Consider the following 115,343-nt stretch of genomic DNA (forward strand, 5'->3'; position numbering starts at 1 on the left):
TGCTTTGCCCCCATTATCCGCCCAATCATGCTGCGTTCGTCGGTTAGGAGGACAGGCTAACCGTGAATGGTAAAACCGCCGTAAAATGGCGAAAACCCAATTCTTCCAGACGATTGGCAAAAGGCTGCTTTGAAATTTACATAAAGAAATCCCCGCAATCGGATCGGTTTGATCACAATTGCGGGGATTTTCATATTCTGTGCAGGGACCGTCCCGTGGGAAGGCCCCTGTCAGGATTTGGCTATCAAGCGTTCTCGTCGCCGTCGGCCGCTTCCGGGTTCAGGTAATCGCCTGCATCCGCATCGGTGCCGTGGGTTTCACCCTCGACCGCCGCCAGCGGATCGTCACCGATCGCCGCTTCAGGGCCTTGGGCCAGTTCGGCCTCATGCTCTTCGGCGGCAGTCTCTGCTGCGACCAGCGCTTCCTGCATCTTGCGATACTGGGCGCGCAGCGCGGCGTCGCGGCTGGAGGCGGCAACGCGGACCCGGTTCATGCCCGCGCCGGTACCGGCGGGGATGAGGCGGCCCACGATCACGTTTTCCTTCAGACCGATCAGCGAATCGCGCTTGCCCTCGACCGCGGCCTGCGTGAGCACGCGCGTGGTTTCCTGAAACGAAGCGGCCGAGATGAAGCTGCGGGTCTGCAGCGACGCCTTGGTGATGCCCAGCAGGATCGGCTTGCCTTCGGCCGGTTCCTTGCCCTTGCCCAGCTTCGAGTTCGTCTCGAGCATTTCCTCGAGGTCGACCTGTTCGCCCGGCAGCAGGGTAGTATCGCCACCGTTGGTGATCTCGACCTTCTGCAGCATCTGACGAACGATCGTCTCGATGTGCTTGTCGTTGATCTTCACGCCCTGCAAGCGATAGACTTCCTGGATCTCGTTCACGAGATATTCGGCCAGAGCCTCGATCCCCAGAACTTCCAGAATGTCGTGCGGATCGGGCGAACCGGAGATCAGGTTGTCGCCCTTCTTGACGAAGTCGCCTTCCTGAACGTCGATCACCTTCGACTTCGGGATCAGGTACTCGACCGGATCACCCTCTTCCGGGATGATCGCAATCTTGCGCTTGGCCTTGTAGTCGCGGACGAATTCGACACGGCCCGACACCTTGGCGATGACCGCGTTGTCCTTGGGCTTGCGTGCCTCGAACAGCTCGGCAACGCGCGGCAGACCGCCGGTGATGTCGCGGGTCTTGGCAGCTTCACGGCTGGCACGGGCCAGAATGTCACCGGCCTGCACTTCCGCACCGTCCTCGACCGAAAGCGTCGTGCCCGGGGCGAGCATGTAACGTGCCGCCTCGGTTTCGTCCCCGGCCTGACCCAGCAGGGTCATGCGCGGACGCAGGTCTTCCTTCTTCGAACGACCCTGCGCACGATATTCGGTGATGACGCGCTGGGCGATGCCCGTCGCTTCGTCGACCTGCTCGGTCATGGTCTTGCCGTCGAGGATGTCCTGGAACTTCACGACACCCGACTGCTCGGTGATGATCGGCAGGGTGAACGGATCCCATTCTGCCATGCGATCGCCCTGCTTCACCTGCGCGCCGTCCTCGAAAAGGATGACGGTACCGTAGGGGACGCGGTGCATTTCGCGCTCACGACCCTCGGCGTCGATGACCAGGATCTCACCACTGCGGGCCATCGACAGACGGCGACCGCGCTTGTCGGTGATGGTCGGCATGTCGCGATAGACGATCTTGCCGTCCGACACCGCCTCGAGGTGCGAGGTTTCGTTGAGCTGCGCCGCACCGCCGATGTGGAACGTACGCATGGTCAGCTGCGTGCCCGGCTCACCGATCGACTGCGCGGCGATGACGCCGACAGCTTCACCGATGTTGACCGGCGTACCGCGCGCGAGGTCACGGCCATAGCACTTGCCGCAAACGCCCTGCTGCGCTTCGCAGACCAGCGGAGAGCGGATCTTGGCAACCTGCGTTTCGGCTTCCTCGATCACCTTGATCGCGGCCTCGTCCAGCAGCTGGCCCTTGGTGGCCAGAACTTCGCCGGTCTTGGCGTGGACGATGTCCTCGGCCAGCGTACGGCCCAGGATGCGCTCGCCCAGCGATGCGATGGTCGAACCGCCCTGGATAATCGCGCGCATTTCCAGCGCACGCTCGGTGCCGCAATCTTCCTCGACGATGACGCAGTCCTGCGACACATCGACCAGACGACGGGTCAGGTAACCCGAGTTCGCCGTCTTGAGCGCGGTGTCGGCCAGACCCTTACGAGCGCCGTGGGTCGAGTTGAAGTATTCAAGAACGGTCAGACCTTCCTTGAAGTTCGAGATGATCGGCGTTTCGATGATCTCGCCCGACGGCTTCGCCATCAGGCCGCGCATGCCGGCCAGCTGCTTCATCTGGGCCGGGCTACCACGCGCGCCGGAGTGGCTCATCATGTAGATCGAGTTGATCGGCTTCAGACGGCCGGTATCCTCGTCACGCGGCTGGGCCTTGATCTCGTCCATCATGGCGGCCGCGACCTGGTCGCCGCAACGGCTCCATGCGTCGATCGCCTTGTTGTACTTCTCCTGCCAGGTGATCAGGCCTTCCTGATACTGCTGCTCGTACTCGGCGACCTGCGCCTTGGTCTCCTCGACCAGCCCTTCCTTGGCGTCGGGGATGATCATGTCGTCCTTGCCGAAGGAGATGCCCGCACGGCATGCGTGGCGGAAGCCCAGCACCATGATGGCATCGGCAAACAGCACCGTGTCCTTCTGGCCGGTGTGACGATAGACCTGGTCGATGACGTCGCCGATGTCCTTCTTCGTCAGAAGGCGGTTGACGACCTCGAAGGGAACCGTGTGGCTCTTGGGCAGGCATTCGCCGATCAGCATGCGGCCCGGAGTGGTCTCCACGCGCTTGAGATAGGTGTTGCCGTCCTCGTCCGACTGCGGGACGCGGGTGTGGATCTTGGAGTGGAGCGTCACAGCGCCCACTTCGAGAGCCTGGTGCACCTCGGCCATGTCGGTGAGGATGCTGCCCTCGCCCGGTTCGCCGTCGAGATCCATCGACAGGTAATACAGGCCCAGCACCATGTCCTGCGAAGGCACGATGATCGGCTTGCCGTTCGCAGGGCTGAGGATGTTGTTGGTCGACATCATCAGCACGCGCGCTTCCAGCTGCGCCTCAAGGCTCAGCGGAACGTGAACGGCCATCTGGTCACCGTCGAAGTCGGCGTTGAAGGCCGAGCAGACCAGCGGGTGCAGCTGGATCGCCTTGCCCTCGATCAGCACGGGTTCGAACGCCTGGATGCCAAGACGGTGCAGCGTCGGTGCGCGGTTCAGCATCACCGGATGTTCGCGGATCACCTCGTCAAGGATGTCCCAGACTTCCTTGCGCTCCTTCTCGACCCACTTCTTCGCCTGCTTGAGGGTCATGGACAGACCCTTGGCGTCGAGACGGGCGTAGATGAACGGCTTGAACAGCTCCAGAGCCATCTTCTTGGGCAGGCCGCACTGGTGCAGCTTGAGTTCGGGACCGGTCACGATGACCGAACGGCCCGAATAGTCGACGCGCTTACCGAGAAGGTTCTGACGGAAGCGGCCCTGCTTGCCCTTGAGCATGTCGGACAGCGACTTCAGCGGACGCTTGTTGGCGCCGGTGATGACGCGGCCGCGGCGGCCGTTGTCGAACAGGGCATCGACGGCTTCCTGCAGCATGCGCTTTTCGTTGCGGACGATGATGTCCGGCGCACGCAGCTCCATCAGGCGCTTCAGGCGGTTGTTACGGTTGATCACGCGGCGATAGAGATCGTTGAGATCCGAGGTCGCGAAACGGCCACCGTCGAGCGGCACCAGCGGGCGCAGTTCGGGCGGAATGACCGGCACGACTTCGAGGATCATCCATTCCGGGCGGTTGCCGGATTCGATGAAGCTCTCCACGACCTTCAGACGCTTGATGATCTTCTTGGGCTTCAGCGCAGACTTGGTCTCGGCCAGCTCCTGCAGAAGATCTTCCTTCTCCTGCTCGAGGTCGAGATCCATCAGCATGGTCTTGACCGCGGACGCACCGATGTCGGCGCTGAATGCGTCTTCGCCATATTCGTCCTGCGCGTCGAGGAGTTCGTCCTCGGTCAGCAGCTGGAACTTTTCGAGCGGGGTCAGGCCCGGCTCGGTCACGATGTAGCTCTCGAAGTAAAGCACGCGCTCAAGCTGCTTCAGCTGCATGTCGAGCAGCAGGCCGATGCGCGAGGGCAGCGACTTCAGGAACCAGATGTGGGCGACGGGCGCTGCCAGTTCGATGTGGCCCATGCGCTCGCGGCGCACCTTGGTCACGGTGACTTCGACGCCGCACTTCTCGCAGACGACGCCCTTGTACTTCATGCGCTTGTACTTGCCGCAAAGGCACTCGTAGTCCTTTACCGGGCCGAAGATGCGCGCGCAGAACAGGCCGTCACGCTCGGGCTTGAACGTGCGGTAGTTGATGGTCTCGGGCTTCTTGATCTCGCCAAAGGACCAGCTGCGGATACGCTCGGGCGATGCCAGACCGATCTGGATCTGGTCAAAGGTCTCGGGCTTTGCGACCGGGTTTGCGAATTTCGTCAGTTCGTTCATTTTTCAAATCCCTATGAGGGGAAAATCGTCTAGGTGGCGGGGGAAGGCGGCGGTCAGTCGACCGCCGCCTGTATCCCTTATTCCGCCGCCTCGGGCAGGGCCGGACCGTCTTCGTCGCTGTCGTCGGTCAGCGACGAAAGCTCGACGTTGAGACCCAGCGAGCGCATTTCCTTGACGAGCACGTTGAAGCTCTCAGGGATGCCGGCCTCGAAGGTGTCGTCGCCCTTGACGATCGCTTCGTAAACCTTGGTGCGGCCGACAACGTCGTCGGACTTCACCGTCAGCATTTCCTGCAGAGTGTACGCAGCGCCGTATGCCTGAAGCGCCCACACCTCCATCTCGCCGAAGCGCTGGCCGCCGAACTGCGCCTTACCGCCCAGCGGCTGCTGGGTGACAAGCGAGTAGGGACCGATGGAACGTGCGTGGATCTTGTCGTCGACAAGGTGGTGCAGCTTGAGCATGTAGATGATGCCCACGGTCACCTTGCGGTCGAACGCCTCACCCGTACGGCCGTCATACAGCACCGACTGGCCCGAGCTGTCATAACCTGCCTTTTCAAGCATGGTCGTGACATCGCCCTCACGCGCGCCGTCGAACACCGGGGTGCCCATCGGAACGCCGCGACGCAGGTTATGCGCCAGTTCGGCCACTTCCTCGCTCGTCCGGCTGTTGATGTCATCGGCGTAGTTGTCACCATAGACATCGTTCAGCTTGTCCATCAGCGCGGCGGGCGGCGGGCCTGCCATCGCGTCGGGGTTGTTCGCACGCCATTCGTCGAGCTGCTCACCGATCTGCATGCCAAGGCCGCGCGCCGCGAAGCCGAGATGCGTTTCGAAGATCTGACCGACGTTCATGCGCGAAGGCACGCCCAGCGGGTTCAGCACGAGATCGACGGGGGTGCCGTCTTCAAGGAAGGGCATGTCCTCGGCGGGAAGGATGCGCGAAATCACACCCTTGTTACCGTGGCGGCCTGCCATCTTGTCGCCCGGCTGCAGCTTGCGCTTCACCGCGACGAAGACCTTGACCATCTTCAGAACGCCCGGAGCCAGTTCGTCACCGCGCTCGAGCTTCTCCTTGCGGTCCTCGAACTTGGCGTTGATCGACTTGACGCTCTCGTCATACTGGCTCTTCACCGCTTCGAGCTGCGACTGGCGCGCATCGTCGGCGACGGTGAACTTGAACCATTCGTGACGCTCGACCTCGTCCAGCAGGGTCTCGTCGATCTCGACGCCCTTCTTCACGCCCTTGGGCGCCGAAGCGGCGGTCTGACCCATCAGCATGTCGCGCAGACGGTTGTAGGTCGCACGGTTCAGAATGGCGCGCTCGTCCTCACGGTCCTTGGCGAGGCGTTCGATTTCCTCGTTCTGGATGGCGCGGGTACGGTCGTCCACCTCGATGCCGTGGCGGTTGAAGACGCGCACGTCGACGATGGTGCCGGCAACGCCCGGCGGCAGGCGAAGCGAGGTGTCGCGCACGTCGCTGGCCTTTTCGCCAAAGATGGCGCGCAGAAGCTTTTCTTCCGGCGTCATCGGGCTTTCGCCCTTGGGCGTGATCTTGCCGACCAGGATGTCGCCCGGATGCACTTCGGCGCCGATATAGACGATGCCCGCTTCGTCGAGGTTGCGAAGGGCTTCCTCGCCGACATTCGGGATGTCGCGAGTGATGTCTTCGGGACCCAGCTTGGTGTCGCGGGCCATCACCTCGAACTCGTCGATGTGGATCGAGGTGAACACGTCGTCCTTCACGATGCGTTCGCTGATCAGGATCGAGTCCTCGTAGTTGTAGCCGTTCCACGGCATGAACGCGACGAGGCTGTTACGGCCCAGAGCCAGCTCACCCAGATCGGTCGACGGGCCGTCGGCGATGATGTCGCCAGCCTCGATGACCTCGCCCACCTTCACCAGCGGGCGCTGGTTGATGCAGGTCGACTGGTTTGAACGCTCGAACTTCTGCAGGCGATAGATGTCGACGCCCGACTGGCCGGCTTCGACATCTCCCTGCGCGCGGATCACGATACGGGTCGCGTCGACCTGATCGACGATGCCGCCGCGCTTGGCCGAAATGGCGGCGCCGGAATCGCGGGCCACGGTTTCTTCCATGCCGGTGCCGACCCAGGGCGCTTCCGCCTGGACCAGCGGCACGGCCTGACGCTGCATGTTCGAGCCCATCAGTGCGCGGTTGGCGTCATCGTTTTCCAGGAACGGAATAAGCGAAGCCGCGACCGAGACGAGCTGCTTGGGCGAAACGTCCATCAGCGTGACCTGATCGGAGGGGCTCATCACGAACTCGCCGTTCTGGCGGGCCGAGACGAGATCCTCGACGAACTTGCCGTCGGCGTCGGTATCGGCCGAAGCCTGCGCGACGGTGTTCTTCTGCTCTTCCATTGCGGACAGATACTGGACGTCGCCAGTCACCTGACCGTCGATGACTCTCCGGTACGGCGTTTCGATGAAGCCGTACTTGTTGACGCGCGCAAAGGTCGAGAGCGAGTTGATCAGACCGATGTTCGGGCCTTCGGGCGTTTCAATCGGGCAGATACGGCCATAGTGCGTCGGGTGAACGTCGCGGACTTCGAAGCCTGCGCGCTCACGGGTAAGACCACCGGGCCCAAGCGCCGAAACGCGGCGCTTGTGGGTGACTTCCGACAGCGGGTTGGTCTGGTCCATGAACTGCGAGAGCTGCGAGGAGCCGAAGAATTCACGAACGGCGGCCACGGCGGGCTTCGCGTTGATGAGGTCGTTCGGCATCACGGTCGACACGTCGACCGAGCTCATGCGCTCCTTGACCGCACGCTCCATGCGCAGGAGGCCGACGCGGTACTGGTTTTCAAGCAGCTCGCCCACCGAACGCACGCGGCGGTTGGCGAGGTTGTCGATGTCGTCGACTTCGCCCTTGCCGTCCTTGAGGTCGACCAGTTCCTTGACCACGGCAAGGATGTCTTCCTTGCGCAGCGTGGTGATCGTGTCCTCGGCATCGACGCCCAGACGCATGTTCAGCTTCACGCGGCCCACGGCCGAGAGGTCATAGCGTTCGGCATCGAAGAACAGGCCTTCGAACAGCGCCTCGGCGGTTTCCTTCGTCGGCGGCTCGCCCGGACGCATCACCTTGTAGATGGCTTCCAGACCCATGTCGCGGTTCTCGGCCTTGTCGGCCTTCATGGTGTTGCGGATCCACGGGCCGGTGTTGACGTGGTCGATGTCGAGCAGTTCAAGCTGGTCGACGCCGGCACCGTCCAGCACTTCGAGGTTTTCCGGCGAAACTTCGTCGCCAGCCTCGATCCAGATGCGGCCGGTGCTTTCGTCGATCATGTCCTTGGCGGCATAGCGGCCAAAGATTTCCTCGGTCGGGATCAGCAGTTCGGACAGGCCGTCCTTGCCGGCCTTGTTGGCGGCACGCGGGGAAATCTTCTGCCCTGCGGGGAACACGACTTCGCCCGACGACGCATCGACGATGTCGAAAGCGGGCTTCTGGCCGCGCCATGCCTCGGCGGTGAACGGGATCTTCCAGCCGCCCTCGCCGCGCTGCCAGGTCACGGTGTTGTAGAAATGGTCGAGGATACCCTCGCTATCGAGGCCCAGCGCGTAAAGCAGCGCGGTGACCGGCAGCTTGCGCTTGCGGTCGATACGCACGTTCACGATGTCCTTGGCGTCGAATTCGAAATCGAGCCACGAACCGCGATAGGGGATCACGCGCGCAAGGAAGAGATACTTGCCCGAGGAGTGCGTCTTGCCGCGGTCATGGTCGAACAGCACGCCCGGCGAACGGTGCATCTGCGACACGATCACGCGTTCGGTGCCATTGACGATGAAGGTGCCGTTCGAGGTCATGAGCGGCATGTCGCCCATGTACACGTCCTGCTCCTTGATATCGAGGACCGAGCGCGCTTCGGTATCGGGGTCGATTTCGAACACGATCAGACGCAGCGTCACCTTCATCGGGGCCGCATAGGTGATGCCGCGCTGGCGGCATTCGGTCGTGTCGTACTTGGGCTCTTCCAGCTCGTAATGCACGAAGTCCAGCTCGGCGGTGCCGGCGAAATCGCGGATCGGGAAGACCGAGCGCAGCGTCTTTTCAAGACCCGAGACATAGCCGGTCGCCGGATCGGAGCGCAGGAACTGCTCGTAGCTTTCGCGCTGCACTTCGATCAGGTTCGGCATCTGCACGACTTCGTGGATGTCGCCGAAGATCTTGCGGATACGCTTTTTCTTCGAGCCGACCTGGCGTGCGTTATCGTCGATCTGGGTTGCCATAAGAGAGAGAGCCTCTTTGCCTTAAAGATTGCGGACCGGGCGCATGCGATTCGCCGGGGGTGAGTCGCACGGCCTTGAATTTCGTCTCGCGTGTGAGTTCCCAACGACAAAAGGCCGCATCGCGCACGAAATCCCGCCGAAATCGGCGAGTCGTGGCCAGCAGCCGTCGCGTCGTTGTGGATCGTCCCGCTTCCATTCCTCGGCATGCCTACGCGCAAAGGCCGCCTTGCTCGAAACTGTCGGACAGGCGGCGATATAGGAGCACGTCCGCCCGCTGTCAAAGGGTTGCCGCGGCGCTTTTCGCGCATCGATTCGGCAATTTGCACCGGTCGCGCTGCCAGATGCATCGGATTTTTCGTAAAACAATCAGCGCCATATCGTTTTTCGATATTTATCGATTGACGATATGGCGGCTATGACTTATTGAATATCGATATTGATATTATCGGAGAACGACAATGAGCACCGCACTTCACCAATCCATCGCCGCCGCTGCCGCGCTTCTCATGGCACTTACCATCTGGGTCCCGACCGTGGCGCCGGCCCCTGCAGGCACGATGCTGGCAGTGGCCGCAGCACCGGCCCTGGCCTGAAAGCCATCCCTGAATACACTGGCCTGAAGGCCGGCCCTGAATACAGAAGGGGGAGAATATCCATGACCCAATTCCGCAACGACCCGCTGCTCGCCATCGCGCGCTTCCTGCTGACCTTCGGGCTGGCGGTGACAGTCATCGCGCTTGCCGCCATCGCGATCACCATTCCGGCCATCGGCATCTTTTACAGCCAGGTGTCGGCGGAGCTGGTCGCCAATGACGCGCCTTCATCGGCCTATTGGGTGATCCTGCTGATGCTGATGCTGGTGGCGGGCCTCTTGGTCATGGCCTTTTTCTTCATCCGCCACCTGCGCCGCATCGTCGATACCGTGGCGCAAGGCGATCCCTTCGTGCCGATCAACGCCACGCGGCTGACCAGCATGGCATGGCTTTCGCTGGGCATGTTCCTGATCGCCATCCCGATCGAGGCAAGTGGCGCATGGCTGTCAGGCGCGGTCGAACATGCCGAGATGCAAGGGCAAGTCGGTGTCGAGGGCAGCTCGCTTTTCCTCATCCTCACCCTGTTCATCCTGGCCCGCGTTTTCCGCAAGGGCGCCGAGATGCGCGAAGAGCTGGAAGGAACCGTGTGATGGCGCCCAAGTCGAACAGCGAAACGGAAGGACATGGTATCGTGGTGAAACTGGATGACCTTCTTTACGAACGCCGCATGACCCTGACCGAACTGGCGGAACGAGTCGGCCTCACTCTCGCCAATCTGTCGATCCTGAAAACCGGCAAGGCCAAGGCAATCCGCTTCTCCACACTGGAGGCGATCTGCCGGGAACTGGACTGCCAGCCGGGTGACCTGCTCGGGTATGAAGCGGCAGCAGAATAAGCCCCTTACATCATCCAAAGCGACCGGGCAGGGCAATCTGCCCGGTCGAGCCTTTCAGGAGAGGCTTGTGATCGCCCAGTCGAAACACCCCATGGCCGCGATCCGCTTGACTTTCCCGCGTCCACACGCCAAAGGCCCGCCCGACCGATGACGCATTGCGCGGATTCGGTCATCCGTCCGAGACAGTTGGTGACCGGAATATGCCGGTCTTAATTTCCAGCCTAGACGGGGAAACGAGATTTTCGCGGCCCCGATTGCTTCATGCGATCACTGCCGCACTCCGCGCCTTTCAGCGCACTCCTTCCCTGATCGTACGGACTCGCCTGCGCCGACCGGCAGCAATGCCGCACGCGTGGACACAATGAGCCGATCATGCGCGCCCCGGCGGGCATGATCATATGTGAAGGAGTAAGCATGGATCGTTCGCAGAAAGCCGACTCGGTCGCAGAGCTGAACGCCATCTTCAACGAGGTGGGCGTGGTGGTCGTCACCCGCAACCTCGGACTTTCGGTCGCTCAGTCGACCGAACTGCGTCAGAAGATGCGTGAAGCAGGCGCGACCTACAAGGTTGCGAAGAACCGTCTTGCCAAGCGGGCTGTCGAAGGCACCGATTATACCGGTATCTCCGACTACCTGACCGGCCCCACCGCGATCGCCACCTCGGTCGATCCCGTGGCCGCCGCAAAGGTTGCCATCGATTTCGCGAAGACGACCGACAAGATCGAGATCGTCGGCGGTTCGATGGGTTCGCAGGTCCTCGATGCCGATGGCGTGAAGGCTCTTGCCTCGATGCCCTCGCTCGACGAACTGCGCGCAAAGCTCGTGGGTCTCGTCAATGCTCCGGCGACCAAGATCGCCCAGCTGTCGACGGCACCTGCCGCAAAGCTCGCTCGCGTTTTCGGCGCATATGCCGCCAAGGACGCCGCGTAAGCGGACAAGACGTAATTCGACCCAGATCACGGGCCGCCTGATTGACCGGCGCCCGAACCGAATTGGAGTGTATTGAAATGGCTGATATCCAGAAGATTGTTGAAGAGCTCTCGCAGCTGACCGTTCTCGAAGCCGCTGAACTTGCAACCGCGCTTGAAGAAGCATGGGGCGTTTCGGCTGCTGCTGCTGTTGCAGTTGCTGCACCGGCTGGTGGCGGCGACGCTGGCGCCGCTGCTGAAGAGAAGGACGAATTCGACGTCATTCTCACCGGCGACGGTGGCAAGAAGATCCAGGTCATCAAGGAAGTCCGCGCCATCACCGGCCTGGGCCTCGCAGATGCCAAGGCTCTCGTCGAAGGCGCGCCCAAGGCCGTCAAGGAAGGCGCAAGCAAGGCAGAAGCCGAAGAGATCAAGGGCAAGATCGAAGCAGCTGGCGGCACCGTCGAACTCAAGTAATTGGGTTCGCCGCCCCCGGTGCATCGCCGGCGCGGCACTGCTCGCTCTTCGAAGCGATCAAAGGAAGGGCGGCTCCCATGCGGGGGCCGCCCTTTTCTGTTGCCTCAGGGCCGCCGGGTCACAGCGCGATGCCCACCGTGGCATGGCCCGTGTAACCCGCGTCGCGATTGCCGGTAACATCCAGCGTCATCGCCGCGATCCGTTCCGGGCCATTATCGCCGAACACCATGTCCCGGTCGATCACGCCCATCTGCGGCCACAAACGCTTGCTCTGCGCATAGGAAGGCAGCGCATAGACATCGCTGCAGATCGCGGTCGGCAGCGCCAGCTGCGACACCAGCCGCGCGAAACGCCCGCCTGTCGCATTCTCGTGGCTGGAAAACACTTCGAAATGGATATGCGGGTAGCGGCCCATATAGCAGCCGGGAAACACGGTGGTGAACCGCACCCGCCCCGCCTCATCGGCGACCTGCAATCCGCGCAGCCATGTTTCGCCCGGCACGTTATAGAGCGAATACTGCCCATCCACCCCGCAATGCCAGACATAGACCGCATAACCCGCCAGCGGCGCGCATGACGCGTTGACGTCAAACAGCGTCAGATCAAGGGTCAGCGGCACGCCCGGCACCAGCGCGTCCGCCCCGATCGAGCTGCGGATGTCCGACCGCTCGATCCCGCTTTCCTGCAATATGTTGGATGTTGCGCCGCGCGACTGGTTGGTGCCATCCGCCGGGAAAGGGCCGTTCGTCTCGGTGGTGTAAGCCGTACAGACCCGCCCCTGAGCATCCATTCCGGTCAGGACCGGCCCGTTGTTCAACTGGGGCGGCATTCCCGTACCACCTGGACCTCCGGGACCACCCGGGCCGCCGGGAGGGCGACCACCGGGCGGCGGACCGAAGCCTCCGCCCATACCGCCACCCATTCCGCCGGGCGGCGGCCCGCCAAAACCGCCGCCACTTGCCCCGCTGCCATATCCGCCCTGGCCATATCCCTGCCCTGTGCTGGCGCAGCCGGCCAGCAGGCCCGCGCCGCCCAATGCGCCCAGCGACAGGAAACGCCTGCGCGAAGCCGCCTGCCGTTCCATCGCGGCAAGGTCCTGCGCCAGACCCTCATCCGCGTCATCATGCCCGACCAGGGCCGGAAACTCGTCAATTCGCATCGTGATCGATCCCCTGAACCGGCCCACTGCGGGCCACGGCAGCAGGGATGAACACGAAGGCGGGCCCGAATCCCGCCGCAACTGGTGTCATTTGGTAACAGCGCCGCCCTTCCCGGCCACGCCCCCATGTACCGCGCTTTCCAAGCCGGCGTCACTCGCCTAGGGGCCTTGCGATGGAACCGCATGCCGCCTCCCTCGACCCGCTGGTCGACGCACCTGCCGCCGCCGACATGGCGCATGCGGGCGCGCATCTGCATGCCGTGTCGCTTAAGGGCGAGTTCGTCGCGATGCTGCGCCTCGGCGTGCCCCTGGCAGCGGCGAACCTGTTGCAGATGGCGGTCTATGCCATTGACGTGATCTTCGTCGCACAGCTTGGCACCAAGCAGCTGGCCGCGATCACGCTGGCGACATCGGTCTATGGCATCTCGATCTTCTGCTCGCTGGGCCTGATCGGCGCGGTCGCGCCCATGGCGGCGACGGCACTGGGGCGCGGACGGCATGCCTTGCGCGAAATGCGCCGATCCTTCCGCATGGGGCTGTGGATGAGCGCGTTCGCAGGCATTTTCGTCATGATCGTGGCGCTCGGCGGCGAACCGCTGATGCACGCGACCGGGCAAGACCCGGAAGTCGCGAACATGGCGGGCGATTACCTTCAGATCCTGTCGATCGCGGCGATCCCGGTGGTCGCGTCAAACGTGCTGCGCATCTTTGTGTCCACGCTCGACAAGGCGGTCATCGCGACATGGGTGACGGTGCTGGCTTTGGTGGTGAACAGCTTTGGCAACTGGGTTCTGATCTTCGGCAATCTCGGCGCTCCGGCGCTGGGGCTGCGCGGGGCCGCTCTCGCCAGCCTGATCACGGGGCTTGCCGTGCTTGCCGCCTATATCGCTATCATCCAGGCAGACCGGCACATGCGCCGTCATTACCTGTTCGGCCGGTTGTGGAAGCCCGACTGGCCGCGCCTCGCCGAAATCTGGCGCATCGGCCTCCCCATCGCGGCGTTGACGCTGGCAGAGGGCGGGCTGTTCGGCGCGGCCGCATTCCTGACCGGCGCATTGGGCGCGTTACAGCTGGCCGCGCATACGGTGGCTTTGCAGCTTGCCGCGCTCGCCTTTCAGGTGCCGTTCGGCTTCGGTCAGGCCGCGACGATCCGGGTCGGCCTGCACAATGGCGCGGGATCGCACAGGGGCGTGCATCTGGCGGGCATCGCGATCGTGACGCTGACGCTTGGCCTTGCCATCGTCTTTGCGTTGGCCATGGTGCTGATCCCGCATACGCTGCTCTCGATCTATATCGACATCGACGATACCAGCAGCGCGGAACTGCTATCGATCGCCACCGCGCTCATGCTGATCGCGGCAGGCTTCCAGCTGTTTGACGGCGCGCAGGCGGTACTGGCGGGGCTGCTGCGCGGCCTTGCCGATACGCGCATCCCGTTCGTCTTTGCCGTGATCGGCTATTGGGTCTGTGGCTTCGTCACCGCATGGTATCTCGCCTTCCATACCGATCTGGGAGCGAAGGGCGTGTGGATCGGTCTTGCCACGGGGCTGTTCGTCACATCATTGCTGATGGGCTGGCGCTGGCATCGACGCGAACGTCTCGGTCTTGTAACCGGCACGATCTAAGCCGCCTGCGCAACAGGCTCGTGCCGCTGTGAAACGGGCACGGCAGAACGCAAAAAAACTTGCTCTCCATTACTTGACGGCCAGATGAACGCGGACCATATCCGCGCCGCTGGCACTCTTTGGGTGAGAGTGCCAAAACGCAATTCATCAGTCACCTGACAACACCAATTGGAAGAGGTCATCATTATGGCATTCCGTCCGCTGCACGACCGGGTTCTGGTCCGTCGCATCGAAGCCGAGGAAAAGACCGCCGGCGGCATCATCATTCCCGACAGCGCCAAGGAAAAGCCGAGCGAAGGCGAAATCGTCTCCGTCGGTTCGGGCGCCCGTTCCGAGAACGGCACCGTCACTCCGCTCGACGTCAAGGCTGGCGATCGCGTGCTTTTCGGCAAGTGGTCCGGCACCGAAGTCAAGGTCGATGGCGAAGACCTGCTCATCATGAAGGAAAGCGACCTGCTCGGCGTCATGGCCTGAGCTGAACGCGTTTTCCAATCCACACATTCCTGACAAGGAGAGAAAGAAATGGCTGCAAAGGACGTGAAGTTTTCGCGTGACGCACGCGAACGCATCCTCAAGGGCGTCGACACGCTCGCCAACGCCGTCAAGGTGACGCTGGGGCCGAAGGGCCGCAATGTCGTCATCGACAAGAGCTTTGGCGCACCGCGCATCACCAAGGACGGTGTTTCGGTCGCCAAGGAAATCGAGCTTAAGGACAAGTTCGAGAACATGGGCGCGCAGATGCTGCGCGAAGTGGCCTCGAAGGCGAACGACGCGGCCGGCGACGGCACCACCACCGCGACCGTGCTGGCCCAGGCCATCGTGCGCGAGGGCATGAAGTCGGTTGCCGCCGGCATGAACCCGATGGATCTCAAGCGCGGCATCGACCTCGCCGTCGCCAAGGTCGTCGCAGACCTCAAGGCGCGTTCGAAGGACGTGTCGGGCACGGGTGAAATCGCACAGGTCGGCGTGATCTCGGCCAATGGCGACAAGGAAGTCGGCGAGAAGATCGCCGAAGCCATGGAAAAGGTCGGCAAGGAAGGCGTGATCACCGTCGAAGAGGCGAAGGGTCTCGAATTCGAGCTCGACGTCGTCGAAGGCATGCAGTTCGACCGCGGCTATCTGTCGCCCTATTTCGTGACCAATCCGGAAAAGATGACCGTCGAACTCGACGATCCCTACATCCTGATCCACGAAAAGAAGCTGTCGAACCTGCAGTCGATGCTGCCGATCCTCGAAGCGGTCGTCCAGTCGGGTCGCCCGCTGCTGATCATCGCCGAGGACATCGAGGGTGAAGCTCTTGCAACGCTCGTCGTCAACAAGCTGCGTGGCGGCCTGAAGATCGCTGCCGTCAAGGCTCCGGGCTTCGGCGATCGCCGCAAGGCGATGCTGCAGGACATCTCGATCCTGACCAATGGCGAGATGATCAGCGAAGACCTCGGCATCAAGCTCGAGAACGTCTCGCTGCCGATGCTGGGCCAGGCCAAGCGCGTCACCATCGACAAGGACAACACCACCATCGTCGACGGCGCTGGCGACCAGGAAGCCATCAAGGCCCGTGTCGAGCAGATCCGCGCGCAGATCGAGTCCACCACCTCGGACTACGACCGCGAGAAGCTGCAGGAACGTCTTGCCAAGCTGGCTGGCGGCGTAGCCGTCATCAAGGTCGGCGGCGCTTCGGAAGTCGAAGTGAAGGAGCGCAAGGATCGCGTCGATGACGCCCTCCACGCAACCCGCGCAGCAGTCGAAGAGGGCATCGTCCCCGGCGGCGGCACGGCCCTTCTCTACGCCACCAAGGCTCTCGACGGCCTCAAGGGCGAGAACGACGACCAGACCCGCGGCGTCGACATCATCCGCCAGGCCATCATGGCCCCGGTTCGCCAGATCGCGACCAACGCCGGCTTCGACGGTGCGGTCGTTTCGGGCAACCTGCTGCGCGAAGGTGACGAAACGCAGGGCTTCAACGCTGCAACCGACGTTTACGAAAACCTCGTCGCTGCCGGCGTGATCGACCCGACCAAGGTCGTTCGCACCGCGCTGCAGGACGCGGCTTCGGTTTCGGGCCTGCTGATCACCACCGAAGCGGCGATCAGCGAAATCCCCGAAGACAAGTCGGCCCCCGCAATGCCCGACATGGGCGGAATGGGCGGCATGGGCGGTATGGGCGGCTTCTAAGCCTCCCCTTATTACCCTACCGGACAAAGAGAGGGGCGCTCCTTGCGGGGCGCCCCTTTTCTTATGCGTGAAGCGGCGGCAAACTATGATTCTGAGCCATGGCCGCGCACTGCCCCTGCGCGAAGAAGATAAATTCCAGAACACGGGCACAAACTGGCTACCGGGGCGTTTGGATAATTACGTGCCCTCGCGGGCGCACACCCGGACTGAGAGGATACTCCATGCGACTTCCGCACAAAGCCCATCTCGCCATCGTCGACGGCGAGCGTTTCGTGCTCATGATCAACAACGGTTCGCCCGACGAACCCTCGCTGTCGGAAGTCGCCAAGCCCGAACTTTCGGGACAGAACTACAGCGCCGGTGTGCGTCATCAGGACGATATCGGGCAGCAAAAGGGCAACACCGACCTTGATGAGCTCGCCCATGCCGCGGCGGCGGCCGAATATCTCAACCGCATGGCGATGGACGGGAAGTTCGAGCGCCTTGCCATCGTCGCCGATCCCAAATCGCTGGGAGAGATGCGCCGGCATTATCACAAGACGCTGAAGGACGTGCTGATCGAGGAAGAGGCCAAGACCGTCGGCGGTGAGAGCATTTCGCGTATCGAAGAAAAGCTGCTTGCGACCTGATCGCAGGCCAAAGGGATCTTGATGACCATGCCATTGGCCGCAAGGCCAACCTATCGGACGGCGTCAGACGCCTCTTCGACGCCCTCGCTTGCCGAGGGCGCTTCGGCGTCTGCGGCATCGCCTGACGCCGGATCGACGGCACGCTTTTTCCTGCGCGAAAGAACCCGCCAGCAGCATGAGGCGACCGAAGAGGCATTCGCCCCCTTCGACCTTGGCGATCCGGCGCATTATCGTGCCTTTCTGACCGCGCATGCCATGGTGCTTCCGCGGATCGAGCTGGCCGTTACCGGTCGCGGCTGGCCGCGCTTTCACCCGCGCTTGCCGCGCGTCGCCGACGATCTGGCCGCGATGGGCGCATGGCTGCCCGTTCCCATGATCGCCCCCACGATTTCCGAAGCGGGAATCTGGGGCGTGCAATATGTGCTCGAAGGCTCGAAGCTGGGCGGCCGCGTGCTGGCCTCCCGTCTGGCCGAGGGCAGCCCGGCGCGCTATCTCACGCCCGATCCCGACATGTCGGCCAGCTGGCAGGATTTCTGCGCCGCTTTCGATGCGGCCGCAAATGACGCCACGCTCGACTGGCTGGATGAAGCTGCAAGCGCGGCTGTCGAGACCTTTCAATGTTTCCGCCGGGCTGCCAATGCCATGGCCGAGGACCTCAAGTGAACTACCAGGATACGGGCATGGACGCCGTCAATCTTACAAACTGCGACCGGGAACCGATCCATATCCCCGGTACCATTCAATCCTTCGGTTTTCTCATCGCGATGAGCGCGGACTGGCTGGTCCAGCGCGCCGCCAATACCGAACAGTTCATCGACAGCCCGCCCTCCTCCCTCTTGGGCAAGCCGCTGCATGACCTGTTCCTGCCGCATGCGATCCGCACCCTGCGCGACCGCATCGCCATGCTGCGCGGCGACGACGCGGTGGAACGCGTGTTCTCGGTCCGGCTGATCGCGGAAAAGCCGCCCTTCGATGTCGCCCTGCATTTTTCAGGCAAGTCGATCATCATCGAATGCGAACCCGCGCGCGGTGACGAGATCGAGGTATCCTCCCTCATCCGCGGGATGGTCAGCAGACTTGGCAGTACAGATGGCACGTTGCCGCTGCTGCGCGAAGGCGCGCGCCAGATGCGCCTGCTGACCGGATTCGACCGCGTGATGGTCTATCGCTTCGCACCAGACGGCAGCGGCGAAGTGGTCGCCGAGGCGCTGGAGACCGGGATCGACAGCTTCCTCGGCCTGCACTTTCCGGCAAGCGACATTCCGAAACAGGCACGCTCGCTGTATATGCGTAACCTGTTCCGCATCATTGCCGATGTGGGCGACACGCCCGCGCCGGTAGAACCGGTAACGGATCGCGATCCGCTCGACCTGTCGATGTCGCTGTTCCGCGCGGTGTCGCCGATCCACATCGAATATCTCAGGAACATGGGCGTTGGTGCGTCACTATCCGTGTCCATCATCGTCGACGGCAAGTTCTGGGGCCTGTTCGCCTGCCACCATTATTCGCCGCGCCTGCCCAGCTTTGCCGAACGCAGCGCGGCCGAACTGTTCGGCCAGATGTTCTCCCTCCTCCTCGGCACATCGGTGAGGAAGGAAATGTCGGTCTATGAAACCCGCGCGCGCAAGGTGGCGGACCGCATGCTGGCCGCCGCCGCGCAGGATTCCGAACGGCTGAACGATGCGCAATGGATCGGCGATCTCGTGCTTGACGCGATCCCCGCCGATGGCGTCGGGGTCTATATCGACGGCGAGGTTTCGATGGTCGGGCTCACGCCCAGCCGCGAACAGTTCGAACGCCTTGTGCGCGAACTGAACCGGCGCGAGGCCAGTCAGGTCTTTAGCACCGCCCGGATTTCCGACATGCTGCCCGAAGCAAGTGATTATTCGCAAAGGGCTGCTGGCCTGCTCGCCATTCCGGTTTCGCGCCGCCCGCGTGATTTCGTCGTGCTGTTTCGCGAAGAACAGCTGCGATCGGTGCGCTGGGCGGGTAACCAGGAAAAGGAAATCGAGTACGGCCCCAATGGCGCACGCCTCACTCCGCGCAAAAGCTTCGAGGAATGGTCCGATCTCGTGCGGGGCGAGGCCAAGGCATTTGAGGATGCCGAGATGCGCGTAGCCGAACAGCTCAGAAGCACGCTGCTGGAAGTCGTGCTGCGCCTGACCGAAGCCGCGAGCGAGGAACGCCGCCGGGCCGGGGAACAGCAAAAGCTGCTGATCGCCGAGCTTAATCACCGCGTGCGCAACATTCTCGCCCTGATCCGCGCGCTGATGGGGCAGAGCGGGCGCGAGGCGAACAGCGTTGCCGAATTCGTCAAGACATTGGACAGCCGCGTCCAGTCGCTTGCCCGCGCGCATGACCAGCTGACGACTGATCAATGGGGCCCCGCCCGGCTGACCGACCTCATCTCGACCGAGGCCTCGGCCTATCTCAGCGGTGAGACGCAGCGCCTTGTCTGCACCGGTCCCGAAGTCACGATCACGCCCAATGCCTTTACCGTGCTGGCGCTGGTGATCCACGAGCTGATGACCAATGCGGCGAAATACGGCGCCTTGTCCGACAGCGGCACGGTCAAGGTCGACTGGCACCTCGACGACAGGGAGGACCTGGTCATCAATTGGAGCGAAAGCGGTGGTCCGGCAGTCCTGCCCCCTACCCGGAAGGGGTTCGGGACCACCGTCATTCAGGATTCGATCCCGCACGAACTGGATGGCGAGGCTCAGATATCTTACAAGACCGCAGGTCTTTCCGCGCGTTTTGTCATTCCCGGCCGTTACGTGGCCGATGTTCTTGAAGGCGGCAAAATGACGACCGAGAATTCATCCGATCTCAAGTTCAGCGGCGCCGCCATCGAGGGCAAGCACGTGCTGCTCGTCGAAGACAGCGCGCTGATCGCCCTGGATGCCGAAGACAAGCTGCGCGAACTGGGCGCGGCGGAAGTATCCCTGGCCGCCAGCAATGGCGCCGCCGCGCGCGCGCTCGATGGAGGCGATATCGAATTCGCCATGCTCGACTTCAACCTGGGCCGCGAAAACTCGACGCCGACGGCGGAGAAGCTGGCCCGGATGGGCATCCCCTTCGTCTTCGCATCGGGCTATGGCGGGGACGACACCATCCCCGAACAATTCGCGGACGTGCCGGTCATCCTCAAGCCCTATGCCGTGCAGCAGATCGCACAGGCGCTGGCAAAGCTGACGGACGAGGCATAGCTCGCCACCTGATCAGGCCGAAGGCATTTGCTGGCTAGCGCAGTGGAACCCGCCTCCGCCAGCCAGAACCGCATCGGCGGGCAGCCCCTTTACGACGCGGTCGGGGAACAGCTCCTTGACCGTCGCAACCGCCGCCTCGTCATGGTCGCTGCCGAAAATCGGCACCGCGACCATATGGGTGGTTATGGTGAAGTTCATGTAAGAGGCCGGTTCCGCCTCATCGCCTGCGCTGACAAGGCCGGGCGACGGCATCAATGCCACTTCCAGCCCGGCATCGCGGGCACGGCGCGCGGCATCGGCGTATATCGCCGCATTGGGGTCATCCGCCCCCGTCCCGCGCGGGATGGCGATCCGCCCCGGTCCCACAAAGCGAGCGAGATTGTCGACATGGCCATCGGTATGATCGCCCAGCAGCCCGTCGCCCAGCCACACGACACGCCCGAAGCCGAGATCGCGGCACAGGCGCATTTCGATATCCTCACGCGAGAGCGACGGATTGCGATTGGGGTTCAAAAGGCATTGTTCGGTCGTGACGACAGTGCCGGTCCCATCGCCGTCGATCGCGCCGCCTTCGAGGATCCAGTCGGCGGTCTCGATCTCAAGCCCCGCATCGCGTGCGATCTCGGCGCCGATGGTCTGGTCGCCCTCCATCTCGAACTTGCCGCCCCAGCCGTTGAAGCCAAAGCGCATCGCCTTGCGCCCGCCCGCCCCGTCGGTCAGCACCAGCGGTCCGGTGTCGCGCAGCCAGACATCGCCATAGGTCCGGCGCTCAAGCCGGACCGCGGCGCTGGCGAGCTGGCGCGCGCGCGCCTCGTTCGCGGCGTCGCGCACGATCAGGCGCACTTCCTGCCCCGTCTCGGCAACGGCGCTGGCGAATGCGGCGATCTGCTCCTGCGCGCGCGGCAGGGCTTCGGGCCATTCCACCGGATCATGCGGAAACCCGATCCACAGCCAGTCCTGCGCGGCCCATTCGGGCGGCATGCGCCAATTCGCCAAGTTCACACCTCTTCACTGCCATGCGCGGCGCCGTCGCCCGCGCCTCGCTTCCTTGCCGGCAGGCTGCTAGAACACGCGCCATGATCGCGAAAGCCCTCTTTGCACGCCGCGCCCTTGCCATGCTCGCCTGCGCGTCCTTCGTATCGGCCTGTTCCGCACCGACCGGAACCGGCGAAGCGGACAATGCCGGCACGGATGCGCAAAGCGAAGAACCGGCCATGATGGAGGAGAGCGCCGAGCAGGCGGCACCAGTCGATTCCGCGATCCCAGCCCATTTTCGCGCATTGGGGACAGAGCCGTTCTGGGCCGTTACCAATGGCAGCGCGGGCCTGCGATACATGACGCCCGAAAACAGCGAAGGCGTTGCCGTTACCGTGACGGGCGAGGACGAGCAGGAAAATTCGCGAAACGTGACGGGCACGCTGGAGGACAATATCTTCACCATCGAGATCGCCGTTGCAACCTGCTCGGATGGGATGAGCGACCGGATATATCCGTTTACCGCTACGCTGAAGCTCGGCGAAGAGGAACGACGCGGCTGCGCCCGACCCTTGGACAGCTGATGGTGCAGTGCAGCGAATTCATCGCCTGCGGTGGGCTGATGCCGGTCACACCTATTATTGAGGATAGGTGAACGGGCTGATTTCCGCCATTGCCGCCCTTCAGTTGCGGCAAATGCAACAAACTTCGCTCTTTTCGCATTTGCGCAACTGCCGCGCCTGACCTAGCTAGGAGGGGCCTTATAGGCATCCTCTCCCAAAACTTTCCGGCCCGGTTGGCTTCCAACCGGGCCATTTTTTTGCCCTGATTCGTGGGCATTTCACAGGCGATTCGCCGGTAATGTTTCGGACCGGTTTGCATCGGGCGGAACCCATCCCCATTTCGGTCTTTCAGATCAGGCCCCCTTCGCGGGTCGGACGAGATCGAGGAATATTTGATGGCGGATGCGGAAGCGGCGGTGAACGCGCGCGAGGTAAAATTGCAGGTGGCTGCGGCCCGGCAGGAGGAATCGGGCCACGGCATCGCCCGCATCCCTCGTGAGGCCATGGGTCAGCTTGGCATTACCGAAGGGGATATCATCGAGGTCGAAGGCAAGCGCCTTACTCCTGCCCGCGCCCTGCTCCCCTATCAGGAGGACGAAGGCCTGTCGGTCATCCGCCTCGACGGTCTGGAACGCGGCAATGCCGAGGTTGGTTCGGGCGAGCATGTCATCGTGCGCAAGGCCGAATCGCGCCCCGCCACCCGCGTCGTCTTCGCCCCTGCCCAGCGGGAAATGCGGCTGCAGGGCCCGGCGCAGGCGCTGAAGAAGAATTTCTTCGGACGCCCGCTGACGCAGGGCGATCTTGTCGCGACGCGCGGCCAGCAGCGCGTGCAGGATATGCCGCCCGAAGTTGCGCGCATGTTCAATGCGCCTGCCTTCGCCCTCACCCAGATCCGCCTCTCCGTCGTTTCGACGAGCCCCAAGGGCATCGTCCACATCGACGAGAATACCGAGGTCGAGCTGAAGGCCGAGTTCGAGGAACCGCGCGATGCGCGCGCATCGGTCAATTACGACGATGTCGGCGGCATGGAAGAGACCATCAAGCAATTGCGCGAGATGGTCGAACTGCCGCTGCGTTATCCCGAACTCTTCACCCGACTTGGCGTCGATCCGCCCAAGGGCGTGCTGCTGCACGGCCCGCCGGGCACCGGCAAGACGCGGCTGGCGCAGGCCGTCGCCAATGAATCGGATGCAAATTTCTTCCTGATCAACGGGCCGGAAATCATGGGCTCCGCCTATGGGGAATCCGAAAAACGTCTGCGTGAAATCTTCGAGGAAGCGGAAAAGGCGTCGCCCGCCATCGTCTTCATCGACGAAATCGATTCCATCGCGCCCAAGCGCCAGAATGTTCAGGGCGAGACCGAAAAGCGCCTTGTCGCGCAGCTTCTGACCCTGATGGACGGGCTGCATTCACGCGCCAATCTGGTGGTGATCGCCGCGACCAATCGCCCCGACGCGATTGACGAGGCATTGCGCCGTCCGGGCCGGTTCGACCGCGAAATCATCGTTGGCGTGCCGGACGAGAACGGGCGCAAGGAGATCCTTGCCATCCATACCCGCGGCATGCCGCTGGGCGAGGATGTGGACCTCAAGGAACTCGCCCGCACGACCCACGGCTTCGTCGGCGCCGATCTTGCCGCCCTCACGCGTGAGGCCGCGATCGAGGCGGTGCGGCGGATCATGCCCGAACTCGACCTCGACGCACGCACCGTGCCGAACGAGGTGCTCGACCGGCTGCATGTCGGGCGCAAGGACTTCATGGAGGCGCTGAAGGGCATCCAGCCCAGCGCCATGCGCGAAGTCATGGTGCAGGCCCCCACCGTCGGCTGGTCCGACCTTGGCGGTCTGGACGAAGCGGTCGAGAAATTGCGCGAAGGCGTCGAGCTACCGCTGAAAAACCCCGAGGCGTTCAAGCGGCTCGGCATCCGTCCGGCCAAGGGCTTCCTACTCTATGGCCCGCCCGGAACCGGCAAGACGCTGCTGGCAAAGGCGGTCGCCAAGGAAGCGGAGGCGAATTTCATCTCGATGAAATCGTCCGACCTGCTGTCCAAATGGTATGGCGAAAGCGAGCAGCAGATATCCAAGCTCTTCGCCCGAGCGCGACAGGTCGCGCCCTGCGTGATCTTCATCGACGAGATCGACTCCCTTGTCCCCGCTCGCGGTACGGGCGCTGGCGAGCCGCAGGTAACGGCGCGCGTCGTCAACACCATCCTTGCCGAAATGGACGGGCTGGAAGAGCTGCAATCGACCGTGGTGATCGGCGCGACCAATCGCCCGACATTGGTCGATCCAGCGCTGCTGCGTCCCGGTCGTTTCGACGAGCTGGTCTATGTCGGCGCTCCGGATGAAGCGGGCCGCCTCCATATCCTGAAGATCCATACCGAGAAGATGCCGCTGGCCAGCGACGTTAATCTGGCCGCCATCGCCGAACAGACCGAACGCTTCACCGGCGCGGATCTGGAGGACGTGGTGCGGCGCGCAGGCCTTAACGCCATCCGGCGCGAAGGGTCTGCCGCAGTCACGGTCAACGGGGCGGATTTCGCCGATGCGCTGGAGGATTCACGCGCCACCGTCACGGCCAAGATGGAAGCGGAATACGCCCAGATGCGCGGAGAGCTGAAGCGCCGCGCGGCGGAAACCAATCCCATCGGCTTCATCGCACCGGGCATGCTGACCAGCACGCGCGACAGCAAGCATGGGGATGCGGAGGATTAAGCCCCTCCCCCACCGATAGGAAAAGGGCGCGAAGGTCATGACCCTCGCGCCCTTTTTCGCGTCAGCCCTGCGGTCCGGCCTGCGGCGTGCCGCCCATGGCGGTGCCGCCGGGACTACCGATCTGGGGACCGCCGCTTTCGATGCGTAGAGGTTCGGGCGTGAGGATACGCTGACGCGGGATCGCTTCGGGCATTTCGGTGGCGATCCACTGGATCAGCGCCTCACGCACATCGCAGCGCAGGTCGAAGAGCGTGGGCGAATCCTTGGCCGTCATCAGGAAGCGAACCTCGATCGCGTCGCGGGTCAGCTCGGTGATCTGCATATGCTTCACCCGCTTGTCCCAGCGCGCATTGCTTTCGACCAGCTCGAAGAATTTCTCGCGGATCGGGTCGAGCTTCGTCAACGGATCGACATAGAACATGACCGTGCCCAGAAGCTGCGAGGTCGTCTTCGTCCAGTTCTGGAAAATCTCGTCGAGGAATTTCGAGGTCGGCACCACCAGTCGCCGCTCATCCCAGACCTTTACGACGACATAGGTCATGCGGATCTCCTCGATCCAGCCCCATTCGCCGCCGATGATGACGGCATCGCCAATGCTGATCGGTTCGGTCATCGCCAGCTGGAACCCGCCGATCAGCGACTTCAGCGCAGGCTGCGCCGCCGCGCCGACCGCCAGGCCGGCAAGGCCCGCCGACGCCATCAACGTGACGCCGATGTCGCGCACTCCGGGTATCGAAAGCAGCATCAGACCGATCGTCAGGAAGATGATGATGAAGGTGCCGATGCGCGAAAAGATCGTCAGACGCGTACGTTGGCGCCGGGCGCGGAGGTTGTCTTCATGCGAGATGTCGGCCCGCATGATCATCGTGTTGATCAGCGCATGGAACAGCGAAATCGCGATCCAGCCGATCAGCGCGGGCATCACGAAGCCCGCTATTTTCTCCCAGACCTCCTGCAAAGCTTCCACTTCGCGCGCGATCAGCACCAGTGCCAGCGCGATCAACGCATAGCGGGTCGGCCGCGCGATCTTCCTCAACACGAGATCATCGGATTCGCTGTCGCTCCTACTGGCAAGACGGCGCAGCAGGCGAAAGGCAATCTGGTGGACGAAAAGGGCGACGATGACGGCAATCGCGCCCCCGACTGCCGCGAAGATCCATTCGGAGGCCACGCCGGTTTCGGCGCGGACCCAGCTGATCACGGATTGGATGTTCATGACGACAAGCTAGGTCGAGCCATGCTGCAATGCAACATGAGTTGTCGTTCAAACGGTCTCAGCTGTCGCCGGACCGCTGCGGCAAAGCGGATCAGGCTTCTTTCGGGAAGCGCATTTCCATGATCATGCAGCCCGGTTCGAACCGACGCTCGATCGTTCCGCCCAGTTGGCGGGCCGAACTGCGCATGAGAAGCGTGCCAAAACCCTCGCGCCCCTCGCCATCGGGTTCGGCAATGCAGGGTGCGCTTTCCCGCCAGCACAGCGTGATCATCTCTTGGCTCGCGTCATCCTCCAGCGTCCAGCCGATGTCGATGCGCCCGCTATCGACCGACCATGCACCATATTTCACCGCATTGGTCGCCAGCTCGTGCAGCACCAACCCCACGGGCGTCGCCTGCTTTTCGGATAGCGCGACAGCTTCGCCGGTGATTTCGGCGCTATGGTTGTCGTTCTTATAGGGAGCGAGCACCTTTCCGATCAGCAGTGCCATATCGGCCCCGCCGCCCGGATTATCGCGATCATGGCCCTGCGTCGCTTCATGCGCGTCGAGCAGCGCATGGATGCGGGATGCGATATTATCGACGACCGGAGCCGCCGCCTCGCTGCCGCGCCCGCTCATCCTGACGATAGCAAGGATGACCGCAAACAGGTTCTTGACCCGGTGATTAAGTTCGCGCGCCAGAAGGTCGGCGCGGTCACGGGCGGCTTCGATCTCGACAGCTCGCGCAGCAGCTTCCTCGGCCCGTGCCGCCCGCATGGCGAGCGCGAAACCCAGCCCCAGCGCCGCCGCCATCAGCGCCATGGTCAGCGCCAGCAGAGGAAGCACGCGTTTCTCGGCATCGAAGGCATCCTGCGAAGCTTCGGCCTGCATGGCCCGCTCCACCACTTCAAGCCGCGCCAGCGCATCGCCCAGCCGCTCCATCTCCACGCGCCCCTCATTGCTGAGGATGCGTTGCTGCGCGCCCTGGATGTCACCGCGTTCGATCATCGCCACGATCTGCGCCAGTTCGGCGAACTTGGCATTGCCGGCGGTCTCGATCTCTCCCACCAGCGAGGTGATCTGAGCATCGTCGCTTTCCGCCGAAAGATGCTTCAGCTTCGCAAGCGCGCGGGGATAGAGGTCGCTGCCGAATTCGTAGGAAGCGAGATAGCGCCGATCCAGCGTGATGAAATATCCGCGCTGCCCCGTTTCGGCATTGAGCGCCGCGCGGTTGATGTCGCGCAGCGCCGATACCACGGCGGCATAGCGCACCGTCTGGCGTCGTTCGGCCCGTTCGCTGGAAATGGTCGACCACACCAGCATGACCGCGAACAAGATGCCCGCCGCCATCGCCGCCAGCATGACAAGCGCCGACAGCCGCCGGCGGCGGCTGCGCGCAGGCCGTGTCCGCTGCCCGGCCTCGTCCCCGGCGTCATGTGGCTGCAAGTGAAGCTCCCGTCAGATTATCGGGGCATCAGGAAAATTCACCCCGCCGCAAGCTTCTAGCGTGATGATGGCGGAAACGGAAAGATGCTTTATCGGCAAAAGCCATTCCGTTTCCGCCATGTCGTGGCGTCTTTGGGGACGATCCGTTTTTAAAGCGTGTCGACCCAGGCCGAGAGGCCTTCACGCTGGCGCGCGGTATTGGCGAGGCTGTATTTCTCCTGTGCGATCGCCTTGTCGATCACGCCATGATCGCTCGCCGGAACATTGGCGCGCAGCTCTTCCAGCTGAGCGATGGCCTGTTCGGGCGCGCCCTTGGCGGCCTGCCGGGCGAGATAGGCGTTGCGGCCCGAAGGATCGACCAGCTCGGCCACCGCATCGCGGTTCGCCTTGACAAAGGCATAGCCCATTTCCGGATGCCCGCTGACGGCGACCGAGATGATATTGGCCGCAACCGTCTTGCTCGGCTCATCGGTAAGCGCCAGTTCCAGCGCCTGCTTCGCCAGCGCCTCGTCCTTGGCCGCGCCCAATGCGGTGAAATAGCTGTCGCTTTCCACTGCGCTCGTCGTTTCATTGGCGAGGCGGCGCAGCATGTTCCACTGATCCGCATCGGCGTTGCGCGCGATCACGGCCAGCCAGGTCTGCTTGAGCGGACCGTCGAGCGCCGTGGGGTCATTCGCGAGCGCAGCAGCAAGGCGGTCAGCCTCTGCCAGCACCGATGGATCGCCCATCGCGCCAAGATTGCGGATCAGCGAATCGCGCAGTTCGGCATTGACGACGGAATCGTCGGCCTTCGCCTCAAAGCCCAGCTCCATCAGGCGCGGCTGCCAGTGCTTTGTCGCATAGGCGGCGAGCTTGGCCTTGGCGGCATCGTCTTCCAGGAACTCATAGAATTCGTAAAGGCGATTGGTCGTGCTTTCGGCCAGCACGCCCTCTGCCGAGGTTGGCACCGCTGCCAGCACGTCGAGGCCCTCGCCCATCGGCTGATAACCCGCGAACGACAGCGCCAGATTGTCGCGCATCAGCCCGTACTGGTCCATCGGCGCCAGCGTCGGAAAAGCCGCGATGATCTTGTCGAGCATTTCAGGCGTATAAAGCGTGCGGAAATAACCGAGCTGGCCGCCATTGACGACCACCGCGCCGCAACCCGGCACGGTGTAGCTCGCCGTGCCTTCCAGCAGTTCGCGCATGCCCCCGTCGGCACCGGTGCGCAGCAGCAGCGGTACGCGCCAGCTCTGCGGATCGGCGGTCACCTCGGCCTTGCGATCAAGGCTGAATTCACCCTGCTTCAGGCTGATGGTCGTGTTCCCACCTTCGCAGGTCGCGCCGGTCACGGTGACCAGCGGAACGCCCGGCTTGGTGGTGAAGTCATAGGCCACTTCGCTGACACCGGTGCCGCCCGCCTGTTCGATCGCAGACCACAGATCGGCGCTCTTGGTGTTCGAATAGGCGTGTTTTTTCATATAGATGCGCAGGCCATCGCGCCAGGTATCCTCACCCGCATAGGCCTCCAGCATCGAGATCACCGCCTCGCCTTTCTGGTAGGCGATGGCGTCGAAGGCCTGCTCAACGGCGGAAACGTCCTCGATCTCCTGCACGATGGGGTGGGTGGTGGCAAAAGCATCCATGCCCATCGCAGCTTCGCGCCCGCCGATACGCTGCATCAGCTGGTCCCATTCGGGATGGAAATGATCGGTGGACTTGGTCTGCATCCAGCTGGCGAAACCTTCGTTCAGCCACAGATCGTCCCACCAGCCCATGGTGACGAGATCGCCGAACCATTGGTGCGCGGTCTCATGCGACTGCACGTCATAGATCGCGCGGCGGGTGGCAGCGCTGGTGATCTTGGGATCGTCGAGCAGCAGGCGCTCGAACGTAAAGATCGCGCCCCAGTTCTCCATGGCAGAGAAGAACTGCGAGGAGCCGGGCCCGGCGATATTGTCGAGCTTCGGCAGCGGGTAATCGACGCCGAAGTAATCGTTGTAATAGGGGACGATCTGGGCAAGCCCCTCAAGCGCGAAACGCGCCTGCTCGCCGCTGCCTGCGGGCGAGACGATGCCGACCTCGGTGCCGTCCGATGCCTTCATCGCCATGCGTTCGAAATCGCCGAGGCCGAAATAGAGGAGATAGGAGCTCATCTTCGGCGTGGTGTCGAAACGCACCAGCTTGGTGCCATCGCCCTGCTCTTCGCTCGAGACGACGGGCATGTTCGACACCGCCATCAGGTCGGCCGGGACCACGGCGGCAAGGTCGAAGGTCGCCTTGTAGGAAGGTTCGTCGAAGCTCGGCACGAAGCGGCGCGCATCGGGCGCTTCGAACTGGGTGAAGAGGGCGCGCACATCCTCGCCCGTACGCTTGTCGGGATAGTCGAGCGCGAAGAGGCCCGAAGCCTGCGTGTTGATCTCACCCGCATAGGCGATTTCCATGCGGTAATCGCCGGGCTCGATGGTCTGCGCGGCGTTGAACGGCACGGTCAGGTTATCGGCGATGCTACCCGGCGTCAGCGCGATGGTGCTGCCGTCAGCGGCCACCAGCTTCGCGCTGGAGAAGGTAAGATTATTGGCGTTCAAGGTGATCGCCTGCGTCGGCTCGAACACGGTGAGGTCGATCGCGACATTGCCGGTAAACGCCATCGCATCCATGTCGGGATTGACGATGATCGAATAATGCCTGGGCGTTGCGACACGCGGCAGTTCGGTCACCACATCGCTGCGCAGCGGCGTTACCGCATCGGCAGCCGGGGCGGGCGCGGCGGCGACGGTGGTTTCCGCAGGGACACTCGCACAGGCCGAGAGGGAAGCGGCCGCAAGTGCGATGATGGCGCAGCGAGGGGTGAGATTGCGCATGAGGTTTCCTTTGTAACTGTCTTGCGCGCGCCCTAGCGCACGCGCGCGCGCCACGCAAAGTTCGGTGCCGACGAAGGGGCGATTCACATCGACAAACGTCATGGCGGGTCAAAAGCTCCGCATGGCTTGACCTTTGGCCGCGGGGAACGGCAATCAGGCGGCAGTTGCATAGCGGCCGGCGCTTGACCGACAGGTGAACGCGGGTCGCCGAACAAAGGGACGCAAAGAGCAGCGATGGCCGATGACACCAGCACGATCTTCCTCGGCCTTGGCGCCAATGGAGAGCGCCAGTCTCTCGCCCTGTCGCGCGCCAATCGCCACGGTCTGATCGCAGGCGCGACCGGGACGGGCAAAACCGTCACCCTGCAGGGCTTGGCAGAGAGCTTTTCGGCCGATGGCGTTCCGGTCTTCGTCGCAGACGTAAAGGGCGATCTGTCGGGCATTTCCATGCCGGGTTCGCCCACGTTCAAGCACGCCGACAAGCTGGAAGGCCGGGCGCAGGAACTGGGCATGAAAGACTATGCCTATTCCGATAATCCGGCCGTGTTCTGGGATCTTTACGGTGAACAGGGCCACCCGATCCGCACCACGATTTCGGAAATGGGGCCCTTGCTGCTCGCCCGTCTGATGGATCTGAACGACACGCAGGAGGGCGTGCTCAACATCGCCTTCCATTACGCCGATGAACAAGGCCTGCTGCTGCTCGATCTCGACGATCTGCAATCCATGCTGGCCCATTGCGCCGAGAATGCGAGCGAGCTTTCCGCGAAATACGGCAATGTGTCGAAAGCCAGCGTCGGCGCGATCCAGCGCTCGCTCCTGTCGCTTCGCACGCAGGGCGGCGACATGTTCTTTGGCGAACCGGCGCTGGAAATCGACGATTTCCTTTGCGTGGACGAACAGGGCCGCGGCCTGATCAACGTGCTCGCCGCCGACAAGCTCATGCGCAGCCCAAAGCTTTACGCCACCTTCCTGCTGTGGCTGCTGTCAGAGCTGTTCGAAACCCTGCCCGAAGTGGGCGACCCCGATAAGCCGAAACTCGTCTTCTTCTTCGACGAGGCGCATCTCCTTTTCGACGATGCGCCCAAGGCGCTGGAGGAGAAGATCGAACAGGTGGTGCGCCTGATCCGGTCAAAGGGCGTGGGCGTGTTTTTCGTGACGCAGAACCCCATCGACATTCCCGAAGACGTGGCGGGCCAGCTGGGCAACCGGGTGCAGCACGCGCTGCGCGCCTTCACCCCCCGCGATCAGCGCGCCATCAAGGCGGCGGCGGAAACGTTTCGCATCAACCCCGATCTCGACGTAGCGACCGCCATCACCGAATTGAAAGTGGGCGAGGCGCTGGTCTCCACGCTGATGGAGGATGGCGCGCCATCAATCGTGCAGCGCACTTTGATCAAGCCGCCGCGTTCGCGCCTTGGCCCGATCACGGCAAAGGAACGCGCGATCATCCGCTCGATCAGCCCGGTGGAGGGGAAATACGACACCGCCATCGACCGGAAAAGCGCCGAGGAAGTGCTGCTGGCGAAAGCCGCCGATGCCGCCGCCACCGCCGAAGAAGTCGAGGAAAAGGGCAAGGAGGAAGTCGCCAGGCGTCCGCGCAAGACGACCAGCCTATGGGAAAAGGCGGGCAAGGCAGCCGCAGGCGCGGTCGCCAGCAGCGCCGCCACGGTCATCGCGGCCAAAGTGACGGGGCGTAAGACCAGTTCAAACCCCATGCGCAATGCCGCAACGGCAGCGGCAGGCACGATCGCGACCAGCATCGGCGGCGCTGTGGCGGGACGGTTCGTGCGCAACCTTATCGGCGGCCTGATGCGCTAACCGCGCCCGCGCGGTTTTTCCTTCGGCTCCAGCGGAAGGGCGATTTCGGCGATCAGCCCGGTTTTCCCGTCAGTCCGGTTGGACAGGGTCAGCGTGCCGCCATGCTGTTCGGCGATGGCGCGCGCCAGCGTAAGGCCGATGCCCGCCCCGCCCGTCCCGCGATTGCGCGAGGGATCGCCGCGCTGGAACGGCTCCATCATGAAGGCGATCTCGTTTTCGGGAATGCCAGGCCCCTCGTCCTCGACGCGCACGATGGCCTGATTGTCGCGCTTGGCCGTGCAGACATAGGCCCCGCCCGCATAGCGGACCGCATTGCTGACGAGATTGCGCATCGCGCGGCGCACCCATGTCGCGCGCAGCGGCAGCACCACGCGCTGCGTATCGCCCAGTTCGACATTCTCGCCCATGTCCTCGTATTCCTCGACCACCCCGATCACCAGGGCGGATAGCTCGGTCGTCTCCACCGGATCGGAAGGGCGGCCCACGCGGGCGAGCGAGAGGATGTCATCGAGTGTATTGGTGATGTCGGAAATGGTGCGCACCAGCGCCTCGCGCTCGGCATCATCCTCCACCGATTCGATGCGCACACGCAGCGCCGCCAGCGGCGTTTTCAGGTCGTGCCCGATCGCGCCAAGCATCACGTCCTTTTCATCGAGCAGCGCCCCGATGCGCGATTCCATGCGGTTATGCGCATTGATCAGCCGGCGCGTATCCAGCGGCCCCTGCGGCGCGACCTGCCCGTCGGGCGGCAGCGTCGGATCGCGCGCGAATTGCTCCACCCGGCGGGTCAGCGCGCTCATCGGCCCGGTGATGCGGCGCAGCAGCAGCGCGACCGCGCCTACCAGCAGCACATAGATCAGTATGGTCTGCAATATAAGGCTGCCGCCCAGCCCGCGATCGCGGGGCGGATCAAAGGTGCGGGCAATCAGCCAGCCGTCGCCGGCTTCCAGCCGTGCAGCGGCGACGATCACCGTGCGGGGCGGACCGGGGTCACCGATATCGCGCTCCAGCCGCCGTGCGACGGAACGCGCTGCGACGGGGTCTTCCTTTACCGGACGGCGAAATACTTCCAGCTCGGCGATCTCCACGCTCTGTGCCGCAAGGATCTCGGCCAGTCGCTCTTCAAGATCTGCATCGCGCTCGTCATCGATACGCCCGCTGTCCTCGCCGCGAACAAGCCGCATCGGGTGCGGTCCCTCGTCGCCGCGGCGCAGGGCCCGCAACACGCGGCGCGCATCGCGCCGGTCCATGTCCATGCCTTCGGATCTCAGTGCTCCGCCGATGATGCGGAACGCCAGCGCATGCGCGATCGAGCTTTCGGACCGCTCCACCTGCGCGCGCCACACCAACGCCGCTCCGATCGACTGCGCGACCAGCAGCGCCAACGCGATGGCCAGCAGCATCTGCCCCTGCAGGCTGCGGGGCCAGAAACGGAAGGAGCGCACGGACCCGCGCCCTATTCGGCGGCTTCCGCCGGCACCGGGTCGAGACGGGTAACGTCTGCAGCCAGCATATAGCCGCCGCCGCGTACCGTCAGGATCAGCTGGGGGTCCGACCGGTCGTCCTCCACCTTGCGGCGCAGGCGCGAAATCGCGTTGTCGACGCTGCGGTCGAACAGATGCGCCTCGCGCCCCTGCACCATGTCGAGCAGGCGATCGCGGTCAAGCACTTGCCGCGGATGGTCGAGGAAAGCCTTGAGCAACCGGAATTCTGCCGAGGAGATCGCGACAATGGCGCCCGCCGGATCAGTCAGGCGGCGCTTCAACGGGTCGAGCCGCCAGTTTTCGAAACCGTAATCCTGCTCCAGCGCGGGCGCGGTTTCGGCGCGGGCCGAACGGCGCAGCACGGAACGGATGCGGGCGACCAGTTCGCGCGGTTCGAAAGGCTTCACGACATAATCGTCGGCGCCGATTTCCAGCCCGACAATGCGGTCCGTCGCCTCGCCGCGTGCGGTAAGCAGGATGACCGGCGTACCCTTGGCCTCGACCAGATGGCGGCACAGCGACAGCCCGTCCTCGCCCGGCATCATGATGTCGAGCAGCACGAGGTCCGCCGGTTCGGACCGCAGCATCGAGCGCGCCATCGCGGCGCTCTCGGCTTCGCGCACGGCGAAACCCTGCTTGGTCAGATAGGCAGCCAGCGGCTCGCGCAGCGCCTTTTCGTCATCGACGAGGAGGACGCGATCAGGCCCGTTCGAACCAGCGGATGAAGGCGCGGCAGCCATTAGCTGCCGCGCCCCATGTCATCCGAGCTTTTGATTTCAGCTCTGAGCACTTGCTTCTTTCTTGGCACGGAACTGCTCACGCATCTTTTCATGCGCGGACTTGCGTTCCTCGGGGGTCACGGTGCCATCACCATTTGCATCCATTTCACTGAAATGCTTGGTGAAGGCGGCGTCGAATTCGGCCTTGGTGACGGTGCCGTCGTTGTTGGCGTCGGCCATCTTGCCCATCATCATCATACCGCCGTGACCGCGCATGCCGCCACGCTTGCCGTGATGACCGCGCTCACCGCCGCGCTGGCCGTGCATGGCCATGCGATCGCCGCGCTTTCCTTCGCCGCGCATGCGCTCGCCGCGTTCCGGGCGTTCCGGACGGGTCGAGAATTCCTCGAGGCTGAGCGAGCCATTGCCATCGGCATCGAGCTTGGCGAAATGTTCGGCGACCTTTGCCTGACGGTCGGCCTGGTTGATTTGGCCGTCATTATTGACGTCCATCTTTGCAAACATCGCATCCGCCTTCGCCTTGGCATCGGCCATGGTCACGGGCTGGTTACGATCGAACTTGCCGCCAGTTTCATCCGGAGCCGCCGCATAAGCGACACCACTGATGGCAAGGATAGCAGCGCTTGCTGCCAGAATGGTCTTTTTCATGTGATTAAGCCTCTCTCAAAATCACGGTTGGAACAAGGCCCCAAAAGGGGCGAAGTCGCGGATCAAAAGACCATCGGGCTTGGGGGAGGGGACATCAGGGACAAACCCGGTTGCGGTCTTCATCCCCGCGACTTCTGTTGACCCTTCTAAGCCTGTCATGTCGCAGCATTATGCCCGGTGCAGGCGAAATTGTCGCAAGGTGTATCACCTGCACCGGGCCGTTCATCTCCGTTCAAGAAAAATGCCGAAAACCTTAACAAAGCGTCAGGAAAGCGGGGCAGTCTGCGCCTCCACCCAGCCGAGCGTATCCCCCGAAACCTGCGGTGCGATGATCTCCCGGCACCTGGCGTGATAGGCGTCCATCCATGCGCGTTCGTCATCGGTCAACATGGACACGTCGATCAGGGCTCGATCGATCGGCACATGGGTCAGCGTGGTAAAGCCCATCACCTCGCGCTCCGCGCCCTCGATCTCTCGGGTCTCGACCAGCACGAGGTTCTCGATCCGGATGCCGTATTCGCCGGCCTTGTAATAGCCCGGCTCGTTCGAACAGATCATGCCCGGCATCAGCGGCTGCGGCACGGCACGGGTCGAGATGTTCTGCGGGCCTTCGTGCACGCCGAGGAAGCTGCCCACGCCGTGCCCGGTGCCATGCGCGTAATCGACGCCAGCCTGCCACAGGAACTGGCGTGCGAACGCGTCGAGCTGGTGCCCGGTGGTCCCCTTGGGGAACAGCGCGCGGTCCAGCGCGATATGGCCTTTCAGCACGCGGGTATAGCGATCCTTGATCGATTGCGGCGCTTCATCGGGGCCGACCCAGACGGTGCGAGTGATGTCGGTGGTGCCATCCGAATATTGCCCGCCCGAATCGACGAGATAGACGCTGTTGGGCGCAAGCGTGCGATTGCTGTCCTCATTCACGCTGTAATGCGGGCTGGCGCCATTGGGGCCAGCGCCCGAGATCGTGTCGAAGGAGAGGTCCTTCAAAACGCCCGTATCCTCGCGGCATCCCTGCAGCTTGGCAGCGGCGGAGAGTTCGGTCACTTCCCCCTTGGGCGCGGTTTCGGACAGCCAGTGAAGGAAGCTGGAGACGGCGGCGGCATCGCGGTGCTGCGCCGCCTTGTGGCCCTCGACTTCGGCGGTGTTCTTGCAGGCCTTGGGGAGGACGACCGGATCGGTCGCCTTGATCACCCTCGCCCCGCCCGCCAGCAGCGCGACGAAGATCGCGGCAACCGCACGGGTCGGATCGACCGCGACGGTCTTGCCGTCATATTCGCCCAGCGCCGCTTCAAAATCGGCGCGGTCGCGGATGGAGACACGGTTGCCGAGATGAGCGGGCAGGTCCTCGCTCACCTTTTCGGGCGCGATGAAAAGCTCGGCGCTGCCGTCTTTCTTCACCACGGCGAATGACAGCGCGACGGGCGTGCGCTTCACGTCAGACCCGCGAATATTGAACAGCCATGCGATGGAATCGAGCGCGGTGATGACGACCGCATCGGCACCGTTTTCATTGAGCCACTCGGCCACGGCCTCGCGCTTTGAACTGCTGGCCTCACCGGCAAATTCATCGGGGTGCGGCACCGCCTTGGCGGCAGAGGGTTCGGGCTGGTCCTGCCAGACGCTGTCAATCGGGTTCTCCTCGACCGCGACCAGTTCCGCGCCCTTCTTCTCGACCGCCTTCTTCAGCTGCTCGAACTGGCCGAAGGCGTGGAGCCACGGGTCGAAGCCAATCTTCTGCCCGGCCTTCACGTTCTTCGTCAGCCACTGCGCGGGCGAGGTTTCGGGCACGCTCTCGTAATCCCACAGCTTGCCATCGACCTGTTCGCGCACCTGCAGCGTGTAGCGCCCGTCGACGAAGATCGCGGCACCGTTCCCGCTGCCCTTCTCCGTCATCAGCGCGGCCGACCCTGCCGAACCGCCAAACCCCGTCAGCCAGCCAAGGCGCTGGGCGTAGGCGCCGACATATTCGCTCATATGCTCGTCACACAAAGGCACGATAAACCCGTCGAGGCCGCGCCGCTTCAGCTCTTCGCGAAGGGCGGAGAGTCGGGCTTCGTGGGTCTGCATCAACATGGAAATATCCTGAAATTCGTGTGGCTCGCCTTGCGGCATCTATGGGGGGAACATAGTTTCCCTTGAGCCGAAGTTCCAGCCGCAGGCCCAAGGCCTGCCGCGTTCGACAGAATACAAGAGAAAGCGAGCCCCGCGTGAACGATACTGCCACCACGACTGCCATTCCCGCACCCCCGGTTGCGGAGAAGAAGCCGCACAGCTTCACCCATCACGGCATCACGGTGGAGGATCACTACGCCTGGCTGCGCGATCCCGGCTATCCCAAGGTCGACGACGAAGAGATCCTGACCCACCTGAAGGCCGAGAATGCCTGGTTCGAACACCGCATGAAGGACCAGGAGGCACTGACCGACAAGCTGTTTGCCGAGATGCGGGCGCGCATCAAGGAGGACGACAGTTCCGTCCCGCAGAAGGATGGCGACTGGTATTACTGGGTCGAGTTCGAAAAGGGCGCGCAGTACAAGCAGTGGTGGCGCAAACCGGCCAGCAGCGGCCGCGACGGGACCGAGGGCAAGGTCCTCCTCCTCGACGAGGCGAAGCTGGCCGAGGGTCTCGATTATTTCCGCCTCGGCAGCTTCTCCGTGTCGAAGGATGGAATGAAGCTCGCCTATTCGACCGACACTGACGGGTCGGAACGGTTCGAGGCCAAGTTCATGGACCTTGCCACTGGCGAAATGCTGGAGGACACCATTCCCGGCACTCTGGGCGGGCTGGCATGGGTGGCGGGCGACACCATGGTCGCCTATTCGCTGGCGAACGAGCAGTGGCGCACAGATAATGTGCGCCTCCACACGCTGGGCACGCCGCTTTCGGACGATGTCGAGATCTTCCACGAGGACGACGAAGGCTTCCGCTGCGGCGCGGGCATTTCCTCGAACGAGGAATGGCTGTTCATCGAAACTTCGGACCATGAGACGAGCGAGGTCCGCATCGTTCCCATCGACGATCCCAAGGGTGAGCAGATCCTGCTGAAACCCCGCGCAAAGGGCGTGGAGTATGAGGCTGATATCAAGGGCGACACGCTCTATATCCTGACCAACGACGATCATGTGAACTTCCGCGTCGCCACCGCGAAGCTGGACAATCCCGGCGAGTGGACCACGTTGATCGAGGGATCGGACGAGTTCTACATCACCAGCGTCGACCTGTTCGAGAAGTTCTATGTGATCGAGGGTCGCCGCGCTGGCCTCGACCAGATCGAGATCCGCGATTACGCCGATCCGGCGAAGATCACGCCGGTCGATTTTCCCGAAGAGAGCTATGTCGCGTCATTGGGCACCAATCCCGAATGGGACATGGACGTTCTGCGCATCGGCTACAATTCGATGGTCACGCCGGGCACCGTCTATGATTACGACGTTGCGACCGGCGGTCTCGAAGTGCTCAAGGTGCAGGAAATCCCCTCGGGCTATGACGCGGCGAAATACCGGACCGAGCGCGTGGTCATCACCGCCCGCGACGGGACGGAAGTGCCGGTTTCGCTGATGATGAAGGCCGAAACGCCGATGGACGGCAGCGCCCCGCTGCATCTTTACGGCTATGGCGCCTATGGTATCGCCATGCCGCCCTATTTCTCGACCGCGCGGCTTTCCCTCGTTGATCGCGGTTTCATCTATGCCATCGCGCATATCCGCGGCGGCGACGATCTGGGGCGCCAGTGGTATCTCGACGGCAAGCTGACCAAGCGCACCAATGCCTTCAACGACTTCGTCGATGTCGCAAAGGGGCTGATCGCCAAGGGCTATACATCCAAGGGCCGCGTCACCGCATCGGGCGGATCGGCAGGCGGAGAGCTGATGGGCGCGATCATCAATTCCGATCCCGATCTGTGGGGCGCGGTCGTCGCGCATGTGCCGTTCGTCGATGTATTGAACACGATGCTCGACGCGACGCTCCCCCTCACCCCCGGCGAATGGCCGGAATGGGGCAACCCGATCGAGGATCCGGACGCCTTTACCCTGATCCACAGCTACAGCCCATACGATCAGGTCACGGCCAAGGCCTATCCGCCGCTGCTCGTCACCGCGGGCCTCAACGACCCGCGCGTCACCTATTGGGAGCCAGCCAAGTGGGTGGCCAAGCTGCGCGAGGTGAAGACCAACGACAATGAGCTGCTTTTGAAGGTCAATATGGGCGCAGGCCATGGCGGCAAGTCGGGCCGTTTCGATTCGCTGAAGGAAACAGCCGAGGAATTCGCCTTCATCCTCTGGCAGATGGGCATGACCGAAGAATGAGGAAGTTTCTGGGTCTGCTGCTCATCGCCTGTGTGGCGGTGGGCGGCTGGTATTTCGGGTCGCAATATTATGCGCTGCACGATCTGCGTCAGGCGGCGCGGGCGGGCGACGAGCAGGCGCTGCGAGAGCGGATCGACTTCCCGGCCCTGCGCATATCACTGGAGGAGCAGGTGAAGGCCGATCTCCAGCGCCGTTCTTCCGAAAGCGACGATGTGTTGGGCCGCCTTGGCAATGCCATCGCCGGGCGGCTTTCGGGCGCGGCGATCAATCTGCTGGTCACGCCCGAGACCATGGCCGCCATCGTCGAGAAGGGACGCGCCAGCGGCATTACGATCACGCGGGAGGAAAAGCCCGAATGGGACATTGAGCGCACCGGTCTCAACAGCTTCCGCCTGACCACGGATGAGAGCAAGGGCGCGCTCGTGTTCGAAAGGCGCGGGCTTGGCTGGCGGATGACAGGGCTGGAGCTGGCGGATGGCTGACGCACCTGTTTCCAGCTATCGCATCACGATCACCACCACGGCAGAGCACATCGATTTCATGGGCCATGTCAATAACACGGTATGGCTTGAATGGGTGCAGGATGTCGCCACCGCCCACTGGGAGGCCGTGGCGCCCAAGGAACATCTCGACGCGTATCTTTGGGTCGTGACCCGGCATGAAATCGACTATCGCGGCAATGTCGCCGAAGGCGCCGAGGTGATCGCCGAAACGCGGATCGAGCAGCCGCCGCGCGGTGCGCGTTTCGAACGGAAGGTAGATTTCTTCAGGGCTGAAAATGGCGAGCCGGTCGGCAAGCCCATCGTCTCCGTCCGGTCTGACTGGGCGATGATCGACCGGAAGACGAACAGATTACTGCGCATCCCGGCAGATGTCGCCGCCCCCTTCGTGCCAAAGGGCGCGAACGACGACCTTTAGTGCGCCGCGCCCGCTGCGCGGCGCTCGCCCGTCCGGCGGTCTTCGCCCTTGCGCCGTATGGGCGCATCGAACAGCTGGATACGCTCGCTCAGCATGCGGTTGCGGCCCGAATTCTTCGCTTCGTAAAGCAGGCGATCGGCATGTGCATAGACACGGCGCAGCGTCGTGGCGACGCCGGGCGTGGTATCGACCAGCCCCATGCTGGCGGTGACGGGAGTGTCGATCCCCTCGATCTCGTTCGCGACCCGGATCGAGATGGCGCGGCGCATCTGTTCGGCGCGGCGCTGCAGATCGGTGCCGCGCATCAGCATCAGGAATTCCTCACCCCCGATACGATAGCCGATGATGTCGGCATCGCTCGACAAGGTCGCTGCGACTTCCTGCAATACGCGGTCGCCCATGGCGTGACCGAACTGGTCGTTGATGCGTTTGAAATGGTCGATGTCGATGATCGCCAGCGCGCTGAACCCATCGGCGCGCAGGTCCGGATAGCGCGTTTCCAGAGCACGGCGATTGAACAGGCCCGTCAACGCATCGCGGTCGACCAGCGTGGAAAGCGCATCGATCCGCGCCTCCGCCTTGTCGCGGTCGGCGCGCAGCACGTCAAAGCGGTCGACGACGCCCAGTGCGGTCAGCACGATCTCGAAGGCAAGGGTCAGATAGATCGCCTGGTCGAGCCAGACCGGCGCCGCATAAAGCCCGAGCCCGCGAATGATCCGCTCTATCCCGACCAGCAGGATCGGGGTCCAGCCATAGATCTGGAACCAGACTGCCCGGCTGCGCCGCCGCGCCGCGCAATACATGCCCGCGACAAAAATCGCGATCAGCGGGACATAGGACAGATAATAGACCGTGGTGCCAAAGGGCCGCATCCAGTCGAACGGCAGGCTCGCGTAGATGCCGACGAACAAAGTGAAGAGCCCCGCCCCCAGCGTCCAGTCGCGCATGCGCTTGCTCATCGCGAACGGCTCGATGAAATGGGTGCAAAAGGCCGCGCCCGCCGCTGTCGGGAACAGGAATGCGACCTGGTTTATGAAGGCCGCGACCGGAAGCGACACATCGACGAAACGCAAATAGATGCCGCTGGTCGTCCCGAGAAAGAAGGTCATCCCCAGCACCATCGCGATATGCCACAGGATGAACCGTTCACGCAGGACAAGGAAGAAAGCGTAATTATAGACCAGCGGCGCGATCAGCAGGCCCATCAGGATCGCCAGCATGGTTGTCATCTGCGTGGTCCAGCCCAGCGGAGCCCCGGTCGTGGCCTGCTGCAGCACGCCTTCTGCCGCGATTGCGGTCCCCCAGGGCTTCGAGATGCGCACGACAACGGCGGTCATGTCCTCGATGATCGGCATGGCCAGCGCCATGTTGGGGCCTGCGGCATAGCCTTCGACATCGTCCGGACCATAGCGCGCATGAGTGACCGCGCCGCCGCGGCCGAATGCCGTGATCTCGATCCGGTCGAAGCGCGATATCTGCGTCACGAAATGACTGGCGCCGCCCGCCTCTTGAATATCGTCGCCGCTGAACATCAGCCAGGCGTTGTCCTCCGACGCGCGGTAATCGCCGTTGCGGCAGATCCAGTCGATGCGCGACAGGTCCGCTGCGTTTTGAAGCGTCGGGAGGTCCTGGTCGGAATGGGCGTGGCAGACCGGACGCACGGACGTTTCAGCCCGTGCGGTGCCTGCCATCATGGCCGCGATGAACAGTAACAAGACTGCCGCGATTCTGCAGGTCCCACTCCGCATGGCCGGTTAAGTGCCACACCGCCGACTTAAACCGGGTTAATAACGCCGGGAATAATTATCGCGCCGGCAATGCTCCCTACAAAAGTTAGCGCAACCAATCCAAAGTCTTGGAGATGCATTGTTTCACAGGCTCAAGTTTCGGCGGATCGTCTGGAAACAAACCGCTGCGAGAGCTATTCCGAAGCCATGAAATATGAATTTTCGAACATGGCTCCGGCGGAACGTTACCGCCTTTTGGTCAATACGGTCACGCCGCGCCCGATCGCCTGGGTGGTGAGTCGCAATGAAGACGGCCTCCTCAATTGCGCGCCCTACAGCTTCTTCAATGTGCTGGGCTCCGACCCGCCTTTATGCGTGCTGGGCATCGGCCAGCGGGCAGAGGGCGACCCCAAGGATACCGCGCGCAACATTCTCGCCACGGGCGAATATACGATCAACCTCGTCAAGAGCGCCGATGCACGTGCCATGGTCGACAGCGGTGTCGATGCCCCCCGCGATGTAAGCGAGCTGGACGTGCTGGGGATCGAGACGAAGCCCGCCGACCATGTCTCGGTACCGCTGATCGCCTCGGCCCCGGTGTCGCTGGAATGCAGATTATGGAAAGCCATCGATACCGGCGGCAATTTCCACATCATGCTGGGTGAGATCGTCGCGATCCATATCGACGACGAATTCCTGTCCGGTCCGCCCGAGCGCCCGCGCATCGATGGGGCGGCGCTGGACCTGATCGGTCGCAGCCATGGCAGCGCCAATTTCCTGCGCGGCACCGACCTGTTCGAGGAACCGCGCGTAACCTGGCCCCTGCCCGACCGCACGCTGAAGAAGGACTGAGCACCCGCTGGGCGGGCGCGTTACAGCGCCTGCCCGTCGCGGTCGCGGTAGATTTCGCGCCGACCGACATGGTTGGCCGGGCCGACCAGCCCGTCCTTTTCCATGCGCTCGATCCACTTCGACGCGGTGTTGTAACCCACGCCCATTTGCCGCTGGATCCAGCTAGCCGATGCCTTCTGGTTTTCGAACACCATCTGGCAGACCTGCATGTATTTGCGGTCGTCGGGATTGTCCGATGCACCGTCCAGATCGTCGAACGCGAAACCGCCGCCGTCTTCCGGCTCTTCGGTGACGGAGTCGACATAGGCGGGTTCGCCTTGGCTGCGCCAGAATTCGGCTACCGCCTCCACTTCCTCGTCCGATACGAACGGGCCGTGGACGCGGGTGATCGGGCGGCTCGACGCCTTGAACAGCATGTCGCCCTTGCCCAGCAATTGCTCCGCGCCCTGTTCGCCAAGAATGGTACGGCTGTCGATGCGGCTGGTGACGTGGAAGGAAATGCGCGTCGGCATGTTCGCCTTGATGACGCCGGTGATGACATCGACCGACGGCCGCTGCGTCGCCATGATGAGGTGGATGCCCGCCGCACGCGATTTCTGGGACAGGCGCTGGATCAGCACCTCGATCTCCTTGCCGACCGTGATCATGAGGTCGGCAAGCTCGTCCACCACCAGCACGATCTGGGGCAGCACTTCGTAATCGAGCTGTTCTTCCTCGAACATCTCCTCCCCCGTTTCGGGGTCGAAGCCGGTCTGCACGCGGCGGCCCAGCGGCTTGCCCTTGGCGGCGGCGGTGCGGACGCGTTCGTTGAAGGAAACGAGATTGCGCGCGCCGATGCTCGACATCATGCGATAGCGGCGCTCCATCTCCTCGACCGCCCATTTCAGGGCGCGCACCGATTTGGGCGGCTCGGTCACCACGGGCGATAGCAGGTGCGGGATATCGTCGTAACTCTTCAGCTCCAGCACCTTGGGATCGATCAGGATCAGGCGCACTTCCTCGGGCGTGAAGTGATAGAGGAGCGAGAGCAGGATGCAGTTCAGGCCGACCGACTTACCCGAACCGGTGGTGCCCGCGACCAGCAGATGCGGCATGGCGGCAAGGTCGGCGACGATGGGCTCGCCCGCGATGTCCTTGCCCAGGATGATCGGCAGCATGCCCTTGTGATCGACGAAGGCCTCGCTGGTGATCAGCTCACGCAGGGCCACGGTCTGGCGGTCGGCGTTGGGCAGTTCGATGCCCATCACCGTCTTGCCGGGAATGGCCGAAACGCGGGCGCTGATCGCGCTCATGTTGCGGGCGATATCTTCGGCAAGGCCGATCACGCGCGCAGCCTTGATGCCGGGGGCCGGTTCCAGCTCGTACATGGTGACGACAGGGCCGGTGCGGACCGCGGTGATCTCACCCTTGACGTTGAAATCTTCGAGCACGGTTTCGAGGAGGCGCGCATTCGCCTCAAGCGATGCCTTGTCCAGCACCTTGGCCGATTGCTCCGGCGGTTCGGCGAGCAGTTCGGCGGATGGCAGCTCGAACTTCTGGTCGAACAACTCGCGCTGCTTGGGCTTTTTCGGGCTGGCCGCGGGTTTGGGCGCGGCGCTGGGGTCGGCGATTTGCGGCGCGCGGCGTGCGGGCGGTTCGGGGTTGGCGGCTTCTTCCGGTGCGTCGAAATCATCCTCGTCATCGAAATCGTCGATGGCGGCGCTACGCACCTTGCGCTCAGGCTTTTCCGCCTTGGGCCTGGCCGGGCGGTCGGCGCGGCGTTCCGCCCGCGAACGATGCAGCGCAACCGGCAGCGTCAACAGCCCCGCCCAGTCGATCGCGAACACCCGGCCCGCAAGGCCAAGCCCCGCCGCCAGCGCCACCACGGCAAGCCCCAGTACCAGCCATTCATCCCATGCGCCCGCCAGAGCGCCGACCGCATGCACGACTTTCGCGCCAAGCAGACCCGACAATCCGCCCATCCCGGCTGGCAGGCCGAACATCGCGTCTTCGAACAACAGGGACAGCACGGTCGAAAGCAGCAGCATCGCCGCCACGAGCATCAGCAGCGGGCGCACCCAGCGCTGGCCGGGTGCGACGGGCTCGTCCTCTGCCAGCTGCCACAAGCGGCGAGCGAAGACATAGAGCAGCGGCAGCAGCAGCACCGCCATCCCGCCGAACAGCATGTAAAGCAAATCCGCGGCATAGGCGCCGGGCGCGCCCATCCAGTTCTCGACCGCATTGCCCGCCGCCGTCGAAAGCGAGGGGTCCGTCTGCGAATAGCTGGCAAGCGACAGCGCGAGGAAGATGGCGAAGGCGATAAGCATGGCCGCGCCGAACAATTCGGCGGAACGGTTGATGCTGGCCCTAAGCGCTGCGCGCCAGTCGGGCGCCTGTTTTGCGCGTGTCGCCATTATGGCTTCCTTTGCGGTGTGCGGATGAATGGGCGCTGATTATCGGACAGCGTGGAATCCGGGTCAATCGCGCGGGCGCGCGTGGGCGCGGCCTGTGGATTACCTGTTGGCAGGGCTGTGCGTGATCATGTGGACAGCCCGTCGATTGCGGCCCAGCCATGGGCATGTGGCACGCCGCGAAAACCGCGGAAACGCCGCGCATTCATCCCGCCCAGCAATATCGCCGGGCAGCCAGCCTCCCGCGCCAGCATAAGCGCGCGGACGGGACCCAGTACCGCATCGCCGGGATGCGACCGGGTCGGGAAAACGGGCGAGACCAGCACGGCATCCGCCCCGGCCCGGCGTGCCTCGCCCAGCTCTCGCAGCGAATGCACCGTCGCCAGCCGCATCAGGCCATTTGCGCCCCGCATTGCCTCTGGCGGCCCATAGATCGCATCGGCGCCCCACTGCCTTGCCTGCAGTGCCGTGCCCGACAGCGCCACGACATGGCCGCGCCCCCGCGCGATCCGCGCCAGCCGGTCGAACCGCAGGCGGCGCTGCGCAGGGGGCAGGTGATAATGCCGGAACACCAGCCCGCTCCCCCTTGGCAATCGGCGCAGGGCGCGTTCCAGCATCGCATCATTGCGGGCATCGGAAATCAGCCACAGGCGGGGCAGCTTTGTATCTATGGGCTGGAACATCGTCACGCCCTCGCTATAGCAGCGCGCCATGACCGTGCCAGCACCTCACCCAGCCCTTTCCGAGATCAACGACGCGATCCGCCATGCGGCCAAGATCGCGCGCCGCAAGGCGAACGACGTTTCGCTCATCGCGATTTCCAAGACGCACCCCGCCGATGCGATCCGGCCGCTGCTGGAAGCAGGCCACCGCCTGTTCGGCGAAAACCGCGTGCAGGAAGCGCAAGACAAATGGCCCGCACTGATCGAGGCGTTTCCCGATACGAAGTTGCATCTTGTCGGCCAGTTGCAATCGAACAAGGCCGAAGATGCGCTGGCGCTGTTCGACGCGATCCATTCGCTGGACCGGCAAAGCCTCGTCAAGGCAATCGGCAAGGCGCAGGACAAGACGGGCAAGCGTGTCCCCTGCTTCATTCAGGTCAATATCGGCGAGGAAGAGCAGAAGGGCGGCTGCGCGATTGCCGAAACCCCCGCCCTGATTGCGCAGGCGCGCGATGCGGATATCGAGATTGCGGGTCTGATGTGCGTGCCGCCTCTGAACGTCGAACCGGCGCCCTATTTCGCGCTGCTGGCCAAAATGGCCGCGGACAATGGCCTGACCGGCCTGTCGATGGGGATGAGCGGCGATTTCGAAACCGCGGTCCAGCTGGGCGCCACCCATGTGCGCGTCGGCTCCGCCCTGTTCGGCGCAAGAGGATAGCTGCGGAACCCGCCCGCGCGCCATCGGTTGCCCCTTGAAAGGAGCATCCATGAGCGAACTGAAGATCACCCGCGATGACGGGGAAACAGGCGGCGAATATCGCGCCCACCCCGAAGACACGAATCATATCGGCCGCCTTACCTATAAGAAGAGGGGCGATGTGCTGATTGCCGAACACACGCTGGTCCCGCCCGCGATCGGCGGGCGCGGCATCGCGGCGCGGCTGGTCGAACGGCTGGTTGAGGATGCACGGGCCGAAGGCAAGACCATCGTGCCGCAATGCAGCTATGTCGATGCCGCGTTTCGCAAACATCCCGAGTGGGCCGATCTGAAAGCGGCCTGATACCGGCCGGATGCTGTAACGCGCAGATAAACAGTCGGCCCGGGTTGCTGAAACCCGGGCCGCCCTGATTCTCGACCCTGGAGAATTTTGCGCGGCAGCGGCGTCCGTCCGTGCCTATTTGTTCTTGCCGTTCCCGTTCCCGCCTGAATTACCATTTCCGCCGCTATTGCCCGGCCCGGTGGAAGTATCGGATCCGCCCGTGTCGCCGCTGCCGGTATCGGAGCCTCCGGTATCGGGAATGCTCGTCTCGGTAGTTCCGCCACTGCCATTGCCATTGCCATTGCCGCCGCCAGATCCGCCACCAGTGCCCGACCCGGCATAGACCGGATCGAAATCAGCGACCTTGCCATCCACCGAGGCACCGACATTATTGCCGAGCACGAGCATGGCCGCGCCGACTCCGACGCCCACGACGCCAAGTATCAGCGCATATTCGGCAGAACTCGCCCCATGCTCGTCATCGAGCAGGGCACGCATCGACAGCTTGTTCCGAACCGACTGCAACATAAGCGGTGTTCCGACCTTCCTCACCCGCGGCGAAATGGCGCGAGTCGATCGTCCTCTCGTGCCATGGCCGGTGTTTCGATCACGTTAAGTCGGTGCTTCGGCAGCCCGCAAAAGCATTTAGGAAGGTGACGGCAGATGTAACGTTTCTAACGCCTTATGCGTGACCTATTGGCCTGAAACGGCACAGCCATGTGCTGTGCCCAAGCCCTGCATGGGGCACCATCGTCAGCGATCTAAAGGGATAATGGTGCTGCTGGGGAGGATTGAACTCCCGACCTCACCCTTACCAAGGGTGCGCTCTACCACTGAGCTACAGCAGCAAGATTGCGGGGCGTCGCCGTGTGGCGCGACCGCCTTGCAGGGGCGCGCTATTGGCTGGGCATGGATGCAATGTCAAGCGGTGTGAACGCCTTCTTGCGAAACAGCCCTGCTGCTGCGATGGAAAGCCTATGTCAGAGCGATCCAAATCACCTCCCCCAACCCGCGAGGAACGGCTGGCCGCGCAGCTTCGCGCCAATCTGCGCAGGCGCAAGGCGCAGGCCCGCGAAATGACCGGACAGGCTGCGGCGAATAATGGCGGTTCCGACGAATCCTTGACCGAATCGAAGCCTGCACCGGGATCCGGGAATTAGTTTTCACCGCGATTTATGCACGGCTTGAGGAATTGGCCCGGATCGTTCATTCTTGGCGAACCGGGATATTGCTAGGTCTTCGTGCATGAAGGGACTGCAAATGCACAAAACACGCCGCACCGGCGACCTGTTTCGCCGTTTCCGTGCCGGGCTCGCGGGCCTGGGGCTTTCGCTCGCCGTTCTGGCTGCGCCATCCGCGCAGGCGCAGAGCTTTGAGGAATTCCTGAACGGACCGGAAGGTTCGATCCTCGACGCGCATAAGCAGAACGAGAATGTCCCCGAACAATTCCGACAGCAGCTGTTCGCCGCCGCGCCGCAGGGCAGTGGCCGTATTGGCGTGGCCGCGCTTGACCTGACCACGGGCGAAACCGTTTCGATCCTGGGCGATGAACCCTTCCCCATGGCCAGCACGTCGAAGATCGCGGTCGCCGCGACTTTCCTTGCGGGCGTGGACGCGGGCAAATACTCGCTGTTCCACCAGTACCCGCTGGAAGTGCCGGTCGCATCGAAGCCGTTTTCCAGCAATGTCGCCCCGACCAAGCCCGGCCAGATGATGAGCGCGCAAACCCTGATCGAGCGCATGATCACCCGGTCCGACAATGCCGCGACCGATGCGCTGCTGAAAGCCGTGGGCGGCCCCAAGGCGGTGACGCAATGGGTGCACAAGAATACCGGCCTCACGGGTTTTCGCATCGACCGCGACATCGCGACGCTGGTGCGCGATCGCTGGGAGTATGACCTTTCGCGCCATGTCGACGTGCGTGACAGCACGCCGCCCGACCAGATGGTGAAGCTGATTGCTGGCCTGCATGAAGGCAAATGGCTTTCCGCCTCCAGCCGCGGCCTGCTGCTGGGCGCGATGACGCGCACGATTACCGGTCGCACCCGGATCAAGGCCGGCCTGCCCAGCGGCACGGTCTTCGGCCATAAGACCGGCACGCTGAACAAGACCGCCAGCGATGTCGGTTTTGTCGAGATGCCCGACGGGCGCATCGTGGTGATGGCGATCTATGTCACCGGACAGGGTGGCCCCGCCGCCCGCTCGGCCAAGATCGCGGAGATCACCCGCACGCTTTATGCCGGCTTTTCCTCGCCGCGCCATGCGGCGAACGACAATGCCGCGCGCGGCGTTGCCCAGAACTGAGTTCGCGCAGAATTGATTTAGCGGCGCCTGAGTTTCGGCGCAGAATCGGGCTTTCCGCCTGTATTGCGCTGCTTGCAGCGCAAGCGGCGGCATTCTGGCTGAGCGTCACCGAGCTACCCAGCATTTCAGTGTTTTGCACAGGAGGCGCTACCGGCATGCCGGCCCGCCTCTTTGGCTGGCTGCATCTCGCGCAGATCGGCGTGTTTGCGCTTGGGCTTGCGGCGCTTTTCGCCCCGCGCCTGCGCGCGGCCTATGCGCTGCTCGCCTGCCTCGGGCTGATGGCCCTCCCGGTAGAGGCGCAGCTGGTGCATGCTGGCACCTTGACCTGCGACATGCCCTGACTTTCCGGATGGCAGACAAAGAAAAAGGCGCGGCAGGATAAACCCGCCGCGCCCTTTTTCCGTTCGCCCTTCCCGTTACCGGGAAGAAACGAGACCAGCGTGACTATTAGTCAGCTTCGGCTTCAGCCGGGGTCTCGTCCTGAACTTCAGCTTCGACTTCAGCAGCTGCTTCGTCGGTCGCTTCAACAGCGTCGGTAGCAGCTTCTTCGGTGGCTTCGCCCATGGCGTCCATGTTCTCTGCGGTGTCTTCAGCAGCCGCGTCCATGGTTGCTTCAGCCGAATCCTCGGTCGATTCCGAGCAAGCAGCGAGCGAGAGAGCGGCGCCGGCAACGGCAGCAGCGAGAATGATCTTGCGCATGAATATGCATCCTTGTTCCGAATGAACGTGAAGAGTGAATAAGTGTGGCTTCACGCAAGGCCCGGATCTCCCCGGAACCTCTGGGTGCATATTTAGACGGAAGAAAAAGGGGATGCAAGCGCCAACACGCTTCTCCACATCGTCTTTTATGAAAGACGAATATGGCCAGATTAGGGCGCAATCCGGATTTTTTGCGGCAATCGGCGCTTTTCCTGCCGACAGCCGCATAGATGGGGCATGATTTCCGCAGCCGCGCTTGCTACCTGAAAACCATCATGACCGCGCCTTCAGACACCGCCGCTGCCGATAAACCGGCGACTCACCCCGACCGTAAGCCGCATCTCTATCTGGTGGATGGCTCCGCCTATATCTTCCGCGCCTATCACCGCCTGCCGCCCCTCACCAATCCAGAGGGTACGCCCGTGGGCGCGGTCTATGGCTATACGACGATGCTGTGGAAGCTGGCGCAGGACCTGGATGATGCCGAGGGGCCGACTCACCTTGCCGTGATTCTCGACAAGGCGTCGCAGTCGTTCCGGCACGATCTCTATCCCGAGTACAAGGCGAACCGCCCGCCCCCGCCCGAGGATCTGCGCCCGCAGTTTCCGCTGATCCGCGACGCGACCCGCGCCTTCTCCCTTCCCGTGATCGAGGAGGAGATGCTGGAGGCCGACGATCTGATCGCCAGCTATGCCCGCGCCGCGACTCGCAAGGGCTGGGACGTGACCATCGTCTCGTCGGACAAGGACCTGATGCAACTGGTCGGGACGTGCACCGATCCGGACGATGGCGTCGAGCCGGGCTGCGTCGACATGCTCGACACGATGAAGAACGCGCGGATCGAAATTCCCGAAGTGGTCGAGAAGTTCGGCGTGCCGCCCGAAAAGCTGGGCGACGTGCTCGCGCTGATGGGCGATTCGGTCGATAATATCCCCGGCGTGCGCGGCATTGGGCCGAAAACGGCGGAAAAGCTGATCAACGAATATGGCGATCTCGAAAGCGTGCTGAACGCCGCGCCCGAGATGAAGAAATCGAAGATGCGCGAGAATCTGATCGAGCATGCCGAGATGGCCCGCCTTTCACGCCAGCTGGTGCAGCTGAAGGAGGATTGCGATCTTCCGATGCCGCTGGAGAAATTCGCACTGGACGGCATCCCCAAGGAGCCGCTCGCTGATTTCCTCTCGACCCATGGCTTCACCAGCCTGCTGAAGCGCCTGGGTGCTGGCGCGGGCAGTCCGTCGCGGCCCAACGACCTGAACCCGGCGAAACCGCAGAACGCCGCCGCCGACGCGGGCACGCGCCAGTCTCTGCCAGAATGGCCGGCGGTCGATCTCGATTCCTACGAATGCGTCACCACGCTCGACCGGCTGGATGCATGGATCGAGCGCGCCTTTGCCGCCCATGCGGTGGCTGTGGATACGGAGACCAGCTCGCTCGATTCGATGCAGGCGGAGATGGCCGGGATCAGCCTTGCGCTGGGGCCGAACGATGCGTGCTATATCCCGCTTGCCCATGGCAGCGACGACATGTTCGCCGAAAAGCCCGAGCAAGTGCCGGTTGCCGAAGCGCTCGCCCGGCTCAAACCGCTTTTCGAAAGCGATGCGGTGCTGAAGATCGGGCAGAACATCAAATATGACCTGACCGTGCTAAATCGTGTCGGCATCACGGTCGCGCCGGTGGAGGACACGATGATCCTCTCTTTCGACCTCGACGCAGGGCGCGGTGGCGGCGGCATCGGGCAGGCGCATGGCATGGATTCGCTGGCCGAAACGCATCTTGGTCACACGACCATGACCTTCAAGGACATCTGCGGAACCGGCAAGAAAGCGATCCCCTTCAGCGCCGTGCCGCTGGACAAGGCGACGCAATATGCCGCCGAAGATGCCGATGTCACATGGCGCCTCTGGAAGATCCTGCGCCAGCGTCTGGCCGACGAGGGCGGCACGCGCATTTACGAAAACGTCGACCGCCCGCTGATCCCCGTGATCGCAATGATGGAAAGGAACGGCATCAAGGTCGACCGCGAGCACCTTGCCCGCCTCTCCGCCGAATTCGCCGAACAGATCGCGTCGCTTGAAGCCGAAGTGCATGAGATGGCGGGCGAGACTTTCTCCATCGGCAGCCCCAAGCAGCTGGGCGACATCCTTTTCGACAAGATGGGGCTGAAGGGCGGGAAGAAGGGCAAGAGCGGCCAGTTCTCGACCGACCAGACCGTGCTGGAAAAGCTGGCGGGCGAAGGCGTGCCCATGGCGAACAAGGTGCTCGAATGGCGCGGGCTTTCCAAACTGCGCTCCACCTATACCGAGGCTTTGCAGCAGGCGATCAACCCGGAAACGGGGCGCGTGCACACCAGCTACAGCCTTGTCGGCGCGCAGACGGGGCGTCTGTCATCGACCGATCCCAATCTGCAGAACATCCCGATCCGCACCGAAACCGGCCGCCAGATCCGTGAGGCTTTCGTGGCCGAACCCGGCAATGTGCTGCTGGCTGCCGACTATTCGCAGATCGAGCTGCGTCTTGCCGCGCACATGGCCGACGTGCCGCCGCTGAAGGAAGCCTTCGCCAATGGCGAGGACATCCACGCCCGCACCGCGCAGGAAATGTATGGCGAGGTCACCCGCGACACCCGCGCGCAGGCCAAGACGATCAATTTTGCGATCCTTTACGGCATTTCGCGCTGGGGTCTGGCGGGCCGTCTGGGCACCGATGCGGATGAGGCGCAGGCCGTGATCGACCGCTATTTCGAACGCTTCCCCGGCATTCAGAAATATATCGTCCACACCTTGGAAAAGGTGCGCGAGACCGGATATTCGGAGACCCTGTTCGGGCGGAAGACCCATTTCCGCAACATCAATTCGAAGAACCCCAACGAACGGCAGGGCGCCGAGCGCGCCGCAATCAACGCGCCGATCCAGGGGACCAGCGCCGATATCATCAAGCGCGCCATGGTGCGCATGATGCCCGCGCTGCACGAGGCGGGGCTCGATAATGTGAAGATGCTGCTGCAGGTGCACGACGAACTCGTCTTCGAACTCCCTGAAGGCGATGTGGACGCCGCGCGGCCCGTGATCGAACGCGTCATGGCCGAAGCCGCGCTGCCATCCGTCGAACTCAGCGTTCCGCTGGGGATCGAGATCGGGACCGGCCACAGCTGGGGCGCAGCGCATTGAACGCGCCCACCCCGGCCCCTGTCCCGCCTGCCAATAGCGGCGCAAACGGGATCGCGCCGGACGCGGTGCTTTTCGAGACGATCCATTACGATCCGCAAATGGGCGTGCCGCTGATCGAATATCACCTCGAACGACTGAAGCACTCCGCCGCCGCGCTAGGGTTCGAATGCGACCGCCACGCGATCCGCAACGAGGTGCAGGCGGTCTGCTTTACGCATCGCGAACCCGCGCGGCTCAGGATCGAGCTTCACCGCGACGGGGCCTCGACCATCCTGCTCTCCGCCCTGCCCGAAATCATGGAAGAGCCCGTGGCTGTCGCCCCGGTGCCTCACCCTTGCGCTGCCGATGACCCGCGCCTCGTCCACAAGACCAGCGACCGCGCCTTTTACGAACACGCCCTTGCCGAAGCGCAACGCCATGGCGCCAGGGAAGCGGTGCTGGTGCGAGATGGGACCGTGACCGAAGGCAGCTTCACCAATATCTTCGTTGAACGCGACGGCATGCTGCTGACCCCGCCTCTGTCGCTGGGTCTGCTGCCGGGCGTATTGCGCCGGTCGCTGATCGAGGATGACAAGGCGCGCGAAGCCGAATTGTCCATCGACGATCTTGCAGATGGCTTCCTGATCGGCAATGCGCTGCGCGGGCTGATCCGCGCCCGACTGGTCAAGGCATAATGAACGCACAGCATCTATCGCAGGCAATGGGCCGGATCGAACCGTCCCAGACCACGGCCATGACCGACCGCGCCACGCAGCTGCGTGAAGAAGGCCGCGACATCATCTCGCTATCGGTGGGTGAACCCGACCTTCCCACCCCGCCCCATGTCATCGCCGCCATCACCGAGGCTCTGGCCAAGGGCGACACGCGCTATACGCCCGTGGGCGGAACCAGCGCGATGAAGCGCGCCGCCGCGCTGCATTTCACGCGCGATCTCGGGATCGCGGCTAGCCCAACGGGCATCACCGTCAGTGCAGGCGGCAAGCAGGCGATATTCCACGCGCTATGCGCCACCATCGATCCCGGTGATGAAGTCGTGATCCCCGCCCCGTGGTGGGTGAGCTATCCGCAGATCGCGCGTTTCGCAGGCGCCACCGTCGTGCCTTTGCCGACCACGCCTGAGACCGCCTTCCGCTTTACCGCGGCGGAGCTGGAGGCTGCAATCACCCCGCGCACGCGCTGGCTGCTGCTCAACAGCCCCGGCAATCCGACCGGCGCGGTGTTTCCGGCAGACGAATTGCTCGCCATTGCAGGCGTGCTGGATCGGCACCCGCAGGTCCTCGTGATGAGCGACGATATATACGCGCCGCTGCGCTATTCCGGTGCGCCGCATGCGACCTTGGCCGCGCTGCGCCCCGATCTGTCAAACCGCGTGCTGACCGTCTCGGGCGTTTCCAAGAGCCATGCCATGACCGGCCTGCGCATCGGTGTCGCTACCGGCCCCGAATGGCTGATCCGCGCGATGGAAAAACTCCAGTCGCATTCCAGCGGCAATCCCGCCTCCATCAGCCAGGCGGGTGCGGTCGCCGCGCTGGAGGGGCCGCAGGATTTCCTGTCCGACTGGCGCGAGATTTTCCGGAAGCGCCGCGATCTGGTGTGCAAACGCATTGCCGCGATCCCCGGCCTGTCGACCCCGGTGCCCGATGGCGCGTTCTATTGCCTGATCGATGCCGCGCCGCTTATCGGCGGCAGACTGGCCGACGATACCGTGCTGACGCTGCATCTGTTGGAACATGGCGTTGCCACCGTCGCCGCATCCGCATTCGGCGGGGACCATTGCGGCCTCGCCGGTTTCCGCATCAGCTTTGCCGCCAGCGAGGATACGCTGACCAAGGCCATGGACCGCATCGAAGCGGCAGTGAAAGCATTATGAGCGAAATAGAAATCCTGTTTGAAGACGGCGAAGCCCTGGTCATAGACAAGCCCGCCCGCCTTCCCATCGAAACCCCGCGCAAGGGCGGCCCCAGCCTTGAGGACCGGATCGAGACCTTGCGTCTGGGTTTTCAGCGCGATCCGGTGCCGGTGCACCGGCTCGACACCGATACCAGCGGCTGCCTGCTGCTGGCGCGCAACCCAAAGGCATTGAAGCGTTTCAACGCGGCCTTCGAAAACCGCGAAGTGACCAAGCACTACATCGGCCTCGTTGCGGGCGAACTGTCGGAGGACGAGGGCACCATCGCGCTGTCGCTGTCGAAGATTTCCAGCGCCGAAAAGGGCTGGCGCATGATCGCGGCGAAGAAGGGCAAGCCCGCCGTCACGCACTGGAAAAAGCTGGGCGCGAAGGATGGCGTCACCGCTGTCGCCTTCACCCCCGAAACGGGCCGCACGCACCAGATCCGCATTCATGCGCTGGCCGGGCTTGGCTTTCCGCTGCTGGGCGATCCGGTTTACGGTAGCGGTAAGGGCGCGCCGCGCACCATGCTGCACGCATCCCACCTGATCATGCCGCGCGAGGGCAAAGACCCGGTTGAGGCCGCAGCCCCGCTGCCCGCCGATTTCATGCGGCTGTGCCCCGAGATTCCGGATGTGTTCGAATGGCCAACAGCACCGGAGGCATAATCGACCGCGCTCATTCTCAGGCCGAGGAGCGGTTCGTCACCGCTTCCGGTCCGGGCGGGCAGAACGTCAACAAGGTGGCGACCGCGGTGCAGCTGCGCGTCAATATCTATGCGCTGAACCTGCCGCAGCCGATCTTCCACCGCCTGCAGCGCATCGCGGGCAGCAAGCTAACGGCCAGCGGCGACCTCTTGATCGAGGCGAAACGATTCCGCACGCAGGCCGAAAACCGCAGCGACGCGCGCGACAAGCTGACCGAACTTCTCGAACAGGCGATGGTGAAGCCGAAAAAGCGCGCCAAGACCCGCGTCAATCGCGTGGGCAAGGTGAAGCGGCTGAAATCGAAGAAGGAGCGCGGCGAGGTAAAGGCGAAGCGCGGGGCGGTGAAGAGCTGGGATTGAGGGCTACGCTAGTACGCGAGTATCACTTCTTTGCCAGAGTTCTGCGCTCACGCAGATAACGCCTGAAACCGCCGCTTTCGTAAGTCTGCCATGCGCCAAGCTGTCGAAGGCTCGTCGGCCGCAAAAGGATTTCTCCGTCGTAATAAGACAAACGCCCGCGCACGTTGAAGGACGCTAGCGCCGCGTGGATTTGCGATTCTGACGCACTGCCGAATAAAGGCCCGATATCCGGGTCGATATCTACGACTACAGGGCAATTTTTCGATACGAAGACCAAAACATTCCCGTGATTGCCTGTGGTGACATCAATGATTTCACCAGTCCAATCGACATCGACACCCTGCCAGAAATGCCGGTTTGACGGCATCTCGCAAATGCTGGCAGGAACTGCGGCACAGCCGCTGCAGATAATGCAAAGCGCAGCAAGAGCGGCGTAACGAAGGATCAATCCCCGCCAACCCGCTGCACATCCGCGCCGACCAGTTGCAGCTTTTCCTCCAGCCGCTCGTAACCGCGGTCGAGGTGGTAGAGGCGGTGCACCGTCGTCTCGCCCTCTGCGGCAAGGCCTGCGATCACCAGCGACATGGATGCGCGCAGATCGGTCGCCATGACTTCGGCGCCGGTCAGTTTCGACACGCCATGCACCACGGCGGTGCGGCCATTTGTCTCGATATGCGCGCCCATGCGATTGAGTTCGGGCACGTGCATGTAGCGGTTTTCGAAGATCGTCTCGTTGAGGACGCTGGTCCCCTCGGCCATGCAGAGCAGCGCCATCAGCTGCGCCTGCATGTCGGTGGCGAAGCCGGGATAGGGCGCGGTGGAGATGTTCACCGCCTTCAGCCCGCCGTTCGCGCCGATGAAGAGGCCGTCCTTGCGCTCTTCGACAACGACGCCCGCATTCCTCAGCGCATGGCTGGTCGCGCGCATGTCGCCGGGGTTCGCGCCTTTCAGGAACACCTCGCCCCCGGTGATCGCGGCGGCGCAGGCATAGCTGCCGGCCTCGATCCGGTCGGCCATCACGCGATAGGTCGCGCCATGCAGCCGGTCGACGCCATGGATGGTGAGGTTCGATTCGCCAATCCCCTCAATCTGCGCGCCCATCGCGGCCAGCAGGTTGCACAGGTCCACGATCTCAGGCTCTCGCGCCGCGTTTTCCAGCCGCGTCGTGCCCTTGGCCAGCACGGCAGCCATCAGCGCATTCTCGGTCGCGCCGACGGACACCACCGGGAAGGTGAAATCGCCGCCCGGCAGGCCGCCATCGGGCGCGCGGGCGCGGACGTAACCGGCGGCCAGCTCAATCTCGGCCCCCATCGCTTCCAGCGCTTTCAGGTGAAGGTCGATCGGACGGTTGCCGATGGCGCAGCCGCCTGGCAGCGACACGGTCGCCTCTCCCGCTCGGGCCAGCAGGGGCCCAAGCACGAGGATCGAGGCGCGCATCTTCCTCACGATGTCATAAGGCGCGGTCGAACTGGTGAGGCGCGTCGCCTGCAGCGTCATCACGCGGCCGAAATCTTCGGGGCGCGTGCCCGCGATGGCGGTGGATACGCCGAAACCGTTCAAGAGGTGCTGAAACTGGTCGATATCGGCCAGCCGCGGCAGGTTGCGCAGCGTCAGCGGCTCCTCGGTCAAAAGCGCGCAGGGCAGCAAGGTGAGAGCCGCGTTCTTCGCGCCCGAAATGGGGAGCGTGCCGGAGAGGCGTTTTCCGCCATGAATAACGATCTTGTCCATCGACCCGCTTTAGCCCGAAATATCCCGACCGCAAGCCGTATGGGAACAACTCCCCAACCTGTGCGGTCTTGCAACACGGGATCGGCAAAGCTTAGAAAACCTTCCGATTTCGCAATCGCAAAATAACCGCAGATACAAAAAGGGCACTCATGGCCGAAACGACCCGCAAGCCGATCCGCAAGGCAGTCTTCCCCGTCGCCGGATTGGGCACACGTTTCCTTCCCGCGACGAAGGCGATCCCCAAAGAACTGCTTCCGATCGTCGACCGCCCGCTGATCCAGTACGCCGTGGATGAAGCGCGCGAGGCGGGGATCGAGCAGATGATCTTCGTCACCGGCCGCGGCAAGACCGCGCTGGTCGAGAATTTCGACATCGCCTTCGAGCTTGAGCAGACCATGCGCGAGCGCGGCAAGGATCTCTCCGTGCTCGATCCCACGCGTTTCCAGCCGGGCGATCTGATCACCGTGCGCCAGCAGGAACCGATGGGCCTTGGCCATGCGATCTGGTGCGCGCGCGCCATCGTGGGCGACGAACCTTTCGCGATTCTGCTGCCGGACGAGCTGATGTGGGGCAAGCCGGGCTGCATGAAGCAGATGGTCGAGGCCTATAACGAGGTCGGCGGCAATCTCGTCTCCGTGCTCGAAGTGCCGCATGAATCGGTGTCGAGCTATGGCGTGATCGATCCGGGCGCTGCCAGCGGCGCGCTGACCGAGGTGAAGGGCCTTGTCGAAAAGCCGCCGGTGGATGAAGCGCCATCGAACAAGATCGTCTCGGGCCGCTATATCCTGCAGCCCGACGTGATGCGTACATTGGAAACGCAGGGCAAGGGCGCAGGCGGCGAGATCCAGCTGACCGACGCGATGGCCAAGATGATCGGCAACCAGCCGTTCCACGCCGTCACCTTCGAGGGCAAACGCTACGACTGCGGGTCGAAGACCGGTTTCGTCGAGGCGACTTTGGCGCTGGCGCTGGAGCGTGACGACATGGGCGCCGAAGTGCGCGCCATCGCGGAGCGTCTGCTGGCCGAATAAGCGGCGTTACTGCCACCCGATCCATGGGGGCGCGAAGCGGGACGGCCTGCTTCGCGCCCCTTTTTGGTTTCACCTTTTGCACCAGAACGGAACAAAACAAGAATATCTGTTCCCAATCGGGACTTAGGGAGATTTACCTATCCCCCGGTTCGCCATGTCTTTGGTCCCATTCATCACAGGACAAGGCTGATCCCCGTGTGCGTAAGGCAACGGGGCCATGGATACGGAAAAAGGGGCAGGCCAGTGCAGACATGGGGCGTGGCAGCCACATCGGATGATGCGAATCGCGAAGCAACCGGGCCGGGACCGGCGCTGGGCGCCATCATCCTGCCTGCCTGCGCGGCAGCGGTCATCGCGCATTTCACGCGCAGCCTCGGGCATGGGTCGCCCGTGCCGATCATGTGGCTGGCCAATGCGGTGGCGGTCGCGCTGATCGCGATGCTTTCCCCCTTACGGTGCGGGACGCGCCATTCGGTGCTGGCGGTTCTGGCCAGTTTTGGTGCGCTGCTTTGGGTGCATCTCCTGCATCTGCCCGCAGCCACCGCCATCGGTCTCGCCCTCGCCCATGGGCTGGAGATCGGCGCGGCGATGATCGTGCTGCGACGGCCCTCGGCCCGCCCGCCGCAGGCCGGGGATCTTGTCGGGTTCGGCCTGATGATCGGCTGTTTCATCCTTGCCAGCATGCTGTCAGCGGGCATTGCCTCGATAGTGCTACCTGCCGATGTCGCGGCGATGAAGCCCGCGTGGCTCTGGTTCATCAGTCACTCAGCGGCATTGGCGTTTGTCGTACCGCTGGTGATGTCGACGCGTGTCGTCATCCCGCCAGCGGCACGCGGTCACAGGCATCTGCCGCCATCGGGTCCCGCCGCAATCATGGCGGTCGTCCTTGCCGGTACGATCGCCGTGTTTGCGCAGAACACGATGCCGTTCCTGTTCATGCCCGTGCCGCTTATCGTGCTGGCTGGCCTGCTGCTGGGTACGCGCGGCACGGCGCTGGCGCTGCTTATTGTATCGGCGATCGCCATGTCCGCCACGCTCATGGGCAGCGGCCCGGTCGTGCTGACACGCGGCGCGGCAGAGATGCAGATCGTTACGCTGCAGGCCTTTCTTGCCGTACTGGTTCTGGTCGGCCTGCCGCTGGCCGGCGTTGTCGAACGCGCCCGCGCCGACCGGGCCGAACTGATCGCCAGCCGCGAGGACAAGCGCCGCGTCCTCGACAATATCGACGAGGTCATATTTCGCGTCGACCCCGAAGGACGCTGTGTCACGCTGAATGCCGCGTGGGAACGTATCACCGGCCACGGACTGGAGGAGAGCCTTGGACGCCCCTTTCACGAATTCCTGGGCGATGATGATGGCAGCGATGCTCGCGAAAGGTTCGAACAGCTGATCCGGGGCCAGCGCGGGCTCATGACCTCGCTCCACACCATCCACCGCCCCGATGGCGACATCCGCCATGTCGAGGTGCGCATGCGCGCCGCCTATGATGCCAATGGCTGCCCGATCGGCCTTGTCGGCCATATCCGCGACATTTCCGAACGCACCAGCAACCGCCTTGCGCTCGAGGCATCGGAACGCACTTTCGCAACGCTGGCGGCCGCATCGCCTGCCGGGATCTGGCGCACCAATGCGCGGGGGGAGGCCCTGTCGGTCAATCGCGCATTCAAGGAGATGACCGGGCTGAGAGATGGCGAATGGGAAGGCACGCAATGGGCCGATGCCATCCATCCGCTCGATTTCGAGCGCGTGTTTGCCGAATGGACCGCCGCGGTTTCATCGCGCGGCGAGTTTCGCGGCGAATGGCGCTGGCAGCGCCATGACGGTTCCATCGTCTGGGTGGCCACGGTGGGCGCGCCGCATATCGACGCGCGCGGCAGGCTGGTCGGCTATGTCGGCATCAACATCGACATCACCCAGCGGCGCGAGGCCGAATTGCGCCTTGCCGAGCGGGAGAACCAGATCGCGACCGTTTTCGACAATGTGCGCGACGCCTTGTTCATGATCGCGCCAGACGGGCGGTGCAGCTTCGTGTCGCCATCTGCCGGATCACTGTTCGACCTGGCTCCCGCTGCTCTCGACAATCGCCCCTTCGCGCAGCTTTTCCATCCCGCCGACGCCGCGACCATAGAGCAGGCCATGGAACGACTCTGGCGGGGGGAAAAGGCAAGCTGCGGGCTTGTTTTCCGCTTGGCCGACGCCAACCCGGCCGTCACCGAAACCCGCTGGCTGAGCGCACAATTCTCCATGGCAAGCGACCCGATGGACGGCGCCCCCGCCGCGCTGATCGCATCGCTTCGCGACGTGACCGAATCCAAGCGTCTTGAAACCGAACTGACCGAGGCTCGCCGCCGCGCTGAGCATGCCGCGGAAACGAAGACCAGCTTCCTTGCCAATATGAGCCACGAGATCCGCACCCCGATGAACGGTGTGATCGGTTTTACCGACCTCTTGATGCAAAGCGAATTGTCGACCAGCCAGCGCCGCCATGTGCGCATGATTTCGGAATCCGGGCGGGCCATGCTGCGCCTTTTGAACGATATTCTCGACATGTCGCGCATCGAATCCGGGCAGATGTCGATCCAGCCGGCGCCGCTCGACCTTCGCGCGAAGCTGGACAGCTGCTGCAGCCTGCTAGAGCCGATGGCCTGCAAGAAGGGCATCACGCTTTCATGCAGCATCGACCCCGCCGTCCCAACCCGCATCGTCGGCGATCCGCTCAGGGTTCGCCAGATACTCCTCAACCTTATGGGCAATGCCGTGAAATTCACGGATGAAGGCACGGTGCGCGTCACCGCACAGCTGGAAAGCGCAGCGACCGGGTCGATGCTGGCGATCGAGGTCGCGGACAGCGGCATCGGCATCGCCCCCGACCAGCTCGATGTCATCTTCAGCCAGTTCCGGCAGGGCGACAGTTCGATCGGGCGGCGATATGGCGGCACCGGCCTCGGTCTTGCGATCTCGGCCCAGCTGGCAGAGCTGATGGGCGGGCGGATCGATGTCCGCTCGGTCATTGGCGAAGGCACCTGCTTTACGGTCCGCATCCCGCTGACAATCGCCGACAGCAGCGCGCCCGCCACCAGTGTCGCGGCAGATGCACTGGGCGACATAGCGGAGGTCGAGGGCGGGCACGATCCTGTCTCAGGCTGCCCGTTGCGGGTTCTGGTGGCCGAAGATCATGATATTAATCAGGAGCTGGTGATGGCCATGTGCCGGCGCGCCGGCCTCATCCCCGAACTGGCGCGCAACGGGGAAGAAGCCGTGCGCATGGTCGCCAGCGCCCGCCGGGAAGATCAGCCCTATGCCATGGTGCTCATGGATATGCAGATGCCCGTGGTCGACGGGCTGGAGGCAACCCGCCGGATCCGCGCATCGGGCATCACTGCTGAACAATTGCCGATCGTCGCGCTGACGGCGAATTGCTATGATGAGGATATCAAGGCCTGCCTCGACGCAGGGATGCAGGGCCACCTGCCAAAGCCGCTGCAATTGGTCGCCCTGCGCAACGCCATCGCCATGCATGCCGTGATGCAGCACAGGACCCCTGATGCACAACGCCCCTTCGCCCCGCCCGCACGCAAGCCGCAGATCACCAACGATCTGTCGGCCCGCTATACCGAACGTAAGCGTGAAACGCTGCGCATGCTGGCCATGACGGCCGAGGGTATCGAAGAGCCGCAATGGGACCTGCTGGCCCAGCAATTGCACAAGCTGGCCGGATCGGCGGGCTATTTCGGTGACCGCGACCTGGGCGAAAGGGCGCGCATGCTGCAGGACCGGCTGCGCAGCACCGACTGCGGCGAAACGCGGCTTGGGCTGGTCAGGAAGGAATGGGCCGAGATGGGGAACGCCGCCTGATCGCGTTCATGGGCAAAAGAAAAGGCCCGGCGGATATGCTCCGCCGGGCCTTTTCTGTTTCGTGGCTATCAATCTGTCCGAGGTTTATTCCGGACCGCCAGCACCCAGCGAGGCATCGGCGAATGCCTGCTCGAAAGTGTCGGCATGAAGATACGGGGTCGGATCGACCGATTCACCGGCAATGCGGACTTCATAGTGAAGATGCGGGCCGGTCGAACGACCGGTGCTGCCGACGAAGCCGATGAGGTCGCCCTTCTTCACTTCCTGACCGGGACGAACATTCAGGTTCGACATGTGGCCGTAACGCGTTTCCATGTCGCCGGCATGCTCCAGCTTCACGAAATTGCCGTAGCCGCCATACCACTGTGCCATTTCAACGGTGCCGTCCGCAGTCGCATAGATCGGCGTGCCGGTGGGCGCTGCCATGTCGACGCCGTCATGTCCGGCGCGGCGACCCGTGACCGGGTTCACCCGCATGCCATAGCCGCTGGTGAAGCGCGCGCTGGTAAGCGGCATGCGCGACGGGATGGCGGTGGGCTCGATACCTGCGGCGACCAGCGGGTCTGCCTTCTTGGTGCTGACCTCGACCGACTTCCAGCTGGCGAACAGCGAGCGGTACTTGGGGTCTGCCTTTTCCGCGGCCTGCTCGACCGGGATCTCTTCCGCCATGGTGGCGGTGCTGGCCGCTTCCGTCGCGGCCGGTGCTTTCTCTGCGGCCAGCGCGGCGGCGGGCGTCATCGCAGCCGAAAAGGCGGCCACGGTGCCCAGCGCAACGAAACGCGCCGTACCGGGAAGAAAGAAACGATTGCTCATAGTCATACGCCGAAACCTCTGTTTCTCGGCTTATGCATCCGTCCAAGACACACTTAACCGGGTTACCCCTCCGGCACAGAAGCGACCCCTCGCATGTCGATGTGCCCTGTGGTCCGGGGCCAACCGGCGATGCGCCGCATCTGCTGATATTCGAAGAAACGTCGGAACCCCCCGCCGTCTCATGCGTATTGGCTAGGGCTTAAAGGGTTAACGACTCAATACCGGCGCGGAATTCCCGCGACAGACCGGCAGACTCTCGCGCCGAGTCGTTGAACGGTGCCTTCAGTTCTGCGTGAAAGTGTTTTCTCACAAGAAATTGCCATTGTTCGACAGTGTTTTCGCCTCTCGTGCGGCACAGCTCGTCGAAATGGCTTGTTCCGAATCGGACATGGCGAATCTCATCGTCAAGGATTCGCTGAAGTATCAGGGCTCCGTTTTCGTCGCCTTGCGCGCGCACGCGGTCGCGCGTCGCGGGCGTCACATCAAGGCCGCGCGCTTCCAGCACCATGGGCACGATCGCCAATCGCGCGCCCACGTCGTGGGCGGTTTCCCGCGCCGATTCCCATAACCCGCCATGTGCCGGCAGATCGCCGTACTGGCTGCCCAGCGTACGCAGTTTTCGATCGATCAGCGCGAAATGCATCGCCTCATCCGCCGCGACGGACAGGAAATCACCGGTAAAGCCCTTGCCCATCTCGCCGCCAAAGCGCCCCGCCATGTCAAGCGCGAGGTCGATGGCCACGAACTCGATATGGGCAAAGCTGTGCCATAGCGCGATGCGCCCGCGTTCCGACCCGCCGCGCCGCCGTTTGGGCATATCGCGCGGCGCCCGCAATTCGGGCCGCGCCGGACGCGCGGGTTCATCGGGCATAGCTACATCGAACTGAAAGGCCAGCCGCCCGGCCCGCCAGTCGCGGGCCAGCCTGCGGGTCGCCATCACCTTGTCGCGGGCGTCAGCCGTCAGCAGCGCGTCGCGGATGGCCTGCGCAATCGTGGTCATTGTTCAGAGCGCTTTCGCCGCCTCCAGCACCGCTTCGGCGTGGCCCTTCACCTTCACCTTGCGCCATAGCTGGCTGATCGTGCCGTCGGCGGCGACGAGATAGGTCGTGCGCTCCATCCCCATATAGGTGCGGCCATACATGTTCTTCTCGACCCAGATGCCCAGCGCCTCGGCAAGGCCATCCTTGCCGCTGTCAGCGGGCGTGTCGCTGGCGAGCGCGATGGTCAGCCCCTGCTTTTCGATGAATTTCACATGGCTCTTCGGCGGATCCTTGCTCACGCCCAGGATCGCAACGCCCGCCTTGTCGAACTCTTCCTTCAGCGCGGTGAAGTCCTTTGCCTCATTGGTGCAGCCCGGCGTATTGTCCTTGGGATAGAAGAACACGACCGCAGGCTTGCCTGTGAAATCCTTGATCGAAACGCTGCCGCCATCGGGGGTTTCCAGCGTGTTGGTCGGAAAGGCGTCGCCTGCGTCGGGCCGCTCGCTCATGGTCAAAGCTCCAGTTCCTGCTCGAATATATTGGCCCATGCCCCTGCCACCTGCCCGCGTGCCTTGTCGAGGGCGGAAAGCAGATCCTCCCACCCGGCGTCGTCCTGTCCGGGCAGGCAATTAGCAAGGAGAACGGCCCGCGCCGCTTCTCCCGGCTCTTCGCCCGACGGGGTGACCAGTCGCAGGGTCAGGAGCAGGCGCGTCAGCAAATCATGCGCCCCGACCAGCGTATCGGGCACCAGCCCGCCCTGTGCCAGAGCGCCCAGCGCGGCGCGCAGGTCGGGCAGCAGATAGGCCCCGTCCGGCCCGCCGCTTTCCCGCAGCTGCAGGAAATGAGTGAGAAATTCGAGATCGACCAGCCCGCCGCGCATCAGCTTCACGTCCAGTGGACCTTTTGGCGGCTTGTGGCGCGTAATCTCGCCGCGCATCTCCAGCACCGCCTCGCGCAGCGCAGCGCCATCGCGCGGTGCCATGAGGAGGTCGCGGATCAGCGCCTCCACCTGCTCGCGCGCGCCTGCGGGGCCATGCAGCACGCGGGCGCGGGTCAGCGCCATATGCTCCCACGTCCAGGCCTGTTCCGTCTGATAACGGGCAAAGCTGTCGACGCTGACGGAAAGCAGGCCCTGTGCGCCCGAAGGCCGCAGGCGCGTATCGACCTCGAACAGCGCCCCCTCCGATGTCGGGACCGACAGCGCGGCGCTGACCCGCTGGGCAAGGCGGTTGAAATATTGCGTGGCGCCCAATGGCCTGCGCCCGTCGCTTTCCTCGCTGAAATCGCCGGTGAACAGGTAAACGATGTCGAGATCGCTGGCATGGGTCAGAACCCCGCCGCCCAGCCGGCCATAGCCTAGGATGACGAGACCCTCCTTACCCACGCGTCCATGATCTTCGGCAAAATCGCCCGCAGCGCCGGTGGCCAGCACGTCGATCGCCGCCTCCGCCACGCGGGACAGGCCCGCCGCGATCTCCAGCGCGTCATGCGCATGTTCCAGCAGTTGCACGCCCAGCGCAAAGCGATGGTCGCCAACTTCCCGCCGCACCCGGTCGAGCAGGTCTTCATAGGTCGGCGCATCGGCGCGCATGTCCCGCATCAGCGCGGGCACATCTGCGGGCAGCGCAAAGGCGGTGCGGTCGATCAGTGCGTCGAGCAGATCCCCGCGCCGCGCCAAGGCATCGGCCAATGCCGGAGACAGCGCCAGAACCCGCACCAGCGTATCGATCAGGCCGGGACGGGCAGCCAGCAGCTTGAACAGGTTGAAGGCGCTGGGCAGGCGCGAGAGCATCTGTTCCCAGCGGGTGATGGCGCGTTCGGGCGCGGGCGCGGCGGCCAGAGCCTCCAGCAGTTCGCCCTCTATGTCGGCAAAGGCGGCGCGCGCGGCAGAGGATCGCAAGGCCTTGACCTTGCCTTCCTTCCAGCCCTCGATCCGTGCCGACAGCGCGGCGGGATCGTCAAAGCCAAGCTCCGCCAGCCGCGCAGGGGCGCTGGCCGCGGGGGTCGCTTCGCCGCCATGCGCCTGAAGCAGCGTGTCGAAGCGCGCGCCAACGCGGCCCGTCACCTCCTCCAGCTGCGCCACCAGCGCCGCGCCATCGGCCAGCCCGTCGAGCCGCGCCACATTGTCGAGCGCCTCTGCGCCCGCCGGGAGCGCATGGGTCTGCTGGTCGCGCACCATCTGGAGGCGATGTTCGATGGTGCGCAGCCGGTCATAGGCATCGCCCAGTTCCAGCGCGTCCACCGCCCCGATGATGCCCGCATCGGCCAACGCATCCAGCGCCGCGCGCGTGCCGCGCACCCGCAATTCGGGGATGCGCCCGCCATGGATCAGCTGATGCGTCTGGGCGTAGAATTCGACCTCGCGAATGCCGCCGCGCCCACGCTTCAAATCATAGCCCGGGCCGGGGCGCGGCGGGCCGTCATAGCTGTCGCGGATGCGCCGCACGAGCGCGGAAATTTCATCGATCGCGCCGAAATCCAGCGATTTGCGCCAGACGAAAGGCTTGATTGCATTCAGGAAATCCTGCCCTGCCGCGATATCGCCCGCCGCGCTTCGCGCCCGGATGAAGGCTGCACGTTCCCATGCCAGCGCGCTGCTTTCGTAATGGGTGAGCGCCGCGCCATAGCTGATGGCAAGCGGGCTGACCTCGCTGGCAGGGCGCAGGCGCAAATCGACGCGCAGCACATAGCCCTCCGCCGTCGGGGCCCCCATGGTCTGGACCAGCCGCCGTGCCGCCATTTGCGCCGCCTCACCCGGTTCGTCGCGTTCGCGTTTCAGGATGGTTTCGGGATCATAGAGAAGAATCGGATCGATGTCGGAGCTATAGTTCAGCTCCCCCGCCCCCTGCTTGCCAAGCGCCAGCCCGACCATGCCGATATGTTCGTCCGGCCCCGGCAGTTCGCCGATGCGGTGGCCCACGGCCTCTCGCATTGCGGTATCGAGCGCGCTGTCAGCGAAATGGGAAAGCTCGCCGATGACGCGGTTGACGTCGAATGCCCCGGCCAGATCGCCAATGGCCAGCACCAGCGCCAGCCCCCGGCGCTGGCGGCGCAGCATGACGCCGACTTCCTCGCCTTCACCGGCGGACTTCGCCGCAGCCAAGGCAGCCTCGCCCTCGCCACGCTCCAGCATGGCGGCAAGAGCCGTCTCCCGTTCAAGCAGACCCGAAAGGAACGGCGCATGCGCACGCGCGCGCCTCAGCGCGTCTTGCCAGATGTCATCCTCAGCCATGGGTGAGGGTTAGGCCGAGGCAGGCCCCCGGCACAAGAGCGTCAGCGGATTATGGTCACCCGGTCTTGCGCTGGCACTGCGCGCCCACCTTCGCTGTCCAGATAGGCCTCGAACGCGTCGAGGTCGGTCGCGCCGATCACCGGGTCCTTGGCCTTGGTGAACTCGGCGAAACGGTCGCCGCCGCCCTGCAGGAAATTGCTGATGGTGACGCGGTAGGTCTTGGCCGGATCAAGCGCTTCGCCATCCAGCGTCATGCCCGAAACCCGCGAACCCGGCTGTGCCGTCAGGTCGAGCGTGTAGTGGAAGCCCTCGGACACCTGCAGATAGTTCGGGTCATTGGGCTCGGCATATTGCTGCTCCAGCACGGTCTTGATCTGCGCACCGGTCATGTCGAAGGTTTCGAGCACATTGCCAAAGGGCTGCACCGCATAGATCTGGCCAAAGGTCACCGTGCCATCGGCAGCCGGGACAAGATCCGCGCGCACGCCGCCATCGTTCATGAACGCGATCTGCGCGCCCTCTCCACGTGTCGCGGCCAACTGCGCATCGGCGATCAGCTCGCCCAGCGGGCTTTCGATCCCGTCGCCTTTCAGCGCTTCGCCCAGCAGCTTGCCGGCGGGGCGCTCTTCGGCCGATTTCGACGCGGCCTGATAGCGGGCGACATAGGCGGCAATTTCCGGATCGGGGGTGAACTGGCGGAAGGCTGGGTCATCGCTTTGCACCAGCACGTTCTCGGCGGTCTCGGCCACCACATCGCCCGCCTTGGGGTCGATGGTCAGTGCGATATCGGTCACCATGCCCGATCCATATCCGGCGCTGGTCACAAGGAAATGGCGCGAGGGATCGAACTGCGCATAGTCGCAGACATATTCGCGGTGTGTATGGCCCGAGATGACGACATCGACGCGCGGGTCGAGGCGCTTCAGGATCGAATCGAGCGGGCCCATATTCCCTGCACAGCTGTCGCCGACGCGGTAATAGCCATCCACATCGAAACCCTGATGGATCGCGACGATAACCGCATCGGCCCCATCGGCGATCGCCTTGGGCACCAGCGCATTGATCGCATCGGCCTCATCCCCGAAATTCAGCCCCTCCAGCCCCGAAGGCGATACCAGCAGCGGCACGTCTTTCAGCGACAGGCCGATCACCGCCACGGCGACCGCATCGGCACCGCTGCCGAAACGCTTGATGCCATAGCCGGGGAACAGCTCGCCGCCATCATCGCGCACGACATTCGCGGACAGAAACTGGAATTCGGCACCCGTGAAAGGGTTTTCGACGGCGCAAGGGGTGCGCATGGTGTTCACCTCGCACCCGCCGTTCTGCATGCGCAGCAATTCGTGCCAGCCGCGGTCGAATTCGTGATTGCCGACCGCGTTGAAGTCCAATCCGATGCGGTTCATCACCCCGATCGCCGGTTCGTCGAGGAAATAGGACGACACCAGCGGGCTGGCGCTGATGAGATCGCCTGCCGACACCACCATCGAATATTCGTTCTGCGCCCGCAATTCGCTGACCGCCGTCGCCAGCACCGCCGCGCCGCCGACCGGCACGTCATAACGGCCTGCACCGGGGCTGAGTTCGCCCGCGCTGCTCGACATCTTGCGCGGGAGGAGATTGCCGTGAAAATCGTTGATCCCGACGATGCGGACGGTGACAGGCTGTTCGCTGTCAGTCTCGGCAGTGGGGATGGTGGCGCAGGCGGCAAGGGCCAGCGAGGCGAACGAAGCGATGAGCGCACGAATCATGCGCGCATGCTTAGACCTCCTTCGCGCCTGCGCAAATGGCCATGCCGGTATCAGCCCTTGCCAAACAGGCGGGCGAACCAGTTCCCGTCACCGGATGCGGTGCAGCTTTCGCCGTTGGAGAGCGGCAATTCCAACCACGCCTCCTTGGCATCATCGCCCGTGCCCAGGATAATGCCGAGCGACGCCATGATGGGAAGCTGCCTGCCATTGATCGGGCGATAGCTTGGCTTGGCGACGTCATAGACCAGCGCATTGCCGTCGTGGCTCCACTTGCCATCGAAGAACAGCGCCTGTTCCTTACGCCTGCGCGGCAGCAGCGAGACCGGTCGCGCCCAGTTCAGCATGGCGCTGCGGGCGCGCAGGCTCGACCCTTCCATGGCCAGCTTCATCCATTGCGCGCGAAGGATACCGCCGGTGTTCCAGTGAAAGGACAGGGCAGCGGCCAGCTCATGTTCGGCGGGCTGATGATCGCCGAACGCGGCCAGCACTTCGGGCAGGTAATTGCGGCGCAGCGCCCAGATGAAGATTTCAAGGCAATGGGTCAGCGATTGGGGATTGTCGCGGTAACGCCCGACCTTGTGGCCGGAGGCATCGGTCAGCCCGACGCTCCATGTCCAGACCCCGACCGAATCGCGATAGGCTTCGCGCACGATCCCTTCATGCGCGACAAGTTCCGCCGCGATGCGCGCGGTGATGTCGGGGTTGGCGGGATCATAGCTGTGCGAATCGGTTTGCGGCATCGGGGGCGTGCTCCATCTGTTGGAACACGCCGATGCCGCACACCGACAGGCGTAGGAAAATTAAAGCTGGTCCGCAGGCCCATGCGGCCCGCAGCCCATCAGGCCGCTACGGTCAGCGCCGACTTCAGCTCTTCCACCAGATTGGTCTCTTCCCACGGGAACAGGCCTTCCACGGCCTGGCGACCGAAATGGCCATAGGCGGCAGAGGTGCGATAGATCGGGCGATTCAATTGCAGCTTCTCGCGGATACCGCGCGGGGTCAGGCCGCGCAGCCCCTGAATCGAGCGGATCGCATGTTCCAGCGCCTCATCCGTGACGCCATCGGCGCAGGTGCCGTGCGTGTCGACATATATCGATAGCGGGTGCGAAACGCCGATCGCATAGGACAGCTGGATCGTGCAGCGCGTGGCGAAACCGCCTGCGACGATGTTCTTTGCCAGATAGCGCGCGATATAGGCGGCCGAGCGGTCGACCTTGGTCGGGTCCTTGCCGCTGAACGCGCCGCCGCCGTGCGGGGCCGCGCCGCCATAGGTGTCGACGATGATCTTGCGCCCGGTCAGGCCGGCGTCGCCGTCGGGGCCGCCGATCTCGAACTTGCCGGTCGGGTTGATGTGATAGATCGTCTCGTCCGACAGCAGCTCTGCGGGCAGGATGTCGGCGACCACACCCTTCACATAGGCGTTCAGCTCCGCGCCCTGTTCGCCCGTGTCGTAACCCGGCTTGTGCTGGGTGGAGACGACAATGGCGGTGCAGGCGACGGGCTTGCCGTTCTCGAACTTCAACGTGACCTGGCTCTTGGCATCAGGCTCGAGGAAGTCGGCCTTGCCCGATTTGCGGTCGTCGGCCAGCTGCTGCAGGATCTTGTGGCTGTAATCCAGCGTCGCGGGCATCAGATCGGGCGTTTCGTCGCAGGCAAAGCCGAACATGATGCCCTGATCGCCCGCGCCCTCGTCCTTCTCGCTCGCCTCATCCGCGTCGACGCCCTGCGCGATATGCGCGGACTGACCGTGGAGGAAATTCTCGAAGCGGAAACGCTCCCAGTGGAAGCCGTCCTGCGCATAGCCGATCTCACGCACGACATCGCGCACGGTCTGCTCGATCTCTTCCTTCGCGCCGGGTGCCCAATAGCCATTGCCGGCCCAGTCCTCACGCGTTTCGTCGAACATCGGCTTACAGCGGATTTCACCGGCCAGTACGACCAGCTGGGTCGTCGTCATCGTCTCGCACGCGATACGCGCCTCGGGGTCCTTGGCCAGCATCAGGTCGACGATGGCGTCGCTGATCTGGTCAGCGACCTTGTCGGGATGACCTTCGGAAACCGATTCAGAGGTGAAGATGAAGTTCTGGCGCATTAGCGGATCCGCTTGTTGTTTGGGCCAATCGAGCCAGCAGCGCGATGGGCCGTGAACGTATAAAGATTGCTTTATATGTGCATTAACCGCGGCGGCGGCGCAAGGCAACCATTGCCAGCGCCAATAGCACCAATGCCCATGCCAGAGAGAGCCAGATACCCATTCGGGCAAAGGCGGTGGGCGCATGGGCAGGCGGCACGAACCCATCGATCCGGCCCGATCGATAGGTGCCGATATGATCGCGCACCACGCCATTGGCGTCGATAACCGCGCTGATCCCGGTGGTGGTGGAGCGCATGACGGGCAGCCCCTCCTCCATCGCGCGCAGCCTTGCCTGCGCCAGGTGCTGCGGCGGGCCCCACGCGCCGAACCAGCCATCGTTTGACGGGTTTACGATGTAATCGGGGCGGTTTTTGGAATCGACGACCTCGCCTGAAAACACGATCTCATAGCAAAGCTGGATCCCGGCCTGCCCCCATCGACCAAGGTCCAGTGTGCGCGGGCCGGGACCGGGGCGGAAATCAATCGAACCGGGCACCAGCCGCGTCACGCCCAGCGGCTCCAGCAAAGAGCGCATGGGAAGATATTCGCCATAGGGCACGAGATGCGACTTGGCATAGCTGGCCGCGATCTCGCCATCGGGGCCGATCGCGGTGACGACATTTTCGGCCGCAATGGCACGGTTTTCGTTGCCGATGACGAGATCGACCGACCCCGTCACCAGCATTGCGCCCGGCCCCATCAGCGCGGCGATGCGGTCGCGCGCGATGTCGGGATCGGCGGCAAAGGTCGCCTGCCGGTAATAGCGCTGCGGATAGCCGTTCTCGAGATAATCGGGCACGCCCGATTCGGGCCAGAGCACCAGCCGCGTCTCGTCCTCCTTGGCAGGTGCGCCGGTCAATTCGACCGAGCGCAGGAAATTCGTCTCGTAATATTGCGGCTCGTTCAGCACCTCCTGCCGGATGTCGGGCTGGACGAGGCGGAATTCGAGCGTGCCCTGTTCTTCGGCGGGAGCGGGCCATGGCACGAAGAGCAACAGGCCGATGAGGGCCAAGGGCAGCGCGCGTTTGAGCCGATCCCGATCCATCATCGCCGCACGCATGGCAATCCACCACGCCCCCGCACAGGCCAGCACCAGCCCCGACAGCGCATAGGTGCCCATCCACGGCGCCAGCCAGCCGACCGCTCCGGGCCGGTCGAATCCGCCAACCAGCGCCACGCCGACCGGGTTCCAGGCAAAGCCGGTAAACATTTCCCCGCGTAAGAATTCGCTGATCGCCCAGCATCCGGCCAATGCCAGCGCAAATGCCGCGGGCGATGATCGGGCAAGAATGCGCGACCGGCGTGCGAGGGCCCATGCCCCCAGCACGGCAAGGCCGGGATAGACCGCCAGATAGAGCGAGAGCAGGAACACCGCGATCCAGCCAAGCCATGCAGGCATCGCCGCCTGATAGGTAAAGGCGGTGGCGATCCAATTGTTGCCGACGCAGAAATGGCCAACCCCGAACAGCCAGCCGACCAGAAAGGCCCGTCCCGGCCTTTGCTGCCGAAACCCCAGCGCGGCCAGCACCGCCAGCCCCGCCAGCAGCAACGCCCACAGGTGCAGCGGCTCAAAGCCGGTGGCGGAAATCGCACCCGCCACAACGGCAACGAGCGGCACGAAACCGCGCCGCTCGCTCCAATTATTCAACTGCTTGCCCACGCGAGAGAGTTCAGCCGTTCACGACCTTCTGCTCGCTGTCGTCCTGCGCAACCTCGGCCTCTGCCTTGGGTTTGCGCGGGCGGCGGGTCCGCTTGGGTTTCTCGGGCTTTTCCTCGGACGTGTCGCCGATCGCGGGCGGCAGGGCCTGCGGATCGAGAGCACCCGAGTTCTCGACCGATTCCTCGGTCTCGCTCTCGGCCTTTTCATCGTCGCGCTTGCGGCTCTGGCGGCGCTTGCGATTGTCGCGGACAAAGGGGTTGTCGTCGGTCGAATCACGGCCCTGATCGCGGGTATTGTCCCGACCGGAATCACGGCGCTGCGAACGATTGTCGTTTTCCGCGCCATTGTCATCGTCCGACTGGCTGTCGTCGTCCGAGGACTGGTTCTTGTTGTCCTGCTTCTGCCGCTGCTCATCCTGACGGGCCTTGCCGTCGGCGATCACGCGGAAATAATGGTCTGCGAACTGCAGGTAATATTCGGCCTGCACGCGGTCGCCGTTGCGCGATGCCTCCTCGGCCAGCTTCTTGTACTTGTCGAGAAGCTGAGGCGCATTGCCCCGCGCCCGGCTGTCGATGCGGTTGAGATGCTGCCCGCCGCTTTGCGACCGGTTGTTACGGCCACGCCGGCGATTATTGCCACGATTGCTGTTCAATTGAGTACTTTCCTCTGTCCGGCGCGCGGCGAAAACGAAGCCGCGTCGCTACCTCAGCCGGAAATGCCCGGAGCGAAATTACGCCGGGCAGTGCTCCCCCGTGCGGCACGCGTCCCGCGACTGCGGGCAGAGCGTCATCCGCCCTCTCCGTCAAGCCAAGGCCGCATCCTTGCGACGCCAGGCTCACAGATAAAGAGGAGTGACGTGCGATGCGAGCCAAACCCATGGTAAGCCCCAGCGATCGCCTGTCTGGATCAAGGCCTATCGACAAAAAGAGGCGCTGCCAAGTGTTTTATAGAAGAGTATGGTTAACGGGCCGTCAGGCCGCCTGCGCCCGTCAACCCCCGGCGATCCCCATGACGACCACCCGGGGCCTGCCGGCAAGATCGTCGCGCGCCTCGGCCCACAGCCCGGCTTCCCGGGCGATCGCGATAACCGCATCGGCCTGCCGCGAACCGATTTCGAAGACCGCGATTCCCTTCGGCTGTAGCAAGTCGGGCAATGCCGGGATCAGCACCCGATAATCGTCGAGGCCGTCCAGCCCCGCGAATAGCGCCGCATGCGGGTCGCTTGCCGCGACATCGGCAGCAAGGTCGGGATCCCCGGTTTCGACATAAGGCGGGTTTGACAGGACAAGATCGAAGCGGCCCAGACCGTCCGACCAGCCTGCTTGCGTCCAGTCGCCTGCGCGCATGTCGGCGCGTGCCGCCAGTCCCGTCAGCCCGGCGTTGGCGCGGGCCACGGCCAGTGCTGCACCGCTACGCTCTATCCCCGCCCCTTCGGCATCGGGCCATACCGACAGCGCCGCCAGCAAAAGCGCACCCGAACCCAGCCCGCAATCGAGGACGCGCGCCGGTGCGTGGCTCGCAAGCATGTCTTGCGCGACATCGATCAGAATTTCCGTATCCGAACGCGGGATGAGCACATCGGGCGTGACCTTGAGGGAAAGGCCGTAGAATTCGGTCTCGCCGGTGATATGCGCCAGCGGCTCGCCGCACGCCCGCCGTTCGACCAGCGCGGCGAAGGCGGCTGGCGCCTCGGCCTGCATGTGACGCAGCAGCAGGTCCGAACGCGAACAATCCAGAGCATGCGCCATCAGCCACTCCGCCTCCAGCCGCGCCGCGTCGGTCACGGGCATCAAGCGCTGCGCCGCATCGCGCAGCGCAGCGGCGACTGTGTTATCCATTCTGGGCGGCGAGGCGCTTGGCCTGATCCTCTGCGATCAGCGCGTCGATCAACTCGGCGAGCCCTGTACCTTCCAGCACTTCAGGCAGCTTGTGCAGGGTGAGCCCGATGCGGTGATCGGTCACGCGTCCTTGCGGGAAATTATAGGTGCGTATGCGTTCGGAGCGGTCGCCGCTGCCGACCATGGCCTTCCTTGCCTCCGCCTCTTCGCCATGCGCCTCGTCGCGCATTTTCTCGTAAAGGCGGGCCCGCAGCACCTGCATCGCCTTGGCGCGGTTCTTGTGCTGGCTGCGTTCGTCCTGCTGCGTCACCACGATGCCACTGGGCAAATGCGTGATACGCACTGCCGAATCGGTGGTGTTGACGTGCTGCCCGCCCGCGCCCGACGCACGGTAGATGTCGATCTTGAGGTCGCCCGGATCAATCTGCACATCAACCTCGTCCGGTTCGGGGAGGACGGCGACGGTGGCGGCGCTGGTATGGATGCGCCCGCCGCTTTCGGTGACGGGCACGCGCTGCACGCGGTGGACACCGCTTTCGAACTTCAATTTCGCGAACACGCCTTGCCCGCGAACATTGGCGACCACTTCCTTGAAGCCGCCGATGTCGGATGCGTTGGCGCTGATCGTCTCGACCTTCCAGCCCTGCTCCGCGGCAAAGCGTTCGTACATGCGGAAGAGATCTGCGGCGAACAGCGCAGCCTCGTCCCCGCCGGTGCCGGCGCGGATTTCCAGCATCGCGGGGCGCGCATCGGCGGAATCTCGCGGCAGCAGAGCGACGGCGAGCTTGGCCTCGGCCTCGGGCAGCTCGCCCTCGATCCGCTGGATGTCGTCGGCGGCCATCGCCTTCATCTCGGGGTCGGAAAGCATGTCCTGCAATTCGGCCAGTTCCGAACGCATGGCCGCCACGTCCGCCGCCTCGCGCGCGACAGGCTCCAGCTCTGCGTAATCGCGGCTGGCGGTCACGAATTCCTCACCCTCCAGCGTGCCGGAGGCAAGGCGCGCCTCCAGCTCAGCGAAACGCTGCGCGATCTGGGCCAGGCGTTCGTCGGAAACCTGCATGGGGGATCAGTTCGCCAGCGCCTGCTCGATCCGAGCGGTCGCCGCGTCCTCGGCGCGGATGCGGCTGGTCACTTCGCCATCGCGGACGGCAAAGGCGACGATGGCCTCGGCGCCGATCTTCACCGCCTTGTCGAAACGCTTGCGCGGAGATCCGCTCGCCATCAGTTCGGCGGAGATACCGGCGCGGCGCAGTCTGCCGATGGCGGCAATGCCCGCATCTATCGCGGCATCGTCCTCGACCACGACAATGGCATCGGCGACTGGGCTTTCCGCCCGCTCACCCACCAGCATCGCCAGCCGCTCGATCCCGGCGGCCCAGCCGACCGCAGGCGTGGCAGGCCCGCCCAGGGCTTCCATCAGACCGTCATAGCGCCCGCCGCCCAGCACGGTGCCCTGCGCACCCAGCCGGTCGGTCACGAATTCGAACGCGGTGTGGCGATAGTAATCGAGCCCGCGCACCAGCGCCGGAGCACGCGTCCAAGCCACGCCCGCCGCATCCAGCCCAGAGGTCACCGCGCCGAAGAAATCCTGCGCTTCGCCCGAAAGAAACTCGTCGATGAGCGGCGCATCGGCGACGAAGGCCTTGTCGCGCGGGTCCTTGGAATCGAGGATACGCAGCGGATTACGCTGAAGCCGGTCCTGAGAATCTTCGGACAGGTCCGCCCGGTGGCCCATGAAATATTCGATCAGCGCGGCGCGCCACGCATCGCGGCTGGCGGCATCGCCCAGCGTGTTCAGCTGCAATGTCACGCCATCGGCAATACCCAGTTCCTGCAAGAGCTGGTCGGCAAAGGCCAGCAGTTCGACATCGGCCTGCGGCTCGGCAGCGCCGATAATCTCGGCGTCGATCTGGTGGAACTGGCGATAGCGGCCCTTTTGCGGGCGTTCGTACCGGAACAGCGGGCCATGCGTCGCCAGCTTTACGGGCGCATATTGCTTCCAGCCATTGGTGAGGTAGGCGCGCGCCAGACCCGCCGTGAATTCGGGGCGCAGCGTCAGCGATTCGCCGCCGCGATCCTCGAAACTGTACATTTCCTTCGACACCACGTCGGTCGTCTCGCCCAAGGAGCGCGAGAATACGGCGGTCTTTTCGAATACCGGCATCTCGACCCGGCGGAAACGGTAGAGCTTGCGAAGCCGCTCGAAAGTCTCGACGACGAAGGCGAAGGCATCGGCCTCCTCGAAAATATCCTGGGTGCCGCGGATGGCCGAAGGAGTCTTGGTCGGGGTTTTGGGTTCGCTCATGATGCAAGCGCCCTTAGCGGCACTCTCTCCCCGTGGAAAGCGGGTGCGCCGCCAAAACGGCTGATCGCAGCTGATGCACGGTCTCGCGATGACAGTTGCATTTGATACGACAAGTTGCCAATTCCCCTTTTCATGAAGACGACCCCCATCCGCAGCATATTGCTGGCCTCCGCCCTCGCGCTCCCCTTCACTGCCGGTATTGCGCAGGCGCAGACCACGCTGTCTGCCCCCGTCGCCACACCGATCGAGCAGACCGTGCCCGATGCGGTCGACACGCCCTATCCGGGCGGAACCATCGGCATTCACGTCGACGCGACCGATCTTGCCCACCGCGTGTTCCGGACCGAGCAGACGATCCCCGTCGCCGCCGGTACGAGTGAACTGACCCTGCTCTATCCCGAATGGCTGCCCGGCCACCACGGCCCGGACGGCACTATCGATGCGCTGAACGGCCTTGAGTTCTATGCCGATGGCAAGCTGATCCCGTGGCGCCGCGACAATGTCGAGGTCTATGCCTTCCACCTCGCCTTCCCGGCAGGCACGAAAGAGATCACCGCCAAGATGGTCTACACCTCGCCCGTTACCGGGAGCGAGGGCCGCATCGTCATGACCGACGAGTTGATGAACCTGCAGTTCAACCAGATGACGCTGTATCCCGCTGGCCATTACGTTCGCCAGATCAAGCTGAAGCCCAGCGTCACCATGCCCACCGGCTGGGCCACCGCCACCGCTCTCGACGGCCAGACGCAGTCGGGCGACACCGTCAGCTGGGACGAGACGAGCTACCAGGTGCTGGTCGACAGCCCGATCATGGCCGGCAAGTATCACAAGAGCTGGGAAATCGGCGAAAACGAGACTTTCGAGGCCTTCGCCCACGATCCCGAAGAGCTGGAGATGAAGCCGGGCGAACTCGACGCGATGAAGGCTATGATGACCGAGGCCGGCCTGCTGTTCGGTTCGCGTCCGTTCGATCATTATGAATTCCTGGTCGCCATTTCCGACGAACTGGGCGGTATCGGGCTCGAACATCACCGCTCGACCGAAATCTCGCTGCGTCCGGGCACGCTCACCAGCTGGGAAGACGGCAAGTATCCGGACAAGTTCGGATTCTCGGTCGATGTGCTTCCGCACGAACTGGTGCACAGCTGGAACGGCAAATATCGCCGCCCGGCCCTGACGTGGACGCCCGATTACCGCGAACCGATGCGCAATGACCTACTGTGGGTGTACGAAGGCATGACCCAGTACTGGGACCTGCCGCTCGCCGCGCGTTCGGGCATCAACACGAAGGAGCTGACGCTGGGCGAGATCGCTTCGTCGGCGGGCAATTACGACAATGAGCCGGGCCGCAGCTGGCGCGCGCTGATCGACACCACCTATGACCCGATCACCGCCAACCGGAAGGCAAAGCCCTTCACCACCTTCTCGCGCAGCGAGGAATATTACAACGAAGGCTCGCTGATCTGGCTGGAAGCGGACATGATGATCCGCACCCAGACCAAGGGGAAGAAGTCGCTCGAGGATTTCGCCAAGCTTTTCTATGGCGCGACCGATGGCGATTACGGCGAAAAGACCTACACCTTCGATCAGCTCGTGGCTGATCTGAACTCGGTCTATCCCTATGACTGGGCGCAGTTCCTGCGCGACCGGGTCTATACCGCCAATGCTCCGGCACCGCTCAATGGCATCGAACTGGGCGGCTACAAGCTGGTCTACAAGGACGAGCCCAACCCCTTCCGCAAGGGGATCGAGGAGCAGTACAAGTACCTCTACCTGCGTTATTCGCTGGGCATGAGCGTGACGTCCGAAGGCAAGGTCACCGGCGTTGTTTGGGACGGTATCGCGTTCAACAACGACATCGTCAGCGGCCAGACGATCGAGGCCGTGAACGGCAAGGAATATTCCGCCGATGTGATGAAAGAGGCGATCACCGCTGCCAAGGATGGCGCGCCGATCGAGCTTCTGATCAAGCGTGACGATGACTATCGCACCGTGTCGATCGATTACACCGGCGGCCTGCGCTATCCGTGGCTGGAAAAGACCGCCAAGGGCGAAGGCTATCTCGACAAGCTGCTGGCGCCCAAGCGCAAGTAAGCTTGCGTCAGCGACGCCAGGTGAAAGGGGGCGGGCTGCAAGGCCTGCCCTTTTTTGCATCCCGCCGTTCGCAAATGCGGGAAGCATCGGGATATTCGACTTTTCGGTGAGACGGCGGCCCAGCGGGGTTAACCCCCTTGGCCCCGGCGCAATGCGGCGCTAGATGGCGCGTGCAGGTCGTAACCGGCCAGCCGCCCCGCGCTATTGCAGCGCAGCGCATGGCGGCCATCCGGACCATCCGTGAAAGCGGCCTATAAGAGTCCACAAGACAAAGGTAATTCCATGCGCATCGACATGATCCCGATTGGCGACAACCCGCCCGAGAGCCTGAACGTCATCATCGAAGTTCCCACCGGCGGCGAACCGGTGAAGTATGAATTCGACAAGGAATCGGGCGCGCTCTTCGTCGACCGCATCCTGCACACGCCGATGCGCTATCCGGCGAACTACGGCTTCGTGCCGCACACGCTATCGCCCGATGGCGATCCGCTCGATGCGCTGGTCGTGGCGCGCAGCCCCTTCATTCCGGGCTGCGTCGTGCGCGCCCGCCCCATCGCCGTGCTGAACCTCGAGGATGAGCATGGCGGCGATGAGAAGCTGGTGTGCGTACCGGTCGATTCGACCTTCCCCTATTACACCAAGGTCGCCGAAATGGATGACCTGCCCGAAATCGTCTATCAGCAGATCGAGCACTTCTTCACCCACTACAAGGATCTCGAAAGCGAGAAGTGGGTCCGTGTCGGCACCTGGGGCGGCGCGGAAGAAGCCAAGCGCATCATCCTCGAAGCGATCGAGCGCGAGAAGGAAGCCAAGGCCGCCAAGGCCTGAGGCTTACAGGCAGCGGCTATTCGATCGGGCGGCGGGAATCGAGCAGATCCCCCTCGCCCGTATCGGCCCGCTCCTTGTTGACCAGATCGGCGATATGGCTTTCGGGCTTGATGTCCGCGGCCATCGCTTCCGCCTCTGGCGCGGCTTGCGCCTTCGCAGGGGCAGTGACAGGCACCGGTGCTTCCGGTGCCTTTTGCGTTGGCCCGCCGCCCTGGCCTTCTGCCGAAACGGGCGTGCTGGTCGGCAGCGGCGCGCTCCGCGGATCCATGCGCAGGCGATAGATCGGTTCGGGCAGGGCAAAGCCTGCCTCCTCCAGCGCTGTCTTCGCCGCGCGGATAGCGAGGGAGCGGCCCTTGTTGAAATCGGTCACGTCCTGATCGACCCAGCCGAAGAAGCGCAGCACGATATTGCTGTCGCCCACGTTCACGACCCACGCGCTCGCTTCCGGGTCCTTCAGCACGAAATCGAGCCGTCGCAGCGCCTCCAGCCCGACAGCCATGCCATCGACCGGATCGTCATCGGCATCCACGCCCAGATCGAAGGCAAAGCGCCTTTGCGGATTGCGCGTGTAGTTCAGGATCACCGCCTTGAAGACGGTGGAATTGGGGATGCGCAGATGGTTGCCATCAAGCGTCATCAGAATCGTCGCGCGGCTGGTCAGCCTCACGACGCGGCCCTCCTCGCCCTCTATCACCACGTGATCGTTGGCGCGAAAAGGCTGGCGCAGCGACAGCATGACCGAGGAAATGTAATTGTCGATGGTGTCCCGCACGGCAAAGCCGATGGCGATGCCGATTACGCCGCCAATGCCAAGCAGCGCACCCAGCAAGGCCGTCGCGCCAAGGATCTTGAGCGCGAGATAGATCCCGAACAGCACGCCAATAAAGCGCACCGCGCTTGCCATGAGTTCGGCCACAAAGCCGTTCGGCGACAATCGCGCCCAAAGCGCCCCTGCGCTCGCCAGCCAGCGGGTGAGCAGGATGACCAACAGCGCGACCAGCAGCGCCACCGCCAGCAGCGGGCTCAATCGCAGCAGGTTACGCGCCTCGCCGATGATGGATTGCAGTGCCGGGGTAATGTTCGAAGAGACCGCGACATCGCGCTCTATGTTATTGTCGACCGTCACCACGCCCGCGACGCGGCCCGCGATGTCATCGGCCTGAGCCGACTGGTCAGCGCCCGCCGTTCCCGACAGGGTGACGACGCCCTCCTCGACCTCGACGCTGACGCCCGAAAGCCCGTCAATTGCCGCGAAGATGCCACTGATGCGCTGGGCGATGCGCTGATCCTCGCCCGCGTCGCGCTCGGCCTCGATCGCGGGTGATGCGGTTTCCGTTCCCTCTGTTTCCGAGGTCCCGGTCAAGAGTTCGGTGCCGTCCTGCGCTACCGCCGGCTGCGCCGCCAGCAGCGCCATCGCGGCAAAGGCAAGGAAGCAACGCAGCATCAGTCGCCCGCCACCGTCATGCCATCGATGCGAATGCTGGGCGTGTTGATCGCGCGTATATATTCGATGTCGCTTGCCGGAATGGCATGGGCGAACATGTCCTTGAGATTACCCGCAATCGTGATGCCAGATACCGGCCCTGCGACTTGCCCGTCGACGATGCGAAAGCCCGATGCGCCGCGGCTGTAGTCGCCCGTGACGATGCTCACCCCCATCCCGATCAGATCGGTGACAAGCACGCCTTCCCTGATGTCGGCGATCAGCTCGTCGAAACTGGCTTCACCCGGCTGCCAGGTCAGGTTCGATGACGACACGCCCGGCGATCCGCCGCCTGCCCGCACCGCATGGCCGGTGGGGGCGCGGTCCAGTTTCCGTGCCGATGCCGAATCGAGCAGCCAGCCGGTCAGCACGCCATCATCCACCAGCATGCGGCGCGAAACGGGAAGTCCTTCGCCATCGAAGGGATGCGATCGCATGCCGCGCATCTTCAGCGGATCGTCCTCGATCATGGTGCCCGGCGCGAAAACCGGCTTGCCCTCCAGCTCGGACAGGAAGCTCGCCCCGCGCACGATCTCGCTCCCAGAAATCGCATGGACCAGATGCCCCAGAAGCGTGCCCGCGACACGCGGATCGAAGACGACGGGCATGGGGCCGCTCTTCATCTTGCCGGGATTGAGCCGCGCCACGGCCCTCTCGCCCGCCATGCGCCCGATTTCGGCCATGGGGATGATGTCAGACAGGTGATGCGCCGCGCGCCAATCCATGCCGCGTTCCATCAGTGCGCCCTTGCCCGCGACCATGGCGGCGCTGCGCGAATGATGCGCCTGTTCATAGCCGCCTGCGAAACCGTGGCTGGTGGCAAGCGCGACGACGCCGCGGCCAAAGGCGGCATTCGCGCCCTCGCTATTGGACACGCCTTCGACGCTGCGCGCCGCATCTTCCATTTCCAGCGCCGCTTCGCGCAATTCCTCGGGCGTGGGCGCTTCGGACACGAGATCGAGATCGGCGGGATCGCCTGTAAACAGCATGTCCTGCGGCGCGAGGCCGGCAAACCGGTCCTCGGGCGCTTCGCGTGCCATGGTGACGGCGCGGCTGGCCAGTTCGTCCAGCGAGGCCGTGTCGAGCGCGCTGGTCCCGACCGTGGCGCTGCGCTTGCCGACGAATACGCGCAGGCCCAGATGTTCCGCCTCCGACCTGTCGACGCTTTCGAGCTGGCCAAGGCGCATTTCAACCGATTGCGAGCTGCGTGCGATGAACACCGCATCGCCCGCATCGGCTCCTGCGGCCGTCGCCTTGTCGATCACGTCAGCGCAGCGCTTGCAGGCTTCTTCGGGGCTCAACATGTATGTTCTTCTTTCATTGCCCTAGCAGTTAGGGACTGCACGGGGCACGGGCAAGCGTGCTGAAAGGCAAAGTCGATAGCCGGCCCAGCTGTGATCTGGATGCAATTATCCTGCCAATTGATCCACTGCGGCGCGATCGGGGCTTCAAACACGCGCCGCGGATCGTTATTCGTGGGTCGAAGCAAGGGCCAGGCACATGGCCCGAACGACGTTTTTGCGAAAGGCCGGACCCATCGATACGAACACCACTCTCGACCATTCGGTGGACCCGTCCGAGGCCGCGCCCCCTGTTCCGCAGGGCGGGCTCGAGGTCGTCTCGATCGCGAAAAGCTATGACAAGCGCGCCGTGCTGACCGATATCACCCTGTCGGTTGCCAAGGGCGAGGTGCTGGGATTGCTGGGCCCCAATGGCGCGGGCAAGACGACGTGTTTCTATTCGGTGATGGGTCTGGTGAAGCCCGATTCGGGCCGCATCATGCTCGATGGCAACGACATCACGAACCTGCCCATGTATCGCCGCGCGATCCTCGGGCTTGGCTATCTGCCGCAGGAAACGTCGATCTTTCGCGGCATGACGGTGGAGCAGAACATCTCCTGCGTCCTCGAACTGTCGGAACCGGATGCCGAAAGCCGGGCCCGCGAACTGGAACGCCTGCTTGACGAATTCGGCCTGACGCGCCTGCGCGAAAGCCCGGCGATGGCACTGTCGGGCGGTGAACGCCGCCGCTGCGAGATTGCGCGCGCGCTGGCGGCAAAGCCCTCGATCATGCTGCTGGACGAACCGTTCGCAGGCATCGATCCGCTGTCGATCAGTGACATTCGCGATCTGGTCATCGACCTCAAGAACCGCGGCATCGGCGTGCTGATTACCGATCACAACGTGCGTGAGACGCTGGAAATCGTCGACCGCGCCGCCATCATCTATGGCGGTCAGGTCCTGTTCGCCGGCAGCCCTGAGGACCTCGTCGCGAACGAGGATGTGCGCCGCCTTTACCTGGGCGAAGGCTTCACGCTGTGACCGGACGACACGCCATTCCATGACCCTCGCGCCTCGCCTCGATCTGCGGCAATCGCAATCGCTGGTGATGACGCCGCAGCTGCAACAGGCGATCAGCCTGCTGCAATTGTCGAACCTTGAGCTTGAGGCCGTGTTGCTGGATGCGGCAGCGGCGAACCCGCTCCTTAATCTTTCCAGTGGCGAGGGAGAGAAGGACAGCAAGACCGACGAGGCCGCGGCCACCGATTTGCCCGATGCGGGGTCGGGCGATGGAGAAAGCGCGCTCGACCTGCCTGCCGAGATGCTCGATCGCGATATCGACACGGGCGACTGGCAGCTGGGTGCCGGTTCGGCCGGCAGCGGATCGGGCGAAGGCGGCTTCGATTCCGATTTCCGCGCCAGCGATGGCCCGACTCTTGCCGAACATCTGCACGAACAGCTGGCGCTGGCGCATGGCACGCCCGCCGAATGCTTCATCGCGCGCCAGATCATCGGGCGGCTGGATGAGGCAGGCTACCTTACCGTGCCTTTGGAAGAGCTGGCGCGTGATCTGGGCATTTCGATGGAGGAGGCCGAAGCCGGCCTGAAACTGGTCCATGGGCTGGAGCCGACCGGCGTGGGCGCACGCGATCTGGCCGAATGCATTTCCCTGCAATTGGCCGAGCAGGACCGGATGGACCCGTGCATCGCGATCATGCTGGCCAATCTCGATCTCTTGGCGCGCGGCAATTTCGCGCAGCTCAAACGCATGTGCCGCGCCGATGACGAGGATCTGGCCCAGATGATCGCCGACATCCGTTCGTGCGACCCGCGGCCCGGCCATGTCTATGGCGTGGAACCTGCCGCCCCGGTCGTGCCCGACGTGCTGGTCAGCGGCAATGCGGCAAAGGGCTGGCTCGTATCGCTCAATCGCGAGAATCTTCCGCGGCTGGTCGTCGACCGCGCCTATCACACGCGCGTGGCCGGCGGTTGCAAGGATAAGGGCGCGGCAAGCTGGCTCAACGAACAGCTCGCCGATGCCAATCGCCTCGTACGGGCGCTGGATCAGCGGCAGCGCACGATCCTGAAGGTCGCGCGGGAGATCGTGAAACGGCAGGAAGGTTTCTTCCTGCGCGGCGTCGGGGCGCTGGTCCCGCTGACCAGGCGTGAGATTGCCGAGGCGACCGACCTGCACGAATCGACCGTCAGCCGCGTCACCGCCAACAAGTTCCTCCATTGCGCGCGCGGCAGTTTCGAACTGCGCTTTTTCTTTGCATCGGGTGTCAGCGCGGCGTCGTCCGGCAGCGAAGGCGATGCCGGCGCTGCATCTGCCGAAGCGGTGAAGGCCGAGATCAAGGCGCTGATCGATGCGGAGAGCGCGGATGCCATCCTCTCGGACGATGCGCTGGTCACGGCTCTTAAGGAAAAGGGCTTTGCGATCGCCCGGCGTACCGTCGCCAAGTATCGCGAAGCGGCAGGGCTCGGCTCCTCGGTCCAGCGCCGCCGCGCGAAGGCCCTTGCCCGCGCGGGCTGAGTTTCGCGAATCATCGCCAAACGAAAAATCGTGTCCCGCCCGAATCTTGCGCGAAATTTGGTGATTCCGCGCGGGAACCTGTTGCAATTATGACTCAAATTTTTCCTGTGGATCGCTTTAAGCTTTATTAACCTTTCTGGGTCACTTTTCGTATGGTTAATTGAACAACGCGTAAACGGTTGGCTTTCGCAGGGCGATTGAGGGCTGACCAGAATGGGGGCTACGAACATGCGAATTCTGCTGATCGAAGACGAACCGACGACCGCGAAGGCCATTGAGCTGATGCTCACGACCGAGGGATTCAACGTCTACCAGACGGACCTTGGCGAAGAAGGCCTCGATCTCGGCAAGCTGTACGATTACGACATCATCCTTCTCGACCTGAACCTGCCGGACATGCACGGCTATGACGTGCTCAAGAAGCTGCGCGTCGCCAAGGTGCAGACGCCGGTGTTGATCCTGTCGGGCATTGCCGAAATGGATTCCAAGGTTCGCAGCTTCGGATTTGGCGCCGATGACTATGTGACCAAGCCCTTTCACCGCGAAGAGCTGGTGGCCCGTATCCATGCGGTGGTGCGCCGCTCCAAGGGTCACTCGCAGTCGGTCATCAAGACCGGCAAGCTCTCGGTCAATCTCGACACCAAGACGGTCGAGGTCGATGGCGCCCGCGTGCATCTGACCGGCAAGGAATATGCGATGCTCGAACTGCTCTCGCTGCGCAAGGGCACGACGCTGACCAAGGAAATGTTCCTCAACCACCTTTATAACGGGATGGACGAGCCGGAACTGAAGATCATCGACGTCTTCATCTGCAAGCTTCGCAAGAAGCTGTCGGTGGCCTGCAGCGGCGACAATTATATCGAGACGGTCTGGGGCCGCGGCTATGTGCTGCGCGATCCGGGCGCAGAGGCTCAGGCTGCCTGACAAACGGGGCTGCCTGACCGGCTGAGACTGGCGTTATGAAAAAAGGGGCAGCCCAGCGCGGCCTGCCCCTTTTCGTTGTACCATCCGCCCGCAGGCGAAGGCACATCAGTACATGTGCTGGCCGCCGTTGATCGACAGGGTCGCACCGGTGACAAAGGTGGCTTCCTCTGCGCAGAAGAAGGTCACGCCGCGCGCGATCTCGTCTGCATGGCCCAGACGGCCCACCGGGATCTTGGCGATGATCTTCTGCAGCACGGGTTCAGGTACCGCGGCAACCATGTCGGTGTCGATGTAACCGGGCGCGATGGCATTGACGGTCACGCCATATTTCGCGCCTTCCTGCGCCAGGGCCTTCGTAAAGCCGTGAATGCCCGACTTTGCTGCGGCATAGTTGACCTGACCGTACTGCCCGGCCTGGCCGTTGACCGATCCGATGTTGACGATCCGGCCCCACTTGCGTTCGCGCATTCCGGGGAACGTGGCCTTTGCCATGTTGAAGCAACCGCCGAGGTTGATGCGCATCACCTCGTTCCAGTCGTCCCACGTCATCTTGTGCAGCACGCCGTCGCGGGTAATGCCCGCATTGTTCACGACGACATCAATGTCACCGACATCAGACGCGATCTGCTCGCAACCAGCCAGCACCGCTTCGTGGTCGCCTACATCGAATTTATAGGCGGGAATGCCGGTTCGCTCAGTAAAGGCCTTCGCCTTTTCTTCATTGCCCGCATAATTCGCCACGACCGTGTAGCCAAGGTCCTTGAGAGCAAGGCTGATGCCCTCCCCGATGCCACGCGTTCCACCCGTGACAACCGCAATTCTGCTCATCGATCTTTCCCCTTCAGATGCAACACACTCTCTCCAAGTCGCAGCCTAGGCACTCGCCCAAGATGCGCAAGCCGCTTTGACAGATGATTGTTGCGCAATAGGTGCGGCTAGATGCAAAAATTGAAAAGGGAGACTTTCGTCCCAGATAGCACGCATGGCATCGCATCGGTCAGAAACGACCGGCGAACAGATTTTCAGTTGTAAAGGGATCAGAAGCGGAAACGCGTTCCGACATAGACGGACTGATTGTCCTGCTGCGCATCCGACACCGGACCAAGGCGATTGCGCTCAGCCGAATAGCGGACACCTGCGGTCACCTTGAAATTGCCGGTGACGCGATAGGAGCCGGCCACATCGACCGACTGTTCGCCATCGCCGAAGGTACGCGGTGCACGGCCCGGAACGTCACCTTCGTCCAGTTCAACCAGCGTGCCGAAACGGCTGTCGCCAACCTTCTTCGCCGGCGTGAACCGGGTCAGGTCGGGCGCGTCGATCTCTCGGACGCCTTCGGGCAGAAGCCCGGCGTTGCTGGTGATGTTCTTTTCGACCGGCGCGATCTTCGCATTCTGCGCAAAGCTCTGATAGCCGCGCGCCAGGCCAAGATTATAAGCCACCGGGGCAACGCCCGAGATGCCAAGGCCGGGTTCACCGCCCGATAGCACCTTGCGCATGGAGACCGCATGGGCTTCACCCGCATCAACGCGGACCGCAACGGTCACGGCACGATTGCCGGCCTTTTCAATGCCTGCGGGCGTAAAGCGGAACATGCCCGCATCGCCGCCAGCAGCATTGCGCGCAGCTTCCAGCGATGCGAGCAGGCGCGGATTGGCCGAAGCGGGGGTAAAGGTCGAAAGCTCGCTACCAGCGGAAATGCTGACCGAGCGGCGCGAATCATCGGCAGAGGTGATGGCGCCGGATACCGCGGCAAGAGCCGAGGGAAGCACGGCAAGGCATGCACAGCCAGCGGCAAGCGATACCATCGCCCGCGCCACGCGCTTCCTTCGTGTTGACCCCACCGACATTGCTGTCACCTCACTACAGTCCCTGCGGGACGCGAACGACCCGTTATCATCCCCTGGCGGCGACCGGATGCGGCATTTGCATAGCCGCAATTCACCGATTGCACATCTGGCGAATACGCCAGAACCGGGATGGTTCCCCGATCTGCCATCCTGAAGCGAATCTTCATTCCGTTCAGGCAAGCCGGGATTTGCAACTTGTGTATAAAGCCAGAAACGCCAACGTGCAAAGCCATTTAGAGCAACAGTGGTGACTCTTTCGCTGCGATTGTTGCATGAAATCGACAGGTCCCGCCGACAGCAGGCCGAACCGCGCCCGAAACCCGCCGAGTCGCGCCAGAAAGGGCGCCAGTGCCCTGCAACTGATACGCACTGCGACCCAACTGTTCATCATAGCGCATATTGATGGCCGCTAATGCTTGCCGCGCGCGCTTTGCCGGTGATAGAGCAGCGCCCGTTACGCCCCGGATGGCCCTGCCCATTCCCGGCGCCATACAGACTGGAACAGGAAGTAACCCGTATCATGACCGCCAACCCCGTGACCGGCCGCAGCGCCGAAAGTCTCGCCCCCGCCACCCGCCTGATCAATCGTCGGCTGGTCGCGCGCGCTGCCCTTGCCGCCGGCATGCTGGGCGCGCTGGCCGCCTGTGGCGGTGGCAGCAAGCGGGTCGAGACCGATCTCGCCGCGGCGAACATCAATACGATCGGCGTGAATTCCTTCCTGTGGCGCGCCAGCCTCGACACGCTGTCCTTCATGCCGCTGCTGCAAAGCGACAGCACTGGCGGCGTGATCGTCACCGACTGGTATGCCAACCCCGCCAATCCGGGTGAGCGGATGAAGGTCACCGTGACCATCCTTGACCAGTCGCTGCGCGCCGATGCGCTTCGCGTGGGCGCTGCCCGCGAAGTCATGCAGGGCGGCACCTGGGTCGCAGCGCCGGTTCAGGCCGCGACCGTGCAGAAGCTGGAGAACATCATCCTCACCCGTGCGCGCGAGATGCGCCGCGATGCGTTGATGGGCTGATAGCAGGCTTACAAGATCATGAGTGAAGAGCGTTTCGATCCGTCCATAGCCGACGGCCGCTGGCAGCGTGCCTGGGACGAGGCCGGTGTCTTCCGCGCCGATTCCGCGTCGACAAAGCCCAAGAGCTATGTGCTCGAGATGTTTCCCTATCCTTCGGGACGCATCCATATCGGCCATGTGCGCAATTACACGATGGGCGACGTGCTGGCGCGCTTCAAGGCGATGACCGGGCACGAAGTGCTGCACCCGATGGGCTGGGACGCATTCGGCATGCCAGCCGAAAACGCCGCCATGGAAAAGGGCGTGCACCCCGGCGGCTGGACCCGCGACAATATCGCCAACATGAAGGCGCAGTTGCAGCGCCTCGGCTTTGCGCTGGACTGGAGCCGCGAATTCGCGACCTGCGATCCCGAATATTACGGGCAGGAACAGGCGCTTTTCCTGAAGCTTTACGAAAACGGTCTGGTCTATCGCAAGGAATCGGCGGTGAACTGGGACCCGGTCGACATGACCGTGCTGGCCAATGAACAGGTCATCGACGGGCGCGGCTGGCGTTCGGGCGCTTTGGTCGAGAAGCGCAAATTGTCGCAGTGGTTCCTCAAGATCACCGACTTCGCCGACGAGTTGCTCGAGGGTCTGGAGAGCCTCGACAAATGGCCCGACAAGGTGAAGCTGATGCAGGAAAACTGGATCGGCAAGAGCCGGGGCATGGAGTTCGCCTTCACCCTGTCGGATGGCGAAACCGTGCCGGTCTATTCGACGCGCCCCGACACGATCTTTGGTGCAAGCTTCGTCGCCGTCGCAGCCGACCATCCGGTCGCGCAAGGCGTGGCCGAAGGTAATGCCGAGGTTCAGGCCTTTATCGAGAAGTGCCGCGCTGGCGGCACCACCGCGGCAGAGCTGGAAACGGCGGAAAAGCTGGGTTACGACACCGGTCTGACTGCAAAGCATCCCTTCACCGGCGCGGAGCTGCCGGTCTTCATCGCGAATTTCGTGCTGATGGATTACGGCACCGGTGCCGTCATGGGCGTACCGGGGCATGACCAGCGCGACTTCGAATTCGCGACCAAATATAACCTGCCGATCACCCGCGTTGTAGCCGCGAGCGCCGATGATGCCGACAAGCCCTTTGCAGGCGAAGCCGAGGCTGGCGACGGCATCCTCGTCAATTCCGACTTCCTCAACGGCATGTCGGTCGAGGATGCCAAGCGCGAGATCATTGCCCGCGCAGAAGCTGGCGGCTGGGGTTCGGGCAAGGTGCAGTACCGCCTGCGCGACTGGGGCGTTTCGCGCCAGCGTTACTGGGGCACGCCCATCCCGTTCATCCATTGCGACAGCTGCGGCGTGGTGCCGGTGCCTGCCGACCAGCTGCCGGTTAAGCTGCCCGAGGACGTCGATTTCAAGACACCGGGCAACCCGCTCGACCGCCACCCGACGTGGAAGCACACCAGCTGCCCCAAATGCGGCGCGGATGCGCGGCGTGAGACCGATACGCTCGACACTTTCGTCGATTCCTCGTGGTATTATATCCGCTTTGCCAGCCAGCCGGACGACAAGCCGTTCGACGCGGCAGAGGTCGCAGCATGGATGCCGGTGGGCCAGTATATCGGCGGGATCGAGCATGCGATCCTGCATCTGCTCTATGCCCGTTTCTGGACCCGCGCCCTTGCCCATTGCGGCATGATCGATGTGAAGGAGCCGTTCGCGCAGCTCTTCACGCAGGGCATGGTCACGCATGAGACCTATAGCCGCGAAGTCGGCGGTCGCACGGTCTATTACGCCCCCACCGAAGTGAAACGCAGCGCCGACGGTGCCGTGCTGGTCGATGGCGGCGATGCGGTCGACGTTGGCCGCGTGATCAAGATGTCCAAGTCGAAGAAGAACGTCGTCGACCCGGATGAGATCATTGCGCAATATGGCGCGGACGCAGTGCGCTGGTTCATGTTGTCCGACAGCCCGCCCGAACGCGACCTGCCGTGGAGCGAGGCCGGGATCGAGGGCTGCGGCCGTTTCGTGCAGCGCCTGTGGCGTCTGTTCGGCCAGTATGACGCCGCTGCCACCGGTGATGACAAGGCCGTGGCAAGGAAGCAGCACCAGACCGTTGCCGCCGTGGCCGAAGACATCGAGGCACTGTCCTTCAACAAGGCCGTCGCCCGCATCTATGAATTGACCGGCACGGTCGAAAAGGCCGCGCCCAGTGCCAGCCGCAGCGACGCAATTGCCGCGCTGATGAAGCTGGTATCGCCGATGATGCCGCATCTGGCCGAGGAAGCATGGGTAAGCGCCGGTTTCGACGGGCTGGTGGCAGAGGCTGCGTGGCCCGAAGTCGATCCCGCCCTGCTGGTGGATGATGAAGTCACCGTCGCGGTCCAGGTAAAGGGCAAGCTGCGCGACACGCTGACCGTACCCAAGGGCATGCCCAAGGACGAGCTGGAGGCGCTTGCGCTCGCCAGCGAGAAGGTGCAGCGTAACATCGAAGGGCAGACGATCCGCAAGGTCATCGTGGTGCCCGATCGTCTCGTCAACGTGGTCGTCTGATGCGCTTTTCCGCCCTGCTGCCTGCCCTGCTGATCGGCGTAGCCGCGCCGATGCTGGGCGCCTGCGCGTTGAAGCCGGTTTATGCCGGCGGCGCATCGGGCGCGGTGGCGCAGGGGCTGGCCGCGGTCGAGGTATCAGCCATCCCCGGCAAGAACGGCTGGCTGATGCGCGATGCGCTGCAGCAGCGGATGGGGCTGGCAGGTGCGGCAACGTCGCGCTATCGCCTCGACGTGGTGCTGGACGATCAGCTCAAAGGCCTTGGCCTGCTGGGTGACGATACCATCGGGCGCGAACGCCGCACCTTGCGGGCGCGATATCGGCTGGTTGATCTGGATAGCGGCGAAACCCTGCTGGATGCGACCGCGGGTTCGGATGCGGGCATTGACGTGGTGTCCAGCGAATATGCGACCATCGCGGCAGAGCAGGCGGCGCTGGAAAACCTGACCGTCGATGTCGCGGACAAGATCGTCACCAGCCTTTCGATGACCCTGCGCCAGCGCTAGGCTGCCGTAGATGAAGATCACCAATTCCAAGTTCGCGCAGACCGCTCCGCGCGCGGCGCAGAGCGTGAAGATCTTCTTTTTCTGCGGCCCTGACGAGGCAGGCGCCCATGGCGCTGCCGCGAAGATCATCGAAATGCTGCCCGACGCGGGCGAAAAGGTCGAGATCGAGGGATCGGAGCTGAAGCGCGATCCTGTCCGCCTGTCCGATGAAACCCGCTCGACCTCTCTATTCGGCGACAAGCGCCACATCGTCGTACGCGCCAATGGCGAGGAAGCGCATGACGCGCTGAAAATCCTGACCGACGCGCCCGAAGCGGAGATTGCCGAAGGCTGGCCGGTGCTGATCATCGCGACCAGCGCGACCGACAAATCCCGCACCTCCAAGCTCTTGGAAAAGCGCGACGATGCGCTGGTGGTGATGTTCTACGCGCCCGACCTGCGCTCGGTCACTGGCGAAGTGCGGCGGCTGGCCGATGCGGCGGGGCTGCGCATGGGGGCGGAACTGGCGCAAAGGATCGCGGCATCGGTGGCGCTGGATACGCGCATGGCCGCGTCGGAGGTGCAGAAACTCGCGCTTTATCTCGATGCCGACAGCCATGCCCCTCGCAGCGTTTCGGCAGAGGATCTCGACGCGATCGCGGCGGAGACCGAGGACGATTCGATGCAGGCGCTGGTCGATGCGGTCCTATCGGGCGATGCCGTGAAACTGCCGCATGAACTGGCGCGCTTTCGCCAGCAAAACATGAACCCGGTCGGCACCGTCCTCGCCATGGAGCGGCGCGTGGCACAATTGGCGCAGATCGCGGCGCGCATCACGCCGGGTGAGGATATCGGCAATGCGGTCAGCAACGATCCGCGAATCTTCTTCCGCGACCGGCCCGCCATCGCGCGGCAATTGTCGCAGTGGCATGGCCCTCGCCTTGCCCGCCTGGCCGAGAAACTGATGAACCTGCACCGCGCGCTGCTGGCCGACAGCCAGGCCGCGCCGCTGTTGTTCGCGGCAGGCTGCACGGAAATCGCCCGCGCCGCTGCGGCGCGGCGCTGACCCCTTACTCGCTCGGTACCGAGAAGCTGCCCGATACGCGGCCGCGGTTGTCGGTCGTGGTGCCATCACCGCCGGTCGCTGCCGAACTGCCCGCGCTCTGCCCGTCGACGCTGGACACGCCGGTCTTGAGGTCGATGATCAGCCGCCCGCCATTCAGCGTGTCGGTCCCGCGCTTGAGCGCGACATCGCCAACCAGCGTGATGATGCGGCGGTTGAAGTCATATACGCCGACATTGCCGCGCGCGCTTTCATTGCCGCGCGTGACGCGCACGCCGCCGGTCGCGGTAATGCGCTGGATCCGCAAGGCATCGGTGTTGGTGTAATTGACCACGGTGCGGCCAGCGGCCAGCCGCAGATCGCCCTGGTTCACCACCACGTTCCCTGACAGTACCACCCGGTCGGCGCGGTCCTGCAGCTCGATCCGGTCAGCCGCGTAATCGACCGGCTGGTTGGAATTAAAGCCTGCGATGGTCTGCGCCGAAATGCTCTGCGTGCCCAGCAATGCCGCCGCGCCAAGGGCGAGGCCGATCGCGCTGCGCGTCGCAATGGTGCGGATGGAGAAAGAAGTGTCGGTCATGGCATCCTTCGTATCAGGGCGTCTTCAGAGCCCCCGGCTCCATGCGCAGGCGCGCATCGCCGATAAGCGAAACCGTGCGCTCCTGCAAATCGGCCTCCAGACGGTCAGCGCTGAACGTGCCTGAAGGGATGCGCCCTTCGACGCGGCCTTCGCCCACCAGCTTGCGTTCGTCCAGCAGCACGGAAACATTGCGCGCGATCATGCGATAGCCGTCGGCGGCGGTGAAATTGACCGCACCGGGGAAATCCACCGTGTCCTGTGAATAATCGTAAGTGCCTTCCTGCGCGGTCAGCACCGCGGGGCCCTCTGCCAGCAATATGCGCGCGGTCAGGTCGTTCATCTCGACCTTCTCCACCTCGCTCGACCGCTGGATGGCGCTGCCCGCCTGCACCGAGAACGGGCGCCCCTCGTCATCGGCGCCGCGATACATCGCATTGTCGACCGTCATGCGGTTTTCAGTGAGATCGACCTCGTTCCGGTCGAGCAGGAAGCTCACCTCTCCGCCGGTCGAAAGCGGTGCAAGGATCATCAGCGCCACAAGCACCCCGATGCCGATCGGCAGCGCGATCAGCAACACGTGGATCAGCCGGTCATGCGTACCACCGGGCGTCGCCTGCTCGCGGCGCTTGTGTCTGACGATGGTGGCTTCGACGCTCATGATGGTTGACTAACGGCCCGAAGCTTTACGCCTCGTGGCTGAAAATATCCTTGTCGTCCCAGCCCTCGATATCGAGCAAGGCGCGGGTGGGAAGGAAATCGAAGCATGCCTGGGCAATCCCGGTGCGATGTTCGCGTTCCAGCCGCCCCCGGAAAACCTCGACCATGGCGTGCAGGTAACGCACGTCGCTCGCCGCATATTCGCGCTGCGGATCGGTCAGTTCGGGCGCGCCCCAGTCGCTGGATTGCTGCTGCTTGGAAATGTCCTTGCCCAGCAATTCGGAGACGAGGTTCTTCAATCCATGCCGGTCGGTATAGGTACGCGTCAGCTTCGATGCGATCTTAGTGCAGAAGACAGGCGCTGCCATCACGCCCAGGTAATACTGGATCGCAGCCAGGTCGAAGCGGGCGAAATGATAATATTTCTCACGCGTCGGATCGGCCAGCACGGCGCACAGGTTCGGCGCGTCATATTCGCTTTCGGGGCCAAAGCGGACGAGATGCTCGTCCCCCTGCCCGTCACTGATCTGGACGACGCAAAGCCGGTCGCGGCGCGTGATCAGCCCCATGGTTTCGGTGTCGACGGCAACGGGCCCGGGCGCGAGCACGCCTTCGGGCAGGTCTTCCTCGTGGAAATAGACAGTCATGCTTGGCTCCTTACGAGAAGGCGCGCGTTTGGGGAAGAGGCTGCGGTGCTGCCATGAGACCGTGGACAGCAGCATTTTTGCCGCTGGCAGCGGCAAGCCGCTGTCGCTAGCCCTTCGCCCATGCATGATTCCATTCCCGCCAGCTGGTCCCCGGTGCTCTCTCCCGTTCTCGATTCCCCAGAGGCGCGCCAGCTTGGCGGCTGGATCCGCGCGCAGGAAGATGGAGGAGCCGAAGTCTATCCCCCGCGCGGCATGCGACTGGCGGCGCTGGAGCTGACCCCGCTGGATGAGGTGAAGGTCGTGATCCTGGGGCAGGACCCGTATCACGGTCCGGGGCAGGCGCACGGGCTGTCGTTTTCGGTGCCAGATGGGGTGAAGACCCCGCCTTCCCTGCGTAACATCTTTAAAGAGCTCTCCAGCGATCTGGGCGTATCGCCGCCGCCGCATGGCGATCTGTCGCGCTGGGCGCGGCAGGGGGTGCTGCTGCTCAATAATTCGCTGACGGTCGAGGCGGGCAAGGCCGGTTCGCATGCGGGCAAGGGCTGGGACGCGATCACCGATGCCTGCGTCGCGGCCGTCGCCGCGCGGCCCGAACCCACCGTTTTCATCCTGTGGGGCACCCATGCGCAGGCAAAGGCGAAGCGCATTCCCGAACTATCGGGCCAAAGCCGCCATCTGATCATCGCCAGCCCGCATCCCAGCCCGCTGTCGGCCCATCGCGGCTTTTTCGGCTCGCGCCCTTTCAGCCAGACCAATGACTTTCTGAAGGCGCATGGCCGTAAGCCGATCGCATGGTAGCGCGCGTCAAAGTCGCACCGGTCACGCTGGATGATGGCGATCTTGTCCGGCGCAATGCCGCGAACCGTAATTACCACGCGCCATGGTCCGCACCTTTTGTCGATAGCGATGGGTTCGCCGCGTTTCATGCCGCGATGCAGGCACCGGAAAACTGCGCGCTGGTCGCGCGGCATAGTGCCGACGGGTCAGCCATTGGCGTGATCAGTTTCACCCGGATCGCGCGCGGCAATTTCCTGTCGGCCTATTGCGGCTATTACGGTTACGCCGAAACCGCAGGACAGGGATTGATGCGTGAGGCGCTGGCTCTTGCGCTGGGTCATGCGTTCGGACCGCTGGCGCTGCACCGGGTTGAGGCGAATATCCAGCCCGGCAATATGCGCTCCATTCGTCTGGTCAGCTCCCTCGGCTTCAGGCGGGAGGGCTTCTCGCCCGCTTATCTGCGGATCGGCGGAGAATGGCGCGATCATGAACGCTGGGCTTTGTTGACGGGCGAATTGCGGGGCTAAAGCGCCTACCCCTTTCGAGGAAGGTGTTGCGCAGAAGGAGCCCCGCCTCGCCGCAGGCCGGGCCTGCCACTATGTTGAGCGCGATGAAGAAAATGCCGGCCTTTGGAGAACCGAGGCTGGATGCGGATCTTGCGAGCATCATCGCCGCATCCGAAGCTGCGGGAAAGCCCAAGCGCGCGATCACGACGCCCTATCAAAAGCGCGTGGTTGTCGTGGCTGCCGTGCTTGCCATCTGCGCGATCGGCCTGGCCGAATGGCTGTCGGAACCGGCCCCGGCAGAACCGCAAATCGCGGCGCGTGAACCTTACATGCCTACCCCCTTGCCCGGAAACGCATCCCCGCTTGCGCTGCTGGAAGAGCCGCAGTCTGCCGAAGGCGCAGTGACCGCGACGTCCCCGCGGCAGGCACGGCCGGTACAAAAAATTGCACCGCGACCCAGCGCAAAGACAATCTGGTACGATCAGGAAACGGCAGCGGATGACGCCTTTGGCAAGGCTTCGGCACAACAGGCATCCGCAGGCCATGGGTCGCGCCCCAAGGCAACGACCGTGTTCTTCGACGATGACGGATCACCGCAGGCCCGCACAGGAAAGCAGGGCCAGACGGAAAAAGAGCCCGCCACTCTCGCCCTCGGGACGGAGTAGCAGGCTCTCTTGTCGGCTGACCGAAACGCGGGCGTTCCGGTCAGCGATCCATCACCAGATCAGCGCGGCAGTTCCGTCACGCCCATCAGCGCCTCATCCACTGCACGTGCGCACTGACGACCTTCGCGGATGGCCCAGACGACCAGGCTCTGGCCCCGGCGCATGTCGCCACAGGCCCAGATCTTGTCTTCGCTGGTCTGGTACTTGATCGTGTCGGCCAGGACATTGCCGCGCGCGTCATATTCGACGCCGGCCTGATCCAGCATACCGGTCTTGCGCGGGCCGACAAAACCCATGGCAAGCAGGATGAGATCGGCCTTGAGCGTGAATTCGCTGCCGGGCACTTCCTTCATCTCGCGACCTTCCCACTCGAGGCGGACGCATTCGAGGCCGGTCACGCGGCCATTCTCGCTCACCACGCGCTTGGTCAGGATTGCCCAGTCGCGGTCCACGCCTTCTTCGTGACTGGAAGAAGTGCGCAGCTTCAGCGGCCAGTTGGGCCACGTCATCTGCTTGTCTTCCTTTTCCGGAGGCTTGGGCATGATCTCGATCTGGGTCACGCTGGCCGCGCCCTGGCGGTTCGAGGTGCCGACGCAGTCGGAACCCGTGTCGCCGCCACCGATCACGATGACATGCTTGTCGGTCGCGGTGAGCGTGCCGCGCGGAGCGGCGCGCTCCTCGCTATCGCCTGCATTGCGCTTGTTCTGCTGGGTCAGGAATTCCATGGCGAGGCGGACACCCGACAGTTCCGAACCCGGAATGCCCAGCGTACGCGCATCTTCCGCGCCGCCCGACAATACCACCGCGTCGAAGTTTTCCTTCAGCGTCTTCATCGAGATGTCGACACCGACCTCGGTGCTGGTACGCAGGGAAACGCCCTCTGCCTCCATCTGCGCCGCGCGGCGGTTGATGAGGTGCTTTTCCATCTTGAAGTCGGGGATGCCATAGCGAAGCAATCCGCCGATGCGGTCGTTCTTTTCGAAAAGCGTGACCGAGTGGCCGGCACGCGCCAGCTGCTGCGCGCAGGCCATACCCGCCGGGCCCGACCCGACGACCGCGATCATCTTGCCGGTCTTCTTTTCAGGCGGCTGAGGAACGATCCAGCCTTCCTTCCACCCCTTGTCGACGATCGCGCATTCGATCGACTTGATGGTGACCGGCTGGTCCACGATGTTCAAAGTGCAGCTCGCCTCGCAAGGAGCGGGGCAGACGCGGCCCGTGAACTCGGGGAAATTATTGGTGGAGTGCAGGTTGACCAGCGCCTCCTTCCAGTTCCCCTCGTAAACAAGGTGGTTCCAGTCCGGGATGATGTTGTTCACCGGACAGCCGTTGTGACAATAGGGGATGCCGCAGTTCATGCAGCGGCTCGCCTGCCCCTGCAGCGCCTGCGGATCGTGAGGGATCACGAATTCCTTGTAGTGCTGCAGACGCTCGGTCGGAGCTTCGTAAGTGCGATCCTGGCGGTCGAGTTCCAGGAAGCCGGTTTCCTTGCCCATGTGTGCCTCCCTTATTCCGCTGCCACCGATTCGGCTTCAAGCCGCTCGGCTTCCATGGCCTTCAATGCGTTTTCATAGTCGCGCGGCATGATCTTGACGAACTTCGTCACGGCATTGTCGAAATCGTCGAGCAATGCCTTCGCACGGCTGGAGCCGGTGTGGAGCACATGGCGTTCCAACAGCACCTTGATGCGCGCCGAATCGTAATAGAGCGGGTCGCCCATGCCGAAATCCTCGACCGAATGGCCGCGCTGTTCGGGGCGCTGGCCATGCGGCACGTCTTCGTCGGTCAGTTCGACTTCGCGCAGTTCCACCATTTCGGTGTTGCAACGCTTCGCGAACAATCCATCCTCGTCATAGACATAGGCGATGCCGCCCGACATGCCGGCCGCGAAGTTGCGGCCCGTGGGGCCAAGCACCATCACGACACCGCCGGTCATATATTCGCAGCCATGGTCGCCGGTGCCTTCGACAACCGCGATCGCGCCCGAGTTGCGGACAGCGAAACGTTCGCCGCCGACACCGTTGAAGAACGCCTCACCCGCAATCGCGCCATAGAGCACGGTATTGCCGACGATGATGTTGTTCGTGGGATCGCGGTCCATGCCATCGGGCTGCCTCACGATCACGCGGCCGCCCGACAGGCCCTTGCCGACATAGTCGTTGGCATCGCCGGTCAGCTCCAGCGTTACGCCATGCGCCAGCCATGCGGCAAAGCTCTGCCCCGCGACACCGGTGAAGTTCACGCGGATCGTGTTGTCCGGCAGGCCCGAGTGGCCATAACGCTTGGCGACCTCGCCCGAGAGCATGGTGCCCGCGGTACGATTGACGTTCTTGATCGTGCGGTCGAGCATGACGCTCTCGCCCTTCTCCAGCGCGGGAGCGGCAGCCCTGATCAGCTCCATGTCCATCGCGCCTTCAAGGCCGTGGTCCTGGATCTCGGTCTGGAACAGCTCATGGCCCGCAGCCGGCTTCACCTGGTGGAGCAGCTTCGACAGATCGATGCCATGCGCCTTCCAGTGCGAAACCGCGCGCTTCATGTCGATCCGGTCGACGCGGCCAACCATCTCGTTCAGCGTCTTGAAGCCCATCTCGGCCATGATCTTGCGCAGCTCTTCAGCGACGAAGAAGAAGTAGTTGACCACGTGCTCGGGCAGGCCGGTAAAGCGCTTGCGCAGCTCAGGGTTCTGCGTCGCCACGCCCACCGGACAGGTGTTGAGGTGGCACTTCCTCATCATGATGCAGCCAGCCGCGATCAGCGGAGCGGTAGCGAAGCCGAACTCGTCCGCGCCCAGCAGCGCGCCGATGGCGACATCTCGGCCGGTGCGCAGGCCGCCATCGACCTGCACCGCGATACGCGCACGCAGATCGTTGAGCAGCAGCGTCTGCTGCGTTTCAGCCAGACCGATTTCCCACGGGGAACCCGCATGCGTCAGCGAAGTCAGCGGGGACGCGCCCGTGCCGCCTTCGTAGCCGGAGATCGTGACATGATCGGCACGCGCCTTCGACACGCCCGCAGCCACGGTGCCAACGCCCACTTCGGACACCAGCTTGACCGACACGCGCGAGGTCGGATTGACGTTCTTCAGATCGTGGATCAGCTGGGCCAGATCCTCGATCGAATAGATGTCATGGTGCGGCGGCGGCGAAATCAGGCCCACGCCCGGCGTCGAATGGCGGGTCTTGCCAATGGTCTTGTCGACCTTGTGACCCGGCAGCTGGCCGCCTTCGCCGGGCTTTGCGCCCTGCGCCATCTTGATCTGGATGTCGTCGGCATTGACCAGATATTCGGTGGTCACGCCGAAACGGCCCGATGCGACCTGCTTGATCGCCGAACGCATCGAATCGCCATTGTCGAGCGGGGTGAAGCGCTTCGGATCCTCGCCGCCCTCACCGGTGTTCGACTTGCCGCCGATCCGGTTCATGGCCATGGCCAGCGTCGTATGCGCTTCCCAGCTGATCGAGCCATAGCTCATCGCGCCGGTGGCGAAACGCTTGACGATGCTCTCGGCGCTTTCGACTTCGCTGAGGTCGAGCGGGGTGTCCGCCTTCTTCAGCTCCATCAGGCCGCGGATCGTCAGCAGGCGCTCGGACTGCTCGTTGATCGACTTCGCGAACTCTTCATAATTCGCATAATCGTTGCCGCGCACGGCGTGCTGCAGGTTCGCGATGTTCGACGGGGTCCATGCATGGTCCTCGCCGCGCACGCGATACTGGTAGATACCGCCGACATCGAGCATCTTCCTATGCACCTCGTCCTCGCCATAGGCGGTTTCGTGGCGGCGCACGGTTTCTTCGGCGATTTCGGCCAGGCCAACGCCTTCGATCGTGGTGGCGGTCCGGGTGAAATACTTGTCTACGAAAGCGGTCGACAGGCCGACCGCATCGAAGATCTGCGCCCCGCAATAGGACTGGTAGGTCGAGATGCCCATCTTGGACATGACCTTGCGGATGCCCTTACCGATCGCCTTGATGTAATTGTATTCCACATCCTCGGCAGAGAGCGGCGCCTCGCGCTTCACGCGGATGTTCTCCAGCGTCTCGAAGGCGAGATAGGGGTTGATGGCTTCGGCGCCATAACCGGCCAGCACGCAGAAGTGATGCACTTCGCGCGCTTCGCCCGTCTCGATGACCAGGCCGGTCTGCATCCTGAGGCCCTGACGGACGAGATGCTGATGTACGGCAGCCGTTGCCAGCAGCGCCGGCATGGCGATGCGGTCCGGCCCCTGCGCGCGGTCGGACAGGATGAGGATGTTCTTGTCCTCAAGCACCGCCTCGGTCGCGGCCCAGCACATTTCCTTGATCGCCATCTCGAGGCCTTCGGCCCCGGTGCTGGCCTCCCAGGTGATGTCGATGGTGCCGGTGCGGAACGCGCCGTCGAGGCCCGCTTCGACCGAGCGGATCTTCACGAGATCCGTATTGGTCAGGATCGGCTGGCTGATTTCCAGACGCTTATGCGTGCCGGCATCGCGGCCTAAGAGGTTCGGGCGCGGACCGATCATCGACAGCAGGCTCATGACCAGCTCTTCACGGATCGGGTCGATCGGCGGATTGGTCACCTGCGCGAAGTTCTGCTTGAAATAGTCGTAGAGCAGACGCGAACGCTTGGACAGAACGGCGATCGGCGTGTCGGTGCCCATCGAACCGATCGGATCGTCCCCGTTATAAAGCATCGGCTCGAGGAACTTCGACACGTCTTCCTGCGTGTAGCCAAAGGCCTGCTGGCGGCGCAGGAACAGCTCGCTGTCAGCGGTCGGGTCGACCGGCACGTCGTCGGCTTCGATCTCGACGATGTCGAGGTCTTCCAGCTTGTACTGCGCCTCGTTCAGCCACTTCGCATAAGGATGCGCATTGGCGAGCTCGGTCTTGATTTCTTCGTCCTCGACGATGCGGCCCTGCTCAAGGTCGATGACCAGCATCTTGCCGGGCTGCAGGCGCCACTTCCTCGTGATGTCCTCTTCGGCAAACGGCAGCACGCCGCTTTCGGACGCGAGGCAGACGAGATCGTCCTTGGTCACGCAATAGCGCGCCGGGCGCAGGCCGTTGCGGTCAAGCGTGGCGGCGATCTGGCGGCCATCGGTGAACGCGACCGAAGCGGGACCGTCCCAGGGCTCCATCAGCGCAGCGTGATATTCGTAGAACGCGCGGCGGGCCGGATCCATTTCATGGTTCTTCGCCCATGCCTCGGGGATCAGCATCATCATCGCATGGGCAAGGCTGTAGCCACCGGCCAGCAGCAATTCCAACGCGTTATCGAGGCAAGCGGTATCCGACTGGCCGTGCGGGATGATCGGCCACATCTTGTCGAGATCGGTACCGAGCAGCGGCGATTCCATCGTGCGGCGACGCGCCGCCATCCAGTTCACATTGCCGCGAACCGTGTTGATCTCACCGTTATGGGCGATCAGGCGGAACGGCTGCGCCAGCTTCCAGCTGGGGAATGTGTTGGTGCTGAACCGCTGGTGCACCAGCGCCAGCGCCGAGGCGCAATCGGGATCGCGCAGATCGTCGTAGAAGCTGCCGACCTGATTGGCGAGCAGCAGCCCCTTGTAGACGATGGTGCGGCTCGAAAAGCTCGGCATGTAAAGTTCGGTCAGCCCCGGCAGCCCGTGCTTTTCAGCCAGCTTGGCGAGCGGGTTCTGCGTCTGCTTGCGGATCGAAAGGAGCTTGCGTTCGAACGCGTCCTGATCGGCGCAATTGCCGCCGCGCGCGATGACCGCCTGGCGGATCACCGGCATCTGTTCGAGCACGGTCTTGCCCAGACCATCGAGAGTGGTCGGCACTTCGCGCCAGCCGATCAGCTGCTGGCCTTCCTTGCCGATGAACTTTTCAAACTGCGCGACGACGAAATCGCGCGAAGGTTCGTCCTGCGGCAGGAAGCACATGGCAACGGCGTAATCGCCGGCGGGCGGCAGCGTCTTGCCTTCGCCTTCCGCCCACTTCCTCAAGAGGGCGTCGGGCATCTGGATCAGGATACCTGCGCCGTCACCCAGCAACGGGTCTGCGCCCACCGCACCGCGGTGGTCGAGGTTTTCCAGAATGGTAAGGCCCTGCTGAATAATCGCGTTCGATTTTTCGCCTTTGATATGTGCGACGAAACCTACACCACAATTATCGTGCTCATTGCGCGAGTCGTAGAGGCCTTGAACCGGCGGAAAACCCATTTTCACCTATCCTGTCGGGGCCCGGGCACCATTACCCGGAATATACGCGCGAATCATCCCGCCGGGTTGGCGTGGATATTGCGCTCCGAACCCCCATGACGACACGAAGTGATTTTTGCAACTGCACTCTGGGCAATCAAAGCAAAACAGGGGGCGGCCACCCCATGGCGACCACCCCCCGCGCGACGAACTGTTTTCCTTTTATCAGAACCGCTTGAGCCCTTCCAGAGCCTCCCTCAGACGGAAGTCCTGCGGACCTGCCCCTTTGGGAATTCCGCCCATGTCGCGGTCCACGTCGAGCAGAGGGCTATGCGAAAGATTCGCTTCGCCAAGGCGATGCGATGGCTGTTTCGGGCGCGGCTTGTGCGTCTTGCCAAGTCCGATCGCCATGAGCGAGCCGTAGCCCGCGCCATCATCGTCGGCATCCTCGTCCTCGTCTCCGTCACCTGCGAACCAGTCTTCGTCGGCGCCGCCGGTAAGACCCGGTGCGAAACGCGGCGCGCTGACCCCGTCGTGGCCCTTGTAGCTGCCTTCGCCATGCAGCGAGACGACCTGGGGTTCCGGCTGAGGCTCGGGCTCATAATGGGGCTCCGCCTGATATTGCGGAGGCTGATGATGACGCTCTTCGACAAACGGCGCCTGCGGGGCCCCCTCTTCCGGTTCGATCCCGCGAGCGAACACCGGCATGTCGCCATCGCTCTGATCCGCAGCCAAGGGAGCTTCCGGTTGCGCGAAATCCTCGCTCACATCCGGAACAGCGGGCTGATTAGGCCCAAGTTCGGGCACGGGCGGATTGAATGCAGCCCATTCCTCCTCATGCGCTGCCTCATCGAACGCGGAAGGCCCATCCATTGCCGGCACATCTATGGACATAGGCGCATGACCCGCTGCGAAATCGGGGTCTTGATCCGTCGATAGCTCGGCCTCATCGAACGACGAAGCGGGAGCGGCAGCAGACGGACGGCTCACCTGCCCCCAGCCCTGCTCTTCCAGCGTCGGCGGCATCGGGATGCCCTCGGGCCACGCCTCTTCGGCCGCGGCAGGCGTTTTATCGTCTTGTGCCGCAGCTTCTGGCTGCATGGCCTGCGCTGCGGGGCGCTGCGCGTGGCTCCAGTCCTGCTCCTCCACCATTGGCTGCGCGGAGCCACCGGCTGACCATTGCGGGTCTTCGGCGGCTGGCTCCGCCGTCCCCTGGTCGAAGGCGGCGAATTCGTTTTCTTCCGGCGAGGGATCGCGGAATGCAGGCTGCGCGGGCGCAGCATCCTGTGGGGCGGGCTTCGACCATTCGTCCTCGCCCCAGCCGTCCGCGTCCCAATCATCGCCCCAATCGCCCGTGCCGGAACGCGGCTCATCGACGGTGCGGGCTGCGGCGAATCGCTTCAGGTCCTCGTCATCCTCGCCCAACCCGAAATCGATATGCGATTCGACATCGGCATAGACGCCGGTGTTGGGGATGCGGTCGAAGCTGATCTCGTCTTCGGGCGGTGCCGGCGGGATGTTGGAAAGATCGTGCTTGGGCAGCCGCTGGCCCGGCGGCGGAGCCGAAAGGCGATCCAGCGGCGAGCGCGCCGATGTGTCCCGCCCCTGCCCGTCGCCGAGATGGCGGCGCAGGCGCGGGACGGAGGCAGCGGCCTCTTCACGCGTACCCACAGGGTCGCGGTTGCCATTGGGCAAAAGCCCCGCGACCACCGAGCCGAACAGCAGGCCGAACAATGCGCCGATCGCATACAGGCCGATCATCTCATTTGTCGGCGTCAGCCATGCGGCATCGGCAATGCCGAGCCTTTCCAGAAGCGGCGCGTAAACCTCGGCGGGCATGCGGCCCAGCGTAAACGCGCCAGCCGCCGCGCCGCCGGCGCGCAATGCGAATGCAATAATGCGAGTCATCCCGTTCATTCTTCCAATTTACGCCCTAGCGCGCGAAGGCATCTTAAACGGGAGTGGTAAACGGCAGGATAATTCCAAATCCGAAGAACCATGAAAAAGGGGCGGGAAATCCCGCCCCTTCAGAACCTTGGATCAGGGTCGCGTCAGGCAACCGCCTTCAGACGACCCCTTGCATGATCGGCCATCCATTGTTCGACCACCGGCGCAATCTGCCCCCGCCATTTTGATCCGTTGAAGATGCCGTAATGCCCGACACCCGGGTGCAGGTGATATTTCTTCTTAGAATCCGGCAGGCCGGGCGTCAGCTCGATCGCGGCCTTGGTCTGGCCAACGCCGGAGATATCGTCCCTCTCGCCTTCGACGCACAGGATGGCGGTGTCGTGAATCTTGCCGAGGTCGACCTTCTTGCCGCGATGGGTGAGGAGGCCGCGCGGCAGGAGATATTCCTTGAACACGGCATTCACGGTCTGAAGGTAGAATTCCGCCGTCATGTCGCAGACCGAGAGATATTCATCGTAAAAGGTCTTGGTCGCGTCGGCGCTTTCGCCATCGCCCGCCACCAGATGTTTGAACAGCGCATACTGGCTCATGATATGGTTACCGAGATTCATCGACATGAAGCCCGAAAGCTGCAGGAAACCCGGATAGACCCGGCGGCCCGCGCCCGCATAGGGCATGGGGACGGTCTGGATCAGATATTGCTTGAACCAGTGCATCGGACGGCTGACCGCCATCTCGTTCACCTCGGTCGGACCTTCGCGCGTGTCGATCGGGCCGCCCATCATGGTGAGCGTGGCCGGACGGCAGGGATTGTCTTCCTCTGCCATCACCGCGGTTGCGGCGAACGCGGGCACGGACGGCTGGCAAACCGCGACCATATGCGTGCCGGGGCCGATATGCTCCAGGAACTCGATCACATAGTCGATATAGTCGTCGAGATCGAACTTGCCGTCCTTCAAGGGAACCAGCTTCGCATCGGCCCAGTCGGTGATGTAGGTCTCGGCCCCGTGAAGCATACGCTCGACCGTGCCGCGCAGCAGCGTGGCATAATGCCCGCTCATCGGCGCGACGATCAGCAGCTTGGGCGCATCCTTGGGGAGACCGTCATGGGTGAAACGCTTGAGGGTGCCGAAAGGCTTGTGCAGCACATCCGCCTCGGTGACAGTATGCGTCTTGCCGTCGACTTCGACCGTTTCGATGCCGAATGCGGGCTTGCCGCGCGGCTCGGCGGCATGGGCGAACACTTCCAGGGCCGAAGAGACCGTCGGGCCAAAGCCCGTATAACCCATCGGGTTGCTCGGATTGCCAAGCCATTCGGCAGTGACGGACGCGACCGCAGTCGCATTGGCGCGCCATGCGCGCTGGATTTCGTAGAGCTGGTACAGCACTTACTCGTAAACTCCTTGCCAACGGGGGAGGCGTGCCGCCAGAAGCCAGCGCGCCCTTATGCCGGGCACATTTGCCGGCCATGCACCGCGGCGCCCTCTGCGGGGCATCTCACGGCGTTCCATTGCCTCCTAGATAGATCGCGTTGCCCCCCGCTGCAACGCAGCAATAAGGACAGGTTCCGCGCAAAACCCGCGTATGGGGGCGTGTTTCGCCGTGGATCAGCCGTTTAAGCGACTTCAAAGCAGCATCTGTTTGTTCTAGTGCGCCGGCATGACAGAGCATGCGAGAGCCGACAACGAAGGTTCCGGAGCCGATCCCGGAGATCTCGAGCGCGTCAGCGACTCGGAGACCGAAACGGGTCGCAAGGATGCGGGCAAGGAAGAAGCATCGGGCTCAAAGACCCGCTCCATCGGCCCGCTCTTCATGCTGCTGGGCGCGGCCCGCAAATATCCCGGCCGACTTGTGGGCGCTGGCTGCGCGCTGGTGACGACCGCGGCCGCGACATTGGCGATTCCCAATTTCTTCAAGCTGGTTATCGATCGCGGGTTCGATGGGGGCGACATCAATCGCTGGTTCGAGTACCTGCTGCTGCTGGTCGTGGTGCTGGCGATCGGCACCGCCTTCCGCTTCTATCTCGTTTCATGGCTGGCAGAGCGCGTGGTCGCCGACCTTCGGGTAAAGGTCTATGACAATCTCGTCACCCTGCCGCCCAGCTTCTTTGAGGAAAACAACCCGCGCGAGATCTCTTCGCGCATGACCGCCGATACCGCGATTATCGAGCAGGTCGTCGGGTCCACCATATCTGTGGCCCTGCGCAATCTGCTGACGGTCATCGGCGGGACGATCTATCTCTTCATCCTTGCGCCGATGCTGACGGTCTGGCTGCTGGTCGCGATCCCGATCGTGATCATTCCCATCGTGCTGATGGGGCGGCGCGTGCGCAATCTTTCCCGCTCCAGCCAGGACCGGATTGCCGATATCGGCGCGATGGTCAGCGAAGTGCTGGGCGGCATCCGCATCGTGCAGGTGTTCAACCAGCAGGGCCGCGAGGCAGGGCGCTTTGGCGAAGCGGTCGAAAGGTCTTTCGCCACGGCGAAGAGCCGGATCTGGTTCCGCGCGATCCTGACCGCGCTCGCCATGGCGCTGGTGCTGGGCGCATTGGTCGGATTGATGTGGCGCGGCGCGCTGGATGTGGAGGCCGGACACATTACCGGCGGCACCATTGCGGCCTTCGTCATCACCGCTGGGCTTGTCGGCGGGGCATTCGGCGCGCTGGCCGAAGTTTACGGCAATCTGCTGCGCGCATCGGGCGCAGCGCAGCGCCTTGGCGAACTGCTGGCCACCACGCCCGCCATCGCCGCGCCTGCCCGTCCGCAAGAGCTGCCCACCCCGGCGCGCGGCTCGATCGCGTTCCAGAATGTCACCTTCCGCTATCCGACCCGGCCCGAGGACAAGGCGCTCAACGATTTCTCATTGGTGATCGAGCCGGGTGAGACGGTTGCCATTGTCGGTCCATCGGGCGCGGGCAAGTCGACATTGTTCCAGCTGATCGCCCGCTTCTACGACCCGCAGGTCGGCAGCGTTCGCGTCGACGGGATCGACCTGACCCGCGCCGACCCCATCGCCGTGCGCGACCGGCTGGCGCTGGTGCCGCAGGAAAGCACGCTGTTCAATGCCAGCGCGCGCGACAACCTGCGCTATGGGGCATGGGAAGCGGACGATGACGCCATCTGGAAAGCGGCCCGCGCCGCCAATGCCGAGCAGTTCCTGAAGGCTCTGCCCAACGGTCTCGACACCGTGATCGGCGATGCCGGGGCGCGCCTTTCGGGCGGCCAGCGCCAGCGCGTCGCCATTGCCCGCGCCCTGCTGCGCGACGCGCCGATCCTGTTGCTGGATGAGGCCACAAGCGCATTGGACGCGCAAAGCGAGCAGCTGGTGCAATCGGCGCTGGAAACGCTGATGAAAGGGCGTACCACCATCGTCATCGCCCACCGCCTTGCCACCGTGCGCGCGGCGGATCGCATCGTGGTGATGGAGGATGGCCGGATCGTCGAACAGGGCACCCATGCCGAATTGAGCGCCAACAGCGGGCTTTATGCCAGCCTAGCCGCGCTGCAATTCGAATAGGCCAGTTCGAATAGCGCCGCTAACCCCATTTGACCTGACGCTGCCCATAAGGCGGAGACCCATGCCGCAGCGCACCATGCAGGGTTGACTTGGACACCCGATCCTTCATCACCCGAACTCCCCCGCAAAGAGAGCCTAATGGAAAACCTGACACTTACTGCAATTCTGCTTGGCATCGTCGAAGGGCTGACGGAGTTCGTGCCAGTATCCTCGACGGGTCACCTGATCCTCGCTTCGGCCATGTTCGGCTATGACGCGGAGGAGTGGAAAGTCTTCAACGTCGTCATTCAGCTGGGCGCGATCCTGGCCGTGGTGGTGAATTATTGGCGCACTTTCTGGGCCGCGGGCATCGGCATTTTCCATCGCCAGCCCGAATCGATCCGCTTCGTCATCAATCTCGTCGTCGCCTTCATGCCCGCGGCCGTGATCGGGCTGATCATGAAGGACTATATCGACATCCTCCTCGCCAGCCCGATGGTGGTGCCATGGGCGCTGGTGATCGGCGGCATCGCCATCATCGTGATCGAGAAATACGCGAAGGAAGGCCCGCCCAGCGGCATTGGCCAGCTTCCGGTCAAGCAGGCGCTTGGCGTAGGCTGCCTGCAATGCCTCGCCATGGTGCCGGGCGTGTCGCGTTCGGGCGCGACGATCATGGGCGCGCTGGCCATGGGCATCGAACGGCGCACCGCCGCCGAATTCAGCTTCTTCCTCGCCATCCCGACCATGCTGGGGGCCAGCACGCTGGAAGTCCTGCAGTATCGCGATGAAATCGCGTCCGGGAACATGACAGTGGGCTGGGACGAGATCGCCATCGGCTTCGTCGTCTCCTTCATCGTCGCGCTGATCGTGATCCGCGCTTTTGTCGCCTATGTCAGCAAGGCGGGTTTCACGCCCTTTGCATGGTATCGCATCATCTTCGGCACCTTCGCGGGTCTGTGGCTCTACTTCATGTAAGGGCCCTGAATGTAAGAACCCGGTCCGGCGAATCGGCAAAGATCTGCGATTTCCGGTCCAAGACGAGCACCCGATAAAGACCCGGAATATTGGGCGGATAGCAAATATCCGTCCATAATGGCGCTTGGCTCGTGGAACCAATTGACTGGCCTTCGTGTTTCCTCATCAAACACAGACATACAAGGAAACACACGATGGGTATCATTATCATGATCATCGTCGGTGGCATCATCGGCTGGCTTGCCAGCATCGTCATGCGCACTGACGCTCAGCAGGGTATCCTGCTCAACGTCGTCGTCGGCATCGTCGGCGCCCTGATCGCCGGTCTGGTCGTCGGCGGTAACCAGATCGCGAGCGGCGCGTTCAATCTTTCGTCGCTTCTGTTCTCGTTCCTGGGTGCGGTCGTCCTTCTTGCGATCGTTAATCTCTTCCGTCGCGGAACCGTTCGGTAATCCGCCGCGTTAACCGCAAATCGGGATGGTGGCAGTGTCTGCCATCCCGCTTTACTGCAAAGGGGAAAATCACATGAAGAAGCTTATTGCCACTGCCAGCGCCGTTGCTCTTGGCCTCGGTCTCGCCGCTTGCGACAGCCCGGCCGAAAACGCCATGGAAGACCAGGCTGAAGCCGTCGAAGACCAGGGCGAAATGCAGGAAGACATGCTGGAAGACGCCGGCATGGAAGAGCAGGCCGACATGGTCGAAGAGCAGGCCGAAGAAACGGCTGACGCCATGGAAGAACAGGCTGACGACATGGACGCCACGCCCGAATAAGCGACTCTTCACCAGAGTTTCGAACGGCGCCGGTTTTCCGGCGCCGTTTTCGTATGCGCGCTGCCTTCGCCTGCGCGGGCTGAAGACATAACTCGACACGGAACCTTCTTGCGTCTCGCCGCTTGGTATCACAACAGCTTTTCTGCCCGATGGCAGGCGGGCAAATGCAATCCACCCACCGGGAGAATTCACCATGGTCAGCAACGTAACCGAGATCGCACGCGGCGAACGGGAAATGGAAGAGGTCGTGGCATCACGCTACCGCTCTTTCGATGCCACCAGCCCCGATCGCGCCGCCGACATCGTGCCGACCGATCCGGTGGAAGCCGACCGCTTTGACGCCATGCGCGCCGCCGGGGTGATTCGCGGGGCCGAGGGTGGTTTCTATCTCGACGAGACCGCGCTTGAGCGCGTTCGCCGCCGCCGCAAGGGCTGGCTTTATGGCTCTGCCGGGGCCGTTGCCGCCCTTGGGCTGGCCGCAGGCTGGGTGCTGGGCCGCCGTCGCTGAGCGTGGGCAGCAGGCCCGCTAACACGGGTCTGCTTGACTTTCCCCGCGCCATCGCGCAAAGGCCCCCACGCTTTGGCGAGGGCTGTGTGCAGGTAATGCGCGGGCGCCGCCACGACAGAGATCTCTGATTTTGACCGAACACGGCGCGGCAATGCCATGTGGCAGTGCCCGCCAAGAGGATATTAGGAATACGCCATGGCGAAGCCCGCAACCGTAAAGATCCGGCTGGTCTCGACCGCCGATACCGGTTTCTTCTATGTGACCAAGAAGAACCCGCGCAACTCGACCGAGAAGTTCGTGCAGCGCAAGTACGACCCCGTCGTGCGCAAGCATGTCGACTTCAAGGAAGCCAAGATCAAGTGATCTTGCGCCGGGCGCAGGCCGATTCGGCCGCGCCCCGTTTCGGGCCGCAAACCGCCTTTCGGGGCGGTGCGGCCCGATGAACATTCGGGAACCTGCCGGTTCAGCACGGGTTCAATGCCCGAACGCCAAACAACCGGGATGATTTCCGCAATGCTTCCGAAGAGCTTCAGGCTCCCTCGCATCGCCATGGGCACCGCCGCACTTGCACTGGCTGTGCCTGCGACCTTCGCCCTGCCCGCAGCGCCCGCCGTTGCCGCACAGGGTGATCTCGACCGCGCCGTCGCCGCCCTGCGTGCCATCAGCACGATGAGCGCGAGCTTCGTGCAACTTGATCGCGCCGGCCAGCAGCTGACCGGCAAGATGGTGCTGAAGCGCCCTGGCAAGATCCGGTTCGAATATGGCGACAATGTTCCCGTCCTGATCGTGTCTGACGGTTCGCGACTCACCATGCTCGATTACGAAGTGCGGCAAAAGCAAGTCTGGCCGATCGGCGACAGCCCGCTTGCCGCCCTGCTCGATCCGAAGGCCGACATCGCGAAATATGCGACGTTGATGCCCACCAGCCATCCCGATGTGATCTCGGTCCGGATCAAGGACCCGAAGCATCCCGAATACGGGGTGATGACGCTGATCTTCAATCGCAACGCCAAGGCCCCGGGCGGGATGCAGCTGGAAAGCTGGGTCACTGTCGATGCCCAGAACAAGGTCACCAAGATCTTCCTCGATGACCAGCGTTATGGGATCCCCGTCAGCAACGGCACTTTTACCTTCAAGGACGTCCGCCCGCGGCAAAAACACTGATCAGGCGCACATCTCCGATTGGCTAGTGTCATATTAACGCCAAATTGTGCGGAACTAGCGACGAACAGTGCTTTCCTAACGGGGTTTGTTCATCTATCCGACAGGCGTTCAGGCGTAGAAATTGCCGAACAAGACGCCGGGTCTGGGTTTCCCCCCTGTTGCCCGACCCATCTAGAGCGTCTTGCCGAGCGTGACGAACGCGAATGGCAACCCCCGACCCAATGCCCCCGGGTCGGGGGTTTTGCGTTTCTGGGGTTCACGCAGGTTCGCAGCATTGGACTTTCAGGGCGAAGGCCCTAAGTGCTTCCCCCATGATCAGCATTGCCACCTGGAACATCAATTCCGTCCGCCTTCGCCTCGACCAGGTCGAGCGTTTCCTGAAAGAGCAGCAGCCCGACGTGCTGTGCCTGCAGGAGATCAAGGTGGCCGAACATCTCTTCCCGCATGATGCGTTCGAAAAGATGGGATACACCCACCGCGCGGTGCACGGGCAAAAGGGCTATCACGGCGTTGCCACCATCTCGAAGCTGCCGCTTAAAGAACTGACCCGCCACGACTGGCAGGACAATGGCGAAGCGCGCCATGTCGGCGTCGAAGTCGGCGGCGCGGGCAAGGGCCTGCTCCTCGAAAACGTCTACATCCCCGCCGGCGGCGACGAGCCCGACCGCGAGGTGAACCCGAAATTCGGCCAGAAACTCGACTTCCTCGAACGCATGGCGCACTGGGCCGACACGGTCGACCGCCCCAGCCTCATCGTCGGCGATTTCAACATCGCCCCGTTCGAGCACGATGTCTGGAGCCACAAGGCGCTGCTGAAAGTAGTCAGCCACACGCCTATCGAGATCGAGGCGCTGGACCGCTTCCGCAATGCGCATGGCTGGGTCGACATCGGCCGCGAATATGTGCCGCATGCGGAAAAGAGCTACAGCTGGTGGAGCTATCGCAACAAGGATTGGGCCGCTTCGAACCGCGGGCGCCGTCTCGACCACATGTGGGCCTCCCCCGAACTTGCCCCGCAGGCGACCAGCCACACCGCACATCTCGATTGCCGCAGCTGGGAACGCCCTTCCGACCATATCCCGCTGGTCACGAGCTTCGACCTCTGACGCCATGACCGGGGCTGCCTCATCCCGCCGGGCTGCACAGGCCGTGGACGCATTGCGCCACGGCTGGCCGCTGCGCGTGTACGGAGCCGATGGCGAAATGCTGCTGCTTGCGGCGGAGACCGGCTTTGACGCGGGCGGCACGCAGGCTTCGCGGCTGCTGATCTCGGCCGCGCGGGCGGCGACGCTGAAACTGATCAACCAGAAGGACGCCGCGGTCCCCGACGCACCCGCATTGATCCGTGCGGCGGAGCCGTTCTCGCTGGCGGCAGCCCGCGAGCTGGCCGATCCTTCGCGCGATCTTGCCAATCCGCTGTCCGGTCCTTTCCGCGCCGAGCCGCTGGACATGCCCGAAACCGCCCGCGCAGCCATGACGCTGGCGCGCATCGCGGGGATCCTGCCCGCCTTTCTGGTCGCCCCCGACCCGATCGGCGAAGCGGTCACCGTCAGCGCCGACGATGTCGCAGCCTTCGAAGACCCGGCGCGCCTCACCATTCAGGCCCGTGCGCATCTGCCTACTCACGCCGCCGAACAGGCCGAGATCATCGCCTTTCGCGCGCCCGACGATCTGCGCGAACATGTCGCGCTGGTCATCGGCAAGCAGAATGCCGACCGCGTGCCTTTGGTGCGCCTGCATAGCGAATGCCTGACGGGTGATGTTCTCGGCAGCCTCAAATGCGATTGCGGGCCGCAGCTGGATGCCGCGCTGGCCGCCATGGCCGAAGAGGCTGCGAATGGCGGCTGGGGCGTACTTCTTTATCTGCGGCAGGAGGGGCGCGGGATCGGCCTCATCAACAAGCTGCGCGCCTATCGCCTGCAGGATCAGGGGTTCGACACGGTCGATGCCAATAACCGGCTGGGCCTGCCCACCGACGCGCGCGACTTTCCGGTGGCGGCGCGGATGCTGCAGCTTTTGGGCGTGCGCGAAATCCGCCTGCTCACCAATAATCCGATGAAGGTGGAGGCGCTGTCCGCCATCGGCATCGCGGTGGCAGAGCGCGTGCCCCACGCCCTCCCCGCCAATCCGCATAATGCGCGCTATCTGGACACCAAGCGGGACCGGACCGGGCATCTGCTCTAGCCCATCGCCGGGTCAGGGTGACACAAGTGACATGTCCTACAGGCGGCGTCACCCGGCGCAATCCCGCAGAAACCTTAGGGATACGCGCCCCAAGGTGACACATTGCCGCAATAGGGAAAAACTTTACGGATGAAAAAGAGCCGTGCGCAGGGGCGCGCGGTCTGCGTCATGGCTCGGCGGCTCGGCGTAGGACAATTAATTGTGAGGGTGCGGCGGGTTACGGGAAAAGCGCACGCAGGTCGGCGTGACTGGAATGGGGTGGGAAGCGGACTTCAAGATTTATTCGATTTGGTATCCGCCGAGCCCTTCGAGGGGCGGTAAGCTTTTTAGGATCGCGTTCAGATCGTCTCTTACGACTTTCCCGCTTGAGGTCGTACATTCACGTGGGAACACGAAAGCACCATGGGCTTCTCGAAACCTCGTTCCGAATGTGACACTCGCCTGCGACACCGAATGAAGGGGAACCGAACAGCCTTTGGGAGTCAACACCATATCCTTGTTAGAGTGAGCGGAAGGTAGATAATGTGAAAGTCTCTGTCGGATTGCCTTATAGTTCTCCTCTGAAATTTTCTTACGATCTACCGTACTAATCTCCATTTCAGGGATGACATCTTCAGTCCAAAACAAGATGTATCTCTTGGAGTAAACTACGTGATCTGCGCCAATCTCGACGAAGACATTCGTTGCCACGAGATCGCTACCAATATCACCTCTTTCAAATTCGTCGCCACGCACCGCGATAAAAAAGCTTTCGCTTTCGCCGATTGACCTTGGATGGCCCTCATTGCCATCTCCTAAGTGGCTGCGGACATCCGGTTGCGACGAACATCCACCCAATGAAAGTGCGAAAGGAGCAAAGAAAAGACAGTAGGTGTGGAATGTCGGCATCTTCTAAAATTACTAAATGCCTCAAACGCCCGCAATCGGTCGTTTGCAGACAGTCCGCTTTTGGCGCAAAACCCGAAAAACCTGCGCCAGCCACGGCAAAGCCGCGGCTGTCACGTCGAACGGCTCGCGGCGGGCCATGGCCCCGCGCAGCCGTCGGCCGGGGTTACCGGCTCTCGCTTCCAAGGCGCGATTGCTG

The 115,343-nt window shown here is 63.5% G+C and carries 94 protein-coding genes and 1 tRNA gene (1 of these 95 cut by a window edge); 51 read left to right on the forward strand and 44 right to left on the reverse strand.

Annotated features, from left to right (window positions below; all coding sequences use genetic code 11):
* The 3 genes from A9D13_RS12615 to rpoB all read right to left on the reverse strand — a co-directional run.
* Nucleotides 1-29, reverse strand: the 5' end (the start) of a protein-coding gene (locus A9D13_RS12615; RefSeq protein ID WP_082922378.1) for an EAL domain-containing protein. 2,296 nt of this gene lie to the left of the window's left edge; the window shows 29 of its 2,325 coding nt (coding positions 1-29); the start codon lies at nucleotides 27-29; its stop codon lies off the left edge, out of view.
* Nucleotides 30-244: 215 nt separating this feature from the next.
* Nucleotides 245-4,549, reverse strand: coding sequence for a DNA-directed RNA polymerase subunit beta' (gene rpoC / locus A9D13_RS12620; RefSeq protein ID WP_066774303.1), 4,305 nt, complete (start codon nucleotides 4,547-4,549; stop codon nucleotides 245-247).
* Between the two features lie 77 nt (nucleotides 4,550-4,626).
* Nucleotides 4,627-8,799 (reverse strand): DNA-directed RNA polymerase subunit beta, encoded by a 4,173-nt coding sequence (rpoB, locus tag A9D13_RS12625; protein WP_066774305.1) that lies wholly within the window; start codon nucleotides 8,797-8,799, stop codon nucleotides 4,627-4,629.
* 458 nt (nucleotides 8,800-9,257) lie between these two features.
* Here rpoB and A9D13_RS21285 point away from each other — a divergent pair, with 458 nt between their 5' ends.
* The 5 genes from A9D13_RS21285 to rplL all read left to right on the forward strand — a co-directional run bounded on the left by A9D13_RS21285 (nucleotide 9,258) and on the right by rplL (nucleotide 11,612).
* On the forward strand, nucleotides 9,258-9,392 hold the full coding sequence (locus A9D13_RS21285; protein ID WP_268235828.1) for a hypothetical protein: 135 nt from the start codon (nucleotides 9,258-9,260) through the stop codon (nucleotides 9,390-9,392).
* Between the two features lie 62 nt (nucleotides 9,393-9,454).
* Nucleotides 9,455-9,982, forward strand: coding sequence for a DUF2975 domain-containing protein (locus tag A9D13_RS12630; protein WP_066774306.1), 528 nt, complete (start codon nucleotides 9,455-9,457; stop codon nucleotides 9,980-9,982).
* Nucleotides 9,982-10,227 carry a helix-turn-helix domain-containing protein gene (locus A9D13_RS12635; RefSeq protein WP_066774309.1) on the forward strand — a complete coding sequence of 82 codons (246 nt, stop codon included), beginning with the start codon at nucleotides 9,982-9,984 and terminating at the stop codon, nucleotides 10,225-10,227. Before A9D13_RS12630 ends, A9D13_RS12635 begins: the two co-directional genes overlap by 1 nt.
* Nucleotides 10,228-10,641: 414 nt before the next feature.
* On the forward strand, nucleotides 10,642-11,157 hold the full coding sequence (gene rplJ / locus A9D13_RS12640) for a 50S ribosomal protein L10 (protein ID WP_066774656.1): 516 nt from the start codon (nucleotides 10,642-10,644) through the stop codon (nucleotides 11,155-11,157).
* Between the two features lie 77 nt (nucleotides 11,158-11,234).
* Nucleotides 11,235-11,612 carry a 50S ribosomal protein L7/L12 gene (gene rplL / locus A9D13_RS12645; RefSeq protein WP_066774311.1) on the forward strand — a complete coding sequence of 126 codons (378 nt, stop codon included), beginning with the start codon at nucleotides 11,235-11,237 and terminating at the stop codon, nucleotides 11,610-11,612.
* Between the two features lie 118 nt (nucleotides 11,613-11,730).
* Here the strand turns inward: rplL and A9D13_RS12650 are convergent, their stop codons facing one another.
* Nucleotides 11,731-12,771, reverse strand: a complete 1,041-nt coding sequence (locus tag A9D13_RS12650; protein ID WP_082922415.1) for a dioxygenase family protein — start codon at nucleotides 12,769-12,771, stop codon at nucleotides 11,731-11,733.
* A 173-nt stretch (nucleotides 12,772-12,944) separates the two neighbouring features.
* Between A9D13_RS12650 and A9D13_RS12655 the strand changes: the two genes are divergently transcribed.
* The 6 genes from A9D13_RS12655 to A9D13_RS12680 all read left to right on the forward strand — a co-directional run bounded on the left by A9D13_RS12655 (nucleotide 12,945) and on the right by A9D13_RS12680 (nucleotide 20,406).
* Entirely contained in the window at nucleotides 12,945-14,396 is a 1,452-nt protein-coding gene (locus tag A9D13_RS12655) for an MATE family efflux transporter (RefSeq protein WP_229665439.1), read from the forward strand.
* 186 nt (nucleotides 14,397-14,582) lie between these two features.
* Nucleotides 14,583-14,870 carry a co-chaperone GroES gene (gene groES, locus A9D13_RS12660; RefSeq protein WP_066774660.1) on the forward strand — a complete coding sequence of 96 codons (288 nt, stop codon included), beginning with the start codon at nucleotides 14,583-14,585 and terminating at the stop codon, nucleotides 14,868-14,870.
* Nucleotides 14,871-14,918: 48 nt separating this feature from the next.
* Nucleotides 14,919-16,568, forward strand: coding sequence for a chaperonin GroEL (gene groL, locus A9D13_RS12665; RefSeq protein ID WP_066774314.1), 1,650 nt, complete (start codon nucleotides 14,919-14,921; stop codon nucleotides 16,566-16,568).
* 221 nt (nucleotides 16,569-16,789) lie between these two features.
* A complete protein-coding gene (locus A9D13_RS12670; RefSeq protein ID WP_066774315.1) occupies nucleotides 16,790-17,197 on the forward strand; it encodes a baeRF12 domain-containing protein in 408 nt (135 codons plus the stop codon).
* Between the two features lie 21 nt (nucleotides 17,198-17,218).
* Entirely contained in the window at nucleotides 17,219-17,860 is a 642-nt protein-coding gene (locus A9D13_RS12675; protein WP_066774316.1) for a biliverdin-producing heme oxygenase, read from the forward strand.
* Between the two features lie 17 nt (nucleotides 17,861-17,877).
* Nucleotides 17,878-20,406, forward strand: coding sequence for an HWE histidine kinase domain-containing protein (locus A9D13_RS12680; RefSeq protein ID WP_066774664.1), 2,529 nt, complete (start codon nucleotides 17,878-17,880; stop codon nucleotides 20,404-20,406).
* A 12-nt stretch (nucleotides 20,407-20,418) separates the two neighbouring features.
* Here the strand turns inward: A9D13_RS12680 and A9D13_RS12685 are convergent, their stop codons facing one another.
* Nucleotides 20,419-21,387, reverse strand: coding sequence for an agmatine deiminase family protein (locus tag A9D13_RS12685; protein ID WP_066774317.1), 969 nt, complete (start codon nucleotides 21,385-21,387; stop codon nucleotides 20,419-20,421).
* Nucleotides 21,388-21,482: 95 nt separating this feature from the next.
* On the opposite strand from A9D13_RS12685, the gene A9D13_RS12690 reads away from it, so the two are divergent.
* The gene (locus A9D13_RS12690; RefSeq protein WP_066774318.1) at nucleotides 21,483-21,965 is read left to right on the forward strand and encodes a COG3650 family protein; all 483 of its coding nucleotides are present in this window, start codon (nucleotides 21,483-21,485) and stop codon (nucleotides 21,963-21,965) included.
* 374 nt (nucleotides 21,966-22,339) lie between these two features.
* Nucleotides 22,340-24,658, forward strand: a complete 2,319-nt coding sequence (locus A9D13_RS12695; protein WP_066774319.1) for a CDC48 family AAA ATPase — start codon at nucleotides 22,340-22,342, stop codon at nucleotides 24,656-24,658.
* 61 nt (nucleotides 24,659-24,719) lie between these two features.
* Here A9D13_RS12695 and A9D13_RS12700 read toward each other — a convergent pair whose 3' ends face one another.
* From A9D13_RS12700 to A9D13_RS12710, 3 genes are all read right to left on the reverse strand, one after another.
* The gene (locus tag A9D13_RS12700) at nucleotides 24,720-25,874 is read right to left on the reverse strand and encodes a mechanosensitive ion channel family protein (protein ID WP_082922380.1); all 1,155 of its coding nucleotides are present in this window, start codon (nucleotides 25,872-25,874) and stop codon (nucleotides 24,720-24,722) included.
* Nucleotides 25,875-25,965: 91 nt separating this feature from the next.
* Nucleotides 25,966-27,300: a sensor histidine kinase gene (locus tag A9D13_RS12705; RefSeq protein ID WP_066774320.1), complete on the reverse strand. Its 1,335-nt coding sequence runs from the start codon at nucleotides 27,298-27,300 to the stop codon at nucleotides 25,966-25,968.
* A 149-nt stretch (nucleotides 27,301-27,449) separates the two neighbouring features.
* A complete protein-coding gene (locus A9D13_RS12710; RefSeq protein ID WP_066774668.1) occupies nucleotides 27,450-30,143 on the reverse strand; it encodes a M1 family metallopeptidase in 2,694 nt (897 codons plus the stop codon).
* A 234-nt stretch (nucleotides 30,144-30,377) separates the two neighbouring features.
* Here A9D13_RS12710 and A9D13_RS12715 point away from each other — a divergent pair, with 234 nt between their 5' ends.
* Nucleotides 30,378-31,964 carry a helicase HerA-like domain-containing protein gene (locus tag A9D13_RS12715; RefSeq protein ID WP_066774321.1) on the forward strand — a complete coding sequence of 529 codons (1,587 nt, stop codon included), beginning with the start codon at nucleotides 30,378-30,380 and terminating at the stop codon, nucleotides 31,962-31,964.
* Here A9D13_RS12715 and A9D13_RS12720 read toward each other — a convergent pair.
* The 4 genes from A9D13_RS12720 to A9D13_RS12735 form a co-directional block, all read right to left on the reverse strand.
* A complete protein-coding gene (locus A9D13_RS12720) occupies nucleotides 31,961-33,409 on the reverse strand; it encodes a sensor histidine kinase (protein ID WP_229665440.1) in 1,449 nt (482 codons plus the stop codon). The two genes, A9D13_RS12715 and A9D13_RS12720, sit on opposite strands and share 4 nt — an antisense overlap.
* 11 nt (nucleotides 33,410-33,420) lie before the next feature.
* Nucleotides 33,421-34,188, reverse strand: a complete 768-nt coding sequence (locus A9D13_RS12725) for a response regulator (protein ID WP_066774323.1) — start codon at nucleotides 34,186-34,188, stop codon at nucleotides 33,421-33,423.
* Between the two features lie 36 nt (nucleotides 34,189-34,224).
* Entirely contained in the window at nucleotides 34,225-34,836 is a 612-nt protein-coding gene (locus A9D13_RS12730) for an EF-hand domain-containing protein (protein WP_066774324.1), read from the reverse strand.
* Nucleotides 34,837-35,100: 264 nt separating this feature from the next.
* Nucleotides 35,101-36,903 carry an aminopeptidase P family protein gene (locus A9D13_RS12735; RefSeq protein WP_066774672.1) on the reverse strand — a complete coding sequence of 601 codons (1,803 nt, stop codon included), beginning with the start codon at nucleotides 36,901-36,903 and terminating at the stop codon, nucleotides 35,101-35,103.
* Between the two features lie 140 nt (nucleotides 36,904-37,043).
* On the opposite strand from A9D13_RS12735, the gene A9D13_RS12740 reads away from it, so the two are divergent.
* From A9D13_RS12740 to A9D13_RS12750, 3 genes are read left to right on the forward strand one after another with little or no spacing between them, the layout of a single operon-like run.
* A complete protein-coding gene (locus A9D13_RS12740) occupies nucleotides 37,044-39,143 on the forward strand; it encodes a S9 family peptidase (protein WP_066774325.1) in 2,100 nt (699 codons plus the stop codon).
* Nucleotides 39,140-39,625 carry a DUF2939 domain-containing protein gene (locus tag A9D13_RS12745; protein ID WP_066774327.1) on the forward strand — a complete coding sequence of 162 codons (486 nt, stop codon included), beginning with the start codon at nucleotides 39,140-39,142 and terminating at the stop codon, nucleotides 39,623-39,625. Before A9D13_RS12740 ends, A9D13_RS12745 begins: the two co-directional genes overlap by 4 nt.
* A complete protein-coding gene (locus A9D13_RS12750; RefSeq protein WP_066774328.1) occupies nucleotides 39,618-40,061 on the forward strand; it encodes an acyl-CoA thioesterase in 444 nt (147 codons plus the stop codon). Before A9D13_RS12745 ends, A9D13_RS12750 begins: the two co-directional genes overlap by 8 nt.
* Here A9D13_RS12750 and A9D13_RS12755 read toward each other — a convergent pair.
* On the reverse strand, nucleotides 40,058-41,776 hold the full coding sequence (locus tag A9D13_RS12755) for a sensor domain-containing diguanylate cyclase (RefSeq protein ID WP_066774329.1): 1,719 nt from the start codon (nucleotides 41,774-41,776) through the stop codon (nucleotides 40,058-40,060). The genes A9D13_RS12750 and A9D13_RS12755 overlap by 4 nt on opposite strands.
* A gap of 219 nt (nucleotides 41,777-41,995) precedes the next feature.
* Between A9D13_RS12755 and A9D13_RS12760 the strand changes: the two genes are divergently transcribed.
* Entirely contained in the window at nucleotides 41,996-42,640 is a 645-nt protein-coding gene (locus tag A9D13_RS12760; protein ID WP_066774333.1) for a flavin reductase family protein, read from the forward strand.
* 20 nt (nucleotides 42,641-42,660) lie between these two features.
* Here A9D13_RS12760 and A9D13_RS12765 read toward each other — a convergent pair whose 3' ends face one another.
* Together A9D13_RS12765 and A9D13_RS12770 are read right to left on the reverse strand one after the other, a co-directional pair.
* The gene (locus tag A9D13_RS12765; RefSeq protein WP_066774334.1) at nucleotides 42,661-45,033 is read right to left on the reverse strand and encodes an FtsK/SpoIIIE family DNA translocase; all 2,373 of its coding nucleotides are present in this window, start codon (nucleotides 45,031-45,033) and stop codon (nucleotides 42,661-42,663) included.
* 125 nt (nucleotides 45,034-45,158) lie between these two features.
* On the reverse strand, nucleotides 45,159-45,743 hold the full coding sequence (locus A9D13_RS12770; protein WP_066774335.1) for a thiamine phosphate synthase: 585 nt from the start codon (nucleotides 45,741-45,743) through the stop codon (nucleotides 45,159-45,161).
* Here A9D13_RS12770 and A9D13_RS12775 point away from each other — a divergent pair.
* Nucleotides 45,742-46,410: a YggS family pyridoxal phosphate-dependent enzyme gene (locus A9D13_RS12775; RefSeq protein WP_066774336.1), complete on the forward strand. Its 669-nt coding sequence runs from the start codon at nucleotides 45,742-45,744 to the stop codon at nucleotides 46,408-46,410. The genes A9D13_RS12770 and A9D13_RS12775 overlap by 2 nt on opposite strands.
* 49 nt (nucleotides 46,411-46,459) lie before the next feature.
* Entirely contained in the window at nucleotides 46,460-46,753 is a 294-nt protein-coding gene (locus A9D13_RS12780; protein WP_066774337.1) for a GNAT family N-acetyltransferase, read from the forward strand.
* A 114-nt stretch (nucleotides 46,754-46,867) separates the two neighbouring features.
* Here the strand turns inward: A9D13_RS12780 and A9D13_RS20550 are convergent, their stop codons facing one another.
* Nucleotides 46,868-47,260, reverse strand: coding sequence for a hypothetical protein (locus tag A9D13_RS20550; protein ID WP_066774339.1), 393 nt, complete (start codon nucleotides 47,258-47,260; stop codon nucleotides 46,868-46,870).
* 245 nt (nucleotides 47,261-47,505) lie between these two features.
* Nucleotides 47,506-47,580 (reverse strand) — tRNA-Thr (locus A9D13_RS12790).
* Between the two features lie 129 nt (nucleotides 47,581-47,709).
* Between A9D13_RS12790 and A9D13_RS12795 the strand changes: the two genes are divergently transcribed.
* The 3 genes from A9D13_RS12795 to A9D13_RS12805 all read left to right on the forward strand — a co-directional run bounded on the left by A9D13_RS12795 (nucleotide 47,710) and on the right by A9D13_RS12805 (nucleotide 49,377).
* Nucleotides 47,710-47,892 carry a hypothetical protein gene (locus tag A9D13_RS12795; protein ID WP_066774341.1) on the forward strand — a complete coding sequence of 61 codons (183 nt, stop codon included), beginning with the start codon at nucleotides 47,710-47,712 and terminating at the stop codon, nucleotides 47,890-47,892.
* Nucleotides 47,893-47,992: 100 nt separating this feature from the next.
* A complete protein-coding gene (locus A9D13_RS12800) occupies nucleotides 47,993-49,036 on the forward strand; it encodes a class A beta-lactamase (RefSeq protein ID WP_066774674.1) in 1,044 nt (347 codons plus the stop codon).
* Nucleotides 49,037-49,191: 155 nt separating this feature from the next.
* Nucleotides 49,192-49,377, forward strand: a complete 186-nt coding sequence (locus tag A9D13_RS12805; protein WP_066774344.1) for a hypothetical protein — start codon at nucleotides 49,192-49,194, stop codon at nucleotides 49,375-49,377.
* 106 nt (nucleotides 49,378-49,483) lie between these two features.
* On the opposite strand, the gene A9D13_RS12810 is transcribed toward A9D13_RS12805, so the two are convergent.
* The gene (locus A9D13_RS12810; protein WP_066774345.1) at nucleotides 49,484-49,735 is read right to left on the reverse strand and encodes a hypothetical protein; all 252 of its coding nucleotides are present in this window, start codon (nucleotides 49,733-49,735) and stop codon (nucleotides 49,484-49,486) included.
* A 275-nt stretch (nucleotides 49,736-50,010) separates the two neighbouring features.
* Between A9D13_RS12810 and polA the strand changes: the two genes are divergently transcribed.
* Genes polA through arfB form a run of 5 tightly spaced genes read left to right on the forward strand, consistent with a single transcriptional unit; the run spans nucleotide 50,011 to nucleotide 55,859 of the window.
* Complete coding sequence (gene polA / locus A9D13_RS12815) at nucleotides 50,011-52,905, forward strand: DNA polymerase I (protein WP_066774677.1); 2,895 nt, start codon at nucleotides 50,011-50,013, stop codon at nucleotides 52,903-52,905.
* Nucleotides 52,902-53,579: an aminotransferase class IV gene (locus A9D13_RS12820; protein WP_066774346.1), complete on the forward strand. Its 678-nt coding sequence runs from the start codon at nucleotides 52,902-52,904 to the stop codon at nucleotides 53,577-53,579. Before polA ends, A9D13_RS12820 begins: the two co-directional genes overlap by 4 nt.
* Nucleotides 53,579-54,775: a pyridoxal phosphate-dependent aminotransferase gene (locus A9D13_RS12825; protein WP_066774347.1), complete on the forward strand. Its 1,197-nt coding sequence runs from the start codon at nucleotides 53,579-53,581 to the stop codon at nucleotides 54,773-54,775. Before A9D13_RS12820 ends, A9D13_RS12825 begins: the two co-directional genes overlap by 1 nt.
* On the forward strand, nucleotides 54,772-55,461 hold the full coding sequence (locus A9D13_RS12830) for an RluA family pseudouridine synthase (RefSeq protein WP_066774348.1): 690 nt from the start codon (nucleotides 54,772-54,774) through the stop codon (nucleotides 55,459-55,461). Before A9D13_RS12825 ends, A9D13_RS12830 begins: the two co-directional genes overlap by 4 nt.
* Nucleotides 55,437-55,859: an alternative ribosome rescue aminoacyl-tRNA hydrolase ArfB gene (arfB, locus tag A9D13_RS12835; protein WP_066774349.1), complete on the forward strand. Its 423-nt coding sequence runs from the start codon at nucleotides 55,437-55,439 to the stop codon at nucleotides 55,857-55,859. The genes A9D13_RS12830 and arfB overlap by 25 nt, the downstream gene beginning before the upstream one ends.
* A 22-nt stretch (nucleotides 55,860-55,881) precedes the next feature.
* Here the strand turns inward: arfB and A9D13_RS12840 are convergent, their stop codons facing one another.
* Nucleotides 55,882-56,307 (reverse strand): hypothetical protein, encoded by a 426-nt coding sequence (locus tag A9D13_RS12840; RefSeq protein WP_156522052.1) that lies wholly within the window; start codon nucleotides 56,305-56,307, stop codon nucleotides 55,882-55,884.
* Nucleotides 56,304-57,587 carry a UDP-N-acetylglucosamine 1-carboxyvinyltransferase gene (gene murA / locus A9D13_RS12845; protein ID WP_066774353.1) on the reverse strand — a complete coding sequence of 428 codons (1,284 nt, stop codon included), beginning with the start codon at nucleotides 57,585-57,587 and terminating at the stop codon, nucleotides 56,304-56,306. Before murA ends, A9D13_RS12840 begins: the two co-directional genes overlap by 4 nt.
* A gap of 149 nt (nucleotides 57,588-57,736) precedes the next feature.
* Here murA and galU point away from each other — a divergent pair, with 149 nt between their 5' ends.
* Nucleotides 57,737-58,618, forward strand: a complete 882-nt coding sequence (galU, locus tag A9D13_RS12850; protein ID WP_066774354.1) for a UTP--glucose-1-phosphate uridylyltransferase GalU — start codon at nucleotides 57,737-57,739, stop codon at nucleotides 58,616-58,618.
* Nucleotides 58,619-58,876: 258 nt separating this feature from the next.
* Nucleotides 58,877-62,473 carry a PAS domain S-box protein gene (locus A9D13_RS12855; protein WP_156522053.1) on the forward strand — a complete coding sequence of 1,199 codons (3,597 nt, stop codon included), beginning with the start codon at nucleotides 58,877-58,879 and terminating at the stop codon, nucleotides 62,471-62,473.
* Nucleotides 62,474-62,557: 84 nt separating this feature from the next.
* Here the strand turns inward: A9D13_RS12855 and A9D13_RS12860 are convergent, their stop codons facing one another.
* From A9D13_RS12860 to hisS, 12 genes are all read right to left on the reverse strand, one after another.
* Nucleotides 62,558-63,286 carry a M23 family metallopeptidase gene (locus tag A9D13_RS12860; RefSeq protein ID WP_082922385.1) on the reverse strand — a complete coding sequence of 243 codons (729 nt, stop codon included), beginning with the start codon at nucleotides 63,284-63,286 and terminating at the stop codon, nucleotides 62,558-62,560.
* A 199-nt stretch (nucleotides 63,287-63,485) separates the two neighbouring features.
* Nucleotides 63,486-64,286, reverse strand: coding sequence for a ferritin-like domain-containing protein (locus A9D13_RS12865; protein WP_066774356.1), 801 nt, complete (start codon nucleotides 64,284-64,286; stop codon nucleotides 63,486-63,488).
* Between the two features lie 3 nt (nucleotides 64,287-64,289).
* A complete protein-coding gene (locus tag A9D13_RS12870; RefSeq protein ID WP_066774366.1) occupies nucleotides 64,290-64,775 on the reverse strand; it encodes a peroxiredoxin in 486 nt (161 codons plus the stop codon).
* Between the two features lie 2 nt (nucleotides 64,776-64,777).
* Nucleotides 64,778-67,498, reverse strand: a complete 2,721-nt coding sequence (gene glnE / locus A9D13_RS12875; protein ID WP_066774368.1) for a bifunctional [glutamate--ammonia ligase]-adenylyl-L-tyrosine phosphorylase/[glutamate--ammonia-ligase] adenylyltransferase — start codon at nucleotides 67,496-67,498, stop codon at nucleotides 64,778-64,780.
* 41 nt (nucleotides 67,499-67,539) lie between these two features.
* Entirely contained in the window at nucleotides 67,540-69,249 is a 1,710-nt protein-coding gene (locus A9D13_RS12880; RefSeq protein WP_066774369.1) for a bifunctional metallophosphatase/5'-nucleotidase, read from the reverse strand.
* Between the two features lie 50 nt (nucleotides 69,250-69,299).
* Nucleotides 69,300-69,989: a lysozyme gene (locus tag A9D13_RS12885; RefSeq protein ID WP_066774370.1), complete on the reverse strand. Its 690-nt coding sequence runs from the start codon at nucleotides 69,987-69,989 to the stop codon at nucleotides 69,300-69,302.
* A 98-nt stretch (nucleotides 69,990-70,087) separates the two neighbouring features.
* The gene (metK, locus tag A9D13_RS12890; protein WP_066774371.1) at nucleotides 70,088-71,341 is read right to left on the reverse strand and encodes a methionine adenosyltransferase; all 1,254 of its coding nucleotides are present in this window, start codon (nucleotides 71,339-71,341) and stop codon (nucleotides 70,088-70,090) included.
* Nucleotides 71,342-71,423: 82 nt separating this feature from the next.
* Nucleotides 71,424-73,031, reverse strand: coding sequence for an apolipoprotein N-acyltransferase (gene lnt, locus A9D13_RS12895; protein WP_172808171.1), 1,608 nt, complete (start codon nucleotides 73,029-73,031; stop codon nucleotides 71,424-71,426).
* 22 nt (nucleotides 73,032-73,053) lie between these two features.
* Complete coding sequence (locus tag A9D13_RS12900) at nucleotides 73,054-73,695, reverse strand: DUF4167 domain-containing protein (RefSeq protein ID WP_066774372.1); 642 nt, start codon at nucleotides 73,693-73,695, stop codon at nucleotides 73,054-73,056.
* Between the two features lie 337 nt (nucleotides 73,696-74,032).
* A complete protein-coding gene (gene prmC, locus A9D13_RS12905) occupies nucleotides 74,033-74,881 on the reverse strand; it encodes a peptide chain release factor N(5)-glutamine methyltransferase (protein ID WP_066774373.1) in 849 nt (282 codons plus the stop codon).
* The gene (prfA, locus tag A9D13_RS12910; RefSeq protein WP_066774375.1) at nucleotides 74,874-75,941 is read right to left on the reverse strand and encodes a peptide chain release factor 1; all 1,068 of its coding nucleotides are present in this window, start codon (nucleotides 75,939-75,941) and stop codon (nucleotides 74,874-74,876) included. Before prfA ends, prmC begins: the two co-directional genes overlap by 8 nt.
* A gap of 6 nt (nucleotides 75,942-75,947) precedes the next feature.
* On the reverse strand, nucleotides 75,948-77,186 hold the full coding sequence (gene hisS / locus A9D13_RS12915; RefSeq protein ID WP_066774376.1) for a histidine--tRNA ligase: 1,239 nt from the start codon (nucleotides 77,184-77,186) through the stop codon (nucleotides 75,948-75,950).
* Nucleotides 77,187-77,318: 132 nt separating this feature from the next.
* On the opposite strand from hisS, the gene A9D13_RS12920 reads away from it, so the two are divergent.
* Together A9D13_RS12920 and ppa are read left to right on the forward strand one after the other, a co-directional pair.
* Nucleotides 77,319-79,280, forward strand: coding sequence for a M61 family metallopeptidase (locus A9D13_RS12920; protein WP_066774378.1), 1,962 nt, complete (start codon nucleotides 77,319-77,321; stop codon nucleotides 79,278-79,280).
* A gap of 282 nt (nucleotides 79,281-79,562) precedes the next feature.
* Nucleotides 79,563-80,108, forward strand: a complete 546-nt coding sequence (gene ppa, locus A9D13_RS12925; protein WP_066774380.1) for an inorganic diphosphatase — start codon at nucleotides 79,563-79,565, stop codon at nucleotides 80,106-80,108.
* Nucleotides 80,109-80,124: 16 nt separating this feature from the next.
* On the opposite strand, the gene A9D13_RS12930 is transcribed toward ppa, so the two are convergent.
* Together A9D13_RS12930 and A9D13_RS12935 are read right to left on the reverse strand one after the other, a co-directional pair.
* A complete protein-coding gene (locus tag A9D13_RS12930; RefSeq protein WP_066774381.1) occupies nucleotides 80,125-81,552 on the reverse strand; it encodes a mechanosensitive ion channel family protein in 1,428 nt (475 codons plus the stop codon).
* Nucleotides 81,552-82,895 carry a TldD/PmbA family protein gene (locus tag A9D13_RS12935; RefSeq protein ID WP_066774383.1) on the reverse strand — a complete coding sequence of 448 codons (1,344 nt, stop codon included), beginning with the start codon at nucleotides 82,893-82,895 and terminating at the stop codon, nucleotides 81,552-81,554. Before A9D13_RS12935 ends, A9D13_RS12930 begins: the two co-directional genes overlap by 1 nt.
* 196 nt (nucleotides 82,896-83,091) lie before the next feature.
* Between A9D13_RS12935 and lptB the strand changes: the two genes are divergently transcribed.
* The 3 genes from lptB to ctrA all read left to right on the forward strand — a co-directional run bounded on the left by lptB (nucleotide 83,092) and on the right by ctrA (nucleotide 86,329).
* Nucleotides 83,092-83,913 (forward strand): LPS export ABC transporter ATP-binding protein, encoded by an 822-nt coding sequence (gene lptB / locus A9D13_RS12940; protein WP_082922386.1) that lies wholly within the window; start codon nucleotides 83,092-83,094, stop codon nucleotides 83,911-83,913.
* Nucleotides 83,914-83,932: 19 nt separating this feature from the next.
* Nucleotides 83,933-85,405, forward strand: a complete 1,473-nt coding sequence (gene rpoN / locus A9D13_RS12945; RefSeq protein WP_066774385.1) for an RNA polymerase factor sigma-54 — start codon at nucleotides 83,933-83,935, stop codon at nucleotides 85,403-85,405.
* Nucleotides 85,406-85,633: 228 nt separating this feature from the next.
* Nucleotides 85,634-86,329: a response regulator transcription factor CtrA gene (gene ctrA / locus A9D13_RS12950; protein ID WP_066774684.1), complete on the forward strand. Its 696-nt coding sequence runs from the start codon at nucleotides 85,634-85,636 to the stop codon at nucleotides 86,327-86,329.
* Between the two features lie 105 nt (nucleotides 86,330-86,434).
* Here the strand turns inward: ctrA and phbB are convergent, their stop codons facing one another.
* On the reverse strand, nucleotides 86,435-87,157 hold the full coding sequence (gene phbB / locus A9D13_RS12955) for an acetoacetyl-CoA reductase (protein WP_066774387.1): 723 nt from the start codon (nucleotides 87,155-87,157) through the stop codon (nucleotides 86,435-86,437).
* 209 nt (nucleotides 87,158-87,366) lie between these two features.
* Entirely contained in the window at nucleotides 87,367-88,179 is an 813-nt protein-coding gene (locus tag A9D13_RS12960; protein ID WP_172808172.1) for a hypothetical protein, read from the reverse strand.
* Between the two features lie 520 nt (nucleotides 88,180-88,699).
* Here A9D13_RS12960 and A9D13_RS12965 point away from each other — a divergent pair.
* The 4 genes from A9D13_RS12965 to holA are packed head-to-tail and all read left to right on the forward strand — an operon-like array spanning nucleotide 88,700 to nucleotide 93,286.
* The gene (locus A9D13_RS12965) at nucleotides 88,700-89,200 is read left to right on the forward strand and encodes a DUF3576 domain-containing protein (RefSeq protein ID WP_172808173.1); all 501 of its coding nucleotides are present in this window, start codon (nucleotides 88,700-88,702) and stop codon (nucleotides 89,198-89,200) included.
* 18 nt (nucleotides 89,201-89,218) lie between these two features.
* Nucleotides 89,219-91,738: a leucine--tRNA ligase gene (leuS, locus tag A9D13_RS12970; RefSeq protein WP_066774389.1), complete on the forward strand. Its 2,520-nt coding sequence runs from the start codon at nucleotides 89,219-89,221 to the stop codon at nucleotides 91,736-91,738.
* Nucleotides 91,738-92,241, forward strand: a complete 504-nt coding sequence (gene lptE, locus A9D13_RS12975) for an LPS assembly lipoprotein LptE (protein WP_066774391.1) — start codon at nucleotides 91,738-91,740, stop codon at nucleotides 92,239-92,241. Before leuS ends, lptE begins: the two co-directional genes overlap by 1 nt.
* A gap of 10 nt (nucleotides 92,242-92,251) precedes the next feature.
* Nucleotides 92,252-93,286, forward strand: a complete 1,035-nt coding sequence (gene holA / locus A9D13_RS12980) for a DNA polymerase III subunit delta (RefSeq protein WP_066774393.1) — start codon at nucleotides 92,252-92,254, stop codon at nucleotides 93,284-93,286.
* A gap of 4 nt (nucleotides 93,287-93,290) precedes the next feature.
* Here holA and A9D13_RS12985 read toward each other — a convergent pair whose 3' ends face one another.
* The 3 genes from A9D13_RS12985 to A9D13_RS12995 are packed head-to-tail and all read right to left on the reverse strand — an operon-like array spanning nucleotide 93,291 to nucleotide 95,167.
* Nucleotides 93,291-93,863 carry an LptA/OstA family protein gene (locus tag A9D13_RS12985; protein ID WP_066774396.1) on the reverse strand — a complete coding sequence of 191 codons (573 nt, stop codon included), beginning with the start codon at nucleotides 93,861-93,863 and terminating at the stop codon, nucleotides 93,291-93,293.
* A 13-nt stretch (nucleotides 93,864-93,876) separates the two neighbouring features.
* The gene (gene lptC / locus A9D13_RS12990; RefSeq protein ID WP_066774398.1) at nucleotides 93,877-94,521 is read right to left on the reverse strand and encodes an LPS export ABC transporter periplasmic protein LptC; all 645 of its coding nucleotides are present in this window, start codon (nucleotides 94,519-94,521) and stop codon (nucleotides 93,877-93,879) included.
* 25 nt (nucleotides 94,522-94,546) lie between these two features.
* Complete coding sequence (locus A9D13_RS12995) at nucleotides 94,547-95,167, reverse strand: ribonuclease D (RefSeq protein WP_066774400.1); 621 nt, start codon at nucleotides 95,165-95,167, stop codon at nucleotides 94,547-94,549.
* Nucleotides 95,168-95,287: 120 nt separating this feature from the next.
* Between A9D13_RS12995 and A9D13_RS13000 the strand changes: the two genes are divergently transcribed.
* From A9D13_RS13000 to A9D13_RS13010, 3 genes are all read left to right on the forward strand, one after another.
* Complete coding sequence (locus tag A9D13_RS13000) at nucleotides 95,288-95,965, forward strand: uracil-DNA glycosylase (RefSeq protein ID WP_066774403.1); 678 nt, start codon at nucleotides 95,288-95,290, stop codon at nucleotides 95,963-95,965.
* Nucleotides 95,959-96,471, forward strand: coding sequence for a GNAT family N-acetyltransferase (locus A9D13_RS13005; protein ID WP_066774405.1), 513 nt, complete (start codon nucleotides 95,959-95,961; stop codon nucleotides 96,469-96,471). Before A9D13_RS13000 ends, A9D13_RS13005 begins: the two co-directional genes overlap by 7 nt.
* Nucleotides 96,472-96,554: 83 nt before the next feature.
* The gene (locus A9D13_RS13010) at nucleotides 96,555-97,115 is read left to right on the forward strand and encodes a hypothetical protein (protein ID WP_156522054.1); all 561 of its coding nucleotides are present in this window, start codon (nucleotides 96,555-96,557) and stop codon (nucleotides 97,113-97,115) included.
* A 59-nt stretch (nucleotides 97,116-97,174) separates the two neighbouring features.
* Here the strand turns inward: A9D13_RS13010 and A9D13_RS13015 are convergent, their stop codons facing one another.
* The 4 genes from A9D13_RS13015 to A9D13_RS13030 all read right to left on the reverse strand — a co-directional run bounded on the left by A9D13_RS13015 (nucleotide 97,175) and on the right by A9D13_RS13030 (nucleotide 106,550).
* Nucleotides 97,175-98,611: a glutamate synthase subunit beta gene (locus A9D13_RS13015; protein ID WP_066774410.1), complete on the reverse strand. Its 1,437-nt coding sequence runs from the start codon at nucleotides 98,609-98,611 to the stop codon at nucleotides 97,175-97,177.
* An 11-nt stretch (nucleotides 98,612-98,622) separates the two neighbouring features.
* Complete coding sequence (gene gltB, locus A9D13_RS13020) at nucleotides 98,623-103,275, reverse strand: glutamate synthase large subunit (protein WP_066774412.1); 4,653 nt, start codon at nucleotides 103,273-103,275, stop codon at nucleotides 98,623-98,625.
* A 204-nt stretch (nucleotides 103,276-103,479) separates the two neighbouring features.
* Nucleotides 103,480-105,162 (reverse strand): hypothetical protein, encoded by a 1,683-nt coding sequence (locus tag A9D13_RS13025; protein ID WP_156522055.1) that lies wholly within the window; start codon nucleotides 105,160-105,162, stop codon nucleotides 103,480-103,482.
* A gap of 143 nt (nucleotides 105,163-105,305) precedes the next feature.
* Nucleotides 105,306-106,550 carry a polyhydroxyalkanoate depolymerase gene (locus A9D13_RS13030; protein WP_066774415.1) on the reverse strand — a complete coding sequence of 415 codons (1,245 nt, stop codon included), beginning with the start codon at nucleotides 106,548-106,550 and terminating at the stop codon, nucleotides 105,306-105,308.
* 424 nt (nucleotides 106,551-106,974) lie between these two features.
* Between A9D13_RS13030 and A9D13_RS13035 the strand changes: the two genes are divergently transcribed.
* The 9 genes from A9D13_RS13035 to ribA all read left to right on the forward strand — a co-directional run bounded on the left by A9D13_RS13035 (nucleotide 106,975) and on the right by ribA (nucleotide 114,259).
* A complete protein-coding gene (locus A9D13_RS13035) occupies nucleotides 106,975-108,678 on the forward strand; it encodes an ABC transporter transmembrane domain-containing protein (protein WP_066774692.1) in 1,704 nt (567 codons plus the stop codon).
* A gap of 138 nt (nucleotides 108,679-108,816) precedes the next feature.
* Nucleotides 108,817-109,632, forward strand: a complete 816-nt coding sequence (locus A9D13_RS13040; protein WP_066774417.1) for an undecaprenyl-diphosphate phosphatase — start codon at nucleotides 108,817-108,819, stop codon at nucleotides 109,630-109,632.
* Nucleotides 109,633-109,826: 194 nt separating this feature from the next.
* Nucleotides 109,827-110,084 carry a GlsB/YeaQ/YmgE family stress response membrane protein gene (locus tag A9D13_RS13045; RefSeq protein WP_066774419.1) on the forward strand — a complete coding sequence of 86 codons (258 nt, stop codon included), beginning with the start codon at nucleotides 109,827-109,829 and terminating at the stop codon, nucleotides 110,082-110,084.
* A gap of 73 nt (nucleotides 110,085-110,157) precedes the next feature.
* Entirely contained in the window at nucleotides 110,158-110,403 is a 246-nt protein-coding gene (locus tag A9D13_RS13050) for a hypothetical protein (protein WP_066774694.1), read from the forward strand.
* A 193-nt stretch (nucleotides 110,404-110,596) separates the two neighbouring features.
* On the forward strand, nucleotides 110,597-110,911 hold the full coding sequence (locus A9D13_RS13055) for a hypothetical protein (protein ID WP_066774421.1): 315 nt from the start codon (nucleotides 110,597-110,599) through the stop codon (nucleotides 110,909-110,911).
* 195 nt (nucleotides 110,912-111,106) lie between these two features.
* Entirely contained in the window at nucleotides 111,107-111,274 is a 168-nt protein-coding gene (gene rpmG, locus A9D13_RS13060) for a 50S ribosomal protein L33 (RefSeq protein WP_066774423.1), read from the forward strand.
* Nucleotides 111,275-111,412: 138 nt separating this feature from the next.
* Nucleotides 111,413-112,075, forward strand: coding sequence for a LolA family protein (locus A9D13_RS13065; protein WP_066774696.1), 663 nt, complete (start codon nucleotides 111,413-111,415; stop codon nucleotides 112,073-112,075).
* 311 nt (nucleotides 112,076-112,386) lie between these two features.
* Nucleotides 112,387-113,181: an exodeoxyribonuclease III gene (gene xth, locus A9D13_RS13070; protein WP_066774425.1), complete on the forward strand. Its 795-nt coding sequence runs from the start codon at nucleotides 112,387-112,389 to the stop codon at nucleotides 113,179-113,181.
* Nucleotides 113,182-113,185: 4 nt separating this feature from the next.
* Nucleotides 113,186-114,259 carry a GTP cyclohydrolase II gene (ribA, locus tag A9D13_RS13075; protein ID WP_066774427.1) on the forward strand — a complete coding sequence of 358 codons (1,074 nt, stop codon included), beginning with the start codon at nucleotides 113,186-113,188 and terminating at the stop codon, nucleotides 114,257-114,259.
* A 279-nt stretch (nucleotides 114,260-114,538) separates the two neighbouring features.
* On the opposite strand, the gene A9D13_RS20555 is transcribed toward ribA, so the two are convergent.
* Entirely contained in the window at nucleotides 114,539-115,147 is a 609-nt protein-coding gene (locus A9D13_RS20555; RefSeq protein WP_156522057.1) for a hypothetical protein, read from the reverse strand.
* Nucleotides 115,148-115,343: the final 196 nt, after the last annotated feature.

Origin of the sequence: Croceicoccus mobilis (assembly GCF_001661965.1) — a bacterium.
GTDB lineage: Bacteria > Pseudomonadota > Alphaproteobacteria > Sphingomonadales > Sphingomonadaceae > Croceicoccus > Croceicoccus mobilis.

Coding starts and splice junctions, on each gene's coding strand:
- leuS (WP_066774389.1), top strand. CDS start 89,219: ATGAGTGAAGAGCGTTTCGATCCGTCCATAGCCGACGGCCGCTGGCAG.
- A9D13_RS13000 (WP_066774403.1), top strand. CDS start 95,288: ATGCATGATTCCATTCCCGCCAGCTGGTCCCCGGTGCTCTCTCCCGTT.
- A9D13_RS12690 (WP_066774318.1), top strand. CDS start 21,483: ATGATCGCGAAAGCCCTCTTTGCACGCCGCGCCCTTGCCATGCTCGCC.
- A9D13_RS12800 (WP_066774674.1), top strand. CDS start 47,993: ATGCACAAAACACGCCGCACCGGCGACCTGTTTCGCCGTTTCCGTGCC.
- phbB (WP_066774387.1), bottom strand. CDS start 87,157: ATGAGCAGAATTGCGGTTGTCACGGGTGGAACGCGTGGCATCGGGGAG.
- A9D13_RS13050 (WP_066774694.1), top strand. CDS start 110,158: ATGAAGAAGCTTATTGCCACTGCCAGCGCCGTTGCTCTTGGCCTCGGT.
- A9D13_RS12655 (WP_229665439.1), top strand. CDS start 12,945: ATGGAACCGCATGCCGCCTCCCTCGACCCGCTGGTCGACGCACCTGCC.
- A9D13_RS12795 (WP_066774341.1), top strand. CDS start 47,710: ATGTCAGAGCGATCCAAATCACCTCCCCCAACCCGCGAGGAACGGCTG.
- lptC (WP_066774398.1), bottom strand. CDS start 94,521: ATGAGCGTCGAAGCCACCATCGTCAGACACAAGCGCCGCGAGCAGGCG.
- rpoC (WP_066774303.1), bottom strand. CDS start 4,549: ATGAACGAACTGACGAAATTCGCAAACCCGGTCGCAAAGCCCGAGACC.
- galU (WP_066774354.1), top strand. CDS start 57,737: ATGGCCGAAACGACCCGCAAGCCGATCCGCAAGGCAGTCTTCCCCGTC.
- A9D13_RS13055 (WP_066774421.1), top strand. CDS start 110,597: ATGGTCAGCAACGTAACCGAGATCGCACGCGGCGAACGGGAAATGGAA.
- A9D13_RS12635 (WP_066774309.1), top strand. CDS start 9,982: ATGGCGCCCAAGTCGAACAGCGAAACGGAAGGACATGGTATCGTGGTG.
- A9D13_RS12680 (WP_066774664.1), top strand. CDS start 17,878: ATGGACGCCGTCAATCTTACAAACTGCGACCGGGAACCGATCCATATC.
- A9D13_RS13045 (WP_066774419.1), top strand. CDS start 109,827: ATGGGTATCATTATCATGATCATCGTCGGTGGCATCATCGGCTGGCTT.
- A9D13_RS13040 (WP_066774417.1), top strand. CDS start 108,817: ATGGAAAACCTGACACTTACTGCAATTCTGCTTGGCATCGTCGAAGGG.
- groL (WP_066774314.1), top strand. CDS start 14,919: ATGGCTGCAAAGGACGTGAAGTTTTCGCGTGACGCACGCGAACGCATC.
- A9D13_RS12750 (WP_066774328.1), top strand. CDS start 39,618: ATGGCTGACGCACCTGTTTCCAGCTATCGCATCACGATCACCACCACG.
- A9D13_RS12995 (WP_066774400.1), bottom strand. CDS start 95,167: ATGACTGTCTATTTCCACGAGGAAGACCTGCCCGAAGGCGTGCTCGCG.
- rpoB (WP_066774305.1), bottom strand. CDS start 8,799: ATGGCAACCCAGATCGACGATAACGCACGCCAGGTCGGCTCGAAGAAA.
- A9D13_RS12760 (WP_066774333.1), top strand. CDS start 41,996: ATGAAATATGAATTTTCGAACATGGCTCCGGCGGAACGTTACCGCCTT.
- A9D13_RS12965 (WP_172808173.1), top strand. CDS start 88,700: ATGACCGCCAACCCCGTGACCGGCCGCAGCGCCGAAAGTCTCGCCCCC.
- arfB (WP_066774349.1), top strand. CDS start 55,437: ATGGCCAACAGCACCGGAGGCATAATCGACCGCGCTCATTCTCAGGCC.
- A9D13_RS12920 (WP_066774378.1), top strand. CDS start 77,319: ATGAAGACGACCCCCATCCGCAGCATATTGCTGGCCTCCGCCCTCGCG.
- A9D13_RS12725 (WP_066774323.1), bottom strand. CDS start 34,188: ATGGCTGCCGCGCCTTCATCCGCTGGTTCGAACGGGCCTGATCGCGTC.
- A9D13_RS13005 (WP_066774405.1), top strand. CDS start 95,959: ATGGTAGCGCGCGTCAAAGTCGCACCGGTCACGCTGGATGATGGCGAT.
- A9D13_RS13015 (WP_066774410.1), bottom strand. CDS start 98,611: ATGGGCAAGGAAACCGGCTTCCTGGAACTCGACCGCCAGGATCGCACT.
- A9D13_RS12650 (WP_082922415.1), bottom strand. CDS start 12,771: ATGCGAATTGACGAGTTTCCGGCCCTGGTCGGGCATGATGACGCGGAT.
- A9D13_RS12860 (WP_082922385.1), bottom strand. CDS start 63,286: ATGAGCAATCGTTTCTTTCTTCCCGGTACGGCGCGTTTCGTTGCGCTG.
- metK (WP_066774371.1), bottom strand. CDS start 71,341: ATGCGCCAGAACTTCATCTTCACCTCTGAATCGGTTTCCGAAGGTCAT.
- prfA (WP_066774375.1), bottom strand. CDS start 75,941: ATGCAGGTTTCCGACGAACGCCTGGCCCAGATCGCGCAGCGTTTCGCT.
- lptE (WP_066774391.1), top strand. CDS start 91,738: ATGCGCTTTTCCGCCCTGCTGCCTGCCCTGCTGATCGGCGTAGCCGCG.
- A9D13_RS12670 (WP_066774315.1), top strand. CDS start 16,790: ATGCGACTTCCGCACAAAGCCCATCTCGCCATCGTCGACGGCGAGCGT.
- A9D13_RS12830 (WP_066774348.1), top strand. CDS start 54,772: ATGAGCGAAATAGAAATCCTGTTTGAAGACGGCGAAGCCCTGGTCATA.
- A9D13_RS12745 (WP_066774327.1), top strand. CDS start 39,140: ATGAGGAAGTTTCTGGGTCTGCTGCTCATCGCCTGTGTGGCGGTGGGC.
- A9D13_RS12805 (WP_066774344.1), top strand. CDS start 49,192: ATGCCGGCCCGCCTCTTTGGCTGGCTGCATCTCGCGCAGATCGGCGTG.
- prmC (WP_066774373.1), bottom strand. CDS start 74,881: ATGGATAACACAGTCGCCGCTGCGCTGCGCGATGCGGCGCAGCGCTTG.
- A9D13_RS12960 (WP_172808172.1), bottom strand. CDS start 88,179: ATGTCGGTGGGGTCAACACGAAGGAAGCGCGTGGCGCGGGCGATGGTA.
- polA (WP_066774677.1), top strand. CDS start 50,011: ATGACCGCGCCTTCAGACACCGCCGCTGCCGATAAACCGGCGACTCAC.
- A9D13_RS20550 (WP_066774339.1), bottom strand. CDS start 47,260: ATGTTGCAGTCGGTTCGGAACAAGCTGTCGATGCGTGCCCTGCTCGAT.
- A9D13_RS12880 (WP_066774369.1), bottom strand. CDS start 69,249: ATGATTCGTGCGCTCATCGCTTCGTTCGCCTCGCTGGCCCTTGCCGCC.
- A9D13_RS12985 (WP_066774396.1), bottom strand. CDS start 93,863: ATGACCGACACTTCTTTCTCCATCCGCACCATTGCGACGCGCAGCGCG.
- A9D13_RS12935 (WP_066774383.1), bottom strand. CDS start 82,895: ATGTTGAGCCCCGAAGAAGCCTGCAAGCGCTGCGCTGACGTGATCGAC.
- ctrA (WP_066774684.1), top strand. CDS start 85,634: ATGCGAATTCTGCTGATCGAAGACGAACCGACGACCGCGAAGGCCATT.
- A9D13_RS12630 (WP_066774306.1), top strand. CDS start 9,455: ATGACCCAATTCCGCAACGACCCGCTGCTCGCCATCGCGCGCTTCCTG.
- xth (WP_066774425.1), top strand. CDS start 112,387: ATGATCAGCATTGCCACCTGGAACATCAATTCCGTCCGCCTTCGCCTC.
- A9D13_RS12775 (WP_066774336.1), top strand. CDS start 45,742: ATGACCGTGCCAGCACCTCACCCAGCCCTTTCCGAGATCAACGACGCG.
- lptB (WP_082922386.1), top strand. CDS start 83,092: ATGGCCCGAACGACGTTTTTGCGAAAGGCCGGACCCATCGATACGAAC.
- A9D13_RS12770 (WP_066774335.1), bottom strand. CDS start 45,743: ATGGCGCGCTGCTATAGCGAGGGCGTGACGATGTTCCAGCCCATAGAT.
- gltB (WP_066774412.1), bottom strand. CDS start 103,275: ATGGGTTTTCCGCCGGTTCAAGGCCTCTACGACTCGCGCAATGAGCAC.
- A9D13_RS12685 (WP_066774317.1), bottom strand. CDS start 21,387: ATGCCGCCCGAATGGGCCGCGCAGGACTGGCTGTGGATCGGGTTTCCG.
- A9D13_RS12715 (WP_066774321.1), top strand. CDS start 30,378: ATGGCCGATGACACCAGCACGATCTTCCTCGGCCTTGGCGCCAATGGA.
- rpmG (WP_066774423.1), top strand. CDS start 111,107: ATGGCGAAGCCCGCAACCGTAAAGATCCGGCTGGTCTCGACCGCCGAT.
- A9D13_RS20555 (WP_156522057.1), bottom strand. CDS start 115,147: ATGCCGACATTCCACACCTACTGTCTTTTCTTTGCTCCTTTCGCACTT.
- A9D13_RS12765 (WP_066774334.1), bottom strand. CDS start 45,033: ATGGCGACACGCGCAAAACAGGCGCCCGACTGGCGCGCAGCGCTTAGG.
- glnE (WP_066774368.1), bottom strand. CDS start 67,498: ATGGCTGAGGATGACATCTGGCAAGACGCGCTGAGGCGCGCGCGTGCG.
- hisS (WP_066774376.1), bottom strand. CDS start 77,186: ATGAGCGAACCCAAAACCCCGACCAAGACTCCTTCGGCCATCCGCGGC.
- A9D13_RS12865 (WP_066774356.1), bottom strand. CDS start 64,286: ATGACCACGATTGCGCAGGCCATCCGCGACGCGCTGCTGACGGCTGAC.
- A9D13_RS12930 (WP_066774381.1), bottom strand. CDS start 81,552: ATGCTGCGTTGCTTCCTTGCCTTTGCCGCGATGGCGCTGCTGGCGGCG.
- A9D13_RS21285 (WP_268235828.1), top strand. CDS start 9,258: ATGAGCACCGCACTTCACCAATCCATCGCCGCCGCTGCCGCGCTTCTC.
- A9D13_RS13010 (WP_156522054.1), top strand. CDS start 96,555: ATGAAGAAAATGCCGGCCTTTGGAGAACCGAGGCTGGATGCGGATCTT.
- A9D13_RS13035 (WP_066774692.1), top strand. CDS start 106,975: ATGCTGCTGGGCGCGGCCCGCAAATATCCCGGCCGACTTGTGGGCGCT.
- A9D13_RS12735 (WP_066774672.1), bottom strand. CDS start 36,903: ATGCAGACCCACGAAGCCCGACTCTCCGCCCTTCGCGAAGAGCTGAAG.
- A9D13_RS12810 (WP_066774345.1), bottom strand. CDS start 49,735: ATGCGCAAGATCATTCTCGCTGCTGCCGTTGCCGGCGCCGCTCTCTCG.
- A9D13_RS12700 (WP_082922380.1), bottom strand. CDS start 25,874: ATGAACATCCAATCCGTGATCAGCTGGGTCCGCGCCGAAACCGGCGTG.
- A9D13_RS12870 (WP_066774366.1), bottom strand. CDS start 64,775: ATGAGCGAGCGGCCCGACGCAGGCGACGCCTTTCCGACCAACACGCTG.
- holA (WP_066774393.1), top strand. CDS start 92,252: ATGAAGATCACCAATTCCAAGTTCGCGCAGACCGCTCCGCGCGCGGCG.
- A9D13_RS12825 (WP_066774347.1), top strand. CDS start 53,579: ATGAACGCACAGCATCTATCGCAGGCAATGGGCCGGATCGAACCGTCC.
- A9D13_RS12885 (WP_066774370.1), bottom strand. CDS start 69,989: ATGCCGCAAACCGATTCGCACAGCTATGATCCCGCCAACCCCGACATC.
- A9D13_RS12780 (WP_066774337.1), top strand. CDS start 46,460: ATGAGCGAACTGAAGATCACCCGCGATGACGGGGAAACAGGCGGCGAA.
- ribA (WP_066774427.1), top strand. CDS start 113,186: ATGACCGGGGCTGCCTCATCCCGCCGGGCTGCACAGGCCGTGGACGCA.
- rplJ (WP_066774656.1), top strand. CDS start 10,642: ATGGATCGTTCGCAGAAAGCCGACTCGGTCGCAGAGCTGAACGCCATC.
- A9D13_RS12675 (WP_066774316.1), top strand. CDS start 17,219: ATGACCATGCCATTGGCCGCAAGGCCAACCTATCGGACGGCGTCAGAC.
- A9D13_RS12730 (WP_066774324.1), bottom strand. CDS start 34,836: ATGAAAAAGACCATTCTGGCAGCAAGCGCTGCTATCCTTGCCATCAGT.
- A9D13_RS12695 (WP_066774319.1), top strand. CDS start 22,340: ATGGCGGATGCGGAAGCGGCGGTGAACGCGCGCGAGGTAAAATTGCAG.
- ppa (WP_066774380.1), top strand. CDS start 79,563: ATGCGCATCGACATGATCCCGATTGGCGACAACCCGCCCGAGAGCCTG.
- rpoN (WP_066774385.1), top strand. CDS start 83,933: ATGACCCTCGCGCCTCGCCTCGATCTGCGGCAATCGCAATCGCTGGTG.
- groES (WP_066774660.1), top strand. CDS start 14,583: ATGGCATTCCGTCCGCTGCACGACCGGGTTCTGGTCCGTCGCATCGAA.
- A9D13_RS13065 (WP_066774696.1), top strand. CDS start 111,413: ATGATTTCCGCAATGCTTCCGAAGAGCTTCAGGCTCCCTCGCATCGCC.
- A9D13_RS12710 (WP_066774668.1), bottom strand. CDS start 30,143: ATGCGCAATCTCACCCCTCGCTGCGCCATCATCGCACTTGCGGCCGCT.
- rplL (WP_066774311.1), top strand. CDS start 11,235: ATGGCTGATATCCAGAAGATTGTTGAAGAGCTCTCGCAGCTGACCGTT.
- murA (WP_066774353.1), bottom strand. CDS start 57,587: ATGGACAAGATCGTTATTCATGGCGGAAAACGCCTCTCCGGCACGCTC.
- A9D13_RS13025 (WP_156522055.1), bottom strand. CDS start 105,162: ATGACTCGCATTATTGCATTCGCATTGCGCGCCGGCGGCGCGGCGGCT.